General features: G+C 58.9%; 98 protein-coding genes, 1 other RNA gene, 2 pseudogenes and 1 riboswitch (2 of these 102 running past the window's edge). Of the genes and pseudogenes, 39 read left to right on the top strand and 62 right to left on the bottom strand.

Annotation, left to right across the window (positions count from 1 at the left end):
* Window positions 1-3,329, bottom strand: the 5' portion of a protein-coding gene (gene metH / locus CVV65_RS03145) for a methionine synthase (RefSeq protein WP_100666902.1). 151 nt of this gene lie to the left of the window's left edge; only the first 3,329 of its 3,480 coding nucleotides appear in the window; its start codon is at window positions 3,327-3,329; its stop codon lies off the left edge, out of view.
* A 259-nt stretch (window positions 3,330-3,588) separates the two neighbouring features.
* Between metH and CVV65_RS03140 the strand changes: the two genes are divergently transcribed.
* The 3 genes from CVV65_RS03140 to CVV65_RS03130 are packed head-to-tail and all read left to right on the top strand — an operon-like array spanning window position 3,589 to window position 6,962.
* The gene (locus CVV65_RS03140; RefSeq protein WP_100669136.1) at window positions 3,589-4,872 is read left to right on the top strand and encodes an ArsB/NhaD family transporter; all 1,284 of its coding nucleotides are present in this window, start codon (window positions 3,589-3,591) and stop codon (window positions 4,870-4,872) included.
* A gap of 31 nt (window positions 4,873-4,903) precedes the next feature.
* Window positions 4,904-6,181, top strand: a complete 1,278-nt coding sequence (locus CVV65_RS03135) for an ArsB/NhaD family transporter (RefSeq protein WP_100666901.1) — start codon at window positions 4,904-4,906, stop codon at window positions 6,179-6,181.
* 34 nt (window positions 6,182-6,215) lie between these two features.
* Complete coding sequence (locus CVV65_RS03130; protein ID WP_157935354.1) at window positions 6,216-6,962, top strand: alpha/beta fold hydrolase; 747 nt, start codon at window positions 6,216-6,218, stop codon at window positions 6,960-6,962.
* Between the two features lie 13 nt (window positions 6,963-6,975).
* On the opposite strand, the gene CVV65_RS03125 is transcribed toward CVV65_RS03130, so the two are convergent.
* From CVV65_RS03125 to CVV65_RS03095, 7 genes are all read right to left on the bottom strand, one after another.
* On the bottom strand, window positions 6,976-7,683 hold the full coding sequence (locus CVV65_RS03125) for a cytochrome c biogenesis CcdA family protein (RefSeq protein WP_170084958.1): 708 nt from the start codon (window positions 7,681-7,683) through the stop codon (window positions 6,976-6,978).
* A gap of 110 nt (window positions 7,684-7,793) precedes the next feature.
* Window positions 7,794-8,357, bottom strand: coding sequence for a TlpA family protein disulfide reductase (locus tag CVV65_RS03120; RefSeq protein WP_100666899.1), 564 nt, complete (start codon window positions 8,355-8,357; stop codon window positions 7,794-7,796).
* Window positions 8,358-8,501: 144 nt separating this feature from the next.
* On the bottom strand, window positions 8,502-9,086 hold the full coding sequence (locus CVV65_RS03115) for a class I SAM-dependent methyltransferase (protein ID WP_100666898.1): 585 nt from the start codon (window positions 9,084-9,086) through the stop codon (window positions 8,502-8,504).
* A gap of 25 nt (window positions 9,087-9,111) precedes the next feature.
* A complete protein-coding gene (locus CVV65_RS03110) occupies window positions 9,112-9,501 on the bottom strand; it encodes a DUF302 domain-containing protein (protein WP_100666897.1) in 390 nt (129 codons plus the stop codon).
* Window positions 9,502-9,554: 53 nt separating this feature from the next.
* Entirely contained in the window at window positions 9,555-9,815 is a 261-nt protein-coding gene (locus CVV65_RS03105) for a metal-sensitive transcriptional regulator (protein ID WP_013074385.1), read from the bottom strand.
* Between the two features lie 132 nt (window positions 9,816-9,947).
* Complete coding sequence (locus tag CVV65_RS03100; protein ID WP_100666896.1) at window positions 9,948-10,274, bottom strand: rhodanese-like domain-containing protein; 327 nt, start codon at window positions 10,272-10,274, stop codon at window positions 9,948-9,950.
* 59 nt (window positions 10,275-10,333) lie between these two features.
* Window positions 10,334-10,723, bottom strand: a complete 390-nt coding sequence (locus CVV65_RS03095; protein ID WP_100666895.1) for a rhodanese-like domain-containing protein — start codon at window positions 10,721-10,723, stop codon at window positions 10,334-10,336.
* 253 nt (window positions 10,724-10,976) lie between these two features.
* Here CVV65_RS03095 and CVV65_RS03090 point away from each other — a divergent pair, with 253 nt between their 5' ends.
* Window positions 10,977-12,398 carry a diaminopimelate decarboxylase family protein gene (locus tag CVV65_RS03090; protein WP_100666894.1) on the top strand — a complete coding sequence of 474 codons (1,422 nt, stop codon included), beginning with the start codon at window positions 10,977-10,979 and terminating at the stop codon, window positions 12,396-12,398.
* Between the two features lie 216 nt (window positions 12,399-12,614).
* Here CVV65_RS03090 and CVV65_RS03085 read toward each other — a convergent pair whose 3' ends face one another.
* Window positions 12,615-13,901, bottom strand: coding sequence for an MFS transporter (locus CVV65_RS03085; RefSeq protein WP_100666893.1), 1,287 nt, complete (start codon window positions 13,899-13,901; stop codon window positions 12,615-12,617).
* A gap of 288 nt (window positions 13,902-14,189) precedes the next feature.
* Between CVV65_RS03085 and CVV65_RS03080 the strand changes: the two genes are divergently transcribed.
* Both CVV65_RS03080 and CVV65_RS03075 read left to right on the top strand, forming a co-directional pair.
* Window positions 14,190-15,608 (top strand): sigma-54 interaction domain-containing protein, encoded by a 1,419-nt coding sequence (locus CVV65_RS03080; RefSeq protein ID WP_100666892.1) that lies wholly within the window; start codon window positions 14,190-14,192, stop codon window positions 15,606-15,608.
* A gap of 52 nt (window positions 15,609-15,660) precedes the next feature.
* Window positions 15,661-17,232, top strand: coding sequence for a class I adenylate-forming enzyme family protein (locus tag CVV65_RS03075; RefSeq protein ID WP_100666891.1), 1,572 nt, complete (start codon window positions 15,661-15,663; stop codon window positions 17,230-17,232).
* A 148-nt stretch (window positions 17,233-17,380) separates the two neighbouring features.
* On the opposite strand, the gene lpdA is transcribed toward CVV65_RS03075, so the two are convergent.
* The 6 genes from lpdA to CVV65_RS03040 all read right to left on the bottom strand — a co-directional run bounded on the left by lpdA (window position 17,381) and on the right by CVV65_RS03040 (window position 24,152).
* The gene (lpdA, locus tag CVV65_RS03070) at window positions 17,381-18,790 is read right to left on the bottom strand and encodes a dihydrolipoyl dehydrogenase (RefSeq protein ID WP_100666890.1); all 1,410 of its coding nucleotides are present in this window, start codon (window positions 18,788-18,790) and stop codon (window positions 17,381-17,383) included.
* A 1-nt stretch (window position 18,791) separates the two neighbouring features.
* The gene (locus CVV65_RS03065) at window positions 18,792-20,108 is read right to left on the bottom strand and encodes a dihydrolipoamide acetyltransferase family protein (protein WP_100666889.1); all 1,317 of its coding nucleotides are present in this window, start codon (window positions 20,106-20,108) and stop codon (window positions 18,792-18,794) included.
* 21 nt (window positions 20,109-20,129) lie between these two features.
* Window positions 20,130-21,110 carry an alpha-ketoacid dehydrogenase subunit beta gene (locus CVV65_RS03060; protein WP_100666888.1) on the bottom strand — a complete coding sequence of 327 codons (981 nt, stop codon included), beginning with the start codon at window positions 21,108-21,110 and terminating at the stop codon, window positions 20,130-20,132.
* 1 nt (window position 21,111) lies between these two features.
* On the bottom strand, window positions 21,112-22,194 hold the full coding sequence (gene pdhA, locus CVV65_RS03055) for a pyruvate dehydrogenase (acetyl-transferring) E1 component subunit alpha (RefSeq protein WP_100669134.1): 1,083 nt from the start codon (window positions 22,192-22,194) through the stop codon (window positions 21,112-21,114).
* 353 nt (window positions 22,195-22,547) lie between these two features.
* Window positions 22,548-22,748 (bottom strand): CDGSH iron-sulfur domain-containing protein, encoded by a 201-nt coding sequence (locus CVV65_RS03050; RefSeq protein ID WP_198592108.1) that lies wholly within the window; start codon window positions 22,746-22,748, stop codon window positions 22,548-22,550.
* A gap of 603 nt (window positions 22,749-23,351) precedes the next feature.
* Window positions 23,352-24,152, bottom strand: a complete 801-nt coding sequence (locus CVV65_RS03040) for a Cof-type HAD-IIB family hydrolase (protein WP_100666885.1) — start codon at window positions 24,150-24,152, stop codon at window positions 23,352-23,354.
* Window positions 24,153-24,289: 137 nt separating this feature from the next.
* On the opposite strand from CVV65_RS03040, the gene CVV65_RS03035 reads away from it, so the two are divergent.
* Window positions 24,290-24,841 carry a DJ-1/PfpI family protein gene (locus CVV65_RS03035; protein ID WP_100666884.1) on the top strand — a complete coding sequence of 184 codons (552 nt, stop codon included), beginning with the start codon at window positions 24,290-24,292 and terminating at the stop codon, window positions 24,839-24,841.
* A 94-nt stretch (window positions 24,842-24,935) separates the two neighbouring features.
* Here the strand turns inward: CVV65_RS03035 and CVV65_RS03030 are convergent, their stop codons facing one another.
* The 13 genes from CVV65_RS03030 to CVV65_RS02970 all read right to left on the bottom strand — a co-directional run bounded on the left by CVV65_RS03030 (window position 24,936) and on the right by CVV65_RS02970 (window position 40,647).
* Window positions 24,936-26,225 carry a S8 family peptidase gene (locus tag CVV65_RS03030; RefSeq protein ID WP_100666883.1) on the bottom strand — a complete coding sequence of 430 codons (1,290 nt, stop codon included), beginning with the start codon at window positions 26,223-26,225 and terminating at the stop codon, window positions 24,936-24,938.
* Window positions 26,226-26,434: 209 nt separating this feature from the next.
* Window positions 26,435-28,180 carry a putative bifunctional diguanylate cyclase/phosphodiesterase gene (locus tag CVV65_RS03025; RefSeq protein ID WP_133121203.1) on the bottom strand — a complete coding sequence of 582 codons (1,746 nt, stop codon included), beginning with the start codon at window positions 28,178-28,180 and terminating at the stop codon, window positions 26,435-26,437.
* 87 nt (window positions 28,181-28,267) lie between these two features.
* Entirely contained in the window at window positions 28,268-28,558 is a 291-nt protein-coding gene (locus CVV65_RS03020) for a glutaredoxin family protein (RefSeq protein ID WP_100666881.1), read from the bottom strand.
* A 3-nt stretch (window positions 28,559-28,561) separates the two neighbouring features.
* The gene (locus CVV65_RS03015) at window positions 28,562-28,930 is read right to left on the bottom strand and encodes a Lin0512 family protein (RefSeq protein WP_100666880.1); all 369 of its coding nucleotides are present in this window, start codon (window positions 28,928-28,930) and stop codon (window positions 28,562-28,564) included.
* Between the two features lie 241 nt (window positions 28,931-29,171).
* On the bottom strand, window positions 29,172-30,494 hold the full coding sequence (locus tag CVV65_RS03010; protein ID WP_100666879.1) for a hemolysin family protein: 1,323 nt from the start codon (window positions 30,492-30,494) through the stop codon (window positions 29,172-29,174).
* Window positions 30,495-30,731: 237 nt separating this feature from the next.
* Window positions 30,732-32,423: a methyl-accepting chemotaxis protein gene (locus tag CVV65_RS03005; RefSeq protein ID WP_100666878.1), complete on the bottom strand. Its 1,692-nt coding sequence runs from the start codon at window positions 32,421-32,423 to the stop codon at window positions 30,732-30,734.
* Window positions 32,424-32,690: 267 nt separating this feature from the next.
* Complete coding sequence (locus tag CVV65_RS03000) at window positions 32,691-33,515, bottom strand: enoyl-CoA hydratase-related protein (RefSeq protein ID WP_407928383.1); 825 nt, start codon at window positions 33,513-33,515, stop codon at window positions 32,691-32,693.
* A 37-nt stretch (window positions 33,516-33,552) separates the two neighbouring features.
* A complete protein-coding gene (locus CVV65_RS02995; protein WP_100669132.1) occupies window positions 33,553-33,768 on the bottom strand; it encodes an acetyl-CoA carboxylase biotin carboxyl carrier protein subunit in 216 nt (71 codons plus the stop codon).
* 64 nt (window positions 33,769-33,832) lie between these two features.
* Window positions 33,833-35,203: an acetyl-CoA carboxylase biotin carboxylase subunit gene (locus CVV65_RS02990; RefSeq protein WP_100669131.1), complete on the bottom strand. Its 1,371-nt coding sequence runs from the start codon at window positions 35,201-35,203 to the stop codon at window positions 33,833-33,835.
* Between the two features lie 164 nt (window positions 35,204-35,367).
* Entirely contained in the window at window positions 35,368-36,363 is a 996-nt protein-coding gene (locus tag CVV65_RS02985; protein ID WP_198592107.1) for a BtrH N-terminal domain-containing protein, read from the bottom strand.
* Window positions 36,364-36,377: 14 nt separating this feature from the next.
* Entirely contained in the window at window positions 36,378-38,513 is a 2,136-nt protein-coding gene (locus CVV65_RS02980; RefSeq protein ID WP_100666876.1) for a sigma-54-dependent Fis family transcriptional regulator, read from the bottom strand.
* A 183-nt stretch (window positions 38,514-38,696) separates the two neighbouring features.
* The gene (locus tag CVV65_RS02975; protein ID WP_100666875.1) at window positions 38,697-40,130 is read right to left on the bottom strand and encodes a hypothetical protein; all 1,434 of its coding nucleotides are present in this window, start codon (window positions 40,128-40,130) and stop codon (window positions 38,697-38,699) included.
* Complete coding sequence (locus CVV65_RS02970; RefSeq protein WP_100666874.1) at window positions 40,090-40,647, bottom strand: sigma-70 family RNA polymerase sigma factor; 558 nt, start codon at window positions 40,645-40,647, stop codon at window positions 40,090-40,092. Before CVV65_RS02970 ends, CVV65_RS02975 begins: the two co-directional genes overlap by 41 nt.
* Before the next feature lie 181 nt (window positions 40,648-40,828).
* On the opposite strand from CVV65_RS02970, the gene trpB reads away from it, so the two are divergent.
* From trpB to purU, 4 genes are all read left to right on the top strand, one after another.
* Window positions 40,829-42,037: a tryptophan synthase subunit beta gene (trpB, locus tag CVV65_RS02965; protein ID WP_407928402.1), complete on the top strand. Its 1,209-nt coding sequence runs from the start codon at window positions 40,829-40,831 to the stop codon at window positions 42,035-42,037.
* A gap of 203 nt (window positions 42,038-42,240) precedes the next feature.
* The gene (locus tag CVV65_RS02960) at window positions 42,241-42,948 is read left to right on the top strand and encodes a VIT1/CCC1 transporter family protein (protein WP_100666872.1); all 708 of its coding nucleotides are present in this window, start codon (window positions 42,241-42,243) and stop codon (window positions 42,946-42,948) included.
* Between the two features lie 129 nt (window positions 42,949-43,077).
* Entirely contained in the window at window positions 43,078-44,919 is a 1,842-nt protein-coding gene (gene asnB, locus CVV65_RS02955) for an asparagine synthase (glutamine-hydrolyzing) (protein WP_100666871.1), read from the top strand.
* Between the two features lie 181 nt (window positions 44,920-45,100).
* Window positions 45,101-45,973, top strand: a complete 873-nt coding sequence (gene purU / locus CVV65_RS02950) for a formyltetrahydrofolate deformylase (RefSeq protein ID WP_100669130.1) — start codon at window positions 45,101-45,103, stop codon at window positions 45,971-45,973.
* A gap of 118 nt (window positions 45,974-46,091) precedes the next feature.
* On the opposite strand, the gene CVV65_RS02945 is transcribed toward purU, so the two are convergent.
* On the bottom strand, window positions 46,092-47,186 hold the full coding sequence (locus CVV65_RS02945; protein WP_232796696.1) for a sensor histidine kinase: 1,095 nt from the start codon (window positions 47,184-47,186) through the stop codon (window positions 46,092-46,094).
* Window positions 47,187-47,274: 88 nt separating this feature from the next.
* Here CVV65_RS02945 and CVV65_RS02940 point away from each other — a divergent pair, with 88 nt between their 5' ends.
* Both CVV65_RS02940 and CVV65_RS02935 read left to right on the top strand, forming a co-directional pair.
* Window positions 47,275-47,979: a response regulator transcription factor gene (locus CVV65_RS02940; protein WP_232796695.1), complete on the top strand. Its 705-nt coding sequence runs from the start codon at window positions 47,275-47,277 to the stop codon at window positions 47,977-47,979.
* 72 nt (window positions 47,980-48,051) lie between these two features.
* Window positions 48,052-48,999: a cation diffusion facilitator family transporter gene (locus CVV65_RS02935; protein ID WP_100666869.1), complete on the top strand. Its 948-nt coding sequence runs from the start codon at window positions 48,052-48,054 to the stop codon at window positions 48,997-48,999.
* A gap of 56 nt (window positions 49,000-49,055) precedes the next feature.
* Here CVV65_RS02935 and CVV65_RS02930 read toward each other — a convergent pair whose 3' ends face one another.
* Window positions 49,056-50,417 carry an FAD-binding oxidoreductase gene (locus CVV65_RS02930; protein ID WP_407928382.1) on the bottom strand — a complete coding sequence of 454 codons (1,362 nt, stop codon included), beginning with the start codon at window positions 50,415-50,417 and terminating at the stop codon, window positions 49,056-49,058.
* 429 nt (window positions 50,418-50,846) lie between these two features.
* On the opposite strand from CVV65_RS02930, the gene CVV65_RS02925 reads away from it, so the two are divergent.
* A complete protein-coding gene (locus tag CVV65_RS02925; RefSeq protein WP_100666868.1) occupies window positions 50,847-53,105 on the top strand; it encodes an ATP-binding protein in 2,259 nt (752 codons plus the stop codon).
* Here the strand turns inward: CVV65_RS02925 and CVV65_RS02920 are convergent.
* Window positions 53,088-54,719, bottom strand: a complete 1,632-nt coding sequence (locus CVV65_RS02920) for a thiamine pyrophosphate-binding protein (RefSeq protein WP_100666867.1) — start codon at window positions 54,717-54,719, stop codon at window positions 53,088-53,090. The two genes, CVV65_RS02925 and CVV65_RS02920, sit on opposite strands and share 18 nt — an antisense overlap.
* Window positions 54,720-55,009: 290 nt before the next feature.
* Here CVV65_RS02920 and CVV65_RS02915 point away from each other — a divergent pair, with 290 nt between their 5' ends.
* Entirely contained in the window at window positions 55,010-56,335 is a 1,326-nt protein-coding gene (locus tag CVV65_RS02915) for a cation:proton antiporter (protein ID WP_100666866.1), read from the top strand.
* Window positions 56,336-56,719: 384 nt separating this feature from the next.
* Window positions 56,720-57,031 (top strand): hypothetical protein, encoded by a 312-nt coding sequence (locus CVV65_RS02910; RefSeq protein WP_100666865.1) that lies wholly within the window; start codon window positions 56,720-56,722, stop codon window positions 57,029-57,031.
* Between the two features lie 92 nt (window positions 57,032-57,123).
* On the opposite strand, the pseudogene CVV65_RS02905 reads toward CVV65_RS02910, so the two are convergent.
* The 7 genes and pseudogenes from CVV65_RS02905 to acsA form a co-directional block, all read right to left on the bottom strand.
* Window positions 57,124-57,918: pseudogene (locus CVV65_RS02905) on the bottom strand (ATP-binding cassette domain-containing protein); the annotation flags it as partial.
* Window positions 57,919-58,006: 88 nt separating this feature from the next.
* The gene (locus CVV65_RS02900; RefSeq protein ID WP_100666863.1) at window positions 58,007-58,864 is read right to left on the bottom strand and encodes a hypothetical protein; all 858 of its coding nucleotides are present in this window, start codon (window positions 58,862-58,864) and stop codon (window positions 58,007-58,009) included.
* Complete coding sequence (locus tag CVV65_RS02895; RefSeq protein ID WP_100666862.1) at window positions 58,836-59,429, bottom strand: RNA polymerase sigma factor; 594 nt, start codon at window positions 59,427-59,429, stop codon at window positions 58,836-58,838. The genes CVV65_RS02900 and CVV65_RS02895 overlap by 29 nt, the downstream gene beginning before the upstream one ends.
* Window positions 59,430-59,660: 231 nt before the next feature.
* Window positions 59,661-60,608: a DMT family transporter gene (locus CVV65_RS02890; protein WP_198592106.1), complete on the bottom strand. Its 948-nt coding sequence runs from the start codon at window positions 60,606-60,608 to the stop codon at window positions 59,661-59,663.
* A gap of 106 nt (window positions 60,609-60,714) precedes the next feature.
* Window positions 60,715-61,686: a helix-turn-helix transcriptional regulator gene (locus tag CVV65_RS02885; protein WP_232796694.1), complete on the bottom strand. Its 972-nt coding sequence runs from the start codon at window positions 61,684-61,686 to the stop codon at window positions 60,715-60,717.
* 98 nt (window positions 61,687-61,784) lie between these two features.
* Window positions 61,785-63,251, bottom strand: a complete 1,467-nt coding sequence (locus CVV65_RS02880) for an APC family permease (protein ID WP_100666860.1) — start codon at window positions 63,249-63,251, stop codon at window positions 61,785-61,787.
* Window positions 63,252-63,627: 376 nt separating this feature from the next.
* Window positions 63,628-65,343, bottom strand: coding sequence for an acetate--CoA ligase (acsA, locus tag CVV65_RS02875; protein WP_100666859.1), 1,716 nt, complete (start codon window positions 65,341-65,343; stop codon window positions 63,628-63,630).
* A 693-nt stretch (window positions 65,344-66,036) separates the two neighbouring features.
* Here acsA and CVV65_RS02870 point away from each other — a divergent pair.
* A complete protein-coding gene (locus CVV65_RS02870) occupies window positions 66,037-67,212 on the top strand; it encodes a lipase family alpha/beta hydrolase (RefSeq protein ID WP_100666858.1) in 1,176 nt (391 codons plus the stop codon).
* A 59-nt stretch (window positions 67,213-67,271) separates the two neighbouring features.
* Window positions 67,272-67,381: riboswitch (SAM riboswitch) on the top strand.
* 100 nt (window positions 67,382-67,481) lie between these two features.
* Window positions 67,482-68,663, top strand: coding sequence for a trans-sulfuration enzyme family protein (locus CVV65_RS02865; protein ID WP_100666857.1), 1,182 nt, complete (start codon window positions 67,482-67,484; stop codon window positions 68,661-68,663).
* A gap of 91 nt (window positions 68,664-68,754) precedes the next feature.
* Here the strand turns inward: CVV65_RS02865 and CVV65_RS02860 are convergent, their stop codons facing one another.
* From CVV65_RS02860 to CVV65_RS02820, 10 genes are all read right to left on the bottom strand, one after another.
* Window positions 68,755-69,447 (bottom strand): hypothetical protein, encoded by a 693-nt coding sequence (locus CVV65_RS02860; protein WP_100666856.1) that lies wholly within the window; start codon window positions 69,445-69,447, stop codon window positions 68,755-68,757.
* Window positions 69,444-71,576, bottom strand: coding sequence for a hypothetical protein (locus CVV65_RS02855; protein WP_100666855.1), 2,133 nt, complete (start codon window positions 71,574-71,576; stop codon window positions 69,444-69,446). Before CVV65_RS02855 ends, CVV65_RS02860 begins: the two co-directional genes overlap by 4 nt.
* Entirely contained in the window at window positions 71,573-72,448 is an 876-nt protein-coding gene (locus tag CVV65_RS02850; protein WP_100666854.1) for an ABC transporter ATP-binding protein, read from the bottom strand. The genes CVV65_RS02855 and CVV65_RS02850 overlap by 4 nt, the downstream gene beginning before the upstream one ends.
* Before the next feature lie 613 nt (window positions 72,449-73,061).
* Window positions 73,062-74,567 carry a zinc ribbon domain-containing protein gene (locus CVV65_RS02845; RefSeq protein ID WP_232796693.1) on the bottom strand — a complete coding sequence of 502 codons (1,506 nt, stop codon included), beginning with the start codon at window positions 74,565-74,567 and terminating at the stop codon, window positions 73,062-73,064.
* The gene (locus tag CVV65_RS02840; RefSeq protein WP_232796692.1) at window positions 74,464-75,054 is read right to left on the bottom strand and encodes an IS607 family transposase; all 591 of its coding nucleotides are present in this window, start codon (window positions 75,052-75,054) and stop codon (window positions 74,464-74,466) included. Before CVV65_RS02840 ends, CVV65_RS02845 begins: the two co-directional genes overlap by 104 nt.
* 19 nt (window positions 75,055-75,073) lie before the next feature.
* Window positions 75,074-75,448: a YlbF/YmcA family competence regulator gene (locus tag CVV65_RS02835; RefSeq protein WP_157935353.1), complete on the bottom strand. Its 375-nt coding sequence runs from the start codon at window positions 75,446-75,448 to the stop codon at window positions 75,074-75,076.
* Window positions 75,449-75,500: 52 nt separating this feature from the next.
* Window positions 75,501-75,659, bottom strand: a complete 159-nt coding sequence (locus CVV65_RS02830) for a hypothetical protein (RefSeq protein WP_198592104.1) — start codon at window positions 75,657-75,659, stop codon at window positions 75,501-75,503.
* A 152-nt stretch (window positions 75,660-75,811) separates the two neighbouring features.
* The gene (locus CVV65_RS02825) at window positions 75,812-77,482 is read right to left on the bottom strand and encodes a heavy metal translocating P-type ATPase (RefSeq protein ID WP_407928381.1); all 1,671 of its coding nucleotides are present in this window, start codon (window positions 77,480-77,482) and stop codon (window positions 75,812-75,814) included.
* A complete protein-coding gene (locus CVV65_RS17375; RefSeq protein ID WP_407928380.1) occupies window positions 77,398-77,748 on the bottom strand; it encodes a cation transporter in 351 nt (116 codons plus the stop codon). The genes CVV65_RS02825 and CVV65_RS17375 overlap by 85 nt, the downstream gene beginning before the upstream one ends.
* Entirely contained in the window at window positions 77,732-78,133 is a 402-nt protein-coding gene (locus CVV65_RS02820; protein WP_100669125.1) for an ArsR/SmtB family transcription factor, read from the bottom strand. Before CVV65_RS02820 ends, CVV65_RS17375 begins: the two co-directional genes overlap by 17 nt.
* A 328-nt stretch (window positions 78,134-78,461) precedes the next feature.
* On the opposite strand from CVV65_RS02820, the gene CVV65_RS02815 reads away from it, so the two are divergent.
* The 5 genes from CVV65_RS02815 to CVV65_RS02795 are packed head-to-tail and all read left to right on the top strand — an operon-like array spanning window position 78,462 to window position 82,997.
* Window positions 78,462-79,100: a glycerol-3-phosphate responsive antiterminator gene (locus CVV65_RS02815; protein ID WP_100666852.1), complete on the top strand. Its 639-nt coding sequence runs from the start codon at window positions 78,462-78,464 to the stop codon at window positions 79,098-79,100.
* Complete coding sequence (locus CVV65_RS02810) at window positions 79,097-80,374, top strand: ABC transporter substrate-binding protein (RefSeq protein ID WP_100666851.1); 1,278 nt, start codon at window positions 79,097-79,099, stop codon at window positions 80,372-80,374. Before CVV65_RS02815 ends, CVV65_RS02810 begins: the two co-directional genes overlap by 4 nt.
* Window positions 80,375-80,396: 22 nt before the next feature.
* The gene (locus tag CVV65_RS02805) at window positions 80,397-81,248 is read left to right on the top strand and encodes a sugar phosphate isomerase/epimerase family protein (protein WP_232796749.1); all 852 of its coding nucleotides are present in this window, start codon (window positions 80,397-80,399) and stop codon (window positions 81,246-81,248) included.
* Window position 81,249: 1 nt separating this feature from the next.
* A complete protein-coding gene (locus CVV65_RS02800; RefSeq protein WP_100666849.1) occupies window positions 81,250-82,191 on the top strand; it encodes a carbohydrate ABC transporter permease in 942 nt (313 codons plus the stop codon).
* A complete protein-coding gene (locus CVV65_RS02795) occupies window positions 82,188-82,997 on the top strand; it encodes a carbohydrate ABC transporter permease (protein WP_100666848.1) in 810 nt (269 codons plus the stop codon). The genes CVV65_RS02800 and CVV65_RS02795 overlap by 4 nt, the downstream gene beginning before the upstream one ends.
* Window positions 82,998-83,098: 101 nt before the next feature.
* On the opposite strand, the gene CVV65_RS02790 is transcribed toward CVV65_RS02795, so the two are convergent.
* From CVV65_RS02790 to CVV65_RS02775, 4 genes are all read right to left on the bottom strand, one after another.
* On the bottom strand, window positions 83,099-83,659 hold the full coding sequence (locus tag CVV65_RS02790; RefSeq protein ID WP_100666847.1) for a TetR/AcrR family transcriptional regulator: 561 nt from the start codon (window positions 83,657-83,659) through the stop codon (window positions 83,099-83,101).
* A gap of 1 nt (window position 83,660) precedes the next feature.
* Window positions 83,661-84,374 carry an MBL fold metallo-hydrolase gene (locus CVV65_RS02785; protein ID WP_100666846.1) on the bottom strand — a complete coding sequence of 238 codons (714 nt, stop codon included), beginning with the start codon at window positions 84,372-84,374 and terminating at the stop codon, window positions 83,661-83,663.
* A gap of 135 nt (window positions 84,375-84,509) precedes the next feature.
* A complete protein-coding gene (locus tag CVV65_RS02780) occupies window positions 84,510-84,962 on the bottom strand; it encodes a type II toxin-antitoxin system VapC family toxin (protein WP_100666845.1) in 453 nt (150 codons plus the stop codon).
* Window positions 84,963-85,280 carry an AbrB/MazE/SpoVT family DNA-binding domain-containing protein gene (locus CVV65_RS02775; protein ID WP_100666844.1) on the bottom strand — a complete coding sequence of 106 codons (318 nt, stop codon included), beginning with the start codon at window positions 85,278-85,280 and terminating at the stop codon, window positions 84,963-84,965.
* Window positions 85,281-85,609: 329 nt separating this feature from the next.
* Here CVV65_RS02775 and CVV65_RS02765 point away from each other — a divergent pair, with 329 nt between their 5' ends.
* From CVV65_RS02765 to CVV65_RS02740, 6 genes are all read left to right on the top strand, one after another.
* Window positions 85,610-86,332 carry an IS607 family transposase gene (locus CVV65_RS02765; protein ID WP_100666842.1) on the top strand — a complete coding sequence of 241 codons (723 nt, stop codon included), beginning with the start codon at window positions 85,610-85,612 and terminating at the stop codon, window positions 86,330-86,332.
* Window positions 86,229-87,725, top strand: a complete 1,497-nt coding sequence (locus CVV65_RS02760) for a zinc ribbon domain-containing protein (protein WP_232796691.1) — start codon at window positions 86,229-86,231, stop codon at window positions 87,723-87,725. The genes CVV65_RS02765 and CVV65_RS02760 overlap by 104 nt, the downstream gene beginning before the upstream one ends.
* Before the next feature lie 367 nt (window positions 87,726-88,092).
* A complete protein-coding gene (locus CVV65_RS02755; RefSeq protein WP_157935351.1) occupies window positions 88,093-89,595 on the top strand; it encodes a TIGR02677 family protein in 1,503 nt (500 codons plus the stop codon).
* Window positions 89,592-90,824: a TIGR02678 family protein gene (locus CVV65_RS02750; protein ID WP_100666840.1), complete on the top strand. Its 1,233-nt coding sequence runs from the start codon at window positions 89,592-89,594 to the stop codon at window positions 90,822-90,824. The genes CVV65_RS02755 and CVV65_RS02750 overlap by 4 nt, the downstream gene beginning before the upstream one ends.
* A 4-nt stretch (window positions 90,825-90,828) precedes the next feature.
* Complete coding sequence (locus tag CVV65_RS02745) at window positions 90,829-95,040, top strand: TIGR02680 family protein (RefSeq protein WP_198592103.1); 4,212 nt, start codon at window positions 90,829-90,831, stop codon at window positions 95,038-95,040.
* Window positions 95,040-96,419 carry a TIGR02679 family protein gene (locus CVV65_RS02740; RefSeq protein ID WP_100666838.1) on the top strand — a complete coding sequence of 460 codons (1,380 nt, stop codon included), beginning with the start codon at window positions 95,040-95,042 and terminating at the stop codon, window positions 96,417-96,419. Before CVV65_RS02745 ends, CVV65_RS02740 begins: the two co-directional genes overlap by 1 nt.
* A 365-nt stretch (window positions 96,420-96,784) precedes the next feature.
* Here the strand turns inward: CVV65_RS02740 and CVV65_RS17345 are convergent, their stop codons facing one another.
* Window positions 96,785-97,066: a hypothetical protein gene (locus CVV65_RS17345; RefSeq protein ID WP_407928379.1), complete on the bottom strand. Its 282-nt coding sequence runs from the start codon at window positions 97,064-97,066 to the stop codon at window positions 96,785-96,787.
* A gap of 33 nt (window positions 97,067-97,099) precedes the next feature.
* The gene (locus tag CVV65_RS17340) at window positions 97,100-97,300 is read right to left on the bottom strand and encodes a hypothetical protein (protein ID WP_331250450.1); all 201 of its coding nucleotides are present in this window, start codon (window positions 97,298-97,300) and stop codon (window positions 97,100-97,102) included.
* 346 nt (window positions 97,301-97,646) lie between these two features.
* On the opposite strand from CVV65_RS17340, the gene CVV65_RS02730 reads away from it, so the two are divergent.
* The gene (locus tag CVV65_RS02730) at window positions 97,647-98,516 is read left to right on the top strand and encodes an Rpn family recombination-promoting nuclease/putative transposase (protein ID WP_100666837.1); all 870 of its coding nucleotides are present in this window, start codon (window positions 97,647-97,649) and stop codon (window positions 98,514-98,516) included.
* A 183-nt stretch (window positions 98,517-98,699) separates the two neighbouring features.
* On the opposite strand, the gene CVV65_RS02725 is transcribed toward CVV65_RS02730, so the two are convergent.
* Window positions 98,700-99,110 carry a CZB domain-containing protein gene (locus CVV65_RS02725; RefSeq protein ID WP_100666836.1) on the bottom strand — a complete coding sequence of 137 codons (411 nt, stop codon included), beginning with the start codon at window positions 99,108-99,110 and terminating at the stop codon, window positions 98,700-98,702.
* A gap of 805 nt (window positions 99,111-99,915) precedes the next feature.
* Between CVV65_RS02725 and CVV65_RS02720 the strand changes: the two genes are divergently transcribed.
* Window positions 99,916-101,490: a methyl-accepting chemotaxis protein gene (locus tag CVV65_RS02720; RefSeq protein ID WP_157935350.1), complete on the top strand. Its 1,575-nt coding sequence runs from the start codon at window positions 99,916-99,918 to the stop codon at window positions 101,488-101,490.
* 80 nt (window positions 101,491-101,570) lie between these two features.
* Here CVV65_RS02720 and CVV65_RS02715 read toward each other — a convergent pair whose 3' ends face one another.
* Both CVV65_RS02715 and CVV65_RS17510 read right to left on the bottom strand, forming a co-directional pair.
* A complete protein-coding gene (locus CVV65_RS02715) occupies window positions 101,571-101,987 on the bottom strand; it encodes an integrase core domain-containing protein (RefSeq protein WP_157935349.1) in 417 nt (138 codons plus the stop codon).
* Between the two features lie 313 nt (window positions 101,988-102,300).
* The gene (locus tag CVV65_RS17510; protein WP_456237321.1) at window positions 102,301-102,615 is read right to left on the bottom strand and encodes a zinc ribbon domain-containing protein; all 315 of its coding nucleotides are present in this window, start codon (window positions 102,613-102,615) and stop codon (window positions 102,301-102,303) included.
* Window positions 102,616-102,699: 84 nt separating this feature from the next.
* Here CVV65_RS17510 and CVV65_RS02705 point away from each other — a divergent pair, with 84 nt between their 5' ends.
* On the top strand, window positions 102,700-103,701 hold the full coding sequence (locus CVV65_RS02705) for a polysaccharide deacetylase family protein (RefSeq protein WP_100666833.1): 1,002 nt from the start codon (window positions 102,700-102,702) through the stop codon (window positions 103,699-103,701).
* Window positions 103,702-103,831: 130 nt separating this feature from the next.
* Window positions 103,832-104,716, top strand: coding sequence for a polysaccharide deacetylase family protein (locus CVV65_RS02700; RefSeq protein ID WP_232796690.1), 885 nt, complete (start codon window positions 103,832-103,834; stop codon window positions 104,714-104,716).
* A gap of 147 nt (window positions 104,717-104,863) precedes the next feature.
* Here CVV65_RS02700 and CVV65_RS02695 read toward each other — a convergent pair.
* Window positions 104,864-105,262: pseudogene (locus CVV65_RS02695) on the bottom strand (transposase); the annotation flags it as partial.
* 106 nt (window positions 105,263-105,368) lie between these two features.
* Here CVV65_RS02695 and istA point away from each other — a divergent pair.
* The 3 genes from istA to CVV65_RS02680 all read left to right on the top strand — a co-directional run bounded on the left by istA (window position 105,369) and on the right by CVV65_RS02680 (window position 108,995).
* On the top strand, window positions 105,369-106,823 hold the full coding sequence (gene istA, locus CVV65_RS02690; protein ID WP_157935348.1) for an IS21 family transposase: 1,455 nt from the start codon (window positions 105,369-105,371) through the stop codon (window positions 106,821-106,823).
* Between the two features lie 15 nt (window positions 106,824-106,838).
* Entirely contained in the window at window positions 106,839-107,597 is a 759-nt protein-coding gene (gene istB / locus CVV65_RS02685; RefSeq protein WP_100666831.1) for an IS21-like element helper ATPase IstB, read from the top strand.
* A 750-nt stretch (window positions 107,598-108,347) separates the two neighbouring features.
* The gene (locus CVV65_RS02680; protein ID WP_100666830.1) at window positions 108,348-108,995 is read left to right on the top strand and encodes a TerC family protein; all 648 of its coding nucleotides are present in this window, start codon (window positions 108,348-108,350) and stop codon (window positions 108,993-108,995) included.
* 68 nt (window positions 108,996-109,063) lie between these two features.
* On the opposite strand, the gene CVV65_RS16675 is transcribed toward CVV65_RS02680, so the two are convergent.
* On the bottom strand, window positions 109,064-109,237 hold the full coding sequence (locus CVV65_RS16675) for a YlbF family regulator (protein WP_157935347.1): 174 nt from the start codon (window positions 109,235-109,237) through the stop codon (window positions 109,064-109,066).
* Window positions 109,238-109,748: 511 nt separating this feature from the next.
* Between CVV65_RS16675 and CVV65_RS02665 the strand changes: the two genes are divergently transcribed.
* From CVV65_RS02665 to CVV65_RS02655, 3 genes are all read left to right on the top strand, one after another.
* Window positions 109,749-110,207, top strand: a complete 459-nt coding sequence (locus CVV65_RS02665; RefSeq protein ID WP_013076093.1) for a MerR family transcriptional regulator — start codon at window positions 109,749-109,751, stop codon at window positions 110,205-110,207.
* The gene (locus CVV65_RS02660; RefSeq protein ID WP_013076094.1) at window positions 110,197-110,985 is read left to right on the top strand and encodes an enoyl-CoA hydratase/isomerase family protein; all 789 of its coding nucleotides are present in this window, start codon (window positions 110,197-110,199) and stop codon (window positions 110,983-110,985) included. Before CVV65_RS02665 ends, CVV65_RS02660 begins: the two co-directional genes overlap by 11 nt.
* Window positions 110,986-111,069: 84 nt before the next feature.
* Window positions 111,070-112,632: a class I adenylate-forming enzyme family protein gene (locus CVV65_RS02655; protein WP_100669122.1), complete on the top strand. Its 1,563-nt coding sequence runs from the start codon at window positions 111,070-111,072 to the stop codon at window positions 112,630-112,632.
* A gap of 80 nt (window positions 112,633-112,712) precedes the next feature.
* Here the strand turns inward: CVV65_RS02655 and ssrA are convergent.
* From ssrA to rnr, 3 genes are all read right to left on the bottom strand, one after another.
* Window positions 112,713-113,062: a transfer-messenger RNA gene (ssrA, locus tag CVV65_RS02650) on the bottom strand.
* A 212-nt stretch (window positions 113,063-113,274) separates the two neighbouring features.
* Complete coding sequence (gene smpB, locus CVV65_RS02645; protein WP_100669121.1) at window positions 113,275-113,733, bottom strand: SsrA-binding protein SmpB; 459 nt, start codon at window positions 113,731-113,733, stop codon at window positions 113,275-113,277.
* Window positions 113,734-113,888: 155 nt separating this feature from the next.
* Window positions 113,889-115,343, bottom strand: partial view of a ribonuclease R gene (rnr, locus tag CVV65_RS02640; protein ID WP_100666828.1) — the 3' portion only. The gene runs 936 nt beyond the window's last position; the window shows 1,455 of its 2,391 coding nt (coding positions 937-2,391); the start codon falls outside the window, past its right edge — the gene reads right to left on this strand; it ends in the stop codon at window positions 113,889-113,891.

Raw genomic sequence — 115,343 nt, 5'->3', positions numbered from 1 at the left:
AAATTCGGACAGGCCGGGTACCCGAAAGACACCCGAATCCCGCGATATTTGGCCTGAAATCGCTCCCTCATCGTCATATCCGGCGGATCCGGAAATCCCCACAGGTCGCGGATCATCCCGTGCAGCCGCTCGGCAAAGGCCTCGGCCGTTTCCAGAGCAAGGGCTTGTAGAAAATGGGACTTCACGTATTCCCCCCGAGCCTTCCACTCCTCCGCTTTGTCCCGGATCCCGGCACCGGCCGTCACGGCAAAAAAGGCCACATAGTCCATTTCTCCACTCTCCACCGGTCGCACGTAATCGGACAAGCAAAGATAAGGCTCCCTCCCCTGGCGAGGGAAGGTGAACCGCTCGATGACTCGACCCGGCTGTTCAGGGTCATAGATCAAGATGTCGTCTCCTTCGCTCTGACTGGGGAAGAATTGGTACACGGCGTGAAGCCGCAGCAACCCCTCCCCCTTGGCCTCGGCAATCAAGGCATTCAGCCGCTCCACCCACTCCACGGCCTTCGGATCCCTCTCGGCGAGGAGCTTGTCCACGTTCCCCCGCAGCCCCATATGGCGGCCCAGCAACATTTGGAGATTGATGTAAGGCCGAACGTGGTCAAAAGGATAATCCCGCCACAGGTGGTGGCGACAATCCGGGGGGACCGCCACGGGGACGGTGCGACTCACCGATGACCTCCTCGGCCTGGAACCGGTTGAAACGGCCGGAGCGGCTGGGCGATCGGTCAGGGAGGCCCGCAATTCTGCCGTCTTCCTCTCCAACTCCGGACGCCCCTCGGGATCGGCCAGCCGATTGGCGATCTCCAGCCCCTCCATGGCGTCTTTGGCATAAAGAACCAAACCCTCGTACTCCGGGGCGATACGGGTATAAGCGAATTTCGCCGTCAATGCCGCACCGCCGACGAGAAGGGGCAGCGATACGCCCGCCGCCCGGAGGTCCTGGGCCGTGACCACCATCTGCTGGGCACTTTTCACGAGGAGGCCCGAGAGACCGATGGCATCGGGTTCCTCACGCCGGACCGCCTCGATTAACACCTCCGGCGCCACTTTGATGCCCAGATTCACCACTTCGAACCCGTTGTTGCTGAGGATGATCTCCACGAGATTCTTGCCGATGTCATGGACATCCCCCTTGACCGTGGCCAGGAGGATCTTGCCTTTTTTCGCCGTCTCCGCCTTTTCCATGTGCGGTTCGAGATAGGCCACCGCCGCCTTCATGACCTCGGCGCTCTGGAGCACCTCGGCCACGATCAGTTGGTTGTCATTAAAAAGCCGCCCCACCTCATCCATGCCCGCCATCAACGGCCCGTTGATGATCTCTATGGGAGAGGCGCTCTGAAGGGCCTCGGCGAGATCATCGAAAAGCCCCTCCTTCGACCCTTCCACCACACAGCGGGCCAGCCTCTCGTTCAGGGAGAGGGTGTCCCGGCGCACCGGCGGGCCGGCGGGTCGGTCTTTGAAGCGATCGTGGAACCGGGCCAGGGTCTCCTGTCCCGTTTCAAAGAGAAGCGCCTCGGCCAAGCGGCGCTCCTCTTCGGGAATGGAGGCGTAGCGCTGAAGCTTTTCAGGGTTGACGATGGCGTAATCCAATCCGGCCTTGGTGCAATGGTACAGGAATACCGCATTGAGCACCTCCCGGCCGGCGGGAGGCAGGCCGAAGGACACATTGCTGATCCCGAGGATGGTGGCACTGCGGGGAAACCGCTCCTTCAGCATCCGGAGGGCAGCCACCGTCTCCGCCGCCGCCCCGACGTAGGTCTCATCCCCGGTCCCCACCGGGAATACCAGGGGATCAAAGATCAGGTCCTCCGGGGGAATCCCGTATTCTTCAGTCAAAAGTTGGTAGGAGCGTTTGGCCACCGCCAATTTGCGCTCCCGGGTTACCGCCATACCCTCCTCGTCGATGGTCCCCACCACCACCGCCGCGCCGTAGCGCCGGGCGAGAGGCGCGACTTGGGCAAAGCGCTTTTCCCCGTCCTCTAAATTGATCGAATTGATAATAGCTTTCCCCTGGGAGCGCTGAAGAGCCAGCTCCACGACCCGGGGGTCTGTGGAGTCGATCATGAGCGGCACTTTGACCATTCTGGTCACATATTTGAGAAACTGGTCCATGTCCGCGTACTCGTCCCGATCGGGGTCCGCGAGGCATACATCGATGATCTGGGCCCCGCCCCTCACCTGGGCCCGGGCAATCTCCGCCGCTTCTTCGAACCGCCCGGATTGGATGAGTTCGCGAAATTTCCTGGACCCGATGACATTGGTCCTCTCCCCGACCAACAGCGGCCGATTGTCGCCCTCGAGGAACACCGCCTCTACTCCGGACACCGCCGGCGGATGGTCCGCCGCCGGGGTGCGGGGGGGAAGCCCGCGGACGGCCTGGGCCAGGGCCCGGATATGCTCCGGAGTCGTTCCGCAGCACCCGCCCACCACATTGACCCACCCCTGCCGCGCAAACCCCGCCATTTTTTCGGCGAGGCTCTGGGGAGATTCGTGGTAGTGGCCTTCCTCGTCCGGCAGCCCCGCGTTCGGATAGCAGCTGACCGCAGTCTTCGCGAGGCCGCTGAGCGTCCGCAGATGATCGGTCATAAACTCCGGCCCCGTGGCACAGTTGAGCCCCACGGCGACGGGGTGAAGGTGCTCCACCGAAACATAAAAGGCGTCTATCCCCTGGCCGGCCAAGGTGGTCCCCATGGGTTCGATGGTCCCGGAAATCATCACCGGCACTTCAAAACCCAGCTCAGCAAAAGCCCGGTGGATCCCCACGCCCGCCGCCTTGACGTTAAGGGTGTCCTGGGCGGTCTCCACCAAAAGGAGGTCCACTCCGCCGTCCAGCAGCCCCTTCGCCTGTTCGGCGTAGGCTGCCGCCAGGGTGTCAAAATCGATCCCCCCGGTCACCGACAGGGTTTTGGTGGTGGGACCCATGGCCCCGGCCACAAAACGCGGCCGATCCGGCGTGCTGTACCCATCCGCCGCCCGCCGGGCCAACTCCGCCGCCGTCCGGTTGATGGCGTAGGCTTTCCCCTCGAGCCCGTACTCGGCCAGCACCACCCGGGTGGCCCCAAACGTATTGGTTTCAATGATGTCCGCCCCGGCTTCGAGATAGGCCTCGTGGATGGAGGTGATGACGTCCGGACGGGTTAAGTTGAGGACCTCATTGCACCCCTCCTGGGCCTCGCCGCCAAAATCCGCGGCTGTTAAGCCCTGTTGCTGGATCATCGTCCCCATTGCCCCGTCCAGCACCAGAATCGCCTCTTTGAGGCGGCGCTCCAGAAGCTCCGGGCGCCTCTTTGCCAGCTGAACCGATTGGATATTCTGTCCCAACGTCATGCCCCACCTCCCTTGGCACAGCGGACAGTTCAAAAATCGAGCCCACATGACGATGCCATCAAAACACTCTTCCTACCCACCGCGGTCATTTCACGCCTATATTACCGAACCTGCTTTGTCTTTTCAAATTTAGTGGATCTGGTATCCTTTTCGGAGTTAGAGCCCATGCGGACAAGCTACAAAGGCAGACACTAAAACGCTTTGGTATAACCTAGGCTCCATGTGGTATAGTAGCAGGGGAGGCGCGCCGGAGGACATGATGGATCATACAGCTCTATTGGCCGTAGGAATTTTTGTGATCACCTATGCGTTTATCGTATCCGAATGGGTTCACCGTGCGATCATCAGTATGGTCGGCGCGGCACTGGTGGTTTTATTAGGCATCGTCGACCAGGACACGGCCATCCATCACATTGATTTTAATACGCTAGGTTTATTAATCGGAATGATGGTTCTCGTAAACATTACTGCGCAAACCGGGGTGTTCTCATACCTGGCGATTTGGACGGCCAAAAAAGCCAGGGGTGAGCCGATTCTGATTTTAGTCGCACTGGCAGTCGTCACCGCTGTGGTATCCGCATTTTTGGATAATGTAACAACGGTTTTGCTGATGGTGCCCGTCACTTTTAACGTGACGCAACGACTGGGGATCTCCCCTTACCCTTATTTAATGGCACAGATTCTGGCTTCCAATATTGGCGGTACCGCCACCCTCATTGGTGACCCGCCGAACATCATGATCGGAAGTGCAAACCCAAACCTCACGTTTCTTGATTTTATCAATAACTTAGGCATCGTTTCCGCGATCATTTTAGTGGTGACCATCGGATTAATGGCCCTTATTTTTCACCGATCTCTTCGCGCGTCGGCCGAACGCAAGGAGACCCTGATGACAATGGAGGAAAAAACTGAAATCACAAATCCCGTGCTATTGAAAAAGAGCGTCAGTGTCTTGGCCCTGACGATTTTCGGTTTTTTTCTTCATCAAAAGCTTCACTTGGATAGTGCGACCATCGCTTTATCCGGGGCCTTTGTACTTCTCCTGTTAACCGACGAAAAGCAAGTGGAGAGGGCCCTGGCCAAGGTCGAATGGACCACGATTTTCTTTTTTACCGGTCTGTTTGTGGTCATTGCCGGTCTCGTAAAAACGGGTGTGATCGAAACTTTGGCCCGGGCTGCCCTGGAGTTAACGGGGGGGAGATTGAATGCGACCGTTATGTTGATTCTGTGGATGAGTGCCCTTGTTTCCGCGTTTTTGGACAACATCCCCTTCGTCGCCACCATGATCCCGATGGTCCAAGAAATGGGACACATGGGCCTCACAAACTTGGATCCGCTGTGGTGGAGCTTATCTCTCGGCGCTTGCCTTGGAGGGAATGGAACCCTAATCGGGGCCAGTGCCAATCTGATCGTGGCGGGGTTGGCAGATAAAGAAGGACACCGGATTTCCTTTGTGCAGTACCTCATCCTCGGATTTCCCTTGATGATCCTATCGATCGCGATCAGCGCCGCATATGTGTACCTCCGGTATCTGATTCACTGACGGCGATAGAAAGGGGTGGGCCGAAAGAGACATGGAACATCAAGCCCTGTTGGCGATAGGAATTTTTTTGCTGACCTACGCCGTGATTATCAGCGAGAAAATCCACCGGACGGTTATCGCGATGGTTGGCGGGATCCTCATGATCCTGCTCGGAGTTGTGGACCAACAAACGGCAATACAGCACGTTGATTTTGGAACCATCGGATTACTGGTCGGAATGATGATTATCGTCAACATCACCGGGCGCACCGGTGTATTCCAATATCTTGGAATCCGAGCAGCGAAAACCGTAAAGGGGGACCCGATGCGAATTTTTTGGGCCCTGAATCTGATCACAGCCATCGCTTCCGCGTTTCTGGACAATGTGACGACGGTACTTCTCATGGTCCCAGTCACTTTCAGCATTGTCCGCCGGTTGGCGTTGCCGCCGATACCTTTTTTGATTTCGTTGATCCTGTCCTCCAACATCGGGGGTACGGCCACCATGATCGGTGATCCGCCCAATATCATGATTGGAACGGCGGTCAAAGAACTGACGTTTGTGGATTTTATCACCAACCTTGCGGGTATTTCTCTCATCATTCTTGTCGTCACCCTCGGGGTCCTTTCGCTGATTTACCGAAAATATCTCCGGGCCGACGAGGATGTAAGACAGCAAATACTTGAGTTGGATGAAAAAGCTGAGATCACCGATATCACCCTTCTAAAGAAATCGGTTGTTGTGTTGCTTCTTACGATTCTCGGGTTTTTCTTGCACCCTATCCTTCACATTGAATCGGCAACGATCGCTTTATCAGGGGCGACCTTGCTCCTCCTGCTTACGGGTGAGCGCTATCTCGAGGAGGCTCTGGCCCACGTCGAGTGGGGGACAATCTTCTTTTTCGTGGGTCTATTTGTACTGGTGTCCGGCCTCGAGATCACCGGAGTCATTACCGCATTGGCTAAACAGGTGATTAGTTGGACGGGCAACAATATCGCTGGGGCATCATTACTCATTCTATGGGTGAGTGCCATCGCTTCCACCTTCGTGGACAACATTCCCTTTGTCGCCACCATGATTCCCTTGATTAAGGAAATGGGATCCTTGGGCTTGACAAATTTGGATCCGCTATGGTGGAGTCTGTCTCTCGGAGCCTGCCTGGGAGGAAACGGGTCATTGATCGGTGCAAGTGCCAACGTCATCGTAGCGGGAATGGCGGCCAAAGAGGGACAGGGAATTACCTTTCTGCGCTTCTTCTTGGTCGGTTTTCCCTTGATGGTCCTCTCGATTGCCATCGCCCACCTGTATGTCTTCCTCAGATATTTATGAGGAGCCTAAAAGCCAAACGCGAGGAGTGGACAGCATGGAAAACCAAGCCCACTTAGGCGGCATCGATATCGCTTACACCCTGGAAGGATCCGGCCCGCCAATGGTGTTTATCCACGGAATGGCGGGAAGCCGCATCGTCTGGAACCACGTCGCCCCGCCTCTGGCGGCAGATTTTGAGACTCTGGTCTATGACTGCCGGGGACACGGCGAGAGCACCCACCCGGCTTCCTACACTTTGGACGACCACGTGGCCGATCTGGCAGGCCTTTTGGACGCCCTGGAGATCGAGAGGGCGCACATTGTGGGCCACTCCATGGGAAGCTTCATCGCCCAGGCTTTTGCCATCGCCCACCCTGAGCACTGCCGCTCTCTCGTCCTCATTTCCACCCGTTCCGCTGCGGGCCCGGAGCGGCCGGGGCGGCTCGTGAGCCCTCGGGGCGGCATCCCCATCAAGGAGTTCGTGGGAACAAAAACGCCCCTCATGACCGTCGTCGGCCGCATGAAGGGCTATCCGCGCCCGGAACCCGAGATTCTGCGCGTCGCATCCCGGGCTCTGGCCGGCTTTGATTTGAGAGATCAGCTACACCGGATCCAGGCGCCCACTCTGATCCTCCAAGGAGACCAGGACCGCATAACCCCTCTGTCCTCCGCCCGGGAGACAGCCGCAGGCATTCCCGGGGCCAAATTGGAGGTCCTACAAGGATATGGCCATTTTCTCCACGTGGAATGTCCCGACATACTGGTGGACCGGATCCGCTCGTTCTGTCTCGCGGCGCCATGAAGGCGAAACGCAGTTAAAAGCCGGTAAATCCGCCGAACAACTTCGTGAGCCAGACCGTAATCGTGCTCAGGGAATCCGTCAGCAACAAGAATCCCATGACCACCATGATGACCCCGCCGGCCTTGCTGACCACGCCGGACTTTTGTTGCAGCCATTTCCAGGAGGTGAGGGAAAAGGCCAAGATCAAAAAGGGCAGGGCGAATCCCAAGGCATAAAGAGCCATGAACAGGAGGGCCCGGCCGGGCTCGTTGGCCGCCATGACCAACACCGAGGCCAGGATCGGGCCGATGCACGGCGTCCAGCCGGCGGCAAAACTGACTCCGATCAACCAGGCTCCAAAATACCCCACCGGTTTCCGGTTGACCGTCCATTTTTTCTCCTGCATCAACCAGTCCGATCGAATCCAGCCGGCAATCACCATGCCCATGAAGATTACCACAATCCCGCCGATGATCCGTAACCACATTTTATACTCCACAAACAATTGGCCGATGAGACTGGCAGACCACCCTAGAGCCAGGAAAACAGTGGAAAACCCGAGCACAAAAAAAATCGCGTACTTCAAGGCCCGCCTTCGCGCCTCGGCCCGGTCGGCACCTTCCCCCCAGGACACGCCTGAGATATAGGAAATGTAGGAAGGATACAACGGTAGTACGCACGGAGAGACAAAGGAGAGCAATCCCGCGCCAAACGCCAGCCACAGGGTTACCGGTTCCGACATGGTTATCACCTTCCTCACCCCGGGGGCGACCGGGGACCCCGACACCGGCCTCAGCGCCTCGCGCCGGCCGCCGCACTCCTTATCGCCAGTCCACCCCCCCGGACAATCTGCTACTTCGTGGACGCCAATTCCCCGAATAACCGGTCCATGTCCTGTTTCGTCATCAGGCCCTGGACCAATTCGACGATCTTGCCGTCCGGAGCGATAAACACGCTGGTGGGGATGGCCTGTACCCGGTACAGATCGGAGACTTTGCCTTCCGCATCCGAGAGGACGGGATAATCGATCTTGTAGTTTTTGATGAAATCCAAGGCTTTCTGCTGGTCATCTTGTTGCGTCAGGTTGATGCCATAAAAGGCGATCTTATCGCCGTATTTCTTATGCATTTCCACGAGGTCTGGCGTTTCCGCCTGGCACGGGGGACACCAGGAAGCCCAGAAATTCAAGAATACCGGCTTGCCTTTCATCTGGGACAATGTCACAGCCTGTCCGTCAAACGTTTTCAAAGTAAAATCCGGAGCCTGGTATCCTTTAATCGGAAGGGCCGCACCACCCCCCGCTCCGGCTTCGGATCCGTTCGATTTCGTGACATTGATGACGACGGCCACGGCAATGAGGAGCACGACCACGACAAAGATCGTGAACCCCATGCCGCTCTTGCGCTTGCCGGTCACCCCGCTCCCTCCTTTGTCTCGGTTAATGCAGCGATCGGGCGACGACGGTCATCACCAGCACCGCTGCCGCCACTGCGAGAAACACGAGTTGCCCGGGGCACCACCCGCAACGCACCAGCCGGGCCAACCATGAGGCGAACCCGATCAGCGGGCATGCGTTTGAGGTGCGGCTACAAGAGCGTAATGAAACGCACTGACGTCCAGAAGACTCTCCACCTTCAGTCCGCACCGCATCATCCGCTGAGCTAAGAGATCGGGATTTAATCGTTCCTGTTTGGGGGGCCCTTCCTGTTCCGTCGCCTCCGGGTGCCATTCGATCACCACCATTCTCCCAGTGAGCCTGAGCACGCGTCGCGCTTCTTGAAGGGCTTCATCCAGAGCATCGACTTCGTGAAGCACCAATGAGTAGAGGAGCCGGTCCACCGATCCGTCGGGCAGGGGCAAATCGTCAGCCGCGCCGATGAGCGGCCGCACCCTCGCCGGCATCCCTCCTGGCCAACGGCTCTGCAACGCTTCCAACATCCGCGGCTCCACGTCTATGGCATACACCGTCCCTTGGGTCCGCTTGGCGAGGGGAAGGGTAAAATACCCCGGCCCTGCCCCGATATCCGCCACTGTATCTGCGGGACTCGGGGCTAAGAGGTCGATAATTCGATCCTGAGGCAAGACGCCCTTCCGTTCTTCCCCAAGCAATCGGTCCATGTGGTCGGGATGGAATCGATGTCCCACGCCCTCACCCCTTACATTTCAGCTTTCAGCGGGCCGCCGCATCAACGGCCGCTGTGAGTTGCTCCTCCACCCGCTGGGCGATCTCCCGCAGCTCGGCGTCCTCCGAGGCGTGGCCGAGCAGCATGGTCGGCCGGGGCAAACCGATCTTGGTCTTTCCCCCGTCCCGGTAGACGACAATCTTACAAGGCAAGAAGTACCCCACCAGGAGTTCCTTCCCCAGTACCCGAGCCGCTTCCTGGGGATTGCATACCTCCAGGACTCGGTACGGGGTATCAAAAGACACCCCTTTTTCCCGGAGTTTCTCCGGGATGTCCATCTGCCACAGCACACCAAAGCGGCGCTCTTTGAGGGATTCCTCCAGGGCGCGAACAGACTCTTCCAGGGGTTTGTCGGTGGTCACCGTATAATGAAACATATTCCTCCTCCTTCCGCCCTTATCCTTCCTCGTTGCCGCCGAAGCGGTGTCGATCAGCGACTTTTCATCAAAAGTTCAATGGCTTCTTGAATCACTTGGTCCGCGGGGCGGCCATTCTCAACTTCGTCCCGGATACACATTTCCATGTTCGATCCGATCACGTATACAATGAGCCGGTCGATCGCCGCCCGGACAGCGGACAGTTGCGTCACAACGTCTCGACAGGACTGCTCTTTTTCCATCATGCCCATAATGCCCCGAACCTGACCCTCGATGCGCTTCAGGCGATTCTTCATCGCATCTGTGTATTCCATGGTTCAACACCTCACTGTTGACTATACCATACCCCGAAGTGGTTTACGATACGCCTGGGACGCTTTCCGGGGTCCAGGCTCTAACATCCTGCCGAGCGGCTGACGGCACTGTCCGCTCCGGAAGGCACCTGCTCACGCACCTTCGGATTCAGGTCCGTAATTCACAGCTCCAGGCCAGTAGATCATGCCACCGGCCAAGTTGATGACACGCTCGTACCCCAACCGCTGAAGGAATTGGCACACATGGCCACTCCGGCTGCCCGACCGGCAGACAAAAACAATCTCCTCGTGCTTTGAAATTCGGCCGAGAGCTGCAGGAATCTCGCCCATCGGGATTAATTCCGCTCCAGGGATATGCCCGTGTTCATAATACTCTACCGGTTCCCGCACGTCGATAATCCGGGGGGCAGTCCCCTCCTGCATACGGCGCCATAGGTCCTCGCCACTCCACTCGCGCATCCGAAATCCTCCTTCACGAGCCGCGGCGCGGCCCTGTCTTTTCTTGTTTTTCACTGCACCTACCGGCTCCGTTTTGAATGGGGCCGGCGATTCCAGGCGATCATACCGCCCCGAACGTTCCAGAGCCGGGTATACCCGGCCTTTTTCAGAATTCGTGCCGCCTGAACACTTCGGTGGCCGCTGCGACAGATCAAAGCCACCTCCCGATCCTTTGGGATGCGGTGCAATTCGCGAGATAATCGGCTCAGCGGCACATTCACCGCTCCCGGCACGTGACCTGATCGAAATTCGTGCGCCTCCCGCACGTCCACGATCAAGCGGCCTTTCTCTTGTTTTTTCCAAGTCTCCAGGGTCTCAGCGGCCAGCTGCTCTACGCCGCGAGCCGGCCGGTTCATCCACCACCAACCCACAACCAGGACCACGACCAGAGCAATTAAACCCGTGGTCAATCCCGCACCTCCGATACCGGGGAGAGTATATTTATGGATGCAGTATATACCCCCTAGGGCATCATGTCAATCCAAGGTAGTAGTTCAAATCAACTATCACCAACCGTGCAAACGCACCAGATGAGATCGACCACCTGAACCAGTCATTTTTCCTCCATTTGTCTCTTGGGTGGAAATGAGCAGAGGGCTATGGTGAATTATAGGGTATAAATCGCTTCAATTCAAAGGGGAGCCCACCAGAGGTGCCGGGGGGATGGGGATCGCCATGGTCCTGTTCGATAAACTGGCAAGACGGAACATGCTCATTCGAAATGGCCGGCTAACTATGGATGATGTCGATCTAGAGGCACTGGCGGATCGCTTCGGCACGCCACTGTATGTGTATTCCGAATCCCATCTATGGCGGAACGTCCGTCAACTCCACGACGCCTTTCACTACGAACACGTACCCGCCGACCTGTTCTTTCCGCTGCGGGCCTCTTCGAATCTGGCCCTTCTTCAAGCCATCGGCCGGACCGGAATAGGGGTCGAGGTCGGCTCTATGGGAGAGCTCAAAAAGGCTCTTACCGCAGGTTTCAGTGGAGAACGCATCTTGCTCGCCGGGGCAGATAGACCACCGGAACTCCTCTCCTATGCCTTGGAACGGGGGGTGCGGGCGATCAGTACGGACTCCCTGTCGGAAATCGAGACGTTGTCCACCCTGGGTACCCACATGGCGCGCCCGGCGGACATTCTATTGGAAGTCGACCCCGTGCTGTCTTTCCCCAATCACCGGCCACCCACTCCCTATTATCTAAAGTCCGGGATCGATCGCCATGACTTGCTCTCTTTCGCCGAGCAAACCCTTACTTATCCGGGCATACGAATTCGGGGCCTTCATGTGCAGGTCGGCACCTACCGGTGGAAACCCGAAACGTTACGTCAAGCCGGCGAGATTGCCTTAGAACTCTTAGAACAGCTTCGAACTCGCCTCGGCGTGGACGGGGATATTCTCTTCCTGGGGGGAGAACTGCCACTTCCGGTGCAAGAGTTGGATCTTCCGTCCTCGGATGAAGCCGCCGCCGCGGAACTCGATCAAGATCTGCTGGCTGCACGGACCCTGGCGGGACTCCTCACCCAGTACGACCGGCCGCTGCGTTTCGTTCTGTCTCCCGGCGAGCGGCTCATTGCGAACGCGGGCCTATTGCTGACCACTGTTCGCCAGGTAAAAAGCAAATCGATCCGGGACGAAGAAGGAAATGTCACCGATATCGTGCGCTGGTTAATCGTCGATGCGGGACTCAACATCCTCCCTCAGTGGCCTGGGGAACCGAGCGACAGGGTTGCTTTGTCCGTCACCCGGGCAGAACGCACCCACGATGTCCCCTTCAAAATCGGCGGCCCCTTGTACGACCACCGGGATTATTTTCGCGACGGCACCCAGGGCAGTGAGTACTATCTCCTCCCGGGGAACACGCGTCCCGGAGACCGTTTGGCCTTTTTGGACACCGGCGCCTACGTGTTGGAATATATGTCCGAAGCGAACAGCTTTCCCCGGGCCGGCGCCGCGATGATTCGCACTTCCGGCCAGGTCCAGCTGATTCGCCATCACGACACCTTTCGGCAACTCGTGGATTGCGACGTATTTCCGGGGAAATACAGAAAAGAGCCGCGCCCCCACCAGGTGGATTTGTAGAAACATCATCCGGCACCCACCCAGGGCCAGATCCGGCTGTCCGATTTCCAAGGTAAGTAGGTGGTTTTATTTTCCACTCCGCCGATTTCACCCGTCTTCACCACAGAATTGATCTCCTTTGCAAGGTGGCCCACCTCGGCGGGATGATTCACCCCGCCGCCAGCGAACTTCCACGGTGCGGGCGGCGGGTGGCTCATATGCTAAACAGCAACCGGCTTAATTCTCGGCGCCGAGCTCTGTTCGAGAATAGGCGATCTCCTTGGTCTCCGGCGAGAACAAACTGAGAACCAGGGAGATGATCAGCCCTCCGATAAAAAACGCCCCGAATACCCATGGTGACGGGCCAAAATTTTTTGCCATGGCCGTCCATGCCAGAGGCCCAAAACCGACAATGGCCGCAGCCACCTGGTATCCCACCGACAATCCCGTGTACCGGACCTTTGCGGGAAACAGCTCCGAGAAAAATGTCCCCTGGGTGGCGAAGATGGCCCCCCACACGATCCCCAACACGATGACCTCCATGAGATATAGCCAGACGACATGTTGGGCCATTAAGGCAAAATAAGGGATGGACAACACCAGTAGCAGAACTAATCCGGAGATGTAAATGCGCTTTCTTCCAATATAATCCGAAAAGTATCCGATGATGGGCATGACTATCAGCATCGTGGCACAACCGAGGGTCAATGCGTTCAACGCGTCACCTCGGGAATACCCCAGATACATCGTGGCAAAAGTGAGTACGTAGGACATGGTGAACACGTTGAGAAACCCGTCTCCCAGCTTCAATCCGATCGCCCGGAGAACGTTTTTCCAATCGTGCACCAGAGCGTCAATGAGAGGAACCCGGGCAACATCCCCGCTTTGTTTCTGGGCCTTAAAAACTGGAGTCTCGTCCACGCCGCCGCGAATCCAAAGGCCGACCACCACGAGAAGAATGCTGAATAAAAATGGAATTCGCCATCCCCAGGCCATGAACTGTGCGTTGGTTGTAAAGTGGTTGATCAGCGCCAAGCCAAACGTCCCCAACACCAGACCCACGGGCACCCCCATTTGCGGAATCGACCCGTATAGCCCGCGCACTCCTTTGGGGGCATTTTCGGTAGCGAGAAGGATCGCACCTCCCCATTCGCCCCCCAGAGCGACCCCTTGGATCAGGCGAAGGAGAACCAAAAGGGCGGGGGCCCACAGGCCGATATGCTGATAGGTGGGCAGCAGGCCAATGAGTGTGGAACTTCCTCCCATCCCCATCAAAGTGAACATCAAGGCGGCTTTACGGCCAAGGCGATCACCGAAGTGACCAAAAAGTACACTTCCCAGAGGGCGGGCGGCATAACCCGCCCCAAAGGTGGCAAAGGCCAGGATGATGGAAACCGCGGGATCGTGAGTGGGAAAATATAATGTCGAAAAAACCAGAGCTGTGGCTGAACCATACAGATAAAAGTCATACCATTCGATGACCGATCCGATGAGGCTCGCGAAAAGAATCCGGGCTGTGCTCATGAGGCGTTCATCCCCCCCGATAATGTGATTTGGAAGTCAACTGAGTGCAGCAGAAATTTTCCCCCGATCCGCAATTGTCGTCCTTCCAATGAAACTTATGAACGCAAGGATCATGCCAAACCTTTGGGCATCCAACACAGCACAATCCGCTCGCTGGAACAGGCAATTTTGCATATGCATTCTTGTCAATCATGCGCAGGAATGCTACAATCATGGATAGAATTCGTGATAATTCAGATCATTACACCCACGCCCCCGCGGCGATTTCATTGATGAGGAGGCACCCTTTTGGCCCCGTCCGTTCATCGTACTTTAGATGCCCATTCCGGGCTTCTGTTGCACCAATTGATCGACAACGCCTACGACGGAATCTATATTACAGACAACATCGGCAACCCGCTTTATTTTAACGAAGCGTTCCTTCGCATTTCTGGGATTCCTGTCGACGCCGCCCAGCGTCTATCCGTGTGGGAACTGTTAGATCAACATTTTCTTCCGAATTCCTGTGTGGCCGAGGTCATCCGTCGAAATCAACCCCACAACACGATCATCCACTATTACAGTGGAATCGAGGCGATTGTCACCGGTATTCCGGTTTATGACGCAGAAGGGGCCCTGCTGTACGTGGTGGCCAGTGTCCGGGACATCACTGAACTCAACCGCCTGCGCCGGGAGGTGGAGGCGATGCGCACCCAAGCCGAACTGCGGGCACCCCTCCGGGTGCAACTGATCGGTGATAAAGCCGAGGAAGCCCTGGTGTATCGCAGCGCGGTGATGGAGAAAATCCTCACTTTCGCCGCCCGGGCGGCCACCGTCGATTCGCCGGTGATGATTCTGGGCGAATCCGGGGTCGGCAAAGACGTGCTGGCGAAATACATCCACGCCCAAGGGGAAAACGGACAGGAGCGCCCTTTCGTCAAGATCAACTGTGGGGCGATCCCGGCGGAATTACTCGAATCCGAACTTTTTGGGTATGAAGGAGGGGCTTTTACCGGGGCGAATCGCCGGGGGAAAGCGGGCATGTTTGAGCTTGCCAATCGGGGGACGATCTTTCTCGATGAAATCGGCGAGATGCCCTTGGCCCTGCAGGTTAAGCTCCTGGCGGTTTTGCAGGATCGCCAGGTGCAACGGATCGGTTCAACCCGGCCCGTGCCCTTGGATGTGCGGGTGATCACCGCGACGAACGCCGACATCAAAGACCTGTTGGCAAAAAAAGCATTTCGGCAGGATTTGTTCTACCGTTTAAACGTACTCACCGTCACGGTCCCTCCCCTGCGGGATCGGCGGGAAGATATCCCGGCGCTCATCGCCCATTTTCTCGGCGAGTACAATCGCAAGTTCGGTCTGAACCGGTATCTCGCCCCCGAGGCTTTGCAGGCTCTTCTCGATTACTCCTGGCCGGGAAACATCCGTCAGCTCCGCAACGTCATGGAACGATTGGTGGTACTTTCCGAAGACGACCGGATTGGGGTCGAGGCACTGCCCGGCGAGATCACCCGTGGCGACCCCTCGGTTCCCGGCCAGGTGCAAGAGCGGCTCCACCCACCCATAGACGACCGATTGACGCTGCGAGAGGCGGTTGCACAGTTCGAAAGGCGGTATCTTCAAGAACAACTTAAAAAGCACAGGACCTTGCGGGAATGTGCGACGGCTGTGGGGATTGACGTAGCCACCCTTGTGCGAAAGAAAAAACGGTACGGGCTGTGATCCGTCCGGATTGGCACGAAGATTGCTTAATGATTTCCCGGAGGGATCAACCATGGACATCGCTGGTTACCGTACGTTGAACACCGTATGGGCACATTGGGTGGATCGCCAACCCGATAAGCCATTTCTGTTGTATGAAGACCCGAGTCAAGAATTGGAGACCTTCACTTACGGAGAAATGGAATCCCGGATCGCGCGAATGGCCGGTCTCTTTCATGAACTGGGCGTGAGCCGGGGGAACATCGTCAACCTCCACATGAACAATTCCCCAATTTTTTATATGGCTTTGCTTGGAGCGGCTCGACTCGGCGCTGCCTTGCTGTGCACAAACCCATTGTCCAGCGTCGACGAATTGAAGTACCTGCTCAGCCACAGCGGCGCAGTGCTTTCTATCACCGACCGGCACTCCGCCGAGGCCATCGGGGAAGCTGCTGAAGCATGCCCGGACTTGCACCATATTCTCGTCGCTGCCGAGCCCGAGGAGCCATTGCCGTCAGAACGTATGCTGCCCCTGTCCGCCTCGCTCGCCGGGGCCCCGGATGCCCGGATCCACGAGATTGGAGATTCGGAGATGATGGCGGGCATTTTATACACCTCGGGCACCACATCGAAACCAAAAGGCGTGATCATCACCCACGCCAACTACATCTACGCCGGGGAGACGATGGCCCGAGGGGTGCGATTGGGCCCCGACGATCGACAACTGGCCGTGTTGCCGCTGTTTCACGGCAATGCCCAGTATTATTCCACCATGTCCGCCCTGGTGGTCGGGGCGAGCATTGGGCTGACGGCCAGATTTAGCGCCTCTCGGTATTTTAAACAAGCCATTCGACTGAGGGCGACGGTTGGCAGTTTGTTCGCAGCCCCGATCCGCATGATCCTCCGGCAACCCTATGATCCTGAAGACCGGAACCATTCCCTGAGAGCCGTGTGGTTCGCCCAGTCCGTCACGCAGGAGGAACTCCGCCTCTTCTCGGAACGATATGGCGACATCCTGCTGCAACTGTACGGAATGACCGAAACGATGGGCACCCCCCTCATGAATCCTCTGGATGGAGATCGGCGCAACGAAACGATCGGATTGCCCACTCTCGGATACGAAGTGCGGGTGGTGGACGATGCCGGGCGGGATTGCCCCATCGGCGTCCCTGGGCAGATCATCGTCAGAGGTACTCCGGGTCGGAGCATCATGAAAGGGTACTACAAGAATGAGGAGGCTACCCGGGAGACGATCCGGGAAGGATGGCTGTACACCGGGGACGTGGCAAAAATCGATGCGGAGGGGTATTTTCACTTCGTCGACCGGATCAAAGACATGGTGAAACGGGCCGGGGAGAATGTGGCCGCCGGAGAGGTGGAGGCGGTGCTGCTGCAGCATCCGGATGTCGCCGATGCAGCGGTGATCGGAGTGCCGGACCCCATTCGTGATGAAAAAATCGTCGCCTACCTGATCCCGCGATCGCCTGAGCATGCGCCGGCAGAAGATCTCATCGAGTACTGTCGGCAGCGGCTGGCCCGGTTCAAGGTGCCCGAAGAGATCCTGTTCGTGGAGGAGCTTCCCCGCACCTCCGTGGGCAAGATTCAGAAGCACATCCTTCGGCAATGGTACAAGGAGGACCCTTGAGCAAACAGGCGCCGCAGGCCGCCCGAAACGCCGGGTTCGGCCGTGCCAGCGCCTTGTTCGCTAGCGCGCAGCAATAAAGAAGACATGCCGAGGTCTGGCGGTCATGGCCATTATCCCTTCACCGCTGCTGCCTCGCGGGCCCACAATCTTAGCGCGGGGCGATGTGCACTGGCCGGCCCAGGCCGACCTCCGCCGCTTCCATCATCACCTCGCCCAAAGTCGGGTGGGCGTGGATTGTAAGCGCGACGTCTTCCAGGGTGGCACCCATCTCGATCGCCAAGGCCGCTTCGGCGATAAGGTCTGAAGCTTCCGGGCCGACGATCTGTGCGCCAAGCAACTCTCCACTGGATTTGTCCGCCACCAGTTTGACGAAGCCCTCGGCATCCGCCAAGGACAGGGCGCGCCCATTGGCCGCGAAGGGGAATCTCCCCGTCACCACGTCGAGCCCCTTCTCCTTTGCCTCGGACTCACTCAACCCCACCACCGCGATCTCCGGATCGGAGAAGACCACGGCGGGAATGACTCTGTAATCCACTTCACTGGCCTCTCCGGCTGCCGCCTCGGCGGCCACTTTGCCTTCATAAGACGCTTTATGAGCCAAGGCCGGCCCCGGCACCACGTCACCGATGGCAAAGATGTGCCCCACGCTGGTGCGCCCTTGTTTGTCGACTTGAATCAGCCCTTTTTCTGTGCGTACTCCAGCCATGTCCAGCCCGAGATCTTCCGTATTGGGCCGGCGGCCTACAGTGACCAGTACATAGTCCGCCTCGTACCGTTGCTCTTCACCCTTCACGGAAGCCGTGACCGTCACACCGTTAGCGGTTTCCTCCACACCCTTGGCCATGGCGGAGGTCACCACGGTGACATTCAGTTTCTTGAGCCGGCGTTCCACCAGCCGCAGAACCTCTTTCTCAAAGGTCGGGAGGATCGATTCGGTCCCCTCCAGCACCGTCACCTGCGTCCCAAATTTAGCAAAGACAGTGCCGAGTTCGATCCCTATGTACCCTCCACCAATGACTAAAAGCCGCTTGGGAATCTCCTGCAAGGCCAGTGCCTCCGTGGAAGAAATCACGCGGCCTCCGAAGGGCAGGTCTTTGAGCTCGATGGGCCGGGATCCGGTGGCGATGATGCATTGGTTAAAGCGATAACGATTGGCTTCATAGCCGTTGATCACCCGTGCCTCCCGGTCGTTGGCAAAAAGAGCTTCTCCTTTGATGACTTCCACCTTGTTGGCTTTCATCAAACTCGCCACGCCACCGGTGAGCTTGTCGACCACGCCCTGCTTCCAGGTCTGCACTTTCGCAAAATCCACCCGAACGTCCCCGGCCTCAATGCCGATCTCGCCCAGCTTCTTTGCATCCTCATACCGGTGGGCGGCGGCGATCAGCGCCTTGGACGGAATACAACCGACGTTCAGGCACACCCCGCCCAGCTTGTCCCGTTCAACGAGCGTCACCTTTTTCCCGAGCTGGGCGGCCCGAATGGCGGCGACGTATCCCCCCGGGCCGCCGCCAATGATCAACAGGTCCACCTCGGTGGTAAATTCCCCGACGACCATGTTACACCTCCAAGGTTAAGAAATCGGGATCTTCCAGCAGCCGTTTGACATCGTTGACATAACGTTGGGCTTCGGCGCCGTCCACCAAGCGATGGTCAAAACTGAGGGACAGCGCCATGACCGGAGCGACAGCCACCTGGCCGTTTCGCACCACCGGCCTGTCGGTGATCCGCCCCACCCCCAGGATGGCGACCTCCGGATAGTTAATGATCGGCGTAAAGAACAGGCCGCCCTCGACCCCGATGTTGGTGATGGAGAAGGTGCCCCCCTTCATCTCCGGAGATGTCAACTTCCCGGCCCTGGCCTTCTCGGCCAACTCCCGGATCTCCGCCGCCAACATCCACACGTTCTTGCGATCGGCCTCTTTCACCACCGGCACCAGCAGTCCCCGCTCAGTATCGGTGGCGATGCCGATATTATAATATTTCTTGTAGACAATTTCACCTTTCTCCTCGTCGATGGACGCATTGAGGGTCGGATGCAGTCGCAACCCTGCGATGGCCGCCTTGACGATAAAAGGCAAGTAGGTGAGTTTCACTCCGCGCTCGGCTGCCAAAGGTTTGGCTTTGTCGCGAAGCGCCACCAGCCGCGTCACATCCACCTCGTCCATCACCGTGACGTGAGGGGCAGTATAGGCCGATTTCACCATGGCTTGGGCAATGACCTTGCGGATGCCGGCCAAAGGAACCCGCTCTTCCAAACCAGTAGCCTCGGCCCTGGGAACGGCACGTTCCTGGGCGGTTGGCTCGGCGATTCCTTCTGCTTTCTCCGCCTCGGGCCCCTCCGACGCCCGCAGCACATCCTCCCGGGTGATGCGGCCATTCTTCCCCGTACCCCGCACCTGGGCCAGATCCACGCCCTTCTCCCGGGCAAACTTCCGCACGGCGGGCGTGGCGAGGATCATCGCCGCTCCCGATGGCCCCGCACCATCCGGGGTCGCGCCGGCTAACTCCGCGGGCCGGACCTCACCGCGCTCCTCTGAACCCTTCCCGGGCGCCGATGCCGCCGCACCCGCCGCCGAAGGCCCTTCATTCTCCTGAGACCCGCCGGCTTCTGTTGCCCCCTCAGGCACGGCCCCTTCAGTTTCCAGGACCACCAGGGGATCTCCCACCACCGCCGTGGTTCCCGCCTGGACCTTCACCTCTTTGACCTTGCCTTTGACCGGACTGGGGATTTCCACCACGGCTTTGTCGTTTTGGACCTCACACAGCGGCTGGTCTTCATCGACCTCATCGCCGGGATTGACCAGCCAGCGGACGACCTCCCCCTCGTGAATGCCTTCCCCGATGTCCGGCAGACGAAATACAAAATCCGCCACGGTTTTCCCCTCCTCCTCGCCTTAAAAATCGAGCACGTCTTCGATGGCTTTCACGACCCGCCCCACAGTGGGCAACCACTGATCTTCGATCGCGGCAAAGGGGTACACCGTATCCGGGGAGGTCACCCGAATCACCGGCGCCTCGAGATGCAAGATCGCCCGTTCATTAATTTGTGCCGCCACTTCTGCGGCCACCCCGGCCTTGCGCTGGGCCTCCTGCACCACCACGGCGCGATTTGTCTTCTTCACCGACTCCACCACAGTCTCGATGTCGATGGGGCTCACGGTCCGCAGATCGATCACTTCCACCTGGGCACCCCGGGATTCTGCCACTTTGTCCGCCGCTTTTAGAGAGGTCTGAACCATGGCACCGTAAGTGATCACGGTGACGTCCTTCCCCGGACGCACCACCGCCGCTTTCCCCAAGGGCACCGTATAATCCCCTTCCGGGACCTCCTGGCGAAAAGACCGATACAACTTCATGTGCTCGAGAAAAATCACCGGGTCATCGTCTCGAATGGCCGAGATCAGAAGTCCCTTCGCGTCGTAAGGATTCGATGGAATGACGACCTTGAGACCGGGAGTCTGAGCGAAGAGCCCTTCGAGACTGTCGGCGTGAAGCTCGGGCGTCTTAACGCCCCCGCCAAAGGGGGAGCGAAACACAATAGGCGCATGATACCGTCCGCCAGACCGATACCGAAGCCTGGCCGCCTGGGAAGCCACCGCATCAAAAGCTTCAAACACGAAGCCGAAAAACTGGATTTCCGCGACAGGCCGAAACCCTTGAACGGCCAAGCCCACCGCGAGCCCTCCGATCCCCGATTCCGCCAAGGGGGTATCAAAGACCCGCTGCTCCCCGAACTGCTCCTGCAGTCCTGCCGTCGCCCGGAATACACCGCCGTTAACCCCGACATCCTCGCCAAACACCAGAACCTTTGGATCCCGGGCCAACTCCAACCGCATCGCATCGGTGATCGCCTGGATCATTGTCATCTGTGCCATATTACCGTCCCTCCCCCGCCGCAAACAACGCCTTTTGCTCCTTCAGCTCCGGCGGAAGCTCCGCGTACATCGCGTCGATCAGATCCCCCACCGTCTGCTTGGACATGTATTCATCCGCCTTCTTTAATGCGTCGGCGATGGTCTGCTTGGCTTCCTCGATGGCCGCCTCTTCCTCTTTCTCGCTCCACAACCCCTTGCCCTGAAGGAAAGCCCGGAAACGAATGAGCGGATCCTGGCGCTCCCATTCCCCGAGTTCTTCGTTCGTCCGATAGCGGGTGGGATCGTCCCCGGCCATCGTGTGCGGACCGTACCGATAGGTCAGGGACTCGATCATCACCGGCCCGTCCCCGGCCCTGGCCCGGTCGGCCGCCTCTTTCGTCACCCGGTACACCGCCAAAGGATCCATTCCGTCCACCTGGACTCCGGAGATCCCGGCAGCCACAGATTTTTGCACCAACGTCTTGGCCGCCGTCTGCTTCGACACCGGCACCGAGATCGCATAACGATTGTTTTGGGAAAAGAAGATCGCCGGAACTTTAAACACCCCGGCAAAATTCATCCCCTCATAAAAATCCCCCTGGGACGTGGCCCCATCCCCAAAATAAGCGATGGCGACCCGGTGCTCTCCCCGCAGCTTGATCCCCAGAGCCACCCCGGCGAGCTGGGTGCAATGGGCGGCGATAATGATCTGCGGCATCAACGCAGAAACGTCTTCCGGGATCTGGCCGCCGTGGATGTGGCCCCGGGAGTACAAAAACGCCTGATAAAGCGGCAGTCCGTGGAAGACCAACTGAGGAATATCCCGGTAGCTCGGAAGGAGAAAATCATCTTTACTCAGCGCATAGTGACTGGCGAGCATCGAGGCTTCCTGGCCGGCCACCGGAGCATAAAAACCGAGGCGCCCCTGGCGGTTCAACGCGATGGCCCGCTGATCCCAGACCCGGGTGAAAACCATCCGCCGCATCAACTCCCGCATCTGCTCATCGGACAAATCCGGCATCAATTCCGGGTTCACCACCGTACCGTCCTCGGCCAAGATCCGCACCGGTTCATAAGGCGTGCGCTCGTCCAAAAGTACGCCCATTTTCCCCACCCTTTCTTCCCTTCACGGCTGTGTTATATATAACCGCAAATCTGTTATAGCATAGGCTCCCTTGTCGGACAGATGCCAACCAAACGGACGATTGGGCAATAAATCCCCTTACTCACAGCATTTTTTGTAGTATCTACTGTAGTATACCTCCAGGGAAAAGTCAATGATGCCACAACCTGTTTCGCGATACCTTATACTCTGTATTACTAACTGTGACAGTTTTGTGGACCTGTTATGATGCAGCAACCCATACAAAAAGCCGCGGAGAAAGCAGATCTTCACCTTTCCCCGCGGCCCTCTATCCTTTCACTGCCTGACCCTTCCAGCAACTCGGCCCCCTCTGTTCACTTCGCCCGGCTTTGATCCTGGAACTCCACCGTGCGATGGGTGCCGTCACAAAAGGGTTTCTTCCCGGATTGTCCACAACGGCACAGAGCAAAGGAATCCTCCACCACGAAAGCTTGCCCTTGTGCGTCCACCAACTCCACGGGACCTGTCACCACCAAAGGCCCGTTATCCCGCAGACGGATCCTCACCTCCGCCATCGTCATCCTCCTTTCCGAGCCGACTTCGTGACAACTTCCGCATTTCCCAAATCAATTTCGCCTCGTACCGCCGGACCCACCCCGGCGCATCGACAACAACCCGGCAAAGTGCGCACTCCCCCGGTCGATGCCAATCGCCGACCCAAAGGGATGAATACGATCGGACACGTCGATCTCGGTCTGGAAGCGGGGTGTGGACTGGGGCGTGAGCTAAAAACCCGCGTTCCACACGATGTCTCCACAACTTCAAGAGTCGCGCCAGGTCACATAAAACAACAGAGGATACCCGGCCTCCCGCCGCCCTTTTGCAAGGCCAGCGCCCTGTTCCAGACAAACCGTCCGACACCCGGTTTGTTCAGTTGTGGGCTCCAGCCGAAATCGAAAGGACTTGAGAATTTTCATGTTTCTATGATACTCTCGGCCTATGGCCAAGTCAAACGAGAGATTCGAAGAGGATGACCGCGTGCACGTTTTGGTGACCTCTCCGCCTAAGGTGGCCATTTCCACGTATCCGTTATCCGACAATATGTTCAGAGCCAGAGATCTGAATGACGCGCCTTATCCTCTTCCTGAGGGAAGAAGATGAGGCACGCTTTTTTCTGATCATTCCGCCCGGGACCAGGCTTTGGCAGGCTCCTGCGCCAGATTCGACCGGACGAAGTTCCAGATGGCGTCCTCCTCCGGTCGTCCGATCACCACGTCCGCCACTTCCTGGGCCGCGGGCAGGCCGCCGCCCATCGCGACGCCTAACCCCGCCGCCCGCAACATTTGGATATCATTATCCGCATCCCCGAAAGTGACCACCTCGTCCCAGGACATGCCCAACTCTCCGATCAGAGCCGCGATCCCTTCCGCTTTATGCACGCCAGCCGCATTCACATCGTAAGACCCCGGAAACCAGCGGCGAAAAGTCAGATCCGGGTACGCCTCGGTATACCGGCAAACCTCGTCTTCGGGACAGAACAGATTGATTTGATACACGGGTTCCCCCTGGTAGTTCCGAAACAAGCTGGGAAAGGGGACGCGCAGGTGGTGATACGCGCGGAGAAAATACGCATCTTCCGGTTTATTGACCACAGTGAACTCTTTCCCGTGCAGCACCAAAGCATGATCTGCATCCTCGACATCGCCGAGGATGCGCAGGATCCTTTCGGGGTGGATCGGGCGGTGCGCTAGGATCCGGCCCTGCCGCAGCGCCAAGCCCCCGTTGTTCAAGACCGCCATGTCGATGCCCAGTTGTTTCATCACCGCCTCGGTGTGGGCATAGGACCGCCCCGTCGCAATCCCAACCGCGACCCCTTGCTCCCGGAGGCGATTGACCGCCCACTTGACCGATTCCGGCAGCCGCATATCCCTGGTCAGCAGAGTTCCGTCTACATCGAAGAACACGGCCCGAAAGCGCACTGCTCATCTCCTCCTCTGACACCATTGTACCGGCCGCCGGCGCATCCAATCCAAAAAGTGTGTAAAGAACTCCTCAGATTTCTGTTCACACCCAAACTCATGATACAATGAAACCAAATGGGAGAGGGGGGTCATCCGTGGCAAAAAAGGTATTGATCACTGCCGGCGATGCGGTAGAGGCTCTGGAGATTTATTACCCGTATTATCGGCTGCTCGAGGAGAACATCGAGGCCGTGATCGCCGCACCGTCGGCCAAAACCCTGCATACTGTGGTGCACGATTTTGAGACCTGGGAAACCTACACGGAAAAGCCTGGGTACCAAATCCAAGCCCAACTGTCCTTTGACGAAGTAAAGCCCGAAGAGTACGATGGCCTGATCATCCCCGGGGGGAGGGCTCCCGAGTACATCCGCCTCAATCCCGCACTGCCGGGCATCGTTCGCCATTTCTTCGAAACGGGCAAACCAATCGGCGCGATCTGCCACGCTGCTCAAGTCCTGGAAACCGTTGCGGACCTCCTTAAAAACCGTTCGATGACGGCGTACATCGCCTGCCGGCCTTCGGTGGAGGCCATGGGGGCTCGCTACGTTACGGAAACCCTCCATGTGGATGGAAACTTGGTTTCCGGGCATGCCTGGCCGGACCTGCCGGGCTTTATGCGAGAGTTTCTGAAACTGCTCGGTCGATAACGCAGACGGGCTTTTCGGGGAGTGCTGACGCTGGCCACCCTGCTTTTGCTCACGAAAAATCGGGCGCGGACGCCCGATTTTTCGTTTCATCGCCTTATAGCAACCCGCCCACCCGGACTTCACCCCTGCCCTGGGCATTGGGATCTTCGCCGAGGTCAAAGGAGTTATCCATCAGGGCCGCTTTAACCTCGTCCGGCGTCATGGCCGGGTTTATCTGCAAGAGCTGGGCGATGGTACCCGCCACGATCGGCGTGGCCATACTCGTCCCCGACAGGCGAAAGTACCAATCCCCCACCCGGGCGCTTTTCATCATTTTATCGAGGAAAGACCCGGGAGCCCGCAGGGAGATGATCCCAACCCCCGGAGCGGTGATGTCAGGCTTCGTCACGCCCTCGCTCGTTGGCCCGCGACTGGAAAAGGAAGCCACCACATCATCGTTTTGTGGTACGGTTCGCCGATCATCCACCGCGCCCACGGTAATCACCCGGGGACTGTCCCCAGGCGAACTGATGGTTCCGGACTCCGGCCCTTCGTTTCCCGCCGCCACCGCCACGGCGATCCCGCTATTCCAGGCTGCCTCCACCGCCTGGACCACCGGGTCCTGGGAGGGCGGTCCGGCCGGGGGGCTGCCGAGAGACATCGAGAGTACGCGAATGTCGAAGGCGTCCCGGTTTTGCACCACCCAGTCGATCCCCTGGATCACGGTGGAGAGACTGCCGGCACCCTGGGCGTTGAGCACCTTCACCCCCACCAAAGAGGCTTCCGGTGCCGGGCCCCGATAGCGGCCCCCGGACTGCCCGCCGTTAGCCGCCACATCCCCCGCACAGTGAGTTCCATGGCCATTGTCGTCGTACGGTTCGGTCCGACCGTTTACAAAATCTCGGAACCCGACAATGCGATTCACAGGTTGGGTGAGGTCCGGGTGCGGGTAAATCCCAGTGTCGAGCACCGCCACGGTGACCCCCCGACCGGTGAATCCGACCTGCTGTCCTGTGGCCGCCCCCACGGCGGGCGTGGCCACGTCGAGCAGCGCCCGGACTGGGCGGTCGTAGGTGATGCGCGCCACCGATTCCTGCTCTAAAAGCCGCCGGATGTCTGCAATCGAAAGGCGGGCGGCCACCCCGTTGCAGATGGGCAATTCGCGATGAATCCGCCGCCGGGCGATGCCGCCCACCCGACTGACGGAATTGGTCAGGCCTTCCTCGGGGATCTCCTTGAGTTGGACGATGACCGGTACCTTGATCAAACGGTGCAGTAACCCTTGGGCCAGGTTTTGTAGAAAACAGGGCACCCTCCGCAAGGGCCGATGGGCCTGGATCAGCTGCCGGCGGGCGAGGACGTCCAGTTTCCCGGCGTGCTGATGGACCCAGTTCAGCAATTGCATCCTGTTGTCCCCCCTTTACCCGACAACCTATGGGGAAAAAGGAGAACAGTGTGGACGAGGGTCCTACCTGTTTCAAATTTGGCGCACATCCCTGGGCAACGCGGTACAGGCGGGGAAATCGATTCGCGGGTCCTGGCGCGCGGGATTCTCGTGTTGATCATCACATCATGAAAAAAGGCCCCGTCGCAGAATGACGGGACCAGGTCTGATCATGCCGGCTGATCGAGAATCTCCGGGATCGGCATCGGCCTGCCGATGTGAAAACCTTGGGCATAAGTCACACCGTACTTTTGGAGGATCTCCACCGTCTCTTCATCTTCTACGAACTCCGCCACCGTTTGAATCCCCAATTCCCGCATGGAGATGGTCAACCCCTTCACCAGGGATTGATCGACCCGGCTATGAACGAGATCCTGGATGAACACGCCGTCGATCTTCAGCACATCGAGTGGAAGATATTTCAGCGAGTACAGTGACGAAAATCCGATTCCAAAATCATCCAAGGCGAAACGAAATCCCATTGCCCGGACTTTGTGAATAAACTCCCGCGCCCGGACGTAATCCTCAATCGCCGCTGTTTCCGTGATTTCAAAAAGCAGCCGGGATGCCTCCACCCGACTGCGGCTGAGTTGTCCGGATAACCAAGTCGGAAATGAGGGATCCGTGAAAATTTTTGCAGATAGATTGACGTGAAAACAAATGTCAGAATGGTACGGGCACATCTGTTCCAACAGCCGGATCGCTTCTTTCACGACCCATAGATCGATGCGGTGAATAAGATCCGTTTTTTCCGCCACGCCCAGAAACGCTTTGGGGCTGATGAGTTCCCCGTTGTCGCCCCGCATCCGGAGCAACAACTCGTATCGGGAAACGGATCCGGACCGGAGTTCCCGGATCGGCTGGGCGTAAAGCAACAGCCCGTCCCCTTCCAGCGCCTCCCGAATCCGCGTCGTCCACAGGAGCTCTTGGGTGGTGGCCACTTCTTCTAGCTGGAAGGGGTCATACACATGCACATGGGCGCCGGTCCGTTTTGCGGTGTACATGGCTGTGTCCGCCCGGGCCAACAACTGTTCCACCGTCGATCCGGAGGTGGGAAACTCGGCGATCCCGATGCTGGCCGTCATGATCACCCGCCGTCCATCCAACAGCACCCGATGGCGGCGAAAGACCCGTTCAATGGCCGCTCCCAGCACCTTGGCCTCTTCAATTGTGGCTTCCGGCAGGAACAAAGCGAACTCATCGCCGCCGATTCGGCCTAAAAACCCGCGCCCCTCCACAACCCCGCGCAGGGATCCGATCAATTCGCCCAACAGTTTGTCTCCGGCTCGATGTCCCAAGTTGTCATTGATCGCCTTAAAATTATCAAAATCGATAAAGAGTAAGGTCCCCCGGTCCGTCCGATTCAGGATATCCGCCAGCTTTTCCTGAAATCGCCGGCGGTTGTATACACCGGTCAATGAGTCATAATCCGCGGAGCGACGCAACCGCTCCTCGAGGCGCTTTCGTTCCAGGACACTCTCAATGAGCCGGCGAACCATGGTCAAAAGCTCACTGTCCGGACCGAAGGAAGGTTCTCCGTCGGCGAGAAGGAGATTCATCGTCCCGGCGTAATGCCCATCCACCCAGAGAGGAATGCAAGCGTGGACCCAAGGCCTCCCTTTTTCATCTTGATGCTGCGTGCAGGTTATAAAGGTGGCGGTTGCGGGGGGCAGAGCTTCGCTTTCGGAACAACACGGACATCCGCCGTGCTCCATCTCGGCACCCCCGTCTTCCGGCCTCTGGCTTTCAGGCATGTCCACCGCAGCCACTCGTTTACAGATACCGCCCGGCGTCCGAAGGGTAATCCACCCTCTCTTGGCCTGGGTTAATCGACAAATCACCGCCAATAATGTGGGCAACTCCTCGCCGAATTCCAGGCGCGAATCGAATTCGAAGGTCTCTTTCTCTCTGTTCACCCGCACCCCTCCCCCTCCGGCCCACCCCTGCCCCTACAGCGACCGGCCTACATTCGGGTAACGCCCCCATCAGCCGCCAGGATGCTGTCAGTCGTCCTCCTTGTCCTCAATCCAACCATTCTTGATGAGCGCCAAGGTAAAACGTCCCGGATCATAGCCCGTTACGTAATCCTGTCCTACGCGCAACGTCGGGGCGGCCATCATGCCGGTTCGGCTCAACAGCTCCTCCACAACCCCCGGCGTGTACACGGGAACCTCTTCGAAAGGGATCCCGAGGCGATTCAGGAATTCCCGGGCAAATCGACATTTGCCGCAAAAACTGCTGGTATACAAGGTGACCCGAGGCCGTTCATCCTTCACGGCAACACTGTAAGACATTCTTTAAACTCCCTCCTCGAAGCCGACCTCGACTGCAGCCACTACAATATAGGCCAAATCATTGCGGTCACCCTGCTCGGTCAACATCACACCACTCGTCGTCGCCAGCCCGCCGGGCACCGCCTGGATTTCAACGCGTCCATATGGGAATTCCGCTCGAACCCGCTCCGTATCTACTTGAGCTGGATCAATCGGAACACCCAATTTCACCCGAACGATCATGTCTTTGAGGTCGCCGGAGGGAATCACCCCCCGGAGTCCAGGCATGGAATTCCGATGGATCGCATCCCGCACCGCCCGAATGGAGGCCGTGGTGACATCCTGTCCGTGAAGATCCACACCCATCCCGTACTGAATGAAAATCACCTTCACAGTCTACACCTCCCCGGGATCGGTCCGCGCCCCCAGGGACGCATCTGTTATATTTTATCACAGAAACAATGCGAAGGATGTTCTCTGGACCAGCCCTTCGCTCCCCGGCTTTCGACAGAATTGTGTCCAGACACAAGATCACGGCAAAACCCCCGATGCTGCCTCAAGTTCGGCGGAATCGGGGGTGCACGCGTCGAAGACAGAAGAGACCGCCAACCGCTCTTGCTGAACTGCTCTCTGCCTACCCTTCGACTTGGGATTGAACCGGAATTTGCTGAATCCGCAAGCGGTTCACCCGGAGGTTGTCGACTTCCGTTATCTCAAACACATACTCGTCTACGGTCACCGATTTCCCTACCTGGGGATTCCCTTCCAACTGAGCGGCCACCCAGCCTCCAATTGAATCCACTTCGGAATCGTCGATTTCCAGGCCGAACATGTCGTTAATATCTTCCACCAACACACGGCCGTCCACGTAGGTCACATCGCCCACCGTTTCCACTGGAGGCCGCTCCTCATCAAACTCGTCCTGGATCTCTCCGACGATCTCCTCCAAAATATCTTCCAAAGAAATCAACCCCGCCGTACCTCCGTACTCATCCACCACCACGGCGATCTGGCCGCGATGTTTTTGCATCAGCCGCAGAACTCGGCTGATCTCCATCGACTCCGGCACCCGGAGCACCTCGCGGATGAAACCATGCAGGTCCTTTTGTCCCGCTTGCAGCCCCTGGACGTACAGGTCTGAGACGTGGATAAAGCCCACAATGTGGTCTTTGTCTTCCACCGCCACAGGATAACGAGTGTGCCGGTTTTCCCGGGCGATTTCAAAATTCTCTTCCACTGAACGGTCGAGGTACAAGCAGACCATATCCGTCCTCGGCACCATGATCTCCCGGGCCACGCGATCGGAGAAATGGAAAATATTGTCCATGAGAGCTTTCTCCGTGCTGTCGATCAGTCCGCTTCGATGGCTTTCCGACACCAAGAGCAACAACTCTTCCTCCGAGTACGCCGCCTGGTGCCCGGAGACGACGGGTTCGATCCCGATCCAGCGCAGGAGTAGGTTAGCAAAAGAATTGAGCACCCAGATGGCGGGATACATGATCTTGTAAAAATAAGCAAGGGGAAGAGCCGTCCACAACGCCGTTGACTCTGCAAGTCGTATGGCGAGGGACTTGGGGGCCAACTCTCCTAACACGATGTGCAATAAGGTGATGAGGGAAAACGCGACGGCGAAAGCGACCGTGTGCACGATCGACTCCGGCAATCCGGTCAGAGCAAACAAAGGACGCAACAAACTCGCGACCGCCGGTTCACCCAACCAGCCGAGCCCCAGGGACGCCAGCGTAATCCCCAGCTGGGTCGCCGACAAATACGCATCCAGTTTGGAGACCACCCGTTGGGCGAAACGAGCCCGCAAGTGTCCCTCCGCCGCCAACTGCTGCAACCGCGTTGAGCGGACTTTTACCAGTGCAAATTCCGCCGCCACAAAGAAGGCGTTCACCAATACCAGGCCGAAAACTGCCAGAATCTTGATGAACAAACTACCAGGTGTGTCCAATGATCATCCCCATCCTGGGGAGGCCACCTCGCTCTATCAAAAAGTTTGGCGCCCTGAGCTCTCACAACCCATGAGCTCGCACACCCGTTTTCTTACTAATTAATTATAAATGTCCGTAAAGAATTCCGTCAAACGCCGTGCAGCCTCAACCGGGGAAGCATGGCGGGATCAGGGCCGCTGCGGACCCTCTCACGGCCCCGCCATCCTCCCAGCGTCCCCGTGATCACCCGTAACCGGTCAAAACTTGAATCGATGAATCATCTCCTGCAATTCCTGGGCCGTCCGACTGAGAGACTGGGCAGCGCTCGAAACCTGTTCCATCGCGGCCAATTGCTCCTCCGAGGCTTCCGCCGCCCGGGAAGTTGTCTCCATCGCCCCCTCGGCAATCTTGGCCATGTGGCTGACCGTTGCGGAAATCTCTTGGGCACCGGCGGAGAGTTCCTCGGTGGCGGCCGAGATCTCTTGAATTTGGTCGGCCACCCGCCGCACCGCTGTTAAGATGTGTTCGAATTCCCGCCCCGCCTCTTGAACGGCTTCAATGCCCGAGCGAACTTCCCGGGTCACCGTGTCCATAGCTTCCACCGAATGACCGGTGTCCGCCTGAATCGACTCAATGAGCCTGGCGATCTCGTCCGCCGAGCCCTTTGACTGCTCCGCCAATTTTCGGACCTCGTCCGCCACCACCACAAACCCCCGCCCGTGTTCCCCGGCCCGGGCCGCTTCAATGGCGGCGTTGAGCGCCAACAGATTGGTTTGGGCCGCGATCCCTGAGATCACTTCGACAATTTGGCCAATCTGTTTCGACCGTTCATTCAACAATGCAATGGCCTTGGCCGACTCCTGAACCGACCGTCCGATGGCATCCATCTGCCGAACGGCGCCCTGTACCCGCTCGTTCCCCGCCTCGGACCGGGATGCCGTCTCCAAAGAGGACTCCGACACGAGGGTTGCCGACTCCGCGATGCGCTGGGTGCCCGCCGCCATTTCGCTCACCGCCGTGGCGCTCTCCTCCGATTGTCTCAACTGGGTCTGGGAGCCGCCCGCCACCTGCTGAATTTTTTCCGCAATGTGATGGGTGAGATCCACCATCTGCTCGGAACTGGCGAAAAGCTGCTGGGAGGCGGCCGCCACCTGTTCCGCGGTGTGGCTCACTTTTTTGATCAGGGCCCGAAGACTGCTCACCATGCCATTCAGGCTTGCCACCAACACCCCGAGCTCATCCTTCGACCTGTGGCTGATCTCCTCGACCTCCAAATCGCCTTCCGCCACCCGCCGGGCCACCGCCGTCGCTTGAACCAGGGGCTTGGCCATGCGGTCCGCCACCCACCATGAAACCGCAATCGCCACCGCCAGTCCCGCAATTCCAAAAAGCAACACCTTCAGCTGAAAATCCCGCTCCAACTGGCGGTAAAGATCCATGGGAAGGCTCACGCCAAGCATCCCAATCGTTTGCCCCCGGGCGTCTTTGAGCGGCTCATAAGCAGTGGCCTGACGCTGTCCCAATACGTCCGCATAACCCGTGAAGGATTGGTTGCCCTGAAGAACAGCCTGCACCACCTCTGGAGCCGCCTTCGTTCCGGTTGCTGGAGCTCCCCCGGCGGATTTGGCACTGGTGACAACCCGGGTATCGCCCTGAAACAGTGTGACGACGTCACCCGTCGCCCCGGCCACCTGATCCACCACGGTGCTGGCACCCGCCACCGGACGTTCACCCTTATACAATTGCCCATCTCGTATTGACCATTCGCCGGGGAGCCGAGCATCGATCAAAACACGGACCATCTTCAAATCGGACGTCAGTTTCTGGGTTGACGATTGCTCCACCTCGGCGGACATCATCCACGACGCAAATGTACCCATCGCCGCCGTACCCAGAATAATCACCAACGAGAACAGCCCTAACACCTTGCCTTTAATCCCGATCGCCATCACCCATCCCCCATTCCCGGTCGTCCCGGGCAACCTCACGCCCCGCAGGGCCGTATGCCCGCAGCATGGACCACCGGGCCGCGTCGCTTTTTCTCTCCACCTTCTAGGATTCGTCAAGGGTTTTCTCTTGCCCTGTTTGGATTCCCCACTCTGCAACGCAAACCCGGGCCCGGCCAGGACTGTAACCGGCGCGAAAAAACCCCGGCTAGGCCGAGGTCTCCATGATTCCCTCTCGTGGACATGCCCGCTGAAACCAACGCCATCTCCTCACTCCCCCCGGAAGCGGGGTGGGCGTTTCTCCTTAAAGGCCTCCAGCGCTTCCACCCGGTCCCGGGTCGGGATCAGCACCTCGTAGGCCGACGACTCGATCTCCAGCCCAGTCGCGAGACTGGCATCCAGACCGCGGTCGATGGCGAATTTTGCCTGGGCAACGGCTAAGGGCCCGTTCTCGGCGATCTCTTTGGCCAGTCGCCGGGCCTCGGCCACCGGATCGGACCCGAACCCGGTGAGAATCCCCAGATCGTAGGCCTCTGGGGCCCGAATCCTCCTGGCCGTAAAGATCAATTCCTTGGCCCGCATGGGACCGATCAACCGCGGCAGCCGCTGAGTGCCCCCGGCCCCGGGAATGATCGCCAGACTCGTCTCCGTGAGTCCCATGACCGTCTCCTCTGACGCAAAGCGGAAATCGCACGCAAGTGCCAATTCAAATCCTCCGCCAAAGGCATAGCCGTGAATCGCCGCGATGGTCGGCTGGGGCAAACGCTCCACTGCCGTGAACACGTCGCGGATTTTACGAACGTTTCGCCGAACCTGCCACTCATCCAGGGTACGCCTCTCTTTAAGATCGGCCCCGACGCAAAAGGCACGCCCTCTTCCGGTAAAGATCACCGCCCGGATATCTCTCCGCCCCCGCAGATCTTCAACGATATCGCCAAGATAAACCAGGGTTTCAAAATTCAGGGCGTTCATGGCCTCTGGTCGATTCAAGATCACCATCGCCACCGGGCCGTCGGTCTCCACCAAAACCGGATCCCGGATTTCATTGTCGCGATTCTCTTCTGCCACCGCCGTCTCCCCCCGACTCCCGATCATCTTCCCGCCGGACCCCTGGCCCGTGGCGGGCTAAGTGTTACGGCTCCAGGCGAACCAGGGTTTCCTCTTCTTGCACGAATTCGCCCTCGCCCTTGCACACTTCCACCACTTTGCCCCCGGATTCAGCCGTGACCGGAATTTCCATTTTCATCGATTCCAGAATTACAACGTCCTGACCCGCTTCCACCACATCCCCGGGTTTGACCAAAACCTTCCACACCGTGCCGCCCATACTCGCCTTCACTTCAGCCATACTGGATTCGCCCCCCTTTTTTCGACTGCGCGCAATGATCAGAAACAACCGAGATGAAAGCCCCTCACGCCTTGCCGTTTTGCATGTTTTGGACGAGTCCCGTATCATAGCTTCCCCGCCGAAACTCAGGGTTCCGCATCACCTCCAACAGGAATGGAAGATTCGTTTTAATACCTTCAATCCTGGTTTCGGACAAGGCTCGTTCCATGCGTGCCAGGGCCTCCTCCCGGGTGGACCCGTGGGCGATGATCTTGGCGATCATCGGATCGTAAAACGGCGTCACAGCAGACCCTTGCTCCACCCCGGTATCCACCCTGACCCCCTCGGGCCACGCCAAGGCGGTAATGGTCCCTGGTGAAGGCAGAAAACGGACGGGGTCTTCCGCGTACACCCGGCACTCCACCGCCGCCCCAAGCCGGGCGGGCGTCTCCAGAACAGGCAACCTTTCTCCGGCGGCGATCCGGATCTGCCACTCCACCAAATCCAGCCCTGTGATCAGCTCCGTCACCGGATGTTCGACTTGAAGCCGGGTATTCATCTCCAAAAAATAGAAGTTGCCTTTCGCATCAAAGAGGAATTCCATGGTACCCAAGTTGCGATAGCCGATGGCCGTGGCCCCCCGCAGGGCCGCCGCCGTCAGGCGCTCCCGCATCGCGTCGTTCAAGAAGGGGGACGGACTTTCTTCCACCACTTTTTGGTGTCGGCGCTGAACCGAACATTCCCGTTCGAATAGGTGAACCGCGTTCCCGTGGGCGTCGGCCGCCACCTGAACCTCAATATGCCTGGGCCCCTCCACCCACTTTTCCAGAAATAACGCTCCATCCCCAAAAAAATTTACCGCACGGGCTCGGGTGGACTCAAAGGTTTTTTTCAGTTCTTCCGGTGTCTCCACCCGGCTCATCCCGATCCCGCCCCCGCCGGCGCTGGCTTTGACCATCAGCGGATATCCGATCCCTTCTGCAGCCTCCATCGCTTCTTCCAAAGTGTCTACCGGACGTTCGGTACCTGGCACCACGGGAACACCCGCCGCCTGCATCCGCCGCCTGGCCTCGATTTTGCTGCCCATGGCCCGGATGACTTCGGGTGACGGGCCAATAAACACCAGTCCCTCCCTCTGGCACCGTTCTGCAAAATCCCCGTTTTCCGATAAAAATCCAAAACCGGGGTGAACAGCTTCCGCGCCGGTTTCTTTGGCCGCCCGGATGACGGCGTCCATATTGAGATAGCTCTGGGCGGCGGGAGGGGGGCCAATATACACGGCCTCATCGGCCTCTCGAACGTGAACCGCACCCTTGTCCGCCTCGGAGTACACGGCCACCGTCTGGATCCCCATGGTCCTGCAGGTTCTAAAGATCCGCCGAGCAATCTCCCCGCGGTTCGCGACGAGAATTTTACGAAAGGTCACAGTGCCAAACCTCCTCCTTCGATCGTGCATCACCTGTTCGAAATCCTGTACACTTGTTTATTTATCATACGAGCCGTCCTTTGAACAACCGCAGCCGGGCGCCGGTGGCCCGGCCTTCACCCCCGGGGTTCGCTGGAGACTTCTGGACATGCCCGAGAGAATTCCTAAGCAAGAATCGTGCCGATTCAGCCCGATCACGGCCCCGGGACAAAACGGCAATACAGATCCTGGAAAAACTGGCGCTCCTGCTCCAACAGCTCCCGGGCCAAGACCGCCGCAGCGGCGAACTTCGGCTGTTGACCTTCGCTGATCCGGCGAAATTCCTTGCCCAACTCCCGCCATCCGCCGGCGATGCGCTCCATTCGCCATGACGCCTGGAGCTCCCGAAGTTCCTCCACGCCGAACCGCGACTGGGCCTCGGAGAGGAACCGCGCGTACATCGCCCGGAAGGCACCGCCCCCGGTGCCCCGGCGCTCGATCACCTGGTATCCGAACCGCGCCGCCCATTTCCAATCGGCAAGTTCCCCCCAGTCAGGGAGGCCCTCCACAAACCGCTCCATGGCGGGAATCCCCGTACTTGCATCCGGCGGACTGACCATCCGGGAAGCAGTCCGGGCGATGGCCCGGCGGGCCGCCCGGGAGAGGTCGACCTCCGGAAACGCCTCCACCGCGAACCACGGGTAAGAAAGGGGGACTGCCCCTTCGGTGGAAGACATGGCCAGACGGAGCGACTCGATGGAAGTTTCTTGAATCCCTTCACGGTCCGTATCCGCCGTGAGGCAGACCCCCCGTTCGTCGTCAAATCCGACCACCAACACGCCGTGGAGGGAAAAGTGGGTCTTGGTCTTGTAGTAATCCAGATAATACAAATCGGTGAGCACAAATACCGGAATATCCCGGGCCACGTACTGCCGGATGGCTGACCAGGGAAAGGTTTCCGAACGATTCCAATCCACATCAAGTCCCAGATGTTGAAACAACGTAGGCTCCAAAGATGGCGTCCGTCCATTAAAAAAGCGGGTCGGGGATAGTTGGTCCGATTCCACATAGATAAAATCCAATCCCGACCCGAGGCCAAAACATGCGGCTTCGTCCAACGGGAGGCCATAAAACCTCAGCACATCGGCCAAAGCCGTCGACCCACAATGAACGCCCGGCACGTGTTCAAAGCCTTTCACCACATGTTTCACCGCGCATCCCTCCATCATGTTGCGCCGAGGCGAAAACGAACTTCCTCTTCAATCCTGTATTTTCGCAGTTTATGATACAAGGTCGACCGGCTGATTCCGAGGATTTGAGCGGCCCGGGTGCGATTTCCACCTGCTTCTTCCAGGGCGCCAAGCACCCATTCCTTCTCCCACGCTTCGCGACTGCGGCCCCGGGGCCTGGGCGGCCCTTCCGCCCCGGCCGGTTCCGGAGTACGGGAAATTCGCGAATTTACCCCCCGCATCTCCTTGGGGAGATCTGCCACGTCGATCATATCCGACACCCCGAGGTTCATCGCCCGCTCCAGGACATTTTCCAACTGCCGGACATTCCCCGGCCAGGAGTAGGCCCGGAGCCGCTCAAAAGCCTCCGGGGACACGCCCTTCACTTGCCGGTTGAGTTTGCCATTCAATTTTTGAATCAGGGCTTGACATAAAAGCGGCAGATCCCCCAGCCGGTCTCGGAGCGGCGGAATCTTCAAATGAACGACATGAATGCGGTAGTACAAATCCTCCCGAAACAGCCCGTTTCGTACCATCTCTTCCAGATCCTGATGTGTTGCGGCGATGATCCGGACGTCCACCTGTCGAGGGCGGACATCCCCCACCCGCTCAAACACCTGCTCCTGCAAGAAACGCAGCAACTTGCTCTGCAGGGCCAAGGGCATGTCCCCGATCTCGTCCAAGAACAGGGTCCCTCGGTCGGCCAATTCAAACTTTCCCGGTTTTCCACCCCGGCGCGCCCCGGTGAATGCGCCTTCCACATAACCGAAGAATTCCGACTCCAACAACTCCGCCGGCACCGCGGCGCAATTGACAGCCACAAAAGCCCCGGGACGTCCCGACTCCTGGTGGATCGCCCGGGCAAAAAGTTCTTTCCCGGTTCCGCTCTCCCCGGTGATCAGCACGGTGGAAGTGGTGCTGGCCGCGAGACGGGCCTCGCGTTTGAGCGCTTCCATAGCCGTGTCCCGGCCGACAATGGCATCAAAAGCCGAGGAGGATCGATGGGACCGCTGCCACTCGCCCCGGTAGTAATTGACCTCCCGCTCTAACTGTTCGAGCCTGCGGAAAAGATCCCGCCATTCGTCCAGGCGGCGCCAGATCACCTTGATGATCGCCCCGACGCATTTACCCGAGCGTTCGATGGGTTCTTGGGTGATCAGACATGGCCTGCCCCGGAGCGTATACACCTGCCCTTCCACTTCCCGCCCCTCCAGGACTCGTCGAAGGGAGACATCGGGAACCGCCTCCCCCCACGGCCGCCCCACCAAACTCTCCCGGTCGGCGTCGAGAATCTCGGCCAGGGCGTCGTTGGCCACGGTAATCCGGCCCTCCGGGTCCACCACGGCAATTCCATCATAGGACAAGGCCACGGCGTGCTGAAGGGTGTGCTGAAGATTTTTTGTCGTTTCCAATTCCTCAGCAATGGCCTCCAACGTGGTGATATCCCGAATTACCGCCATTGCCCCCGCAGCATTCCGGCTCCCCCCGATGGGCGACACGGACGTGAGAGTGACCGTATCGCCAATTTCCAACCGTCCGGCCGGAAGGGCGATCGAGCGCTCCACGGCGTCCGCCACCACCCCCGCCAACTCGGGCAACCATTTGGCCACCGGGGTGCCCAAGACCACATCTTTGTCCACGTGAAAAAGGGCTTCCGCCGCCTGGTTCATCGCCTGAACCCGCTGTTCCCGGTCGATGAACACCACCGCTTCCTGCAAGTGATCCAGCAGAACCGTCACTTGCTGGGCGCGCATCTCCGTGTCAAGCAAAAAGCCGCGGATAATGTCCGATTTGCCCATCACCCCACAGACCTGCCCCTCCCGGTCCACCACCACGCCGTGACCCACCCCGCTGTGAAGAAGGGTGTCCTTGGCCGACTCCAGGGAATCTTCCATGCGCAGGACCACCACGTCCCGACGCACCAAGGACCCGACCGGTGAATCCAGGCCCGCGCCGGCTAGCAAAGCGCGATAAAGGGCGTACTTGCTGACAATGCCGTCCAGATGGCCGCGATCGTTCAGGACACAGGCGATATCCAGGCGGTGACGCAAAAACGCTCTCATCACGTCCGCCAAGGTGTCACCCGGGGCCAGAATTGCCGCACCCGGTGTATAACAATCGCCGACCTTCACAGGCTCACCTCCCGGCGGAACGTCCGAATCTTGTACATGTGTTCATATTGTACAACTGTTTCTAGCATACAAGAACCCGTCCCTCGCGTAAAGGGGGCCACCAGGCCCCCTTTTTTCCTGCCGAGAGGTTGTACCGTCTATCCACAACCGGAACGTCCGGCGCGTAAACGCCCCGTCCCGGATTCATGGGGATACAGGAATCTCCACCAACACTCGTCCCGCGTCATCCACCACCCGGATCGATTGTGTAACCGGCACCCAGTAGTTGCTCCAGATGACACTTTCAGCTCCTTCACCGTGAGGGGTTTTCGTCACAGCCACCACCAACGTTCCCCGTTCAAAGGTGACATCCGCCACCATCGCACCCGTCACGTAAAGTCGACTGCCTGTATGGTCCTCCCGCGCCCAAGCTCCGAGGTGAACTCCGTGGGAAGCCAACCACTGCCGGTCGGCGGCCACCCCTTGGGACAGGCGAACGGCGGGAGCCGGGGGAGAGAAGAGCGCCGGCGGCCCGGGCTGCCGGGACAGATCCTTCCACTCCTCGACAAACGGCACCTTCATCCGGGGTGCCGACGCAGGGGGCACCGGGCGCATCGACCGGGCCACGCTCAGGACCTCCGCCACCGAAGTGCCGGATACGGAGTACCACACCTTGCCGCCGTAGGTCCAATTCACTTCTACGGTGGGCCGGTTGCCCAAATCGAGCACCTGAATCGTGCCCTGGGCCGCGCCAGGCGCCACCGGCGCCCCCGAGGCCAGATCTTTAGCCAAACGGCTGGCCTCCGTAACCGCCACATCCCCGGGGCGGCCCCGAAATAAACCAGCCGTTACGTAGGTCCATCCTCCGGCGCTCCATGTGACGACATCTCCTCCGGTATCTTTCAACACCAAGCGCCGGGCCGGAAAACCGCCATCCAAAACCACTGGATCCACGGCGGCCAGCCGATCTCTCACCGTGTCGAGAAAGGTCGTCGGGGCCGCATCCCGCCGCGTGCCTCCAAAGGACACCAGCCGGTTCGCTTCAGAAATGGGGGTTGAATCCGGCTCCCCCCCGTTTAACCACCCCGCCTCCACCAAGTAGCCGCTCCCAAGAATTTGGTCCGTCACCTTCACCCGCCCCTCGCTCCCGGTCAATCCCGGGACGGCGGGTCTCGGCACTACTCCCGGAAGAACCACCGGGACGAGGCTTCGGCTCACCACATCCCGGGCCACCGGAAGAACCGCCGGGTCGATCGCCGCGTGGGGCTGAGGAGGGGCGATATCCACGGCTGCCGTGGTCGCCGCCGGCTCACTGTTCACCCGCTCCTCAGTTTGGTTGGCTCCCCCCGCCCCGGCCGGAGGAGTTGTTACGGACTCAATGGCCGGCTGGCCCACATCTCGGCCGAACGGCTGTCTGAGCATAGAGAGCGTCGCCGCCCCCACCCCGGCGAGTGCGAGCAAAACGCTCGCCACCCCCAACAGCCACCGTGCCGCCCATCGCGAACGCCGTCTGTTGCGCGCTTCTACCCGGGCTAACGTCCGCTCGATGAGATCCTCAGACACTCCCCACCCGCGAAACACCGTTTTACGGGCATCCTCAGCCATCTGTTCCAGCTTCCGCGTGAGATCGTCGTTCATCCGCCGATCCCTCCTCGCGCAACATGTCTTTCAACCGCCGCCGGGCCCGGTGCAACCTCACCCGCACTGCACCGGGATCAATGCGGAGAACCTGGGCAATCTCGTTCGTTTTGAGTTCGCAATAGTAATGGTAGATCAACACCTCGCGATCCATGAGGGGAAGACGGAACATAAGGTCCAACAGCCTGCGCCGCTCCAAAGACGCCACGGCCTCCTGCTCGGCAGAGGCGGCCATCCCCTGGGGCAGATTTTCGTCGCCGGGTAAAAGCACCCTTTTATACACCCAGGACCGAAAACGGTCTCGGCACAGATTTGCGGTGATCCGCAGGATCCAGGTTTTGGCCGCCCCTTCATCCCGCAGTTTATCCATCTCTGAATACACGCGCAGAAACGTGTCTTGAAACACATCCTCCGCCATATGGCGGTCTCGGACGTAAAAATACGCCAGGTGCAACACCGCTTCACCGTGTTCCCGCATCCATCGGACCAATTGTTCCCGGCGCTCTTCCTCGTCCACAGGTTCCGCCCTCCCCGCTGAGGCCGCCCTTGGAGCGTTGTTACCAGAAGGACGCGCCCGACCAATAAAAGGTTACCGCAAAACCACAGACAAACCCAGGGCCAATCTGATACCATAGAACCATGAGGCGCTTTTTGCCCCGGCGAAAAGGCGAGCAGAGTGGAGGAGAGAGACGTTGAGCATTCTTAAAGTGGACGAGAAAACTGGCATTTTTGGTGAAGGGGATCAGACTTTCGGGGGGAGCTTTGTGCCGCCGGAGCTTCAAAAGGCGCTGGACGAGGTGGCCGAGGCCTTTGCCCGTTACAAAGACGACCCGGACTTCAACGCCGAGCTCCAGGCCTATTACAAGGACTACGCGGGCCGGCCCAACCCCCTGTATTTCGCCAAGCGGCTGTCGGACCAGGTGGGCGGAGCCAAGATCTACCTCAAGCGGGAAGACCTGAACCACACCGGAGCCCACAAGATCAACAACACATTGGGCCAAATCCTGCTGGCGAAACGCCTCGGGAAAAAGCGGATCATCGCCGAAACCGGGGCCGGGCAGCACGGGGTGGCCACCGCCACCGCCGCGGCCCTCATGGGATTGGAATGTTTGATTTTTATGGGCGAACTGGACATGAAGCGCCAGGCGCTCAACGTCTTCCGCATGGAGTTGCTCGGGGCCAAGGTCATCCCCGCCACATCCGGGAACCGCACCCTGAAAGAAGCGGTGGACGAAGCACTCATGTATTTCGCCGGGCACCCCGACAGCTTTTACCTGCTCGGGTCGGCGGTGGGGCCCCACCCCTACCCCTTGATGGTCCGCCATTTTCAGTCTGTCATCGGACAGGAAGCCAGGGCCCAGATCCTGGAGAAAGAAGGCCGGCTCCCGGATTATGTGGTGGCGGCGGTTGGGGGCGGGTCTAACGCCATCGGTCTCTTTTATCCCTTTGTGGAGGACCTTTCCGTCAAAATCATCGGAGTCGAACCGGCCGGTAAGGGCCTGGATACGGGGTATCACGCCGCCCCCCTCAATGTCGGGGAAGTCGACGTGCTGCATGGATTCCGCTCCTATGTCATGCCCGACCCGGAAAAATGCTGGTCGATCAGCGCCGGATTGGATTATCCCGGGGTTGGACCGGAGCACAGCTACTACAAGGCCATTGGCCGGGCTCAGTACGTCGCTGTGAACGATCAGGAGGCCCTGGATGCTTTCCTGAATTTATCCAAAACCGAAGGGATTATTCCTGCCCTGGAGTCGAGCCACGCCGTGGCCTATGCCACCAAACTGGCAGCCCAGCGTCCAAAGGACGAGATCATTATTGTCAACCTCAGCGGCCGGGGGGACAAAGACGTCGCCCAGGTCGCCGAAATGTTGGGCCGCACCCCCGAACAAGCGGCAAAAGCCTAAAAGAACAGAAACAACCTGTTCCGGCCCTCGACAAAACCTTCCCGGGCATCACCGGCCCCCGGAAGGTTTTTTGTCACATCTTCTTCACAAGATGTTTGGCAGCCGTTACCCCTTGGGCGACCGTGTCTTGAAAGCGGGCGCGTGGTACAATGACACCATGTGAATCATGTGGATACATGCATCGCGACGGAGGAGAACGCCCCATGGAGCAATCGGCCCAACAAACTGCGCACGTAGAAGAACATTTTACCGCTCCGGACGTCATTCGGGATATCGTCATCGGCATGGCGGACGGGCTCACGGTGCCCTTTGCCTTGGCGGCCGGCTTGTCGGGAGCGGTCTCTGTCACCACGTTGATCGTGACTGCAGGGGTGGCAGAAATCGCCGCCGGAGCCATCGCCATGGGATTGGGGGGCTACCTGGCGGCCCGAACGGACCGGGAACATTATTTTGCCGAATTGGAACGAGAACGAACGGAAGTCGTGGAGCTGCCCGACCGGGAAAAACAAGAAGTCCGGGACATCCTCACTCAGTGGGGGCTGAATGAGCAAGAAGCGGAGCCGGTGATCCGCGCCCTGAGCCGGGACCCCCGCCGGTGGGTCGACTTCATGATGAAGTTCGAATTGGGTCTCGAAGAACCCGAGCCCAAACGGGCCCGAAACAGTTCCCTCACCATCGGCCTCTCGTACATCGCCGGCGGCATCATCCCCCTGGCACCCTACATGCTGATGGCCAATCCTGTGACTGCCCTGATAATCTCGGTGGTCGTCACGCTAATCGCTCTCTTTATCTTCGGCTTTGTCAAGGGTAAATTCACCGGCGTGAAGCCCTGGAAAAGCGCCTGGCAAACCACGGTGGTAGGCGGTCTCGCCGCCGGCGTAGCCTTTCTCGTTGCAAAGTTCATCGCCTGACCCCGCCCGCTGGGCAACAGGTTTCCCGCGTCACCCCCGGAGTCACCCATCGATATGACCCCGCATACCCTACCACAGACTGGGCGATCGCCCTGGTGATGCCAGGCGCCCGAAGGGGGTAGGGACGACATGTGCGGGATTGCCGGTTGGATCGATTGGAATGTGGAAATCACCGGACAGCGGCCGGTGCTGAAAGCCATGGCCGACGTTCAATATTGGCGGGGCCCCGACGCCGAAGGCATCTGGATGTCCCACCGGGCCGGATTGGCGCACCGGAGGCTGTCGATCATCGACCCGGAGGGCGGGGCGCAGCCCATGATCCGGCGTCAGGGAGAACGCACCTTGGTCATCGTGTACAACGGGGAGTTGTACAACATGGCCGAACTACAGCGCCAACTCGAAAGACTGGGCTACACCTTCGCCACGCGGTGCGATACCGAGGTGGTTCTCGTCGCCTACGCTCACTGGGGCCCGGCCTGTGTCGAGCGGTTCAACGGGATCTATGCCATCGGAATTTGGGATGAACAGGCACAAGAATTGTTCCTGGCCCGGGACAGGCTCGGCGTCAAACCGCTCTTTTACGCCCCTCTTGAGAACGGCCTCGTGTTTGCATCAGAACTGAAAGGCCTTCTCGCCCACCCGGCCGTGCGCCCCGAGGTGGATAATGAGGGGCTGGCGGAAATTTTTGCCCTGGGACCCGGACGCACTCCGGGCCACGGCGTATTCCGCAACGTCTATGAGGTCAAGCCCGGATGGGCTTTGCTCTTTGATCGAAGGGGCCTCCACCACCGCCAGTATTGGAAACTGGAAAGCCGTCCTCACGAAGACGACCTGGAAACTACGATTGCTACTGTGCGGGATCTCCTCGAAGACACAGTCGGGCGGCAGCTCATGTCCGACGTGCCGGTGTGCGCACTTCTTTCCGGGGGGCTGGACTCCAGCGCCATCACCGCTTTTGCCGCCCAGGCCTTTCGCCGGCAAGGCCGCCCGCCGCTGAGAACCTTTTCTATTGATTATGTGGATAACAACGTGTATTTCCAACCCAACGCCTTCCAACCCACCGCCGACGGACCTTGGGCAGAACGAGTGGCAGATTTTCTGCAGGTTGATCGCAGGATCGTCACCCTGACCCCCAGCGCCGTGGCCGACGCCCTGCGGGAGGCTGTGCGGGCGAGGGATCTGCCAGGCATGACAGACGTCGACTCATCGCTGCTCCTCTTTTGCCGGGAGATCAAAAAAGAGGCCACTGTGGCTTTGTCCGGCGAATGCGCCGATGAAGTATTCGGCGGATATCCGTGGTTTCATCGAAAAGAGGCCCTTGAAGCAGATATGTTTCCCTGGTCATTGAAAATGCAGGAAAGAATCTCGGTGCTCCACCCGGACCTCGTGGACCATTTGCAACCTGAGCAATACGTGCGCCGGCGATACCGCGAAGCCCTGGATGCGGTGCCCAGGCTGCCGGGAGAGAATCCCCAGGATGCCCGGATTCGGGAAATGTTTTACTTGAATCTCTTTCACTGGATGCCCGTCCTCCTCGATCGCAAAGACCGGATGAGTATGGCGGTCGGCCTAGAAGTCCGGGTGCCTTTTTGCGATCACCGCTTGGTCGAGTATATGTGGAATGTGCCTTGGTCGATAAAAATGGCCGGCGGACGGGAAAAGGGCTTGTTGCGCGTGGCCATGAAGGGGCTCCTGCCCGAAGATGCGCTCTGGCGAAAAAAAAGCCCGTTCCCGAAAACCCATCACCCCGATTTCGCCCGGGCCTGCCGAAGCGCCCTTCAAGAGGTGCTCGCCGATCCCACATCCCCCCTGTTGCCACTCATCCACCGGGAGTCGGTGAACAAATGGCTCCAGGCCGAAGGGGAATTCGACATCCCCTGGTTCGGGCAACTGATGCGCCTCCCCCAGCTCTACGCCTACCTAGTTCAAGTGGACCAGTGGCTTCGGGAATACCGGGTTCAGATCCTGTGACGCAAAAGCCGGTCCGCCCTTCCAGGGCGGGCCAATCCTTTTATTTTTCCCCATCCCTGCAACAGGCGGTACCCAAAACGCAGCGAATGATCTACTATTAAAGAATCGGCAACATCACAGGGGAAGGAGAATCACATTGAGCCACGGCCGCACACCCGTCGACCCCGGCCACGCCCCGGCCATTTCCGACACCGCGGTGGCAGATCGGGCGAGAATCCTCGTGTCCTGTCCCGATCGCCCGGGCGTGGTGGCGGCGATTTCCCAGTTTCTGTATGGCATGAATGCCAACATCGTTCGTATGGACCAGTATTCTACCGACCCGGACGGCGGCCGCCTGTTCATGCGCGTGGAATTCGACCTGCCCCACCTGTCCGACCGCCGCCGGGAACTGGAGGAAGGATTCGCCCGGACCGCCCGGCCCCTGGACATGCAGGGGGAGATCCGTTACGCCCGGGAAAGAAAACGAATCGCGATTTTTGTCTCCAAGATGGACCATTGCCTCCGGGAGCTCCTCTGGCAATGGCAGGCCGGGGATCTATCCGGAGATCCGGTGGTGGTCATCAGCAACCATCCGGACCTCAGGGAGGTCGCCGCCACCTTCGGCCTGCCCTTTTATCACGTGCCGGTCACCCGAGAGACTAAAGCCGAGGCCGAACGCCGCCAACTCGAAATCCTTAAGAACTACCGGGTGGATCTCGTCGTCCTCGCCAGGTACATGCAAATTCTTTCCACAGAGTTCGTGTCGGCATATCCCAATCGGATTATCAACATCCATCACTCGTTCTTACCGGCCTTTGTCGGGGCCAATCCCTACGAGCGAGCCTATGAGCGGGGGGTCAAACTGATCGGTGCCACGGCCCACTATGTGACGGCCAATCTGGACGAAGGCCCGATCATCGAACAGGATGTGCAACGGGTGAATCACCGGGACAGCGTCGAAGATCTCAAACGGATCGGGCGGCACATCGAGCGGGTCGTCTTGGCCCGGGCCGTGGCCTGGCACCTGGAAGACCGGATTCTGACGTATAAAAACAAGACGGTCGTGTTTGTGTAAACAGCTGCAAAAGGGCCCGGGGATATCCCGGACCCTTTGCAGTCTAATTTCCCTTGATTGTTCACCTGCCCTGGCTTTACCCACCGGATACGGGCTGTGGTAACCCTGGTACTCCACATCACTCATCATCCCGGCCGCAGCCAGGCAAATCCACCCGAACGACCGTTCCCTTTCCCAACTCGCTGTGAATCTGCACCCTTCCGCCGTGCGCATCGACGATCCGCTTCACGATGGTCAGTCCGATCCCCGACCCCCCGTCCCGGGAACGCCCTTGACCCACCTGATAAAATCGCTCAAACACTCTCGTGACCTCCTGGGGCGGCATGCCACGCCCGGTATCTCGAACCCGGATCACCCTCCAAACCCCGGCATTCCCCGCACTCACCGTAACCTTTCCCCCTTGCGGCGTCGCTTTGAGCGCATTGGACAGAAGATTCGTGAAAACCTGAGTCAATCGCTCGGGATCGGCTTCCGCCCACACCGGCTCGGTGCACTCCAACTCAAGATCGACACCTTTTTGAAAATAACTCGGGCGATAAAGGGCGAGCGCCCGGCCCAAGACCTCACACAAATTCACTCTGGTCGGCTGCAGACGAAAGCTGGGGGCCTCCAACTCCGCCAGCGCCTCCACATCCCGGACCAGGCGAATCAGGCGTTCAATCTCCTCATAGCAGCCGCGCAAACGAACTGCATCGGGCTCCCACACCCCATCCAAAAAGGCTTCAAGGTGGCTTTTCAATGTCGCCAGTGGAGTCCGCAATTCGTGAGCAATGTCCGCTGTCATGGTTTTCCGCGAATCCTCCTGGCAAGCGAGAGACTCGGCCAGATGGTTCAGGGCTCTCCCCAATTCCGCCACCTCATCCCGCCCCGCCACCGCGACTCGAACGTCCAGTTCTCCGGCCGCCATTCGCCCGGCAGTTCGGGTCATCTCCACCAGGGGCCCGGCAATTCGCCTGGCCACGTACACGCTGACCGCACTGGCGAGAATGACCATGCCGATGGACGTCCACCCCACCGACTGCTGCAGGGCTTGTTCAAGATGCACATTCAGGACATGCACCGCGTAACCGCCCTCTTTGATCTGCCGCTCATACATCTGAAAATGAAAATGTGCCTCGACGAGAACGATGAGGCCGGTCATCAGGGCACTCCCCGCCGCCACAGCGAGAAAAAGGGCGGTCAATCGGGTCCGGAGGCTTTCGAAACGAACCACAGGTCTTCACCTTCCCCACTGCAAGCTGAATATCCGTATGGTACCATATACTTAAGCTGGGGCGGTGCCGACGAAGGGGGCGTGGATGGTGAACCGAAAACCGAGAAACATTCTCATCGTCGAAGATGAGCAGAAACTGCGGGATGTGATCGCTTCTTACCTGGAGAAGGCCGGTTACCGCCCACTTCAAGCGGCGAGGGCAGATGAGGCATGGGACTTATTGCAACAAGAGCCCGCAGATTTGGTCATCCTGGATCTCCTGCTGCCAGACATGCCCGGTGAAGAATTGTGCAAAAAGATCCGCGCCCACACGGCAGTGCCCATCCTCATGCTCACGGCAAAAGCCGGGGAAACGGACCGCATACGCGGTTTGTCCCTGGGGGCTGACGATTATGTGACCAAACCCTTCAGCCCCCGGGAACTGGTGGCCCGAATTCAAGCCATTCTCCGCCGGGTGTCCCCCGAAGAGCTGTTGGCGGACACCGTCACCTTTCGCGACGGGGAACTGGTGATCGACGCCGGGCGCCAGAAAGTCTACCGCAAAGGGGAGCTTGTCCCGTTGACCCCCTTCGAATACCGCCTTCTCCTGACTCTCGCCCGCCACCCGGATCGCCCGTTGACCCGGGAAGAATTGATTCTCAAACTGGGCGGATTCGACTACGAGGGGGATGTGCGTACGATCGACCAACATATCAAGAATTTGCGGCAGAAGATCGAACCCGATCCGAAAAACCCGACCTATATCCTTACGGTCTTCGGGGTCGGCTATAAATTTGCGCCGGGGTCGCCGTAAGATTGTCGCCTTTGAGGATGTCCGCGAAAGGTTCAAGGGAAGCATTGCAGCCCTGTGAAAGGAAGAACAACCATGCAACATCACCACGGCCCGGAATCGGGCCATGTCCACGACCACTCGATTCACGTCGCCCAGGACAAACTCAAACAAGCCTTGGTTCTGGCATTTGTCGTGCTGTTGGCAGAAGTTATCGGAGGCCTGTGGTCAAACAGCCTGGCGTTGCTCAGCGACGCCGTGCACATGCTCACCGACGTGTTCGCCCTCTTTATCGCTTGGTGGGCCGTGAGAAAATCCCAGAGTCCGCCCACCGGCGCCATGACCTTCGGTTACCATCGCACGGCCATCCTCGCCGCCCTCTTCAACGCCGTCACCCTCATCGTCGTGGCCGTGGTGATCGGCACCGAAGCCTATCGGCGGCTGAACCAACCAGAACCCGTCAACAGCACGATTCTTCTGGCCACAGCAGCAATGGGTGTCATCATCAACCTGTACATCGGCTGGGGCATGCGGAATGCCTCTCACAACCTAAACATCCGCAGCGCCATGTTGCACGTGCTCGGGGACGCCGCGGCCTCAGGCGGGGTCATCCTGGGCGGTCTCATCATCATGACCACGGGATGGACCCTGGTCGACCCCATTATCAGCATCCTGATCGCCCTGACCGTCGCCGCCGGGGCATGGCGGGTGACCCGGGACTCCTGCCTTGTTCTCATGGAGGCCACGCCGCCTTCGGTGGAGTTCAGTCAGGTGGCCAAAGCCATCCAGAGCATCCCAGGCATCCGTAGCCTCCACGATTTGCACATCTGGAGTCTTTCGTCCAATCGCCACGCCATGAGCGTTCACGTAGTCGTCGACGGCTGTCTCACCGTCGCCCACACGCAACGTTTGATCCAGGAAGTGGAAATCCTTGCCGGAGAACGCTTTGGCATCGGCCACGTCACGGTCCAGATCGAATGTCCAGAATCCCCCCACGATGAGGAGGATATGTTTGCCCTAGACCGGAACTGGTCCCGGCACTGAACTCCCGGTGCCGGATTGCTCGCCGCAGATGCCACTGGAAAGTTGTCGCCGCCGGATCAATCGATCAGTTTACCCGGATTCATGATTCCCAAGGGATCCAGGGCCGATCGGATGGCCTTCATCACCAGTAAAGCCCGCCCATGCTCTTTTTCTTGGTATTTGCGCTTGCCAAGACCGACGCCGTGCTCACCCGTGCAGGTCCCCCCGCAGGCCAGGGCATACTCCACCAACTGCTCATTGATCGCCTCCGCCCTCGCGACATCCTCGGGATCTTTCGTATCCACGGCAATGAGGGCGTGATAGTTCCCGTCGCCGATGTGGCCGAGGACGGCGCCGTACACCCCCTCCCGATCGAGCAGTTCCCTGGCGTCGGTGACCGCCTGGGCCATCTTCGAAATCGGCACGCACACATCGGTCGTCATCATGCCACGACCCGGATACTGGGCCATGAACGCCCGGGCTGCGGAATGCCGGGCCTCCCACAACTGCTGGCGGGACTCCTCGTCCGAATCGAAGGCAAACCCCAAGCACCCTTCCTCCTCGGCCAACTCCCGGGCGGTCTGCACGTCCCGTTCCAGACCCTCGGGATTTCCGTGAAACTCCAGAAACAGCGTGGGTACCTTCGGGTACGAAGTCCCTTTGTACGCATTGACCGCTTCGATAATGCGCTCATCCACCAACTCCATTCGGGCCACGGGGATTCCCGCCCCGAGGACCGCCGTCGCTGTCTTGACACATCCGCTCACATCGGGAAATTCCGCCCGGATGGCCATCACCCGCTCGGGCAGGCCATACACCCTGAGCCACAGTTCGGTAAACACCCCCAGGGTCCCCTCGGAACCGACAAACAACCCGGTCAAATGATACCCCGACGACGATTTCGCCGCCAAGGAGCCGGTGTGGATCACCTCACCCCCGGGCAACACCACTTCCAGGTCCCGTACCTGATCGCGCATCGTCCCGTAGCGCACCGTCGTTGTGCCGCTGGCATTGGTCGCCGCCATTCCCCCCAGGGACGCGTCAGCGCCGGGATCGACGGGAAAGAACAGCCCATAGGGTTTTAGCGCCCGGTTCAATTGCGTCCGGGTTACCCCGGGCTGAACCCGAACGAGAAAATCTTCGGGCCGAATTTCGAGAATTTGGTTCATCGCCGTGACATCCAGGCTGATCCCTCCCTGGACCGGGATCACGTGCCCTTCGACGCTGGATCCGATCGCAAAAGGGATCACCGGAACCCGGTGCTTGGCGGCGATGCGCATCACCTCCACCACATCGTCCCGACTTTTGGCAAACACCACCGCGTCCGGGTTATGAGGGGCATGATACGATTCGTCTCGGCCGTGCTGCTCCAGAATCGTTGGATTGACCGAGACCGCGTCCTTTGGCAGCCGAGTCTTCAATTCCTCCATCCACGTCAACCAACATTTCCCCCTTTGTGATGGGTGCAGACAGTTTGCCCTAAGAAAATCGCACCGTCCAGCTTGTAGAGAAGGTTTATCAAAGAATAAAATCTCTGATAAGAGATGCATGCGCTTCCTGCAGCGGCATGGCGCAGAGAAGGACGCAAACACTTCTTTATAATAATATACCTGTTTGCGGGGAAGGGGTGGGATCCAACCCGGACTGTAGACACGGTTTCCCGGAAGAATTCTGAGAAAACGGGATGTCAAGCAAAGGCAATTTTGATATGCTCATAGAGAGATGGTCAGACTGTAGCACGGTTAGATCTACGCCATAGCGTCCATGGCGGATCGAAGCATGGCCTTCATAGTTTGATCTGATCTGTGTTCACAACAGGGGGTTTTCGTTCCTAGTTTTCATACAAATGTAGACAGGAGTGGGTGGACATGTCCGATCAAACCCGATACCTGCGACTCGCCCAGATCACCCAGTTGATCAATTCGAACTTTGATTTGCGAGCCGTGTTAGAACACGTGGTCACTGCCATCTCCGAGGAGATCATCCACTGCACGGCTGCAGGAATCTACTTGGCGGAGCCCGACGGCACCTTCCGGGGTTTCGTGGGAAAACCCGACCAGATCGCGGGAATCACCCTGGATCAACTGGTGGCAGACCCGGCAAAAGATGCCCTCATCGCCCAAGTGGTATCGGAAAGAAAGATGATTTACATACCGGACACCGCCCTGGACCCTCGTCCAGACCGCGACGTCATTCTGCGGTTCCAGATGAGATCCCTTTTGGTTGTGCCGATCTCTTTCGATAACGAATTATTCGGACTCGTCTTTCTGTTCAACCACGGTTCGCCCATGTACCTGAGCCAGGAGGAAATAGAGTCCATCACCGCTTATGTGAACATGGCCGCCGTGGCCCTGCGCAATGCCAAACTATTTCAGCACGCCAACGCTCTGTTGACGGAAAAGCAGTTGCTCATCGATGCGCTGCATCACCTATCCCTGTGTAAAACCATCGAAGAAGTGCTCAATGTCTGTTTCCGTTTTGTCAGCTGCGCTGTGGACAATCCCAACATCGGCATTCACATCGCCGACGCCATCGGGGCGCGATTTCGGCCGGTCCGGCTCAACCACACCGCCGACTGGTCCGAACAAGATTGGAAAGCCGTCCACCGAAATTTGCAACTGAATTATGAAGAAGACTTGCTATTCCAAGACGTCATTCGGAGCAAACGTTCCGCCTTGGTGCCCGATGTGGAGAAGGACCCCCGGCCTAACCGCGAGGCCTGTGAGCGATTTGGTATTCGCGGTGTGTACATGATCCCCCTCGTGGTGGCCGGGGACGTACTCGGCGTCGTCGCAGTGGTCAGCCTTGGCGTCCCACGCAGCTACACCGAGACCCAAATGCGCCTGGCCGAATCCATTGTGGACGCCACCTCCACGGCATTGTCCAACGCCATGCGTTTTGAACAACTGGAGGCCATGGTGCGCCAGCGGACCACCGAACTCGAGGAGAAAAACCGCATGTTGGAAAACCTGGTGGAGGAACTGCGCAAACTCTCCACCCGGACAACCTTGATCCTGGATTCCGTCACCGAAGGGATCTACGGATTGGACGAGAATGGAAGGGTCACCTTCTGCAATCCCGCTGCCGCCCGTCTCGTGGGGCGAGAGCCTGGGGAAATCATCGGCCTGCCGCAACACGACGTCTTCTGGCACGGAAAAAGCGAAGACAAAGGGTGCACCCTCGCTGTGTGCCCCATCCTGTCTCCCATCGAAACCGGCCATCCGAGCCAGGTCACCGATGAATTGTTCCGCCGCAAAGACGGATCCACCTTTCCCGTGGATTATGTGAGCACACCGATGAGGGACGATGGAAAGATCCAGGGGGCTGTGGTGGTTTTTAAAGATGTCACCGAACGGAAGCGCTCCGAGGAGCTGATGATTAAATCGGAAAAGCTGTCGGTCGTGGGGCAGCTCGCGGCGGGGGTAGCTCATGAGATCCGCAACCCCCTCACGGCTTTGAAGGGGTTCGTCCAGTTGCTTCAATCCAATGTCCACACAAAAGATGAATATTTCAACATCATGCTCTCCGAGTTGGACCGGATCGAGTTGATCATCAACGAACTGCTGATCCTGGCGAAACCCGTGGACGTGCAGTTTCAATTTCACGACCTCAAAGTGTTGATCGAGACGGTGGTCGCTCTTTTGCGTACCCAGGCTATCTTGAGCAACGTCCAAATCACCACTGACTGTGATCCGGCCCTCCCCGCCGTTCTCTGCGACGAAAACCGTCTCAAGCAGGTGCTGGTGAATTTATTAAAAAACGCCATAGAGGCGATGCCCCGCGGCGGACAGATCGTGGTACAAGCCAGGCGAGAGGACGATCGGACCATTCTTATCCGGGTCATCGATGAAGGGACGGGGATCCCCGAGGACAGCCTCCCCCGCCTGGGGGAGCCCTTTTTCACCACCAAAGAGAAAGGGGTGGGTTTGGGGTTGACCATGAGTTACCAGATCATCGAGAGTCACGGAGGACAGATGCATTTTGAAAGTGAGGTGGGGGCGGGGACCACGGTGAAGATTCTGCTCCCCATCGATCCCCGCGCCGCGGACAACTGTACCGCCGTGGGTGCCGAAGTGTCCTACCAGTCCAAATTACAGGGGCTGCTGGGTTCAACGGCCAAAAGATGATAGAAACTTAACCCGATCCCCCATGGGAGGCACCTGGTCGTCCACCAAGGCGACGTCCAAAACCACGGGTCCGTCCGCCTGCAACAGATTCTCCACCCGGGGATCGGCAAGATCCTCAAACCTCTCCACCCGTAAAGCGGGGACACCCAGGTGGGCCGCCATGCCGGCGATGTTCACGGGATCTTGTTGAAACCGGGGGTGGGCGCGATGATATTGCAAAAGATGTCCGTGATGCACCATCCCGAGCCGGGCGTTGTTGATCACGATAAACAGGATGGGCAACCGATACTCCTTTGCGGTGAGGACCTCCATACCGTGCATAAAGAAACACCCGTCTCCTGTGATGCACACCACTGGACGGGTGGGATCGGCGAGGGCATACCCGATGGCCGACCCAATGGCGATCCCCATCGGGCCAAAGTGCACGTTAATTTCATAGGAATCGTAGTCCAGGACCCGCATGTAATGAATGACATAAGACATGTGCTCACCGATGTCGACGGTATAGCGGGTGTTCTGGGGCAAATATCGCTGAAGGGCGAGGAGCACATTCTGGGTTTTGAATTCCGACGGCACGGATTCGAGGGCGACGGGTTGCGTTCCCCGGGCGTGGCGGCATAGCCCCAACTCCCGCAACTCCCGGTTCAGCCATTGCAAGGTCACGTCCGCATCGCCACGGAGGGGTACGTCACATCGATACGTTCGGCCGAATACCGTCTTGTCAAAATCGATCTGAACAATCAGCTGCCTCTCCCCTAGGGGCTTGCTATAGTTGCTTGTCGCCGTCTCTCCGAGGCTCGAGCCGACGATCAACAACGCCCTCTCGGGGTGATCGTTCACCCACTCCGCGGCTTTCTCATGTCCCGCAAACCCATACACTCCTATGTACCCGGGGTAACTCTCTGGAATCAACCCTTTGGCCTGGGGCGTGACCACGATGGGCCACCCCAAAAGTTCTGCCGTCTCGATGACCTCCGGAATCGCCCGGCGGGCTCCCTGACCGACGAAAACCACCCCCGGAGTTTGTGCCAGCCTGACAGCGGCCTCGCGGACCGCCTCGGGGTCCGGCAACACCTTTTCGCGCCTGGGAAAGGCGGGAAGCGGCAGCTCTTCGGCCTCCGACAATTGGACGTCGATGGGCATGGCCACGTGTACCGGCCCCGGCACCCCAGACAAGGCGATCGTCACGGCCTTTGCCACTTCATCGACCAGATCTTCCGGCCTCCTCACCGTCACACTGTATTTTACAAAGGGCTTGTACACGGCCTCACTATCAAACTCCTGGGACGCATTGCGCCCAATGGCGTCCACGGGCACATGGCCCGTCAAAAAAAGGACCGGCAGGTGCTCCCGGGACGCATTGGCGGCACCCGTCAAAAGATTCGTGCTCCCGGGGCCACTGGATCCGATACAGACCCCCAAATGTCCGGTGGCCCGGGCATAGGCGGCAGCCATGTAACTCGCCGCACCCTCGTGCTTGGCCACCACAGGCTCGATCTCCGGCACATCGTACAGCTCATCGAAAAAGGCATTCACGGACCCCGCTGGAATTCCAAAGATGTACGACACTCCCCCCGACACCAGATAATCCACCACTCCGCGAACAGCCTTCACAACAATGCCTCCTTTCTGTCAATTGAAAAAATCTGCCGACAAGCCTGTGCCACTGCCAGGGTTTCCTATGCCAATGTTTGCTATATTCGACGTTCCCATCTCGATTCCCTGCCACGTCCGAGAGTCCCGCAAACTCTTTGATTCGGAAACATACTCCCGTGAAAATGTGTGGTCATCCGGGGCAGTCCGCCCTGTCCGGCGACCCTTGTCCTGGAATATGGTGTCAAGCACAGTGCACGAACCGCCACATCGGTGGCACCAAAAGGAGAATGTCTAAGGAGGGATCGTCGATGGGCTTAACGGGCATCGAGATGACGCGGTTTCTGCTCAGCCTGCTCACCCTGCTGGTCGCCGCGAACGTCCTTGGTTACCTGGCGGAGCGGTTCACAGTGCCCCGGGTGATCGGCGAGGTAGCCGGGGGACTGGTGCTCGGGCCGACGGTATTCGGACACTTTGCCCCGGACACCTTCCAGTGGCTGTACCAGGGGTTCCCGGCCCAAGGAAAGCTGCTCGGCTTGGTTTACCAACTCGGGTTGATCTTCCTCATGTTTAATTCCGGCCTTAAATTCCAACCCAAGTTTAACCGGGGCGATACGTCCATTGGATTGGCGATTCTCGCCGGGTCTACGCTGATTCCTTTCGCAGGGGGATGGGTGTTCACGGGATTCATGAATCCTGCCGATCTCCTGGGTCCGGCCCAAAGCCTACTCGCTTTTAAAATCGTGGTTGCCATCTCCATCGCCGTAACATCCATTCCGGTCATCTCCAAAATCTTGTTCGATCTCGGGGTGATGCACACTCGATTTGCCAAGCTCGTGGTGGCTGTGGCGGGAATCCATGACACTCTCTTGTGGGTGGGGCTGGCCCTGGCTGCGGGACTCGCTGGCGCCGAGTCCCATCAAGGAATCGCCACCGTCCTCCGGAGCACAGGGGCTACCTTCGGGCTGATCGCCGTCTGTTTACTCGTTTTGCCCCGAGTGCTTCGGCTGATCAATGGAAACCGGTTTAACATTCTCGTACGGGCCTCTTTTCTCGGCTATATTTTGGCGATCCTGCTCATGCTGGCCCTCCTCGCCGGCTACCTAGGTGTGGACGTGATGTTTGGGGCGCTGCTCGCCGGCATCGCCGTCAAACTCGCCTTTCCGGAGCATCTCTTCGATCGCGTGGAAAACAGCATTCGCGAGATCTCTTTCTCCTTTTTCATCCCGCTTTATTTTGCCATGGTGGGGCTGCAACTCGATTTGGCGAGACAATTCCCCCTGGGTTTTTTCCTCCTCTATCTCCTTTTCGCAACGGCGGTACAGGGTACCGTGGTGTACCTCACCTGTCGGTTGCTCCATCTCGATCGGCTCACCAGTATGAACCTCGCGGCGGCGATGAACGCCCGGGGCGGACCGGGGATCGTGCTATCCACGGTGGCCTTCTCCCTGGGGCTCATCAGCGAACCCTTTTTCGCCGTACTGGTCATGTTGGCCCTGGTCACATCCTGGATGGCCGGCAGTTGGCTCCGATTTGTCGTGAAAACGGGCCGGCCCTTGATGCCCGGGGACGAAAAAGTAGCTGCAGTCAAACCCCAGGAAGAGGTGACCTTGGACGCTGTGCCAAGCGTGAAATAACCTGCAAAGCCCCGGGGTCTGGCCCGGGCTTTCTGTCTTTCCGACCAGGAAGATTCGCTCTGCCGCCTGGCCGCCCAACTGGAGAAAACCCGTCCTCGGGCGGACCGGCGTCCTCCGGAGGTGTGAAGGGGGGCAAAAGTTTCTACGGCCTCCTCGCCGAACCCTATGGTGGTTTTGGCGGGGAGCCCCTCATCCAAAGGTGTTGCCTACCAAGACTCATTATGTCGAAGTTTTGACATACAGTTCACGATTTTTTCGATCTTCTGGGATCCCCGAGGGTGTAGAATAAAGATACGAAACTTCCGGGTAGAGCCGGAGGTTCGTGAATCCTTTCACAATCCCCCAAGGAAACACCACTGCGGGGAAACCAAGGAGGGAACAACGATGGAAGAGGTGGTCAAGGATCGTGTGAGTCAACTGTTGGAACAGTGGAATCGCTTACAAACCGCCGATCTCGAATCTCTGGAGGACGACTCTCTCCGCTTTGGTGCCGCCTTCTACGATTTTGTCGATGAAGTGCGCCAATATTTTGAGGTCATGAGCGAAAAGCCGGAATCTTTGGATGACGCTTTGGAGCGCTTGGGGATCCGGGAGGCTCTGAGCCGTCTCCCCGAACCTCTTTCCCTTCATTTTGCCAACGAATTGAGCTATATCCTTGACGGCATCACACCGATGGAGGACGCGACTTGGGCGTAAGACGCATGCGACAGAACGACTGCGACCCTGCTTCACCCTTTTTCCGCAACCTTCGACAACCGCCAGTCGGACCAGGACAGGAGGCCGCAAGCCTAGGGACCGATCCGCCGCTCCTCCCGCCGAATCACGTAGGCCTCTTGGAGAGTGGGTGTTTCTTCCCGAAACCCGTCCCCGGGCGCCATCCGGGCAAACAAACGTACCCGGACGCGGTCCCCTGTCCACCGCCAGGCGAGGATCCGACGAGACTCCAGCCCTTCGAGCTCTTCGGGATCGAGCACCTTAGACCACACTTTTTCCCCCAACCCCGTCACCCATAGCGCCGGTGGCCCGAAAAAAACAGGCTGACCCTGCTCGAGCCACACGATCTGATCCACATGATCCCATTCATCCAGTTCGTGACTGACGGCTACCACCGTGCGGCCTCTGGCGTATCGAGTCAAAAACTCGATCATTTTACGCCGCTCAACTCCGTCCAGGTGGGTAAGTGGTTCGTCGAGCAATAGAACCTCCGGGGACCCGAGAAGAGCCTGGGCAATGCCCAACCGCCGCTTCGTACCCTCAGACAGTTTAGAAATTCTGACGTCGCAAACGGGAACGAGATCGGTTCGCGCCAGCCTTTCCTCTACCTCAATGCCCGGATCCACCCCTTTGAGGACGGCCATGTACTGAAGAAATCGCCTCGGCGTCATATGAGAATAAGGTTGAAAATCGGCGGGAAGATAGCCGATCGTCCCCCGGATGCCAGCCAGGTCCTCGATAACCCGCCGATCCCGATACCAGATTTCCCCTTGGTCGGGCATCGCCGCCGTGGAGAGCACTTCGAGAAGGGTTGATTTTCCTGCTCCATTGGGCCCGACCAGCAGGGTCAGCCCCCGCCCCAAAGTCAGGCGGCCGGGGATGGCCAAACAAAACCCCTCCCGGCAAAAGTGAACATCGACCATGGTAATCATCCAGCTTCTCCTCCTGGCCGCCCTTCTACCCTCGGCGGTGTAGAGGCCACCCGACCAAGCCGGGAACTCCAGCCCAGGCCTTCCACATCGCGTACCCCCTTCGTCCGGCCCGCACCATCGCCGCCAAGCCGGCGACGAGCAAGAGCACGCTTCCCCAAGAGGCCGCGGTATCTCCCAGAAAAGACGGCTGCTGAAGCACCGCGGCCAGCGCCCAGACCTCGATGCCCGTGGCTATGGCCGGGCGAACCCCCCGGCGAAAAAGCACCCAGGCCGTGAGCCCACCCGTAGCAAACACCGCGGACAGCCAGTGGACCAAGAACAAAAAAGGCTCCATCCCACGCACGGTAAACGCCAAAAGCGCCGTCCCCAGAACCCCGAAGGCGATGTTCAACCCCGTCACCACCAGAACCCGTATGAGCCAAAGCAGCGCCGGCGGGAACGGCACGGTATTCTCCACCAGCCGCATGCCCCGATCTCCGGATACCCGACCGTAAACCGCAGCTGCCACCACATAACCTGGCAAAATCATGGCATAGAGATTCAGAGACGACTCTCCATGCCCCTGGGACATCTGGGTCGCAGAAAGGGTGAGCAGCACAAAAATCACCAGGCTCACCGCCCAGAATCCCCATCCGTAAGTCCCCATCTGAAGCCGGATGAACTGTCCCAAGGAGAGCATCCGCCGCCTTACTCCCCGGGTTTCCAGATCCGACAGAGGGTCCTGCCGCTCGGCGCGCTGCAGAAGGTGCTGCACCAATTGACGGCTTTCCTCCGGGGTGGGCTCTTTCACCGGATAGGGCGCCAAACGGGGGCGCATCATCCGCTCCAGCTCCATCAACTCCGAATCGAGCCTGTCATCGCCTGGATATTGCCCTGGCCGCAATCCCTTCGCCCCCTTTTCCCATCGGCTCCCTCTGCTCAAAGACCTCCCGAAGGTGGCGCAGCGCCTTGAACAGGTATGCTTTGACAGTCCCCTCCGGCACCTCCAACACCTCGGCGATCTCCCGGTACGTCAGGTCCTGATAAAATCGCAAGATGACCATACGCTTCTGGATCTCGGAAAGTTCATCTAAGGCATCCCGGATCATCTGCCGGGTTTCCAGGCGCTCATAGATCTCCGACACCGAGGGTTTCTCCAGCACCGCCGGGCTCCAGTCCTCGGGCAGCCCGGGCTCCGAACGCCGCTCCGCCGCTTTCCAGTAATCCCGGCACAAATTCGTCGCCACCCGGTAGAGCCACGGGCGAACCCGCTCCGGCACTCGTCCCCGTTGTACCTCCCGGACGAACCGAAAGAACGTCTCCTGCACCAGATCCTCCGCCGGCTCCGTTCTTCCCAGAAGGCGCTGGATATAAGCGTGAATCGGGCGATGGTATCGATAAACAAGGACTTCAAAGGATCCGGTATGACCCTCTGCAAAAGCCCGGGCCAACGCTTCGTCACTTTCCATCCCAGCACCTCCAAGCCGCCCCCGAACTCGCTCGCAAAGGGACAAAAAAAGAAGCTCCACCCGCACCGTCGTCGGCCAAAGGAGCCTCAGCCATCCCCGTCGATGTCCTCTTCTTTCGACAGACCGGCCGTACCTTAGGACGAAGATGAGGGGTAAATCGTTATATCGGCAGTGCGCGACAGTGGCTCCGGCCCCTTGAGCCCTCCGGTTCCGGCCCTCTCCGGCCCATTGTCAACGAGAAATAGCCCCGGTCGAAGGCGCGGCGCCCTTCGGGGGGCGCACGGCACTCTTTCGGGAACCCAGGTACACGCCCGCCACCACCAGCAAAAGCCCCGCCACCTCCGGGATCCCGATGTGTTCATGAAGAAAGATTCCGCCAAAGATCACCCCGGCGGCGGGGGTCGTGTTGAGGAAGATACTGGTTCGAGTCGCGCCAATCCGCTGGATCCCGACATTCCAAAACATCGTCCCAAGAGCCGTCGCTCCCCACCCTGACAGGATCATCACGATCCAAGGCCAAACATCCAGGGGCCACCCCGCATCTTCGCCCCACACCCCCGTTCCCGTCGCAGTCCCCAAAAGCAACACCGAGGCAAACAAGTGGGAGAACGTGGTGATTTCCATGGCCCCCGCCCGAGGGCCAATCCACCGGATCACCAGTCCCCCGGCCACGTAAACGAGCATGGCCACGAAAACCAAGGCCTCCCCCCGGAGCGCCTCGGGACCCGCTATCCACGCCTCTCCGCCCCGGAGTACCGCCAGGGATACTCCCCCGAAGCCCAACAACACCCCCATCGCTTGGCGCCATCCAAAGGACTCCCCGAACAACCAGTGAGCAGAAACACTGGTAATGAGCGGATTCATGGCCAAAATGATCGATGCCACCCCCGCCGACGCCCACCGCACCCCGGTGGCCAAACACAACTGATGAAGATAAATACTGAGGAACCCGGCGGCAAAAATCCCGATCCACGCTTTCCTGTCCTTGGGCCACCCCGCCCCGCCACTCCAGCGCCATCGCCACAATACGAGAAGGAGAACGGCGGCCATCGTGATCCGCAATGCCACCAGCGCCACGGGAGAAAACATCCCCGTCAGATACTTCACCATCACCACGTTAATCCCCCACGTGGCCGCCACGGCCCACAGGGACCATAACGTCCCCCGCTCCCCCTGCATTCCCGGTCGCCTCTTTTCTACGGATAGATCATTAAAAAAAGATACTTCCGTATTGTAGCCGCCTTGCCGGGCCACAGCAAGGGGGAGCCGGACTCTCCCGATGGATTTAGCCTTGCTGGGCCCTTTCATACTTTTCCAGCCATTGCCGTAAGATGCCGACCATATGATCGCGATACTGCTTCGGCTCAAGGATCTCAGCGTCCGGGCCGTAGGTCCACAACCAGCGCAAAAATTCGCTCGCCCCGTTCACGACGACTTGAAACCAGAGTGATCCGTCTGGAAGTTCGCGGATCTGGGGGCGGAGGAACAACTCTTCCTCCTTGACATAACGCGCCACCTTGGGGGAGAATTTCACGACAAACCGGATAAGAGAAGCCCCCCGCTCAATCGACCAGGTATATTTCATATATTCATTTAAATCAAAAGGCCTTTTTTCATACTCGCCATCCAAGACCCGAAGCTCGTGAAACCGACTGACCCGGAAAGTGCGAAATTCCTTGCGGGTGTGACAATAGCCGATCACATAAAACCGGTGTTCCCGGGGGATGAGGTAATAAGGATCGATCCGGCGCCAACCGGTTTGGTCCCGGCTCTGGGAATGATACAGGGCTTTCACCGGTCGCCGGTGTATCACCGCCTGGAGCAATTCGGGAAAAACGTTGGGCGTTTCTGGCGCCCAGGCCGGGTTCCCCAACCGCACCACATCCCCGACGCGCTCCAGGAATCCCTGGTTGACCTTCTTTTCCTTGGCGTGAGCGGCCATGACTTTCTGATACGCTGTTTTCCACCCCGGCGGCAACGGCCTGTGGGCGGTTTCCACCCAGGCGGCCACCGCCTGGAGCCCGGCGATTTCCTCTTCGGTAAGATCCAGGGGATACAGGGCGAACTGTCCCACAAAGCGGTAACCTTCACCGCGGCGCCCCTTCGAAATCGTCGTAATCTGGGCGAGCCGATCGATGTCCCGGTAGATCGTCCGCTCGGTGACCTCGCATTCTGCGGCGAGTCGCTTGGCCCGAATCCCCGGGTATGCCTGAATCAGCGTGATGAGTTTGAGTAAGCGGTACAGCTGATTATCCATGGCAACCCCCGCGTTTTCTTTTATTATAAAGGAACGTGAAGGGACAACAAAAGCCCCCAGGAACTTCTCCCGGGGGCCCGCCCGACGCCAGAATCGGATCAACCGCGCTTGACAGTTTCAGCGGCAACTGTAGCTTCCTTCGTGCCGGACCATTCTTCGGCATCCGGTTCAAACACATGGCCCTCAAAATACGGACTGTGGTATTTGAATTTGGCCACCAACAAAGGAATGATTCCGACGAGGATCAGCCCCAGCCCGATGGCCGTCTCTTGGAACGAGAGCGTAAATACATTCATGACGAAAATGGCGAGCAACACCAACCCGCCCACCAAAGGCCAGGCCAGCCGGAAGATCCCGGCGGTGAAAGATTCGGCAAAAGATTTTCGGTAATGCCAAGCACAGCTGATACCGGTGAGCCCGTAGTAAAAGGCGATCTGAAGCCCGATGGCGCTGATCGCGCTGGTCATAAGATCGCTCACGCTGGCAGACAGATTAGAAACCACGAATAGAATGATGCCGAGGACGCCGATGACGATGTTGCTGAGCACCGGTGTCTGCCAATTCGCGTGAAGCACGGCAAACCGAGGATGGACCGTCTTGTCCCGGCCCATGGCGAACAAAGTCCGGGTCGCCTGGATGAGCGTGGTCTCCAGGGTGGCCACAGTACTGATCATGACCGCAATCAGGGCGATGTACGACCAGGGCTTGGGAAGAATCGTCTCCCCGAGAAGAGGAATAATATTCGCCGCTTCATCCGCCAAAGGCTTGTCTCCGAGGTTGAGCTGGATGACCACCTGCAACAGGATAAACAGAGCGACGATGATCAATGTCCCGAGCACCCCGCCGAGGCCGGGAGCCACTCGCTTTGCCCGGGTTTCCTCCGTCAGGTTCAAGCTGACGTCCCAGCCCCAAAAATAAAAACAGGTGATCAACAGTCCCCCCAAAAACGTCGAGAGACTTCCGTAACCGCCGAGGGAAAACCAGCTCCAGGAGAAGGGGTGGGCCACCTGATGGGAAGCGTGGATCAGCCCTCCCACGGCCAGGACGATGAGGCCAATCACTTCAATACTGGTCAGAATCCGCTGAACCACGTTGGTAATGTGAATTCCTACCATGACCAAGGCGTTCATCACCAGAAACCAGAACGCCGAAACCACGGTCACCCAGACCACGCTGTCTGTTTTATCCGGGCTTAACAACTCTAGAGTCGCCGTCCCCGCCGGAATCGCTCCAGCCATCATGAACAAGACCGCGCTGACCAACAAGCTCCATCCGCTCAGGAACCCGAGCCACGGGTGGAGAATGCGTCCCACCCACACGTAACTGGCCCCGGAGTTGGGCATCGCTTGGTTGAGGTACAAAAACGCCAGGGCGATCCCAAACATAGGGATTGCGCCGTACAGAATGGCGCCCGGTGCCAGCAATCCCACCGCCGCCACCAAAGCCACTGTCGACGCCGACAAACTGTAGGCGGGCGCCGACCCCGCCACGGCAATTAATACGGAATCGAATCGATTCAGGACATTGTGTTTGAGTTGTCCAGGTTCCAAATGTTCTTCAGGCATTCATCTATCCCGCCCTTTCCCCGCACATGTTGCTTCGTTGATGTCGAAATCCCTAGTTTTCGGGTCAGTTTTTATCACAGAAGACGTCGCTCTCCCCTCCCAATATGATAGATTTTCTAACTATATCATGACGCACCGCAAAAGGAATAAGCAAAAATGATGCCAATAACACCCGGGCCAGAACCGGGCGCTTTCCGTCCTTCCGGCTACGGGTGTCATGCATTTGAACATGAGTTATGCATCAATGAATAAGCCCTCGATATTCTGGGCCGAGGGCTGAGTGCACCCGGGATGGCCGGTTGGTCTCCACCGGGCAGGAGGCAAAAAATAGCCAGGGCCCGTGAAACCCGGACCCCGGCTCGTTCATCAGAGAGCCTTAATCCTCCATCGTGGATAAATCCCCGGTCGGCAGGCCCAATTCCCACGCCTTCAAAACCCGACGCATGATTTTGCCACTGCGAGTTTTGGGCAGTTTGTCCCGGAATTCAATCTCCCGGGGCATGGCGTAAGCCGCCAGGCCGTTGCGCACGAACTGCTGGATCTCTTGTTTGAGTTCCTCCGTGGGCGCGTAGCCCTGCCTCAAGGAAATAAAGGCTTTGATGATCTCCCCTCGGACCGGATCGGGTTTGCCGATCACCCCGGCCTCGGCTACGGCCGGGTGCTCCACCAATTTGCTTTCCACTTCAAAGGGGCCAACCCGCTCCCCAGAGGTGTTGATGACATCGTCCACCCGGCCCTGGAACCAAAAGTATCCATCTTCGTCCCGATAGGCGGAATCCCCGCTGATGTACCAACCCTCAAATGGAAAATACTGCTTGTACTTCTCTTCATTATTCCAGATGGCCCGCATCATGCCCGGCCATCCGGCGCGGATGGCCAGGTTCCCCAGTTGGTTTGGACCGAGAACCCGGCCTTGATCGTCCAGAATGGCCGCCTCAATTCCCGGCAGGGGCCGGCCCATGGAACCGGGCTTGATCGGCAGAGCGGGGTAGTTCGTGATCATCGTGCAACCCGTTTCCGTCATCCACCAGTTGTCGTGGATGCGATTTCCCAGGGCGCGCAGTCCCCAGCGAAATACTTCCGGATTTAACGGCTCCCCGGCACTGAGAACGTGCCGGAGCGATGACAAGTTATAGCGTTTTGGCAACTCATCGCCGCCGGCCATCAACATGCGGAATGCCGTGGGGGCACTGAACCAGACCGTGACGCCGAATTTTTCGACAGTCTCGTACCAACCCTCCTGTTGGAATCGCCCGCCCCGAATGACCACCGGGACACCGTGAAGCCAAGGCGCGAACAGACCAGCGGACGTTCCGGTGATCCACCCCGGGTCCGCGGTACACCAATAAATATCGTCGGGGCGCAGATCCAAAACCCACCGCCCAACCCGGTACTGGTGAATCATCAGGTTGTGCACATGGACGACCCCTTTGGGTTTACCGGTGGATCCGGACGTATAATGAAGAAGCATGGGCGACTCCCGATCCACCCATTCTACAGGCGAGTCGGCGGAGGCTCCCTTCATGAGTTCGGTATAGGACCATTCTCCCGCCTCAGCATCCGACGCCTCTGCCCCCACCAGGATCACGTGGCGCAGCTCGGGAAGCCGTTCCCTCGGGATGCGGGGGCGCAAGGTCGGCGTCGTCACCACCGCAACAGCACCGCTGTCTGCCAGCCGGTCCTGTACCGCTGTCTCCATGAACGCTTCGAATAGCGGCCCGGCCACCGCTCCGATGCGGATAATTCCGAGTAGTGCAACAGCCAGTTCTGGACCCTTGGGCATGAACAAAAACACCCGGTCTCCCCGACCGATCCCAAGTCGCCGCAGTGCATCCCCGAATTGGGCCGCATCATCCCGCAACCGGCGAAAACTCCAGGTTTCATCCCGGACCCCATCGTAATATAAAATCGCCGGCGCATCGCCGCGTCCCTCTTCTACGTGCCTGTCCACCGCCTCAAACGCGGCATTGACCCGGCCAGTCTTCCACCAAGTGAACTGTTTCGCTTCTTCGTCCCATGACACCTGCCGGGCGGCCTCGTAATCTTGGAGTTGCCCGTCCGGTCGCCCGGGTACTGCATTCGTCAAATCCATCTGTCGACCCCCAATTCTGTATATTTTGTATTCATATAGAAAATAGCTCCATCAACAAACATTTTACGACGCCGCCCGAAAAAATCCTTCCGGAACCCGTGTTTGTTCGATAACAAAAGTGTTCCAAAACGGTTTACGTCCGCTTTATCTTTCCAACCCACCCCATGACAAAAGCGGCGGGGAAACTCCCGCCCGCTGGGATCTATTCATTACGCTGCCAAAACCTTCAGCATTTCTGCCACCAAAGCCGTCCGCAACGGAACCTGGTCGATCCGAGCCGTTTCGGGCGTCTCTTCATTGTACAAAGGCTTTGTAGCGACGGTGCACTCCCCGTATCCCACGTGATCCCCGGCGTGCAACTCGACGATGACAAAGTCCCGGTCGACCTGAGTCCCAAAGTTGGTTTATTCCCTGGCCCACCACCACTGACATCAATGGCCCTCCGCGGAAGCCCTTGGCCCTATATTTCCGCGCCAAAATTTTTTCTCCCCGTTTCATGAGCACCGGGGTCTGTGATAGGATGGACATGACACGAGCGATGAACAGCCGATCGACCATGCCCTCTTCGGCTTCGCGCAGATGCTCCGGAACCCATGATCCGGCGGTTCACTGAATCTCCGCGCACGGCTGTGCCGAAGCTCTCCGGAGACACAACAACGCGGAATTCTTCCGGATCGAGGGAGTGACGAAGAGTTGGACACCCGTAAACAGCTTCGCCAGATCCTGAGCGTGACCGTCGCTTTTGCCGCCATGGGGATGAGCCAAGCGTTCGCTTATTCCTATACCCATCCGGCGATCACCAATGGGGAGCCCTTGGCCGCTGAGAACCCCGGCGTCCCGATTACCGTCGGGGGCGAGGTCGGCTCTTTGACACCAAAGATCACACACCACATTCGCTTGATCGATGTAAGTCCCGATCAATTCACGGTGGACGCGGTCCGCCGGAATCCCATCGGCACCGTATTTTACCACATCCACGATGAGAATCGTCCATTTCTCCTGTTTATCAACGGGATTTATGAAGATGCGTCGGTATTTACAGACGTATACCGTGAAGCCTATGCGGCGGGTTATAACGTGGCCACGGTGAAGTTGGACCCTGATGCGGATTTTATTGCCAATGGCCATCTGTTGGCGGGCCAACTCAGCGTTCTTCGCCAGCAAGTCCCGGGCATCGATGGCCGCTTGGTCCTCATCGGCCACAGCATGGGGGGCCTTGATGCGTACGTGGCCCTGGGCGACTACCGGCCGCTGGACGCCGCGGCTCTGATCAGCCTCGGCACCCCCTGGGGCGGGAGCCCTCTGGCAAACCTTTTGAACCGCGTGGTCCAGTTGCCCCCGGATTCGCCGATTCCCGCAACGTTATTCGGCGCGGCGGCGGACCGCAGCCTTACTCCGGCCAAGGTGCGGCAGGAAGTGACCGCTTTACATAGCGAGAACCCCACCCTTCGCGCTCTCCGGGTGGTGTCTGTGGTAGGGAGCATCCCGTCAGCCGATACGATCAGCAGCCCTTTTCTCCGGGCGGGCTATGCCGCCCTGTCGGCTTTGGGATATCCCGCCAATGACGGCGCCGTGCCCGCCCCGGCCCAACAATATCCCTTCGGCGGGACCACCATTCAGGTCAGCGCCGACCACAACGGCTACGTCCGCTGGAACCGCCTCCAACCGATTCTGGTAGATATCCTGCACCTGCCCGCTCCGGCAGGACCTTCTGAAACGAATCAGCCGCCCGGCACCCTGACGACCATCGCCGCCCGGGAAGCCTCCCGGCCGAACGCGTCACCCCTGCGGCCTGCGGCCGATCCTTTGCAGGACTTGTTGAACCGCCTGGCGATTTTTGAATATGACAACTCCGCCCTGCGGCGCTGAACGCTCTCGACAAAAAGATCGTTCCATGATATGGTGTACTCAACAATCGAATCGGTGAACTCTTATCCAGAGTGGCGGAGGGACTGGCCCGATGAAGCCCGGCAACCACCGGAATGTCCGGAGAGGTGCCAATTCCTGCAGGCCGCGTGAGCGACCTGAGAGATGAGAGGAGTGCCGGAGGATCGGCTTTTGTTGACAACCCACTCCCCTCAGGAGTGGGTTTTGCCATTCTGGAACGGGTTTCCACCGGAATTGCAGGAGGGTTAGGCATGCGCATTGACACGCGATGTTCCCAGGCGGGAACCCGCCGAGATCCCATCACCGGAGCGATTTCTTTACCCATCCACCACGCCACCACGTACGCTCATCCCGGCCTCGGTTCTTCGACCGGTTTCGACTATACCCGAACCTCGAATCCGACCCGCCTGGCCTTGGAGGAAACGATCGCCGCCTTGCACGGGGGATGCCGGGGGTTTGCCTTCGCTTCCGGCATGGCGGCCATCGACGCCATCGGCCGCCTGTTTCGCCCAGGAGATCATCTCGTGCTCTCGGACGATCTATACGGCGGCACCTACCGTTTATTCGAACGGCTCTTTCGCCCACTGGGTCTGGAAACCACCTATGTAAACACCTCCGACCTGCGGGCCGTGGCCAAGCAAATCCGCCCCCATACCCGGGCGCTGTTCGTGGAAACGCCGACCAATCCCACCCTCAAAATCGCCGACCTTCGGGGATTGGCACGGCTTGCCCACGAACGCGGAGCCTGGCTCATTGTCGACAACACCTTTATGACTCCGTACCTGCAACGGCCCCTGGAACTGGGGGCGGACATCGTGGTCGAGTCGGCCACCAAGTATCTCGGCGGACACAACGATGTCTTGGCCGGCACAGTAGTCGTAAAGTCAGAGGCGTTGGCGGATTCCCTGGCTTTTATTCAAAATTCCATTGGCGCGGTGTTAGGTCCTCAGGACGCTTGGCTGCTGTTGCGGGGGGTAAAAACTCTCCACGTGCGCATGGACCGGCATGAAAGCAATGCCCGAGCCCTGGCCGAGTGGCTGAAGGCACATCCCCGGGTATCCCGGGTGTATTACCCCGGACTCCCGGACCATCCCGGCCACGCCGTGCATCGGGCACAGGCCAGCGGGTGGGGTGGGATGATTGCCTTTGAAGTGGCGAACAACAGGTGGGTGCCCCCGATCCTCGCGCACCTGCGGGTGATCACCTTTGCAGAAAGCCTCGGCGGCACCGAATCGCTGATCACCTACCCGGCGGTCCAGACCCATGCCGACGTTCCCCCAGATGTACGACAGCGCCTCGGCGTCACGGACTCTCTTCTGAGGCTGTCTGTAGGCCTTGAACACATTGATGACCTGATCCAGGATTTGGACCAGGCCCTCGCGCTTGCGGCCAGCGCCCAGGTGGAGGAAAGTGCGCGCAAGGTGACGTGCTAACGCTGGTCCTCCTTGGAAGAAGGCGCCCATAGGGGGCATGCCGACACTCTTCCCGCGCGGAAGCGGCCTAGGGGCCGCCCCTTCCAAGGACCTATTCGGGCGAGTCGACGCCGATCCACCGCTCTCTTCGTTCCGCCAGGCCGGCCGCAACAACGACGCAAACCATCCCGATCCCCGCCCAAACCAACCGATTCGCCAAAAGTGAAGTATTTTGCGGCAGATACGGCGTGAACAAACTCACGCTTCCTAGGCCGGGCCCTTGAAGGCTTTGCCACAGCCAGAAACCGAAACCAGCCAGAAGCCCAATGTGCACCCGCTTGGCGGCCACCATCACCGCGATAGTGATCCCAATGGCCGCCAGATACCCCGGCACAGCCACGGCCAGCAGATCAATCTCCGACACCGGCGCCCCCGGCCCGACTCCCGCCCAAGGAATGGATACGTATGTAATCATCCCCTGGAATTTCCAAAGGTACACAAGGGTCCACATGGGATGAAACACGAGGACCACTCCGAGGGCCCAAACCCCCTTCCTCACTACCATCCCCGCCAAAGAGGCCGGATAGGCGGCGAACAATTCCATTTGGCTGCCGGACAGTTCCCGTTGGAACAATGTCCCACTTGCCATGATCGCCAGGAGCACGGATCCCATTTCATTATAGTAGAATACGTTCCTCGGCCTGTCCGCCACGATCAAGGACAGAAGCACCAACATCACATACCCCGCGATCGCCGCCGCCATGGCCGATCGCAGGGACCGCCATTCCCGCAGCCACAGAGTCATGGCGTTCCCCTCCAGGCTTCCTGCCATTGCTGCACGGAAATCGCAGGCAGATTCGCGTTAGGAGCAGTCGCCCCCCGGAACACCCGGTCATAGAACCCCTTCAACACTTGGCGCACCTTCTCGCTCTGCCCGGCAGCCAGGGCCTGATCGATGGGCTGCCGCACGACATCGTTCAACCCCCCCACAGCGGCAAGCGACTTCCCCGAGGGCAACCCAACCCCCTCTCGTAAAACGACGTACACCAACGCCCGGCCAATGTCCCGGGTCACGGAATCCCGCCCGGGCCCTTCCCCCGCCGGATCGCTCCAGAATCCATGCTGGACGTCCGGAATTCCGTATAGCCAGGCCGACACCACCTCCGCCAACCGGTATTCGTCAAGGTTGTGATAATGGGTTTCTCCGGTAAGAAAACTGTCCCCGCTCAGCACTGCGGGCCACAGAGGAAGATCCCCCACCGCGCCCAAAGGTGGGACCGGAAGATAGACCACCCTGCGCACCCGGTCTGTCGGCGGGTTCAGCCAGGGCTGCACGTAGCTTCTCGCCCGGTCCAGCTCCGCCGCAAAGCGCCGCGCCTCCACGCTGTTCGAAGGGCTACAGATGACTGATGTCCCGCCTTGGGCCGCCTCAACCTGAATAATCGTGCCACCAAACAATGACACACCGTCCAGGTGGCCGCCCGAAAAAACCATCTCTCCTCCGGGCCCTGGGTGCCCAGCTACGTTGGCGAATACCGGCGCCTCAAAGCCCCGAAGCACCACCCGGAAGTCTGCGGGCTGCAACTCCAGATCGTTGGGGGAACCGAGTTGGATATAGCTCGGTTCCCGGATTTTCAGCGTCTCCTTCCCCGGGAGCGGATACCACCCTTGGGTGTAAGGCAGATAGACGTCGTTCCCCCGTACGAACGCCGCAAACCGCTCCCCTGGCGAGGTGAGCCAATCATAGACTTTGCCGCTGTAGCGCACCCGCACCGTCACCGGCCCCGGTCCCTGGCCGAAGGCGGCACGCGGCAGGCTGAAATGATCAACATCCCGGCTCACGGCGACCTCTTGGCCGTCAACCGTCACGCGGTCGATCTGAAATAAACGATTGAGGGTGAAGGTCACGGTTTGTCCTGGCCCCAGGTTCTGTGGCCGAAGGGTCAGGTCGGCGACAACAGTCAACCGGTCATCCACTGCCCGATCCACCGATATCAAGTAGGACTGCACGGGAAAGGAAGTGTGAACTGCTGTTGCCCCCTGCTCCTGCGGGGTCCACTGTTGGATCGTCCCTCGAGTGTCGTATCGGTCTTTCCACCACAAGCCATAAGGCACGTAGGCCACCCCCGACACCCCAAACAACACCGCAGCCGCCGCCAGCCCCATTTTCCGCCGGGTGGAGGGCCAGCGGTGGGCCAGCCGCACCATCGCGGAAACCACCAACCAGAGCGCGAACACCGCCACAAACACCCGGGACAGGGCGATTTCCCGGGAAATCAGTGGATATCCCCAGGCCTCGTAACCGACGATGTAGTCGTTGCCAAACCACTGGTTGAGATGAAAGGTCTTGAGAAAATACCAATCTTTTGTCCCGATAACGATTTTCTCCAAGAAAAATGTCCCGAAGACCCAGGCGCAAAATCCGATCAAGTAAACCAGCCGCCCCGGGATAGCCACTGCCAGGAACATGGCCAGGGCCAAGGTCACCATGTACGACCACTCGTCCTGGATTGCGAAAAAACCGAGGTGACGCGACACAATGTCCCAGGGCAACTCCCGCACCCGGCCGAAATAGGCGAACACCACGACAACCAAGGCAGTGAACAAGCTCAGATACAAGAAACCCGCCAGGTATTTGGCCCCGATCAGTCCGGCCCGGGAAACGGGCAAAGCCCCGAGCCACTCATAACTCGGCCGCATCACGTCCCGCCGCATGAGCCAGATGCCGAGCCACATCGCCAGCCCCAGACTAAGGGTTTGCCATATTTCGTGAAACCCGTACACCGCCCGGTAAATATCCTCGGAAGAGGGAGGGCCCAACCGGGACAGGATGAAGGCAAACCAGAGACCGTAGCCCAGGGCGATCGAGAGTAGAACCGGGTTTGTCCACAACAGCCGGCTCTCGATTCTCCACGTCGTCAGCCAGGACTTCACCGGCGATCCCCTCCCCTGCGGCTGAGAAGAGCCAAGTACCCGTCTTCCAAGGTGGGCTCCACCGTCCTCGCTCCAGAGAGCGGAGGCTCGTCGGCAATCACCCGGCACACCACCTCGCTGCCCTCCTGGCGGGTGGAGATCAGCTGCCACCGGGCCAACTCCGGCAGCCGCTCTTCCCCCACCCGGACCTCCCAGACCTTCCCCTCGGCAAAAGCCTGTAGGTCCCCAAGACTGCCGGCCAACACCAACCTCCCCTGATCGAGCACGCCCACCCGGCGGCAGGAACTTTCGATGTCGCCGACAATGTGGGTGGACAGGATCACCGTCTTGTGCAGCGCCAAGGTGGCCAGCAGATTCCGGAACCGCACCCGCTCTTCGGGATCCAGCCCCGCCGTGGGTTCGTCCACAATCAACACTTGGGGATCGCCGAGGAGAGCCTGGGCAATGCCCAGCCTCTGGCGCATCCCGCCGGAGTAGGTCTTCACTTTGTCCGACACCCGATCGGCGAGGTGAACCTGCTCCACAACTTCCATCACCTGTTCCCGGCGCTTGCGGGCATCTGTCCACCCTTTCAGGACCGCGACGTAATCCAGGAATTCCCAGGCGGTCATTTGCGGGTAGATCTGAAAAAACTGAGGAAGATAGCCGATTCGTTTCCGGATTTCGTCCGGATTTTGCCGTAGTGAAATCCCGTCGATCCGCACTTCTCCGGACGTGGGCCGAAGCAGGGTCGCCAGGATGCGCATCAGCGTGGTCTTGCCGGCACCGTTTGGGCCGAGCAACCCGAACATGCCGGTCTCCACGGTTAACTCCAAATCCCGGAGCGCCCAGTGGCGTCGGTAGCGTTTGCACAGCCCTCGAATCTCGATCACGGGGATCTCCTCCATCTGTCGTTTGGCGGGCCCGCCAACCCTATGACGAAGCCGGGGGACAGATGGTTATCGCGCCCTCATGAAACGGATGATCGCCCACGACGGGCACCGAAGGCGACTGGCGTTAAAAAAGCCCCCGACGACGCTCGTCGAGGGCCCGGGCAGAGTGGGCCGGCGTATCTCAGCCTCACTCGCTCACCTTTACAGTCTTTCGCCGCACCTTCCGGCCTCACATGGAGGCCCGCCTTTTCTGCCGTGCGGCCACATTCACAGGGATCTCTCCTTTGTGATCAGTTTTCGCTCCCGCGGTCGGTCAAAATCCGGTGATGTGGTATCAACAGTTGCCGGAATGTCTGATCAAATCTATCCAACAAACCGCTGTCGGCCTGACCTGTGTCTCCTTCCATCCGGAAGGGAGCCGCCCCCGGGGTGGGCGCGCTTCTCGGCATGTGCTTCCTCCCGCGTCCGGCAAGCCAGGATCGGCAAGCCGGTCCCCAAGGAAAGAAGCTCAGAGCCATCCCGTACCACACGGGCACTCGCGAAAGGCAGGGGCGTGAGCCCCTGTCCCGTCCAGGCGGTTAGCCTCCCGCGAGACCAGAGGGGTATTTTGCCCTCAGGCAACCTCTGGCTTTGGGTCATCCCCTTTGCGGGGATACACGAATGTCTTCGTCCATTTCCTGTACAGGTTCATCATCCCCACAAAATCCGCGTCCGCGTTGTACCGGTGGTTCGGGTTCTTGCATGTGAACCGTGAGCCGTTGCGTTCCCCGAGCACCTTGCAGTGCGGACAGACCTGGGAGGTATAGGCCGGGTTGCGCTCCACCGTCAGAATCCCTTCCCGAAACGCCAAGTCCCGGACCCATTCCATGATCTGTCCGCGCAACCAATACGCCCGTTTGTGGTTCTTCCGATCGCTCCGGCTCATCTTCTCTTTCGGCGGCCGGTACCGGCGCAGGTGCTCGAACACGATCACCCTTGCGCCGTGCTCCCTCGCGAATCGGACAATGGCCACGGCCGTCTGCTTGGCCGCATTTTCGTCCAGGTTCCGGATCTTGTTCCACAAGTTCGCGTTGTCTTGGACGCCCGGCTGGAGCCGTCCGCTTTGTTTCCGCTTGCGGTGAATGACGGTCAACAGCCGGTGCCGGCGATGGTTCAAGGCCCTGCCGTCCACGAACCTCGTGGCCGCCAGCCGCCCTTCCACGAACGCTCCCATTACCGCCAGCCTGCCCACGCCCAGGTCCACCGCGACCACCGGCATCTGTGGGTTTGCCCGGCGCTGTTCCTCTGCCTTCCGGGGTTTGTCGACGGATTTCTCCATCGGGATGTGCAGCGCATAGCGCATCCCGCCTGGATATCGTTTGTCCCGCTTCCCGTACACCGTCAGGGATTTCGCCACCCATGTCCCAGCCCCGGAGCCCCCTTTTTCTTCGCCGGAACCGGCCTGGCCCGTCTTTGAACGTTTCCTTTCCCGAGCGATGCGTTCTTTCTCCAGGGCGGACCCGGCGAGAAGCCCTTCAGCCTGGGCATGAACCACCACCGGCAGCGACACCTTTTCCCACTTCTGCCCCGTGTGCAGTTTCAGGCTAATGAACGTATGCCGCTTTTTCTTCTGCGGGTTTAGGTCATACGCGGGGTGCTCGACCATCCCCGCATAAAACGTCACCGGTTCGTTCGGTGCGCCGGGTCGTGGTTCCCGCCCGCGCTGGTCCGGTGCTGTTTCCTCCCAAGTTTTCAGGTGGCTCCACCAGGACCGCACCTTGCCGATAGCCTGGTTGATCGCCGCCCGCCGCAACTCCGTCGGCATCCCCTCCGCCGCCGGAACGTGTTCGTCGAGCGGCCACCCCGGGTTCGGGTGGGCTTTGGTCGCCAGGGTGTGAAACTCCGCGAAGGTCAACAGTTCCTGGTTGGTGCGCGTTCGTTCTTTGACCGTCCCGTCCTTCTTCCGAACCTGAACCGGCTCGTCCAACACGTTCAGATGGGCCGTGAAAAAGTCCATGTAAAACGCAATCACCTGGTTATAGATGTCCTTGGTCATCTCCAGCGCCTCCGTCTTGCACCGGTGGACCTCCCTGTGAATCCCGATCCGGATCGTCTTGATGACCGCGGCCAGCGCCCTCACCCCCCATCTCTTTCATGGCCTGCCCGATCTTTTTCCGGAACTCCTGCGACCGCTTGCCGTACATCCGGGCTGAAAACACGGTGATGATCGTCAACAGATCCTCCACCAGCTCCTGCTGGGATGTCTTCGGCTCGGTCTTGTGAGTGGACTCGACCGTCACCCCGTGGCTCTCGAAAAACCGTTCCAGATACCGGTATCCGAACCGCGCCAGCCTGTCCGGGTATTCAATCAGTACCCGGTCGATCTCCCCGTCTTCGGCGAGTTTGAGCAGGGCCGCCAGTTGTTTCCGGTTCTCGCCCACCCCCGACGCCTGTTCGGAAAACACCCGGACCACATCGTACCCGCGTTCTTCCGCGTACCGCTCCAGCCGTTCCCGTTGCCGCTGGAGATTGCCGTCCACAATAAAGAGAAGCAGGGCAACCGTCTGAGACGGAAGACACCGCCAGAGAAAAGGAGAAATACAAAACGTGCGGTCGGCCGAGATCACCGGTCCGCCATGCGACCCGTCACCGATGCTCCGATGTCTCTGTCTCCCTTTTACCGGGCAAGTCAACCACAGGGGCAATCGCCTCAGCGAGAATCCGCTGAATATCGTCCATGACTACAGATAATCTCGACTCCGCCTCTAAATACGCCCGAACGACGGAGTGCAACATAGCCACCTCCTGGAGCTTGCGCAACTGCTCCTGCTCTTCGGTGGTTACCGTTTGCCCGCCCATCGACTTGAGTTGAAGTTCTAACGTGCGGCGCCGGATATCATGGGCCATCCGCAAAGCTTCCGGATCGGCCTCCAATCGTTCCTTGGCCTCTTTGAGGTTCCGATACCATTCACTCTCCCGAAGCGCCCTCGCAAGCCCATGTGCGTAATCATACGGATTCACGAACAGGTACCTCCCTTGCAGTCAGCTCAGAACGGTCTATTGGAGCGTTCCGCTAAGCCAATTTCGTTTCGTACCGCCGGAACCACCCCGGCGCATCGACAAACGTGCCGTCCGACAATCCCGCAAAATGCACGATCCCCCGGTCGATGCCGATCGCCGACCCGGATGGATGAACCGGCTCCGGCACGTCGATCTCCGTGAGAATTGTCACGTTTCTATGATACACCCAATCTACCAAGAAAACAAACGTATATTTGCCAAAAGAAGCAGCGTTCCTCTGTCTTTGATCCGGCAGGAAAAAGTCCGAATGATGCGCCTTATCCTCTTCCCGAAGGAAGAGGTTTGCGGCGCGAATTTTTTGGATCAATCTTTATTGATGTTTTTGTGAGCAGTTGCGAGCCCCTGCGATACACGATTCGCACTGATATGTTTGCGCCGTCTAATCGTGATAAAACTCCTGCATCTTGAGGGTCGAACCCGCAACAGGCGCAGGGAGTTGGCGGTAACCAAAAGGGTGGCGCCCATGTCGCCGACGATGGCGAGCCACAAGGTGAGCCAGCCGGGGAATGCGAGGAGTAAAGCCGCAGTCTTCATGAAAAGGGCGATGAAAATATTTTGTTGAATGATCCGCAAGGTGACTCGACCCAAGTGGACGGCGAAGGGAACTTTCGACAGATCGTCGTTCATCAAAGCGACATCTGCGGCCTCCAGTGCGAGATCGGTCCCCGAAGTCCCCATGGCGATTCCGGTGGTGGCAGCAGCCAGGGCCGGGGCGTCATTCACCCCGTCGCCCACCATCCCCACCCGACCGTACCATTGCCTTAGTTCGGAAACGGCTCGGATCTTGTCCTCGGGAAGCAACCCTGCTCGCACCTCGTCCACACCCACGGTCCGGCCGATCGCCCGGGCAGTCGCCTGATTGTCGCCGGTTAACAGAACCGTGGGCCCGATCCCGGCCATTTTGAGGTTCGCGACCACCTCCCGGGCCGAAGGCCGCACCCGGTCGGCCAGGGCAATCAAGGCGGTCACGGTGTCCCTTCGCCCGAGAAGCACCAGCGTTTTCCCCTCCTCCTGAAATCCCCGAATTCGATGGTCCACGGCCGCCAGGTCCACCCCGCGCTCCTTGAACCAAGGGGGACTACCGATCCAATACTCCGCGCCACCCACCGTCCCTCGCGCCCCCCGTCCGGGAAAGCTCTCAAAATCCTCCACTTCCCCGGGAGTGAGGCCGCGGTCTGCGGCTGCGCGCAGGATCGCCCCGGCCAACGGATGCTCCGAATAGCGCTCAATCCCCGCCGCCACCCGGAGGATGTCTTCTTCAGTAATATTTTGGAGTCCGACCACGTCCGTGACCACCGGCTCGCCCAGGGTCAATGTACCCGTCTTGTCAAAGGCCATCGCCCGGAGACGGCCGATATTTTCCAAATGAATGCCACCCTTGATCAGCACCCCGTTTCGGGCCGCCACGCCCATCGCCGTCACCACCGCCAGCGGGGTCGAAACCACCAGGGCACAGGGACAGGCCACCATGAGCAGGGCCAACGCTTCATAGATAGACGGCTGCCAAGCCGCACCCCAGACGAGAGGCGGAATGAGGGCCATGCCCACCGCCAGAACCGTAACCGCCGGTGTGTAAACTCTGGCGAAACGGTTGACAAACTCCTGGGTCGGGGCCCGCTCGGCCTCGGCTTTTTCCACCAGGGCAATGACCCTCGCCAGGGTGCTGTCCTCAGCCCGGGTGGTCACTTCGACCTCGATGGCGCCCGAATGGTTCAGTGACCCGGCAAACACCTGATCGCCAGCTTCTTTGGCCAAGGGGAGCGACTCGCCGGTAATGGCCGCCTCGTTCACCTCGCTGCGCCCCCGGATCACCCTTCCGTCCAGGGCAATTTTTTCCCCTGGCCGCACGATCATCACGTCACCGATCCGGATGGCCTCGACGGGCAAAATCATTTCCCGTCCCTCCCGGCGAACCATCGCCCGGGTGGGAGCCATCTCCGCCAGGGAGCGGATCGAGCGGCGGGCCCGGTCCATGGCGTGGTTCTCCAAGGCTTCACTCCACTCAGTGGTTGCCCGACCACGATCAATTGGGAGGATCCGAAGAGCACCCGGGCATCCAGCACCCCGGGTGCTCGTTTGACTTTGTCTTCAAATTTCGCGGCACAATCGGCGCAGCTCACATTCGCCAACCGATACACATGTTCCTGGGGCCGGACCGGATCCGGGCTATTCCCGGATTGGCCCGGTTTCTCCGCGACCCCGGGGGCTCGATCCTGCAGGCGGTCATTCGGCACAGCCACCCGACTCCCCCCTTCCATATAGCCGCAGTACTTCTTGAAGGAGGTGGCGGACATGGGGACTTTGCAGGCGGTAAAAGACCATTTTGCCCTCCCGACGACTGGCGGCAAGGCCCATATGTGAGAGCAACCGCAGGTGATGGGACGCATTGGCGTTGGTGATCCCCAGGATGGTGGCCACGTCGCACACGCACAACTCATCTTCCCGACAGAGGGCATAGACGAGTTTTAAGCGGGTATCATCCGCCAACACTTTGAACAGATCGGCCATGCCTTCGGTCACGTGCAGCTCTCGCCGGCGCCGCTGCACCTTCTCCGGGTCATAGCCGAACACCTCGCAACTCCCCTGGCCTCCCGCCGGGCGCCACGACGCAAGATCGTCCTGCAACGCGACACCCTTTGACCCATTCCTTCGGTCTACCACCGCGCTCCCCTCCGTCCCGATATCATATTCAAGCATACGTTTAATTGTTAGTGTATACCCAGCCAGCACGATGTCAAGGCTGGTAGGTCTTGAGAAGATTTTACGCAAAATCGACCGAAACGTTACCTGCGAGTCACGGGGGATTCATATTCCCGTGCCATGATAGCAAATGAAAAGACCATGGGACAAGAGGACGGCTTGCAGGCGGAGTCGAGGAGAAAGCCTGGCACAAGACAACCACCCGCGGAAGGGATTGTCGTGTGCCCATTTTTGTTTCGAGGGGGGCGGGAGGATGCCGGGAGAGGGGGCGATCATGCACAAGCAGTCGGAGGAACGGCTTCGGTTCCGGGGTTCGATCATTCTCTCGGTACACGAAGAGTCCTTGATTGAGACGGCTTTGGCCACGCCGGTGGAAGACGTGTTCCTGCTGATCGGGGATGTGTGCACCCTGCCGGGGTATTTGGAACAGCTGCGCCGGCACGGGAAACGGGTTTTTCTGCACATGGACATGGCCAAGGGCCTGTCGCCGGACAAAGCGGCACTGCGATACGTGGCGGAAACGCTTCGCCCGGCAGGGATCGTCTCGACAAAAAGTCAGGTGGTTCGGGCGGCGAAGAGCCTGGGTCTCGCGGCGGTGCAGCGGCTGTTTCTCATCGATCGGCCGGCCCTGGAGTTGGGGCTGCGCACCCTGGCGGAAAATCGCCCGGACGCCGTGGAGATCATGCCCGGCCTGATGCCCCGGGTCATCCGAGAAGTGGTGGATCGGGTGTCCATTCCGGTGATCGCCGGAGGGCTGATCCAGGCACCGGATGAGGTGGGACAGGCTCTGGCGGCGGGAGCCCGTGCGGTTTCCCTGGGGCGGCCGGAGTTGTGGCGGTGGACGGAAGACCAGGTACGGACAATCCAACAAAAAGGAGCGGATCCGGAATGAAGCGGATGGGGATCGCGGCGGCGGTTTTGGCGGTGGCCACGGTCTTGGCGGGCTGTGGAGGTACCACATCAACTCCGGCGGGCGGCAGTCAACCCGTGACCATCGAATATTACCACGTGAATTCCGATAGCTTTGGCGGGCCGGCGGTGCGGGAATTGGTCCAGAAGTTCAACCAGACCCACAAGGACGTCCAGGTGGTGGACCGTTTTCAACCCGACATGTACGCCGGGCTCATGCAAAACCTCCAATCGGCCATTGCGGCGGGCAAACCCCCGGCGGTGTCCCAGATCAGCTACAGCCATTTGGACTATGCGGCGGGGAATTTTCCCCACGTCGCCATCGCGGACCTGTTCAAAGACGATCCGACGTTTTTGAGCGATTTTCCGAGCAATATTCTCGATTTGGGCAAGGTCAAAGGCAAAGTCGAGGGCATTCCCTACTCGATCAGCAATCCGGTGATTTATTATAACGCCGACCTGTTCAAGAAGGCCGGACTCGACCCCGCCAATCCCCCGAAGACCTGGGATGAAGTCCGGACCATGGGGAAGACGATCAAAGACAAGACCGGAGCCTGGGGGGCATTTATCCGCAATGAGGATAACTGGTCGACCCAAGCGCTGATCGAATCCAACGGCGGTCACATCGTGAATCCGGACGGCACCCTGGGACTCACCGATCCCCCGGCGGTTCAGGCGATTCAGATGTGGGGCGACATGGTCAATAAAGACAAGATCATGCCCAATGTGACCTATCAAGAAGCCCAGCAGGCGTTTCTGTCGGGAAAATTGGCCATGTACATCGCCACGGTGGCGGAGTTGGCCAGCCTGAAGAAGCAGGCGACCTTCGATCTGCGCACGGCCCTTTACCCGACCTTCGGGGACAAACCCCGGAAAGTGCCGGCCGGCGGTAACGTGCTCATGGTGTTCGCCAAAGATCCCGCCCAGCAAAAGGCGGCCATGGAGTTTATCCAATTCCTCGAGTCTCCCGACAACCTGAAAACGTGGTCCCTGGGCACGGGCTACCTGCCCTCCCGGTTGGCGGCCGGGGGCCAGGACGTCACCCAGGCCCTGCTTCAAGCCCAGCCACTGATGAAACCGGCGGTGGAACAGCTCAAAGAGGCGGTGCCGTGGAAAAATATCCCTGGTCCGAACAGCCTGCAGGGAGAAAAAATCCTTTTGGACGCCCGGATGAGTGTGTTGGCCGGCAAAAATGATGCCCAGTCAGCGTTGCAGTCGGCGAAAGATCGAATCACTCCGCTTCTGCCAAAGCCGTGAGGGGGGTTCAGAGGTGAATAAGATGCAGGAACGACGAGAAGAAAACGGGAAAACCGACGAGCGGGGACAGTGGTTCGTGTCCGCCCTGCCCTTGCTGGGCCAGGGGCTAACCGAGATTCTCCAGACCGCCCGGGAGTGGGAGTGGCCTGGGGTGGAGCTCGTCATGGACGGCGAGGTGTGGCAGCACCCCGGCGGGGCGATTCAACACATTCGTAAGAGCCTGCTCGGAGAAGATCTGCCCATCACCCTCCACGCGCCGGTGTTCGAGATCAATTTGGCGAACCCCCTTTATCCGGAACAACGGCTCCTGGCCGAGCGCCAGTACGTGGGCGCCCTGGTCACGGCGGCGGAACTGGGCGCTGGCCACGTGGTGATTCATCCCGGGTACGGCTCCCGCACCTACGACCGGGATCTGGCCCAGTCTTTTGCCCGGGAGCACTTGGCCCGGCTGTGCAAAATGGCCGAGCGCCTAGGCGTGCTCATGGTGGTGGAGAACGCCGGGGTGGGGCCCGCCGCTTTGTTCGACCAGAACGAGTTCGCGGCGTTGATCGAAGAATTTTATTCCCCTTATTGCGGGGCCATCGTCGACATCGGCCACGCCTTCGCCAACGGGTGGGACCTGCCCGGTTTGTTCGCCGCCCTGGGGGACCGGGTCCGGGCGGTGCACATCCACGACAACGGCGGATCGGCGGACGAGCACCTGCCCCTCGGTCACGGGCACCTGCCCTGGGCGGAGGTGGAGCGGGCGATCCGGGCCCTGCCCAGTCCCGTTCATCAGGTGATCGAATATCGAGAGGACACGGACCTCGAGGTGATCCGCTCCCACGTCGCTCGGCTCACGGGTAGGGAGCGGGCGAAGGCCGGGGGGATCTGACATGGAGCGGGTGTTGGCGGATACCCCCGTCGCATCCGAGTCCGGGAAGGAGGCGAGGGCGAGTCGGCGCGCCCTCGCCGGACTCGGGCCTTACGCCTATTTACTGCCGGTGCTGGCGATTCTGGGCGTATTCGTATACTGGCCCCTGGTTCAGACGGCGATTCTGTCCTTGTACGAATGGAATCGGGTCAGTCCGGCCAAGACCTACATCGGCGGCCGCAATTACGCGGAACTCTTCGGAAGCCGGGATTTTCGGCTGGCCGTATGGAACACCCTGCAATACATGTTTTGGATTCTCCTCGGCAAAGGGGCACTGCCCCTGATTGCCGCCTGGGCCGTGGCGGAAATCACCGGGCCCTGGCACCGGGTTTACCGGGGTGTGCTGTTTGTGCCGGCGGTGGTGTCGGCGGCGGTGGCCTCGCTGTTGTGGTTGTGGATCCTCAACCCCATCGGCGGAGTTTTGAACGGGCTACTGCAGGTCTTCGGCATCCAGGGACCCATGTGGTTGTCGGATCCCCACTGGGTGGTGGTCGCCCTGTCGGCGGTTGGAGCCTGGAAAGGCTTTGGCCTGAGCTTCATCCTCTATTTGGCAGGACTTGTAAATATCCCCCAGGAGTACGTGGAGGCGGCCCGGGTGGATGGTGCCGGCCGCTGGCAGATTTTCTGGCGGGTCACCTGGCCCCTGCTCATGCCCACCACCGTCTTCGTCACTTTGACCTCGGCCCTGGAAGCGGTGCAGGATGTTTTTGTCCCCATTCAAATGCTGACCCAGGGCGGGCCCAACCAGGCCAGCACCAACCTCGTGTACCTCATCTGGGAGCAAGGCTTTCAATTTTTCCGGACCGGAATGGCTTCGGCCACCAGCGTAGTGGTGTTCGTCGCGTTCTTGGTGCTGGCGGTCTGGCAAATCCGGGTCATCGACAGGAGGCTGAGGGAGGAATGAGCCGGTCGACCTGGTGGATGCACGGGATGGCGGCGGTGTCCGCGTTGCTGCTGTTGTTCCCACTGCTGTGGATGATTTCGACGTCCCTGAAAACCCCGGAACAAGTATTCGGGGGCGGGTGGCTCCCCCATCCGGCGACATGGATGAATTACGTGGAGGCCTTCGCCGGGGCGCCGCTCGGGGTTTATTTTAAAAATACCCTGATCGTGGCGGTGCTGGTGACGGTTGGGCAGGTGGTCACGGCCATCCTGGCGGCGTATGTGTTCGGCCTGTTTCGGTTCCCGGGGAGGGATTTGCTGTTTTATTTGGTGATCGGGACGATGATGATCCCGATCCAGGTGACCCTGCTTCCGAATTATTTGTTGATCTCCTCCTTGGGCTGGCTCAACACGTACCTCGGGGCAGCGGCGCCTCAGTTGGCCAACGCTTTCGGGGTGTTTTTCCTTCGCCAGCACCTGCTCGGTTTTCCCCGGGAACTGCTCGAAGCCGCCCGGGTGGACGGGGCGGGGACCTGGCGGACGCTGTGGCAAGTGGTGGTGCCGGTCATCCGATCGCCCATTGTGGCACTGGTGATCTTGGTATTTGTGAACACCTGGAACGAGTACCTCTGGCCGCTGGTGGTTTTGACCGACCCGCCGATGAAAACCCTGACCGTCGGCCTTCAAGGGTTCGTGAGCATGGAAGGTGGCAACAATTGGGGGCCGCTCATGGCGGCCGCGACACTGACCACCCTGCCAGCGCTTCTTCTCTATCTTGTCGCCCAGCGCCAGATCATCTCCAGTTTTATGCAGTCGGGGTTAAAATAGTCTCGCCCGAGGGCATCCCCGTGGTCACCCCTTCGCCATCCCGGACGGGACTCACATCGTTCGGGGATGGCGGCCCCGGCCGAACCCAAAATTGAACGGTGTTATGGGCAAACACTTCGTAAAAACATGGCAATCAGTCGTTGGTAACTTTCGTCTGTCGACAAATCCATCCCGAACCCGCCTTCCAGCTCAAGAGAGGCAAATCCGTGACCGATGGCACGGAAGCCCCGAATGACATGGATCGCCTCTTGGTCGCTCAATGCACACGGCCTCAGCACCGTCAGCACCGTTTCAATGATGGCTTGAGAAGCAGATTGTACCTCGGAATCGCCTTGTTTTGGAGCACGCAGCGTGGCGGTATACACACCCGGTCTCTCTTTCGCAAACGCACGATACGCCAGCAGCATAGAAGCCAACGCGTCGGCCCGGGATTTTCCCAGGGCGGCCCGTTCCAGGCGTCTGTTCAATTCCTTCATGCCAAGCAAGGACAACTCCCGAAGAAGCCCATCCAGTCCTTCAATGTGATTATAAAGAGACGGTGCTCGGACCTTCAGATGATCTGCCACGGCAGACAAGGTGAGTTTCTCCAGGCCGATTTGGTCCGCCAGTTCTCCTGCGGCCTGTGTGATCATCACCTTGTCCAGCCGAGGTTTTTTTGCCATTTTAGACCTCCCCCTTGAATACTTCCTCCGCTTTGTTGATGGCACGATTCATGGCCTCCAGGGGATTGGTCAATACCTTCCCGTGTCCCACCGCCAGCTGTGACGGACGTAAATCGCGCAGCCGTCTTGCACTTCCTAGTGCTGTCAGCTTGTGCCACGTCGCAAGTGCCGGAAACGGAAACAATGGACGGACGACGCCGGAGACCGCTATTCCACCGTGCGTCTGAAACGCATCTCCCGCAATAAGCGTTCGATCGCGCACATCGAAAAACGCCACATGACCCGGCGTGTGCCCGGGACACGAAATGACCTCCAGGCTGCCGATCCGGTCCCCCTCCTCCAGATACCGAGTGGGCCGGGTCGTGCGAGGCGTAATACCGCCTCTGATCCTAGTCTGGAATTCCTGGGGGTCCACACTGGTGTCACCGACAAGCAGTCGACTGTCCCGCCGCGAAATCATGACCTCGGCATCCGGCAATAACATGTGCAGAGAGTCCAAAGCCCCGATGTGGTCCGCATGACCGTGAGTCAGAAGGATTCGCCTGATGGGGAGTCCAAACGTCGCAGCGGCACGTTGAATCGCCTTCGCGCTGGATGGAAGGGCAGCATCAATCAACGTTGCACCGTCATCCTCTTGAACGAGGTAGCAATTCACAGGAAACACACCTGGGAAAAATGTAATTTGCACGTAGTGGCCGAATCGAGTCAACTTCAACAGTGTCACCCTCTCCTAAAACTAACCATAGTATATATTGAATTAATTATATTAGTTTTTCAAGATAGCACGTTCTAAGACATATGAGCACGTGCCGGGCATCACTATATACCCGTAGGGAAGTGAGCAGGCTCGTCATTCCCGTTGACCTTGTGCTTCTTTAACTCTTTTCACAATTTCCGGCGGTTTAAACCATTCGATGTCGAGGCGCCGGAAATCCCGATCCCACGTGATGATTCGAGGGGTTGTGCTGAATTTTGCCTTACGCGCCACGTATGCATCGATAAAATCTACATTATGCTGTTCATAATCATCTAACGCGCCCTCTACCACTTCTTTTTCGTCAAACTCAATCACATTACTCGTCAAGTATCGGCGCAATGCTTTGGCGATTTCCCCAGGTTTATGTTCGTAGACCGATTCCAAGACCCAAACACATTCTGCAACAACCATAGACGAAGCCCTTAGTTTGATCGCGCCTCGATCAACGAACGAAACCAGCTCCAATGTTTCTTTGGTCATTCCTTCTGGATCTTCCGTTATAAGGCGTAATAACAAATTTGTATCAATCCAAAAACACTCGGCCAATTATTCATCCTCCCTTAACGCATGCTTGCGGACAGCCATGATCCTTCGGGCCTTTTTGCGAATAACCTCAAAATCCCCATCAACGCGTTTCTTGGCAGGAAGTATTCCAATCAAATCTGATAGTTTTTCCCGCTTTTTTGCTCTCATTACAATCTCCCCAAAATCATTCAAAGAGAAAATCACCTGATCCCCAGGCTCAATGTTTAACAGTCGTCGAACTTCTGCCGGAATAACAACTTGCCCTTTGCTGGAAATTGTCCTAGTAGCCAACACTTTTTTCTCCCTCTCCTTCTGTATAGATTTATCTTTCTCTTTCATTTTACGTCTTACCTCCCTCATTGTAAATCATGACTCTTATGTCTTACCGTATAAGATATTCTTACCCTCACACAATTATTCCATACGCTCATTCATCGGCACCGGATCAAGTGGTGGTTTGTGGTGGTTTAATGACAGTACCCTTGATTTAACGCGGTGAACGTCGCGTGCAACGCCTGCCACCGTCTCAATTCACGCACAATGGCCTCTCCGGTGTACCAGCGTTCCGCCTGTTCCCGATCGCGTTCTTTCTCGTCTTCGATGGTCTTAACCGACTCGGAGGTTAAAAATATATCCGCATAGACCATATTTTATAATAATATATATTCATGAAAGACACACAGTATCTCCCCATCGGCAAAGTGGCAAAAATGCTGGGACTGACCGTGCAGACGATCCGACGCTGGGACAGGGATGGAAAGATTCATTCCATTCGTTCGCCGGGGAACCACAGGTTGTTCGACGTCGAGGAGGTGAGGCGACTTTTGGGGAAACGGGCCGGGGACCGGACGGCGATCTACGCCCGGGTGTCTTCGGCCAAGCAAAAGGCGGACGGCAATCTCCAGCGGCAGCGGGAACGGCTGGAGCGGTATGCGGAAGAGCACGGGTACGATGTGGTCCGGGTGTTTTCCGAACAGGCGTCGGGAGTGGGCGAGAACCGGAAACAACTGGCGGCCCTGCTCAAACTTGCGGAAGACGGGGAGATCGACCGGGTACTGATTGAATACCCGGACAGGCTGGCGCGGTTCGGATACCGGTATCTGGAACGGTTTTTCGAGAGCCACGGGGTGACGGTCGAGTCCACTCACAAGACCGAGCCCAAGACATCCCAGCAGGAGCTGGTGGAGGATCTGTTGACGATCATCACCGTGTTTTCAGCCCGGATGTACGGCAAGCGGTCGCAGGAGTTCCGGAAAAAGGTCCAAAAAGCCATGAACGAGATGGGAGGTGAGGACGCTGGCGACTGTCATCAGGGCGATCCGCATCGGGATTCACAAGGAGGTCCATCGGTGCAAGACGGAGGCGCTGGAGCGGACGAAGGATATCTATAACCAAGTGGTCGCTTTTTACATGGACTTTTTCGCGGCGCACCTGAAGGTGTTGGACGAGCCGGTCCAGGTTCGAAAAAAGGACGGGACGGTCAAAGAACGAACGCGCACCAACCAGGAACTGCTGACCTTTGCGGAGTTTCACACCCTGGCGACCAAAGCCCACCCGAACCCGGGGTGGCCGCTCGACGAACACGTTCCGGCGGCCAGAGGAATGCCGACGGAGTTGCGGCGGGCGGCGATCAACCAGGCGATTGGCAAGGTGCGGTCCTGGTGGAGCCACCTGAAAACTTGGGAGGAAACAGCACCGGACCAGCGCGGGCGGGAACCACGACCCGGCGCACCGAACGAACCGGTGACGTTTTATGCGGGGATGGTCGAGCACCCCGCGTATGACCTAAACCCGCAGAAGAAAAAGCGGCATACGTTCATTAGCCTGAAACTGCACACGGGGCAGAAGTGGGAAAAGGTGTCGCTGCCGGTGGTGGTTCATGCCCAGGCCGAATCGCTTCTCGCCGGGTCCGCCCTGGAGAAAGAACGCATCGCTCGGGAAAGGAAACGTTCAAAGACGGGCCAGGCCGGTTCCGGCGAAGAAAAAGGGGGCCGGACATGGGTGGCGAAATCCCTGACGGTGCACGGGAAGCGGGATAAACGGTATCCGGGCGGGGTGCGGTATGCGCTGCACATCCCGATGGAGAAATCCGTAGACAAACCCCGGAAGGCAGAGGAACAGCGCCGGGCAGACCCACAGATGCCGGTGGTTGCGGTGGACCTGGGCGTGGGCAGGCTGGCGGTGATGGGAGCGTTTGTGGAGGGAAAACTGGCGGCCACGAGGTTCGTGGACGGCAGAGCCCTGAACCATCGCCGGCACCGGCTGTTGACGGCAATCCACCGCAAGCGGGAGCAAAGCGGACGGCTCCAGCCGGGCGTCCAGGACAACGCGAACTTGTGGAACAAGATCCGGAACCTGGACGAGAACGCGGCCAAGCAGACGGCCGTAACCATTGTCCAATTCGCGATGGAGCACGGCGCAAGGGTGATCGTGTTCGAGCACCTGCGCCGGTACCGGCCGCCCAAGGAGAGGATGAGCAAAAGCGGTCGGAAGAACCACAAACGGGCGTATTGGTTGCGCGGACAGATCATGAAATGGGTCCGGGACTTGGCGTTTCGTGAGGGAATTCTGACGGTCGAGCGCAACCCGGCCTACACTTCCCAGACCTGTCCGCACTGCAAGGTGCTCGGGGAACGCAACGGCTCACGGTTCACATGCAAGAACCCGAACCACCGGTACAGCGCGGACGCGGATTTTGTGGGGATGATGAACCTGTACAGGAAATGGACGAAGACATTCGTGTATCCCCGCAAAGGGGATGACCCAAAGCCAGAGGTTGCCTGAGGGCAAAATACCCCTCTGGTCTCGCGGGAGGCTAACCGCCTGGACGGGACAGGGATTCACGCCCCTGCCTTTCGCGAGTGCCCGTGTGGTACGGGATGGCCCTGAGCTTCTCTCTTCGGGGACCGGCTTGCCGATCTTAGGCGGTCGGATGCGGGAGGAAGCACACGCCGAGAAGCGCGCCCACCCCGGGGGCGGCTCCCTTCCGGATGGAAGGAGACAAAGGTCAGGCCGACGGCGGTTTGTTGGATAGTTTTGATAAGATATCCCGGCAGCTGCTGATACCACCTGCTTTCCTACAAATTGGGGTATAATAAGTTTTTGAAAATCCCGTGTGTGTTTGTATGAAACCCCTGAAAGGATGTTGCCGGTGAATCCGAACGCCCCGGTCGATGCGCGCATACGTGCGGTCCCGGAAACCAAGTACCTCAACGCCGACAACGTGGCCCGGTACCGCCTGATCATGCGCTTCTTTTACGACAATTACCGAAAACTGAAATACTGGCTGAAACCCGAAGAGGTATTTGAGGCCGTCTCAGCCACCGGGCGGGTGTCGGAGTACACCCTGGAGTTGTGCCGGCAGGACCTGGAGGTTTTGACCGAGTGGAAAAATCTCGCCAAGCGCCACGACGGAGGGCGGGCGGCGACCATCGAAGAATACTTGCGCAAGCGGTTTCGCTACCAAATGACCCGGTATGCGGTGGAAATCGAACGCATGCTGGAAGCGCTGGAGAATCTGCAGGGATACGGCGGTTCTCTGGAGCCGACGCTGCTGGAGCGCCTGGCCGGTTACTTGCGCACCGTCGTGGAACGCGACACGGCGTTCACCCCGGATGAGGCGGGGCGCCTGTGGCGCGATATCCAGGAGGCCTTCCGGAACCTTCAGGAGAACGCCTCGGACTACCTCGCCAGCCTGCACAGCGGCCGGGCCGAAGAGCTGATGGTCACCGAACAGTTTCTGCCGTTCAAAGACCGACTCACTCACTATCTCCAAAATTTCATGGTCGGATTGCAAAAATACGCCCCCCAGATCGAGGGGATCCTCCGGCGCACCGATCCCGATCGGTGGGAGCAATTCCTGCACGCCGTGGTTCAAGCGGACCTGCTCATGCCTTCCCTGGAAGAATCTTTCACCGAAGAAGAACAGCTCTGTCGTCGCCGCGAAGAATGGGCGGTGTTCGTCCAGTGGTTTACCGGGACGGACCGCGAGGAGAGCGATGTGGCCGATCTTGAGCGGGAAACGAAAAATGCCATCGCCCGGGTGGTACGGATGGCCGTGGCCATCCAGGAACGCCGGCGGGTGGGACTCAGTCGGCGACAGGAGCTGGACGATCTGGGGCAATGGTTTTTCCGGATCGACTCCCGGGCCGAAGCGGACAAGCTCGCCGCCTACGCCTTCGGTTTGTTCCGGGCCCATCATTTTCAAGGAGAACCCCAGCGAATCTCCGACGCCGGGGATCTGTCCATGTGGGATCAGCCGCCCCAGGTCCGCGCACTGGGATCGCGCAGCCGCGCCCGGCGCCGGGCGGGGAGCGCCGAGCCGGTCCGCGATACCCGGCGGGAACAGGCCGAGACCCGGGCCCTGGTGTTGGCCCGGAAGGCCGCCGAATCCGAAGTGGTGGCGCGGTTCCTCGAACTCGGGGAGTTCGATCTGAGCGAGTTGGACAGGCTGACCCCGTTTCACCGGCAGGTGCTGCTGCAATGGCTCAGCCGGTGCCTGTCCAACGTCTCGAGGACGGCCCATACTCCCGAAGGCCTTGAGGTCCACATCTCCGACCCGCCGGATCGCCGGCGGACGGTCCTCCAGTTTGAGGACGGAGAGATGTCCCTGCCGGATTTTCACGTCCGGGTGCGAGAGGTGACGGCGCGATGAAACGCATTCACCAAGCTTCCACGTCGACGGAGCCGTCGGGCGGCGAAACGATCGGCACTGACGAGTTCCGCACCGCCGCCCAGGCGCTCCTCAACCGCCCGTGGGTGACCAAGGCCGACGATCCGGAAGTCTTCCGCCTGATCAAAATGCACTACGGGCCGCTGCGGGACTGGTTTTACAACCACGTCGGGTACGGGTTGATTTTGACGCGGCACCTGGCCAAGTTAGAGAAAATTCCCGGGTCTTTTCAGCCGTGGATGGGCATCGAAGGCTTTCAGAGCTCCAGGGACTACGGCTTTTTTACCTATGGCCTGTGGTACCTCGAAGGGAAGGGCAACGGGGAACAATTCCTGCTTTCGGAAATGGTGGATTCCATCCGGGAGCATCTGCTCGGCATCGAAATCCATGTGGACTGGACGTTGTACGACCATCGCCAGTCCATGGCTCCGGCGCTGAAGAAACTGCGCCAGCTCCAGGTGCTGGTGGCCATCGAAGGGGAAGAGTGGGAGTGGGCCCGGGAAGGCGGGGACAGCAACGTGCTGTACGAATCCTCTCCGCTCGCGCATTATGTGCTGCGCCGATTCCCCAGGGAACTCGCGGCCTCCGGGAGCGTGGACGCGCTCATCGAGACGCTCGCAGAGTCTCGCCTGGAACAGGTGGGGGACGAAGAAGGGGCCGACGTGGTTCGGCGGCGCCACCGGGTGTTGCGCCGACTCCTGCTGGAGCCGATCGTGTACGATTGGCAATGGGAGGAAGAGGAGCGCCGGTACGTCCAAACCCAGCGCTCGTTCATCCTGCGGCAATTGTCCCACGTGGGACTGGAAGGAAGCCGTTTTCGGGAAGGGCTATATCTCTCCTGGCCCGAGCTCACAGGCGAGATGGCCCTCTTCCCCACCTCGGCAGCCATCTCCGATCTGGCCCTGGCCCTGGCCGGGGAACTGCGGCGGAGAATCGGGGCTGATCCCCGTGCCTTCGACCGGGACGATCGGGGTAATCTGGTGGTTTCTCTGTCGGAGCTGGAAGGGATGTTGATGCGGCTCAAAGACCGCCATGGCGCCTACTGGACAAAAGATCACCGGGAAAAGACCAGCGCCGTGCTGGCCGAGGAATTGATCGAGCACCTGGAGATGTGGAACCTCGGCGCTCGGGACGACACGGCATCGGTGCGGATCTATCCGGGCCTGTTGTTGTGGCAGGGCGAATACGACGATTGGAAGGATGAGGCGTAGCCGAATGAATACCCATCGCTGGCATCTGAACCGAGCCGGGCTGTTCAATTTCTGGTACTACGACGACGTGACGTTTCAGATCATCGACGGGCGGCTCATTTTTCGCGGGCCGAACGGCGCGGGAAAATCGGTGACCATGCAGACGTTTATCCCTCTGGTGTTGGACGGGGACAAACGACCTTCGCGGCTGGACCCTTTCGGATCAAAGGACAGACGCATCGAATATTATCTGCTCGGGGACGGGGACAGCGACATCCACGACCGCATCGGCTACGCCTATCTGGAGTTCTTTCACCCGGAAAAGCAGCAGTGCCTGACCGTCGGCATCGGACTCCGGGCCCGCAGGGGCCAGCCCCAAGTGGGATTCTGGGGATTTGCCGTCACCGACGGCCGGCGGATCGGCGAGGATCTTTTTCTGTACGACCGGGCCGTCTATGAGCGAGACGGGGAAAAGCTGCCGCTTGACCGGGCGGGCCTCGAGGCGGCCATCGGGCCGGGCGGCCAGGTGGTGCGGGAGCAGGGCGAGTATCGCCAACTGGTCAACCGCCTGCTGTTCGGTTATGCGGACCCCGAGGGATTCCGCGATTTGCTCAACCTTCTCATCCAGCTGCGCTCGCCGAAACTCTCGAAAGAGTTTCGGCCGTCGGCGGTGTACGAGATCTTAAACTCGGCATTGCCCCCGCTTTCCGAGGAGGAGTTGAACCCGCTCTCGTCGGTCTTGGAGGACCTGGACGAGATCGCGGACCGCGCGGAAGAACTGGAGCGCCAACTGGTGGCCGCCCGGCGGCTGCAGAGCGTGTACAACGACTACAATGAGCTGCGCCTGTACGAAGCGGGATCCCGGGTCCAGGAAGCATATCGCACCTTTGAAGAATCCCGAGCCGCGGCCGACCGTGCCGAGCGGGATTTTGCCGCAGAAGACACCCATTACCAAGAAGTGTCCGCCAAGGTGGAAGAGGCGGAGGCGCGGGTTCGGCAGGCGGAGAACCGTTTGGACATCCTGGAACACTCCGAGGCCATGGAGAAACATCGCGAGTTGGCGTCCCTGGAGGACCAGTTGAAAGACGCTGTGCGGGATGCGGAACGCCTCGACCGGCGGCGGCGGGAAACTGAGCAAGACTTGGAGAAACGAAGCCGCCTCGCCGAGGAGAATCGGGAGGAATTGGCCCGCTCCCGGCGAGAGTTGAACCGCCTCCTGGAGCGGATGAACGACTTGGCCAGCCGGTGCGAATTCGGCGATCACCAAGTCCACCTGCTCCGGCTCACCGCAGACCCCCCACCGGTGGAGGAGTCTTATTGGCACAATTGGACCCGGGACGTGGATGCCCACCGCAAACGGTTGCAAACGATGATGCAACTGGCGGTTGCTCGCCGGGAGGCCGAAGCCCGGGCCCGGCAGGAGGAGGCCCGCCTGTCCGAAGCCCGGGCGGAACGGGACGCCCGGGAACGCGATCTGCGCGACGCCGAAGCGGCATTGGAGGAAGCGCTTCGGATTCAGGGGGATCGTTTGCACGAGTGGTTTCAACACGTTGCGCACCTCCCGCTCTCTGTCGACATGTTCCGGACGATGTTGCACGATCTGGACCGCTACCCGGAGTTGCCATACGAACAGATCACGGCGCCGGTTCGGTCCGCTCTGGCCGATGCCGAACGCAACATCGGCGGGCAGCTTCTGCAACTTCGCCACGAACGCCGACTGGTGGAAAATGAGCGCGATCAGCTCAAAAGCGAACTGGCCGGGTGGATGGAGCGCCGGGAGCCCGAACCGCCGCGATCTCCAGCAAGGCAGGAGACTCGGGAACGGAGGCAACAAAGGGCAGTCGAGAGGGGAACAGCGGCCGGAGCCCCTCTCTATCGGGTGTGCGAATTTCGCGACGAAGTGGACGAGCCGACCAGGGCGGCTCTGGAGGCGGCGCTGGATCAGGCCGGCCTTTTGGATGCGTGGATCAGCTCGGAGGGCGTCGCGTTTGAGGCCGGAGACGAGGATGTCTTCTTGACGCCTCGCCCGGTGCTGTTCGGATACACCCTGGCCGATTACCTGCGACCGACCCCTCCCGATGAAAGCGGATTGACACCGGAGCAGGTCGACGACGTTCTGCGCACGATCCTCATTGGGGACAATCAGGACGGGGACGTCTGGGTGGGCGAGGCGGGGACCTATCGGATCGGACCTCTGACAGGTCAGGCGGCCGGTAAAGAGCGCGCCGAATGGATCGGTTACGACACCCGCCGCAGAACCCGCCTGGAACAGATCGAACGTTTGCGCCTGGAGATCGCGAACCGGGAAGAGACCATCGCCCGGATCTTGGAGCAGGAGGAGCAGCTCGAAACCGCCCTGGCATCCGCCCGGTCCGAAGCGGCGGCGGTCCCCGGTGAAGCCGATTTGTCGGCGGCGGCACAGGCCCGGCAGACCGCGCGCTGGGCTCTCGACCGAGCTGCCCAGTGGGAGCGGGCACGGGATGAAGACTACCGAAAGGCGGACCGGGCGCGGCGAGAGGCGCATCGGGCGTTCGCGGAACAGGCGGCGACCTGGGAACGGTTGCGCCGGGAGGAAGATTTTGAAGAGGCGTTGCGACAACTCAACGATTATCAACATGCCGGCATCGACGCCCGGCGCGTCATTCAATTGACGGAACGCATTCACCGAGAACTGGCTCGGCTGGAAGAGGAGATCACCGCCGGGAGGCGCCGATTGGAAGAAGAACAGGCGGCGCTGTCCGATCTGCACCGGCGCCGACAGGATCTCGAACAGCGGCGGGACACCCTGCGGGGGCTGCTGGAGGAAATGGGCCTTTTGGATCTGCACGATCAAATCGCCCGGCTGCGGGAAGAGCGAATGCACTGGCGGGAAACGGAACGGGCTCTCCAAGAGGAGCTGCGCGGAAGCGGCGAGCGCCGGGGCGCGCTCAAAACCGAATGGGAACATCGGAAAGAGGCGTTGACGCAGACTCGAAGCGCCGCGCGGGAAGCGGCGATGCGACTCGCCCGGGAATGGGCTCTGCGCCTGGTGGATCTGGAAAGAGAAATCGACGCTTCCGCGCTGGAAACCGTCGGTTCGCCGATCACGGCCAAGACTCCCGAAGGCCCGCATGACCATGCGGGCACTCCCGAGGATTCCGGAGAGCCGGAGGACCTCACGCCGTGGATCTCCCTCGGACAGGCCCTGGTCAAACGGTACAAGCCTCGATTCGCCGGCTGGCGCATGGACAATTTGACCATGAAGCTTCTGGACGTATTTTCCAAAGAGAAAAATGACCTCTTGGAATATGTGCTGGATTGTCACCTGGACGAGGAGCTGGGCCGATACTTTATTGAGTCTGTTCAGGACCGCGCCCAGCGGCGAACCCCGCGGGCCCTGTGCGAGAAACTGGCGTCGGATCTGGAGCAGCAGCGGCTTTTGATTCAGGAAAAAGAGCGGGAGCTGTATGAACAGGTTTTGATCCACAGTGTCGGCCGCGCCATTCGGGATAAAATCAACCGCGCCCAAGCGTGGGTGGCGGAGATGAACCGGTTCATGGCCGCCCGCAGGACGTCCAGCGGCCTGGTGTTGTCCTTGGAATGGAGGCCGCGGCGGGCGGAGACCGAGCAGGAACTGGATGCTGCAGAACTGGTGCAACTGTTGCGCAAGGCGCCGGAAACGTTGCGGGACGACGAGCTGGAACGGATGGTGGCCCATTTTCGCTCCCGCATTCACTGGGCGAAAGAAGAAGCCGAGCAAGGGGCGAACCTGCGGCGGATGATGGGGCAGTTGCTCGACTACCGGACGTGGTTCACGTTCACGCTCTATTTTCGCAAAGGAGACACGCCCCGCCGGGAACTCACCGACTCCCAGTTCAACGTGATGAGCGGGGGCGAGAAAGCCATGTCCATGTACATCCCGCTGCTTGCCGCCGCCGACTCCCGGTACAAGGACTCGAGGCCCGACGCCCCGCGGATCATCTCTCTGGACGAAGCGTTCGCCGGAGTGGACGATGAGAATCTGCGCGATATGTTCCAACTGCTCACCGAGATGGATTTTGATTATATGATGACGAGCCAAGTCCTGTGGGGCTGTTACGACACGGTGCCGTCCCTGGCGATTTACGAGATCGTGCGGCCGGGCAGCGCCCGCCATGTGACCACCATCGCCTATCGGTGGAACGGGCGCCGCCGGGAGGCCGTTGAGGACCAGGGGGCGCTGGAAGCGGCCGCCACCGCGGAAGGCAGGGGTTCGTGATGGGCGATGCGCGCCCGGATCCGCCACAAGTGGCCGAGATGCGTGAGCAGTTGCGGAACTATCTCGTTCAGCCCGGGCTTGCCCGCCTGTGGTCCGCCGCCCGGGATAAATTCGAACGATTGGGCCGGGTGGCGGGACGGATTCGCCTGACCGGTCTCGCTTCCGATGAACGGGAGGCGATTGGGGCGCTGCTGGCGGCTAACCTGTACGGCCGGGAAGAGGTTTCCCTCCGGCTTGCCGATCTGGATCGCGCTTTGCGAGAAACCCGGTTCGGCGTCGATCTGGTCACCTGTCTGCGGCTCTTGTACGGCGACCTGCACCTTCGCCCGGCGGAGCGGGCGGCGGATCAGGAGGCGTGGATCCGGTTTTGTGATTGGGTGCGCGGGACCGCCGTCCGACCATGGCTTGAGGGATGGGTGGACCGGTTGTGTCGGGGCCGGGGACCGGGCTACCGGACCTTTCTGGAATGTTACAAGACGTTTCGCGCCGCGGGGCGGTGCCCGGAATGGGAGTGGGCCGCTCGAGCGTTGTCGCGGGTGCCCCTCGGCAGCCCGGTGAGACTGCCGGTTCTCGCCGCGGAAACCGCCGGCGATCCCCATGGCTTGGATCGGGATCGCCTGGCCGGGAGAGTGTTTTACTGGGGACTCGTCGCCTGGGCCGAAGACCCGCAGGAAGAAGAACTGGAGTCCGAAGGAGAGCCGGATATCCTCGCTCCCACGGAACGGACGCGCCGCTTGTACGATCGGGCGGGCGTCCGGCTGGACGACATCAGTTCTGTGGTGTGGGTGGCCGGCTGGCCGGGCCTCTCCGACCTTCCGGCCGCTCTGCCCCTCTTCACCCTGGAACAGGTGAGAAACATCCCGCCGGTTTCGGAGGTCCATGTGGTCGAAAACCCCGCCGTCTTCGCCTCGTTGTATGAGCGCATTCGGGTGGACGACGGCGTCCCTGCACGGCCCCTGGTTTGTCCCAGCGGCCAACCCTCCGCCGCGGCGTTGAAACTGCTCGACGCAGTGGCGGAGAAAGGGCAAATTTGGTACAGCGGCGACTTCGATCCCCAAGGGCTTCAGATGGCCCTGGCTCTAAAGGAGCGGTACGGATCCCGATTTCGGCCCTGGCGGTTGGACCGGGAAACCTACTTGTCGGTGGACCATCCGGGGCTGCCGGACATCACCCCGGATGAAGATGCGACTCTGGGTCGGCTCACCATCCCGTGGGACCTGGAATTGATCCCGACCATGAGGACACGTCGGCGAAAAGTCTTTCAGGAGCAGCTCCTCGAACGTTTGGCCGCGGACCTCGAGAGCCACTCGCCCGGGCCGGCGGCGAACCGCCCCACGCCGCCGCAAGCTCCGGGCTTTCACCCGATCTCCGGAGAATAGATCGGCCCTCGGCGCCCCGGGTCCGCTGGGGTACCCGAGGCGGCGCGGGTGTATGAATATCGAAGGCAGATATCCGTTGGAACGGGCGAAAATCCTTTCCCGAACACCCGATTCCCGTTTTGAAGACCCGTCGGCGTTGCCTCTCTTCCCGCCATGCAGACAGACAAACAACGGTTCACCGTGACGGTATCCCTTCGGCTGGCCCTTCTCGCTGCACCGGACGACTTCCGACCCGCGGGCCGAACACCCCCTCCTGGTATGCTTCGCATTGACCCGGCTGGTGATGATTCCGCACCGCACTTCCAGGCTTTCTACGGGTATACCGGAATATCCTGTCCCGGAGCCAATAGTTCAACCTTTTCTCCTCACGTCTCGGTCGATGCTTTGCGCCTGAATTGTCGGCGCAACCACGGGATCACCCAGTAATCCAGGCCGACGGCGCCGGCGTTCCATCCGGCCACCAACAAAAGAAACTCCCCAATCAACAGATTGGGATTCGTACTGCTCGTCCCAGCCAACAAAAAAGCCATATTCATGACCGCACCCATGAGTGCCGCAAAGGTCGTCAAACACCCGAGCACCAGTGCGATACCAATCAAAAGTTCCCCCCAGGCGACGAGATAACTAAGAGCGACCGCGTTCGGCAAAGCGACCTCGCGAATGAACGCCGCATACCAACTCTAAACCTCCGGGTGATCCCCCTTGGTCAACGTCAATGCATTCTTCAGGAATCCAGCCACCGCGACACCCGCTTTCCCTCCCGTCCATACTGGTGAGCCGATCTTCTCCAGAGAGGACAACAGCCATTCCACCCCGAGCCACAGTCGCAATACTGTCAATGCCCCGCGAGCAACGATACTCTTGCGCAGCCAATAAACCACCTTTTTTCCCCTTTCCAGAGTCTTCAAACCCACTTCGTTCCTGGATCGTGGCGGTGCCGACAACCAGGCAATTCCCCTTCGCCCCCGCGGTCCACCCAGAACCGCTCTCTTTTTTCCCAATCGGCCGTTCCTGTCGTAAGTTTACACGCCACCACCCAGCGACTGCGCGGATTGCCTGTCGAACGCTTTGTGTGGGGGGTAGGATCGTGCCTGTTGCGAATCGGTGTATTCGAGCTTCGGCTGATCCTGTTTGCCGGGTACATCACACCGGTGGGGGCAGTGATGACCCGGCGCAACTGGCAAGGAGTGTTGATCGCTGGTATAATAAATCCGGGGAGTGAACCGAATGGAACTTCTCAGTCCCAAGGTCGATTTTGTCTTTAAGCGAATTTTTGGCACCGAAGAGAACAAGGACATCTTGGTCAGTTTTCTCAACGCAGTGTTCGAAGATTCCGGCCAGCCGCTGGTCGCCGATGTAGAAATTCTGGACCCGTTCTTGCACAAGGATACCTTGCTGGACAAAGAATCGGTGTTAGATGTCAAGGCTCGGACTGAATCGGGCATGCTTATCGATGTGGAGGTACAGTTATGGAATCGTCAGGATATTGAGAAACGTACCTTGTACTACTGGGCCAAACTGTTCGAGAGTCAGTTGAGCGAAGGTCACGGGTACTGGGAACTGCACAAAGCTGTGACGATCAATGTTGTGGATTTCAACTGCATTCCCACAGAAGAGTACCACTCGACGTTTCACCTGCGCGAAGACCGGACGGGAATTCTTTTTTCGGATCTGGCAGAGATTCATTTTGTGGAACTGCGGAAGCTGAAAGAACAGTCGGTGGGCCTGGAACGGCGGTTGGTGCGCTGGATGCTGTTCTTTATGGCGAAATCCAGAGAGCAACTGGAGGCGTTGGCGGAGATGGACCCGGCGATCAAAAAGGCGAAAACGACGCTGGAGTTTCTCAGTCAGGACGAGGAAGCGCGGCGGCTGTACGAGCAGCGGCTGAAGTGGAAAATGACCTACGAGGCGGAGATTCATGGGGCGAAGGCAGAAGGAAGGGAAGAAGGGAGGAAAGAAGGGAGAGAAGAAGGAGAACGGCAAGCAAAACAAGAGGTGGCCACAAGACTTTTGCGGATGGGGCTGACCGTTGACCAAGTGGCAGAAGGTACGGGGTTGAGCCGACAAGAAGTTGCCGATATTCTGAAAGAGATTTAACGGGGCCGAAGGGATTGATGGAGATGGCCCCGGTAATCTAGAAGGCGGAAACGACGTTGGAAGCTCGGCGAAGGAACTTCTGCAATAGAAAAAAACCAGCAAACCCGGTCCACACGCGGCCGAAGAACCAAAAGAACCGGATCCTATCCCTCATCCGCAGATCGGCTCCTTTTGTTCCGAAACTTATCGACCGCTGGTGTTGCCCCGTTCCAAGTCCGACAACAGACGATCTAGATTTTCCACAAGCTGATAAGAAGCTTGCTCGAGCTCAAACAAGCGCTTTTCTGCTTCCGCCCGTTTGTCCGCCCGGATCAGCCGGTAGATTTCCGCCGCCAGTCGGTGGAACCGCTGGTGCGGTTCATCGATAGCCCGGAAAGAATCAAGAGAAGAGAGGGACGCCCGATTCCGGGCCTGATCATACCACTTACCCAACCGGCATTGGTGATGATCGACGAGTTGTTTCTCATCGACCACGTGATAGCCGAGCATCATGTTGTACAACCACCATTTCCACAAGAGATGCTCTGTTTTGACAATGCGCACCACCTGTTTGTCCTGCAGTCCGCTCATATTCTGAATGAGCGACCCGGGCATGGAGCTCCTTCACGACCCGGTTGGTGATCTCTCGGACCATCCGAGCCTCGCGTTGCACCTCTTCGATGGTGGCTGTGATTTCATGGACCGATTGTTTGGCAACGATATGTGGTTGTAGAAAATTAGTCCATACGTCCCCTTGTTCCATTTGATATTTTATCCTATAGTGAAAACGTCGCTCAGTCAAGGAGTCAATACGCCACGATGGACCCGTCGAAAATCGGGGGAGGTGTTGTGTCCACCTTTTGATAAACTACCGAGCAAAAATGTCTACCGTAGGGAGATATTGGACAGAGTAATCGAAAATTATCTTCAGCCGAGGAATCTCAGAATATGACTAGTGATTGCCTGTGAAGGTGTCCTTTCGGTGGCAGAGTCTGCAAGGATTGCTATGCCATTCGCTGTGTCGGGTTTTGGCGACTTTTTCGGGGTGAGCACCTCTGCTCTGTTTATGAGCTAAGCGTTTTGGCAAGATGGCCAAATGAATGTGTGGCAGGGGACGATTCCTATTTCAAGAGAGAGGAAAAAGGGCATACCGCGATCAAAAACTTCTGCTCTAAGGAAATCGTATGTTCGATTTTTCAGCAGTTGGCCATGGCTGAAGAAAGGGTGGTATTATCTCGTGAAAATGTCCCTCAAGAGTAGAGCAATTTTTCTGACTGTTTTGAACGGATTGCTGCCACCGCTTCTGTGGCTGGTGTTTGCTACAGCCATCGCCGGGACCGTGCCCGCTGGTCAACTGCTTCCGGTTTTCAAGGCGCCTCGGGTTCTGATGTGGATCGTCTTCATGGTAGGGGGCTCCTGCTTGTGGGTTGACTACATGTGGCGACGACTCGAAGCTGCCGACAGTACGGAAGCGCATCGACTTCTGTACCGTTTCCCGCTGTATTACCTCTTGTGGATGGCTTTTTATGCTCCCGTGGGGGGGGTGTTGGCTGTTGCTGGACAAGCATGGGCTACTCCTCTCAATTTCTGGGTGCTTGAAACCATAGGCATCGGTGTCACCATTTCCATCACGATGGTCCTGTACGTGCTGGTGGTTTTCATCTTTGAACACGAGTTTTCTGCGAAAGCCGTGCCAGCGTCTCCAGAGAAACTGTTTCCCCTGTGGCTGCGGTTAGGCACGGGGATTTCGGCGCAACTGCTGGCGATGGTCGCAATTGTCGGCTCTGTAGCCGTGTCGCGGGCGGTTGCGGCGGGCATGTACCTGGCGGAAGTTCCGAGATATATTCTGTTCCTCGCCAGCGGGGGTGCTGTAGGCGTGGTCCTATCGGCGTTGTTCGTCTTCGTCGGTATACGAGGATTCGCCAAATCCCTAGGCGGTCTCGACCGAAGCCTTGGGGCCGCTGCCGCTGGAGAAGCTGATCTGACGGTCCGACTGCCGATCGGTTCCATGGATGAGAGCGGAAGGTTAGCCTACTGGTTCAATGTCTTTATCGCAAAACTTGGCTCCCTCGCAACAGAAGTAAAGAAAGTGCAAGAGAATACCTCTGTGCTAGGCCGACAAGTGGAAACCATAGCCGACCAGCTTGGTAGCGTCTCCAAAGAAGTGGCAGAGGCCGTTTCCCAAGTTGCGAAAGGGAACAACAACCAGGCAAAGAATATACAGGAAGCGGCGGGCGCCGCCGAGCGCGTGAGAGGTCGGATGGAATCCCTGAAAGCTACGGTCGCCTTAATAGCCACGGCTGCGGAAGATAGTGCCATGGCGGCGGCGAGCGGGTCCGAAACAGTGGAGACAATTGCCCGGGCTAACAGGCAGGTGGCCGAAGCGAACCGGCAGATGCGGGCGGTGGCAGCCGATGTCGACAGTGTGGCGCAGGAAATTAGCCGTGTGCTCGGAGCTATCTCTGCGATAGCCGACCAGACCAAACTGCTGGCGCTAAATGCCACCATTGAGGCCTCCAGGGCTGGCGAGCACGGACGCGGGTTCGCCGTGGTGGCGGACGAAGTGCGTCGGCTGGCCGAAGACACGACTTTGTTTGTGAGCCAGGTAAGAGGTATGGTCGAAAATGTGCAGGAGCGCGCGGGGAAGCTGAGGGATGAGGTAGAGAAGGAAACCGCCATCTTACAGGACTACATCAGTGGAATCGAACATGCGGCCGATATTTTCCCGCAGATCGCAGAGAAAGCAGCCGAGACGAACCGGTCGGTGACGGGAATGAGAGAAGCGGCGACGGGAATAGAGACCGACCTGAGGCAGGTTGGGGAGGCCCTGGAAGATCTTGCGGCTGTAGCGGAAGAATCAGTTGCTTCCACAGAAGAAGTGGCGGCGTCGAGTCAGGAAGCCAGCGCGATATCGGAGCAGTTGCGGCAGATCACTGCTTCCATGGGTGAGGCGATCCAGCGGCTGGACCAGTCGGTAAAAGTGTTCAGGGTGTAGTGTAAAATCAAGGGGCAGCTCCGACCGCGTTGCCCACTTCGAGGCCAGCGGCCAAAGCGCCGCTACGGTGGTCCCAGTTGTCAAGACAAAATTTCCGGCGTTGCTAAGCTATATCCTCGCCTCTCCACCGACCCGGTCCCTCGTTGTTGGAGGAGCAGGAGGGGTGAATGGCCAAAGGCCAGAGGGGAGGAGCGAAGCGGCTTCCCCTTGTCTTTAAGCACTCTCCTTTCCACAATATATATGTTCAGTAGAGGCTTGAGGACGTATAGGTCGGTCCTCACCCCCTTCAGATAAATCTCGGCAGGTGTGTGGTACCCCAGCGATTGATGTGGCCGCTCATGATTGTAATAGTGAATGAATGTTCTGATGGGTTCCCTCGCCTCTCTGGGGTTGGCGTACTCTTTCGTGTACACCTCTTCGTACTTGAGCGTCCGCCAGAACCGCTCGGTGAAGATGTTATCCACAGCCCTGTTCCGGCCGTCCATGCTGATTTGCACACCCGCCTCTTTCAGCAAATTCGTGTACTGTGGACTGGTGAAATGACTTCCCTGGTCGCTGTTCCAGATCTCCGGTTTCCCCTGTTCGAGAGCCGATCAAGCGGCGGCTAGGACAAACTGAATGTCCATGGTCTGCTCCAGTCGCCAGCTCACAATGTACCGAGAATGCCAATCGCTTACAGCCACATTAAACAGCCCCTTGTCGCTTGTTCAGTTTCCTGGGACCACTATAATGAATGGGGTGGAAGAGAATCCATGGGCGGCCTCGCTATACCCTGTCACGGCCCGCACGCTGCGAAAAAAGCCGGTGTGATCAGGTTGCCCCGTTTGATCGCCGTTGATTATCCCGCCCTCCCAAACGGCCCGAGCAGGGCACCTCTAGCTTTTCAAGCACTTGCGCCAACCCGTTCAGGGCTGCGTTCTCGTCCCTGAGATGGCGCGTCCCACACTGCGGACAGCTCCATTTCCGCACCTCCGGCGGAATCCCCTCCGCCACCTGGATGCCCACAACCAATTGACGTAGTCCCCGTACAACCGGTTCGCCGCCGTCGGTGAACGCTTTTTTCACAGCATCCGGATTGGCCTCATGATTTCTTTTCCGCGATGATTCGTGGTATGGTAGACGCATAAAAGATAGAATTATGGAGTTGGAACAACATTCGGAGAAAACAAATCAAAACCTTATTCCCGATTGAGAGGCGTGAGAATTGACATGAACAAACATATACTCCCATATGGTGTCGCAGGGCTCGTGTTCGCCGTTCTTCTCGCCTTGATCGTGCTGGTAGCCGTTATATTTCTCCATCAGAGTGAGCCGCATCACGTGTTGATCACCCCTACCACGCCTTCGTTATCGGCGGCAAGCACCGACAACGAACCAATACGTCGGTCTGACTATCTCGGCAAGTCCCGATACCATTATCGCAACCGCGTCCTGGTGCTCATGTATCATCACATCGACCCGCATGAGGGTGCATTCACCATTTCCCCGGAGCGCTTCGCCGCCCAGATGAACGCGCTTCAGCAGGCAGGTTATCACATCATCGGACTGAACAAGCTTCTCGCCTTTGCCGATAGTGGCGCTCCGGTTCCAGATAATGCCGTGGTCATCACTTTCGACGATGGCTATGAAAGCTTTTACAAGTACGCTTATCCGATCTTACGAGCTCACCACTATCCAGCTACAAATTTCATTATTGTAAAAGATACAGATGCTCCAAACCTGAACCGCAAGGCCATCCCCCACCTCACTTGGTTGGAGATGAGGAAGATGCAGCATGACGGAATGACCTTTTGCAATCATACGTACAATCTTCATTATTTAGCGATGGTCGATGCAACAGGACACCAAAAGCCGGCTGCCGCCAATGCAATTTTTTTACCAGGAAAGGGTAGGAAAGAGACTCAACAAGAGTATGAAGCGCGTATCCGCAGTGACCTTGCCCTGGCTGAGGAACGCCTCGAACGCGAACTCGGCCCGCATCCCAAAGCTTTGGCGTTCCCATATGGGGCTTACAATGACACTGTGCTCAATGTAGCACGATCCTTGGGAATTCGACTCTTTTTCACCGTCAAACCGGGGATCAACCCACCCGATCACACCCTCCTTTACCGTATCAACGCCGGAACCCCGGCCCTCAGCGCTCAAGGCCTATTGAATGTGCTGCGTCACTATGATCAGCCGACTTTGACACCTACGGGTTCAAACATGTGAAATTCAGACGGGCCTGACTCGACTTGAGTCCCCGACCGGGGAACCTCTATTCTGACCGCCTCACATATCCGTCACCGGGAGCGGAAAACTTAACAACGTACAAAATTGCTCGCGGGAGGGGTTTCTTGAAATGGTTATGTGGCGCGCCGCTGCAGCCCTATCTTTGTCGCTGCTTGTGACCGGATGTTGGCCGGCACCTCGGGAGTCTTCACCCCCGCAACCGTTACCCGCGCGACCACAAGCGCAAGTGCCGTCTAACCCACCCCGGGCCGCTGCCCCTCACGCTGTTCGGACCACCACGCACGATCTACAAGGGGGGTGGGAAAAAACCGGCCGCATCGACACCCCGGAACTCCGCCATCGAGTGGCTGACCAATTTCCGCAAATCGTCTTTTATCGCGGTCCGAGGAATGTAAAACAAGCCGCTTTGACCTTCGACGACGGTCCTGACGTCACCTATACCACCCGCATCCTGGACATCTTGCGGCGGGAAGGGATTCACGCCACCTTCTTTATCGTTGGCCAGCGGGCCCAAGCCCATCCCGAGATGGTTCGGCGAATTATCGCCGAGGGGCATGCGGTGGGCAACCACTCTTGGGACCATCCCAACTTTACAAAACTGTCGATCGCTGAGATTCGGTCAGAACTGATACGCACGAACGATTTGCTCCGTTCGCTGGTTGGCTATACTCCGGACCTCTTCCGCCCACCCTATGGAGAACTGACGCCAGCTCTGGTCCAGACGATCGGCGGCATGGGCTTTAAAATCATCGACTGGAGCGTGGACACACGCGACTGGGCGGGCACCCCGGTCCCCACGATCATGAACTATGTCCGAAAGGAAATCACCCCTGGCGGAATCATTCTGGAACACTGCGCCGGTGGCCGCGGAGAACGCTTGGATAACACGGTGGAAGCGTTACCCGGGATCATCTCCTACTTGCGGAACCAAGGATATTCGTTCGTAACGATCCCTCAATTACTCCACGTTTCCGCGAAGATGGAAGGAAGTTAAGGAGTGTAGACAACGACGCCTCTTACCGAAAAAGAAGGAGCCACGCACGCGTTGGAATTTCCCAGGGCCCGAGCCACCGCCCATCCACAAGGCAGATGGAACTGAGCCGGGTTCGTGGCGGAATTCAGAAACTTCGCCTTCAAGGCTGTCGTAATACGTCGGGCCGAGTTCCTTGTAAGGCTGACGTCGTCGTAGCATGTGGTACACGATGGTCAAGATGCTGTGCGCGACCGCAACGGCTGCACGATTGCTCCCTCGTCGAGCGGCAATGCGGTGGTAGTGAGCAGCCAAATACGTTTCCTTTGTCCTTGCCGCCGTACGGGCTGCCTCCACCAGGGCAGCTCTAAGTTTTTGGTTCCCCTTACGAGTCTTGCCCGACTTTCGTTTCCCCGCACTTTCGTTGTTCCCTGGAGCCAGTCCTGCCCATGAGCATAAATGAGCGGCCGACGGGAATTGGTCCATATCCGTCCCAATCTCCGCCAAAACTTGTTCTGCCGTCCGTCGACCGACACCGGGGATGGTTTCCAGCAGCTCCAGGTCCTCTTCTGTTGATATACACTGAAAATGGACCCCAGATCGTCAGTGAAAATTGACCCCCACCAGATAGACTGGTACGCTCCTACTAATCTGAGTGGGAGCGGGGGAGAAAGGGTTGATCTCTATCGAGGATTGGACTGCGATTCGAGCACTCCATGCCCGCGGTGTCAGTATTAAGGCGATTGCGCGGCAACTGGGAATTTCGCGCAACACTGTGCGTCGTGCCTTGCGGGGAGACGATCCACCCAAGTATGTGCGAAAGAAGCCGTCGGCTCGGGCAACAGACCCATTCCTGGAGCACATTCGACAGATGTACGTGGAAAAACAATTGATCGGAACACGAATCTATGCGGAGTTGCAGAAGATGGGGTACCAAGGTTCACTTTCTGCGGTTCACCGGTGTCTGCAGCGGCTGAAGAAAGAACAGCCGCACACCGAAGTGCGGGTTCAGCGGATGGAGACGGCTCCAGGTGAACAAGCCCAGTTCGACTGGTCGGAGTACTCAGTAAAGATAGGAGGCAAGGAGGTCAAGGTATACGCGTACCGTTACATTCTCAGTTATAGTCGAATGCGATACACGCACTTTGCGCTGAATCAAACGCTGGAGACGGTCCTGGAAGCTCTGGAGTGCGGGATTCGCCACTTTGGCGGTGTGCCTGAGAGGGTGCTGATCGACAATGCCGGTCAAATGGTCGTGGATCATCGGCCGGATGGAGCTGTACGGTACCACCCGGAATTTCTCAAGGTCATGGGACTGTACCGGATGGACCCGTATGCATGCGCCCCGTACCGCGCCCAAACGAAGGGGAAAGTGGAACGGGCCTTCTATATGCTGGAACAGCATTTCCTCAAAGGGACGGAGTTCAAAGACTTTGAGGACCTCATTACCCAAGGGAAGTCCTTTGACGAATCGGAGAATCAGCGGGTGCACCGCCGGTTGGGACAAACCCCGTTGGAGCGGTTTGAGGCGGACCGGGCGGCTTTACGGCCCCTCCCCGAGCGCAGGTATGTCGACAGTGTGCGCGTCTTGCGCCGCGTCAGCAGAGACGGATACATCTCCGTCGATCACGTGGAATACTCGGTCCCGCCCTCCTACCTCGGCCGGGAGGTGTGGGTGACGCAACCCAGGGGGGCATATGTCGAGATGTACGGCCCAGACGGCACCTTCTTGTGTCGGCACGTCAAATCGAGAGACACCGGCTCGATCCACACGCTGCCCGAACACCAGGCGCCTCACCGGGAGCGTGTCTCGGTTCGTCAGCGATTCTGCGAGGTGTTTCCCAGCGGTGCGGCATTCTACCAAGGGCTCACCCGTCGGTATGCCCACAACGCTCGGTACCATGCCGCCCGCATCCTGGACATGCGCAGCACCTATAGCGACGAGTCTATTGAAATGGCCCTGAAGGAGGCCTTGGCTTACGGAGCCACGGACGAGAAGGTCGTGTTGAAACTGCTGGCCAACTACCCGACAAAACCGGCCGCCTCTTCGAGAAACGTCGAGGTCCAGGCGTTATCTCGGCGCGCCGACACCATTCGCCCGTTGTCCTACTACAGTCAACTGTTGCATTAACAAGGGGGAGTTCCCGTGACCGAAGATGCGATGGAGACCCTGAAACAACATCTCAAAACGCTCCAACTGCCGTATATGCGGGAGGTGGTGGAACGGGAAATTGAGAACGCGGTGAAAATGAAGCTGACTTACCAAGCTTTTCTCACGCGGCTCGTGGAAGCGGAAGTGTTGCAGAAGACCAACCGGTCCATTGCCACGAAGATTCATCTGGCGCGATTCCCGCGGATCTGTACATTGGAGGAGTTCGATTTCTCGTTTCAACCTTCGCTCCATGCCGCGGAGATTCGGGAATTGGGAGAACTCGGCTTTATCCACCGAAAAGAAAACGTTATTTTCCTAGGTCCTCCAGGGGTTGGAAAAACGCACTTAGCGATTGCCCTTGGGGTCAAAGCGTGCACGGCCAGACTCCGGGTCGCGTTTTTCACCGCCTCTGAACTGGCGGATCTCTTGTATGCCAGTTTAGCGGATCGTTCCACGCCCCAAAAGCTGGCGTCGCTGAGCCGCTACCACCTGCTGATCATCGACGAGTTGGGCTACATGCCCATGGACAAGCAACGGGCGAACCTCTTTTTCCAGCTCGTCAGCAAGCGCTATGAGACGGGATCAATCATCCTGACGACCAACATGCCTTTTGACGAGTGGGACAAGGTGTTTGGCGATACAATTGCTTCTGCCGCCATCATTGATCGTCTGGTGCATCACAGTCACATTTTTCACATTCAGGGTCACAGTTACCGGATGAAGGACAAGCTCAAGGCCGATGCCTCCGCCTAATCACCAGCCCGGCGGACTTGGTACCCCATGTTGTCCGTGCGTGTGCGACACGCACACGTGGCCGTTGTCCCCTAAGGGCCCCCCATCGGCCCGCAGCCGCGAGGTCAAGGGCGCCCTTGGGCGAGCGAAGCGTCCCTTGACGGAGCGGCCAGGGCCGATACACTCGGCCCGTTGGGACAACGGCCGACGACGATGAACCCTGAGTGACGACACGACATGGCAAGCAATGACTTCCGTTTTCTGAGGGGGGTCAAAATTCAGTGCCAAACCGGGGTCAATTCTACTTGACGATCAACACTCTTCAAAAGGGCGCATCCGCTTCTTGATCTCTTCGTCCAGCCGGATGTGTCGGTCCCTGCGGAAAACCCGAAGTCTTCCGACACCAATCGTTCCGTTTTGACGGTGGCGGCCGAGACCGCGTCCGACAGAGAGCAATTGCCGGCGCAACCCATCATCGACCCTTTGCGGGACCTGCTGAACCGGCTTTCCATTTTTTGAACCGCTTCCATGTTCCCGGGAAACCCGACTAAGGCGACATCACCGCTTGTCCGCCCGGCCCATCGGTTCGGCCCTACCGACACCGCCCACGTTTAAGAACGAACCGCCATCTTATCACGACCCACGGAACGAAAGGTCTTTATCGGACTGACATACGCATACCCTTTATCGAAGTTCATATGGGAACGGGAGCCCGACGATTGATTCCGTTCCGCGTGCAGAAAAATCTCGACTAGACGTGGGTGGGCCGGTATGCGTACCATTGTGCAGGTGTTTATGGTCAATCTTGTCATGAGCGTGGACAACATCATCGTCGTCGCCGGGATTGTCCGGCGCTCCCCGCACCTCGTCGCCATTGCCGTCATATCGACGTTCACACTGACGGCCGTCCGGACCGGGCTGATCGCCGGACTGCACCGGTTACCCCAAGTTCCGGGCTTGCAACTGGCGTTGGGCGGCATGGTTCTCGGCATCGCGTGCAAAATGACCCATATCCCCGGCACCCGGGGAGGAAGCGATCCGCCCTTGTGGCAACTTCTTTCTTCCGTCGTTCTGGCAGACCTGGCCCTGAGCGTCGACAACATGATGGTATTGGCACTCATATCCAAAGACTTAGCGACCATCGCGATTGGAACGGGTTTAAGTTTATTGCTGCTCCTGTCGTTTCTACCCATCATCACCAGAACCATGCAACAGATACCCCTGTTGCAAATCGTTGCGGCCGGTTTTGTTGCGTTACTGGGAGTGCGTGCGATGTTGCAGGACCCATTGGTCGACACGCGGCTCCAAGCCGGCCTTCCTGTGCCGGGAGGGCAACAGGATCTTCCGCCGGCCGTTGCCGCTGCACTTGTCCTTTATGGGATCGGGAACATGGTTTATCAAAGGGGACGCCGCCGATGACTCCATCTTCATCCGAGTTCATCATCGTCCGCCGTCATTCTCCGGGCTCGGCAAGTCAAACACCGGCTTCACGGCCTCTGCAAGAATCCGCTGAATATCATCCATGACGACGGCAAACCTCGATTCCGCCGGGCTTCGGGATCGGCCTGCAGTCGATCCCGCGCTCCTTCCAGTTTCCGGTACCACTCGCTTTCCCGAAGTGCTCTCGCCAGACCATGGGCGTAGTCATACAGATTATTCATCACCACATGCGCTCCCTTCGTCCAGTCGGCCGCTTACATCCGCCGGGATCGCGCGAGTCATTTCCCCACAAACCGTGAAACTGCTCGCCTTTCCCCGCGTCTTCGGCACCTTTCATCCACTCCCGAAACCGTTTGCGAACCGTTCGGCCGCCTCCTGCTCCATGTAACCGCGCGGAAAACGATTTCACTATGGAAAAAGATCCGGGACCAGATCGCTGTGGGCGCCTCCCGGTTCTTTCTCGGCGATGACTTCGATTTGCGCTCCGCACATCTTCGCAATCCCGTGTGCGAACCCGGTCGACCGATGCACCCAACATCTTTTTAACTTGACCGATCAAAAGTATTTTATGCGTTTATTTTATCATAATCGCGCATTCATCGGCCTGATAATCGGAATGATTATACGAAACAGACGAGTATTGAATATTATCTTGACGTTATATACTTTACGGAAACGTTAATTTGCGCTATAATCGGCAAACGATCAAAAAGCAAGGGGGGAGGGACACGCGTGCCGTCGGAACCACGAGAATACCAAATTTCCGACCTCGTTCAGGAGTTTCAGATCAGTCCGAGAACGATTCGGTATTATGAGGAACTCGGACTTGTTCAGCCCCGCCGCACCGCCGGCAACCACCGCATCTATTCTCGTCGCGACCGGGCCAGGCTTAAAATGATCCTTCGCGGGAAGATGCTCGGCTTTTCCTTGCGGGAAATCGCCGTTTTGATCCAACTCTACGACATTGATCCGACGGAAAAGCGCCAGTACGAAGAAGGGTTGCGTTATGCCTACAAACATCTGGAAGAGGTGCGCCATCGCATCGCCGAGCTAAAATTGTTGGAGGCCGATCTGGTCGAAGCCATTCATGCCGCTGAAACAAAATACGGGGAGTTGTCGGCCGAAACGAACCGGGAAGAAACGACCCGAAGCGAAAACATCAAAGGAGTGGAGCCGACCCATGACGGATAAAGTGACGTATGAACACCGGGGGTCCGTGGCGGTCATCACCATCAATCGCCCGGAAAAGTTGAATTGTATCGACGGCGAAACGGCGGAGGGACTTTATGCGGCCTGGACGCGGTTCCGCGATGATCCGGCAGCGTTGGTGGCGATTCTCACCGGGGCGGGCACCGCTTTCAGCACGGGCGCGGATTTGGCCGCGGTGGACACGCTCGGACCCGAAGATCAATATGACCCCGACTTCGTGTACAGCGGTCGAGGATATCTCGGCTTTACCCGACTCACCGACGTGTTCAAACCGACCATCGCCGCGATCAACGGCTACTGCTTTGCGGGCGGTATGGAGATGGCGGCCTGGTGTGACATCCGCATCGCATCGTCCAACGCCGAGTTTGGGTTACTCGAGCGCCGATGGAATGTGCCGCTGGTCGACGGGGGAACGCAGCGATTGCCGCGCATCCTGGGCTGGGGGCGTGCGATGGACCTCATGCTGACCGGGCGAAGAATCGACGCCCGGACCGCATATGATTGGGGTTTTGTCACCGAAATCACCGAACCGGATCAACTGCAGGACCGGGCGATTGCTCTGGCCGAACAGATTGCCGCCTATCCGCAAGGTTCGCTCCGGACAGACAAGCAGGCGGCACTGCGAGGCTGGGGTTTGTCCCTTGAGGAAAGTCTGCGCATCGAAACCCAACTCGGCATGCCGCACGTCCGCAGCGAGGAAACGCGAGAAGGACTCGACCGATTTCGGCAGCGCAAGCGGAAGGATTCCCGCAGGACCTGAACGCCCGTGTCGACCTTGGTAACCGGCAAAGTTCACCGTCAAAACGTTGAATCGGAAAACGCGATGGAGAGAGGGATCGAGGGAATGATGATCGCGAGCGAATTGATCCGCAGGGGAGCCGTCTATTTTGCCAATGAACATGCCGTCAGGTTCGGCGATACGTCACTAACATTTTCGGAAGTGTACCGCTACGCCAACCGGTTGGCAAATTTCTTGCTTCATCTGGGACTTCAAAAAGGCGATCGCGTGGCATTCTTGTTGGCCAACTCGGCGCACAGCGTGGCGATTGATTTCGCGATGATTCTGTCCGGATTGGTCCGGGTTCCGCTCAATACCCGGCTGTCGCTCCGCGAGCTGGAACACATGGTGCGGGAAACCGAAGCGAAGGCGCTGATCTTTTCCGAAGATTTTACTCAACAGGCGGATCACTTGCGGCAACATGTTCCGACGCTCCGATGGCCGGTCCTCATCGAGGGTATGGCGAATGCGGACTGGATGCTGGCGGCACAAGCAGAAATGGTGCGTTATACCGATGATGAACCGAGCGTGAAGCTGTCTGAATCCGACCCTGTAACGATTCAATACACGTCGGGCACAACCGGACAGTTGAAGGCGGCGGTGCACACCCAGGGCACGTGGAGCGCAATCACCGCCAATATTTTAACAGCTATCCGAATCGATCGCGGCGATATCATGCTGCACGCCGCACCGCTCACCCACGCATCCGGCACCCTCGTTTTACCGCACTGGATTCGCGGTGCGACCAACGCGATTTTGCCCGGATTTAAGCCGGCGCAGTTTCTTGAGGCGGTCAAACGCATTAGGCCGACAACGCTCAACCTCGTCCCGACAATGATCACCATGCTCTTGGCGCACCCTAACGTGGCCGATGTATCCTTTGCTTCGGTTCGTCAAATCATTTACGGTGCCTCGCCGATGCCGTCCGAGACGTTAAAAAAGGCAATCAGCTTATGGGGACATATATTTATTCAATATTATGGACAAACGGAATGCCCGCTGATTTTAACGGTCTTGGACATCGACGATCACAAGCGCGCGTTGTCCGACCCGCAGGCCGAACACATCCTACTCTCTTGTGGAAGGCCGACCGCCGTCACCGAGCTGCAAATTCTTGATGAACAAGGAAAACCGGTGCCCCCGGGCGAAATCGGCGAGATCGCGGTCCGCTCGACACAGCAAATGATCGGCTATTTCCAGGCACCGGAACTGACCGCGGATACGATCAAAGACGGGTGGGTTCATACCCGCGATATGGGGTACGTCGATACCGATGGATATGTCTATTTGGTCGATCGAAAGTCCGACATGATTATCAGCGGCGGGTTCAATATCTATCCCCGGGAAGTCGAGGAAGTTTTGTACAAGCATCCCGCAGTGTTGGAGGCCGCAGTGGTGGGCATTCCCCACGATCAATGGGGCGAAGTGGGAAAGGCATTTGTGGTGCTGAAAGAAGGGCAAAGCGCAACCGAAGAGGCGCTGATCGAGCATTGCCGAAAATATTTGGCCGGGTATAAACGCCCCCATTCGATCGAGTTTGTCGACCATCTCCCCAAGAGCGCGGTCGGTAAGGTGGTGCGCCGCCTGTTGCGGGAACCCTACTGGGCGGGACGGCCGCGGCGCATTTAAGCCGAGTCGCGGAAAATCAGGAGGAACTGCAAACAAAACTCCCCGCGTCTCCAACAAAGCGCGAACAACTTCGCACTTTCTTGGAGGCGAGGGGAGTCGAACCCCTGTCCGAGAACCTCGCTACACCGGCTTCTACGGGTGTAGTCGTTTTACTGAGGTTCGCCGTCAGAGCGCGAAACGACACGCTCTCTTTCGGGCTAGCCTGCTATTATCTCATCGAAGGCCCACAGGCAAAGGCCCTTCGACCAGCCCGCGAGGTTGGCGCCCATCCAAGCGGTGCGGGCGCCCGCTCGGTGAACGTCCGGCATTAAGCAGCCAGAGCGAGTTCTTCTTTGTTCGCGTTTCTTGTACGCCCGCGTTGGTACGTGGTCGCAGCCCCACGACCCGCCACCGATGTTCGAACAGTCCCCGTCGAAACCAATACGCCCCCATGTTGGGTTGGGATTACTCCACTCACTGCTCCCGCGCCCTTCACCCGCCGGGCGGTGTGCCCGAGATCCTTGAGATTCTCGGTTTGCCCGATGCCACCGGCCCGTCATAGGCCAACCACAGGGCGGCACAGGGCTGGAGCAGTATTTTATTTTATCACAGCTGGAGCATAAAGAAAAGGGGCGTGGACATCAAACACTTTTCCAATCCCCTTCACTTCTGCCGTTCCCGAAAGGCCCGCTCGATCTCCCGGGCCGCGTCCCGTTTGGCCATGTCCTGACGCTTGTCGTACAATTTTTTCCCTTTGGCCAGGCCGATCTCCACCTTGCACAGGCCGTGTTTCAGGTACAGCCGGAGCGGGATAAGCGAATAGCCCCGTTCCCGGCTCTGGCCGTGGAGCCGCAAAATCTCGCTTTTGTGGAGAAGCAGTTTCCGGGTTCGCCGGGGGTCGTGGTTAAACCGGTTCCCTTGCTCATACGGGCTGATGTGCATGTTGTGCAAAAATATTTCCCCGTTCTCCACCCGGGCGTAGCTGTCTTTCAGGTTGGCCCGGCCCTGGCGGATCGCCTTGATCTCCGTGCCGGTGAGCACAATCCCGGCCTCGAAGGTGTCTTCTATAAAAAAATCATGGTACGCTTTGCGGTTCTGTGCCACCACTTTTTCCCCGGCCATTTTCCCCACCTCATCCCCTCCGGGTATCGCCATTATGATAACCGCATCCAAGGGCCCTGCCAAGGGGGACCGGCCGATATGGCACTGTCGGGACCGGAACCGCCCGGGGCAACCCCCCCGTTACGCCCCGGCCCATTCCCGGGCTCGGTCCCGCCTCAGCCGCGACGCCGCCCCTTTTTTCCCTTCGCCTTCGCCTTTTTTGCCCCGCCGTCTTTCTTCTTCTTTTTGCCCGGGGTGACCGCCTCGCCTACGAGAACCAGATCCCGGGCTCGGCTCCGACCGGAGCCTGCCGATTTTCGTGCCCCCGCTCTACCGACCGCCGCGGAAGCCGCTCCCGCCACATTCTTCTTCCGGCGGCTGCGTCCGCCGCTCCCCGCTGCCGGCCGGAACACCGCAGCCCCGGCCTCCGCATCTTCTGCCTGCCCTTCTCCCCATTCTTCCACCAACCGGAAATCGATGGTCCGCTCCTCTTTGTCCGCCCCGGCCACGAGGACCTTCACCCGATCCCCGATCCGAAAGTTCCGCCCGGTGCGCTCGCCGATCAGGGCGAACTGCCGGTCATCAAACCGATAATAATCATCGGTCAGATAGCTGATGTGAACCAGTCCCTCCACCGAGTTTTCGAGTTCGACGAACAGCCCGAAGGAGGTGACCCCGCTGACGATCCCTTCAAAGGTCTCTCCGACCTTGTCGAGCATGAACTCCACTTTTTTCAGATCCTGGCTCTCCCGCTCCGCATCGACGGCCACCCGCTCCCGCTCCGACGACTGATCGGCGATCCGCGGCATCTCCGCCCGCCAATGGGCCTCTTTCGTCGGGGGCAGGCCGCCCTCCCGCAGCCACTCCCGGATCACCCGGTGGATCACCAAGTCCGGATAGCGGCGGATCGGCGATGTAAAATGGGTGTAAAACTCTGCCGCCAGTCCAAAGTGGCCCAGACCCTCGTGGGAATAGCGGGCTTGGCGCATGGAGCGCAGCAGAATCGTGTTCACCACCCGCTCCTCGGGCTTGCCCCGCACCTGCTCCAGGATCTCCTGCAGAGCCCGGGGTTCCGCCCGCCCCCCCTTCGTCCGCAGGACATACCCCAGGTTCCAAATAAACTCCTTAAAACCCTCGATTTTCTCCGGGTCCGGATCTTCGTGCACCCGGTACAAAAAGGGAACCTCCAGCCGCTGAAAATGTTCGGCCACCGTTTCGTTCGCCGCCAGCATAAATTCTTCAATGATCTGCTCGGCGACAGTCTGGGGCTTCCGGACGATGTCCACGGGCTTCCCGGACTCGTCCAGAATCACCTTCGTCTCGTCAAAATGAAAATCCACAGCCCCCCGGGCCAATCGCCGCTTTCTCAGCGCCATCGCCAAATCCCGCATGTGCCGAAACATCGGAACCAGCGGCTCATATCTCGCCGCCAGCTCCGGATCCTCCTCGAGGATGCGGCGCACCGCCGTGTAGGTCATCCGCTCCCGGGTCCGGATGACGCTCGGGTAGATCTCGTGGTGCACCCGCCGCAGGTCCGGTGTCCACTCCATATCGCAGGTCATGGCCAACCGGTCCACCCGAGGATTCAAGGAGCAAATCCCGTTTGACAACCGAGGCGGCAACATAGGGAT

This window comes from Kyrpidia spormannii (assembly GCF_002804065.1).
GTDB lineage: Bacteria > Bacillota > Bacilli > Kyrpidiales > Kyrpidiaceae > Kyrpidia > Kyrpidia spormannii.
The sequence above is the reverse complement of the archived record's forward strand: the minus strand, read 5'-3'. Positions and strand labels throughout refer to the sequence as shown.

What these genes read in the sequence shown, in the direction of transcription:
- CVV65_RS02825 (WP_407928381.1), bottom strand. Translation starts at nt 77,482, where the DNA reads ATGGACCGGGCCCGCCGCTCGATCCGCTCCCTGGCGGAGATGGCTCCC.
- CVV65_RS02865 (WP_100666857.1), top strand. Translation starts at nt 67,482, where the DNA reads ATGCGCATTGACACGCGATGTTCCCAGGCGGGAACCCGCCGAGATCCC.
- CVV65_RS02700 (WP_232796690.1), top strand. Translation starts at nt 103,832, where the DNA reads ATGGTTATGTGGCGCGCCGCTGCAGCCCTATCTTTGTCGCTGCTTGTG.
- CVV65_RS02805 (WP_232796749.1), top strand. Translation starts at nt 80,397, where the DNA reads ATGCAGGAACGACGAGAAGAAAACGGGAAAACCGACGAGCGGGGACAG.
- lpdA (WP_100666890.1), bottom strand. Translation starts at nt 18,790, where the DNA reads ATGGTCGTCGGGGAATTTACCACCGAGGTGGACCTGTTGATCATTGGC.
- CVV65_RS03125 (WP_170084958.1), bottom strand. Translation starts at nt 7,683, where the DNA reads ATGTCGGAACCGGTAACCCTGTGGCTGGCGTTTGGCGCGGGATTGCTC.
- CVV65_RS02990 (WP_100669131.1), bottom strand. Translation starts at nt 35,203, where the DNA reads ATGCACGATCGAAGGAGGAGGTTTGGCACTGTGACCTTTCGTAAAATT.
- CVV65_RS02915 (WP_100666866.1), top strand. Translation starts at nt 55,010, where the DNA reads ATGGGCTTAACGGGCATCGAGATGACGCGGTTTCTGCTCAGCCTGCTC.
- CVV65_RS03105 (WP_013074385.1), bottom strand. Translation starts at nt 9,815, where the DNA reads ATGGAATACACAGATGCGATGAAGAATCGCCTGAAGCGCATCGAGGGT.
- smpB (WP_100669121.1), bottom strand. Translation starts at nt 113,733, where the DNA reads ATGGCCGGGGAAAAAGTGGTGGCACAGAACCGCAAAGCGTACCATGAT.
- CVV65_RS02725 (WP_100666836.1), bottom strand. Translation starts at nt 99,110, where the DNA reads ATGCCCGGGTCGCTCATTCAGAATATGAGCGGACTGCAGGACAAACAG.
- CVV65_RS03135 (WP_100666901.1), top strand. Translation starts at nt 4,904, where the DNA reads ATGGAACATCAAGCCCTGTTGGCGATAGGAATTTTTTTGCTGACCTAC.
- CVV65_RS03110 (WP_100666897.1), bottom strand. Translation starts at nt 9,501, where the DNA reads ATGTTTCATTATACGGTGACCACCGACAAACCCCTGGAAGAGTCTGTT.
- CVV65_RS02880 (WP_100666860.1), bottom strand. Translation starts at nt 63,251, where the DNA reads ATGCCTGAAGAACATTTGGAACCTGGACAACTCAAACACAATGTCCTG.
- CVV65_RS02810 (WP_100666851.1), top strand. Translation starts at nt 79,097, where the DNA reads ATGAAGCGGATGGGGATCGCGGCGGCGGTTTTGGCGGTGGCCACGGTC.
- CVV65_RS02680 (WP_100666830.1), top strand. Translation starts at nt 108,348, where the DNA reads ATGCGTACCATTGTGCAGGTGTTTATGGTCAATCTTGTCATGAGCGTG.
- CVV65_RS03100 (WP_100666896.1), bottom strand. Translation starts at nt 10,274, where the DNA reads ATGCGCGAGTGGAGTGGCGAGGACCTATGGCGCCGTATGCAGGAGGGG.
- CVV65_RS02995 (WP_100669132.1), bottom strand. Translation starts at nt 33,768, where the DNA reads ATGGCTGAAGTGAAGGCGAGTATGGGCGGCACGGTGTGGAAGGTTTTG.
- CVV65_RS02935 (WP_100666869.1), top strand. Translation starts at nt 48,052, where the DNA reads ATGCAACATCACCACGGCCCGGAATCGGGCCATGTCCACGACCACTCG.
- CVV65_RS17510 (WP_456237321.1), bottom strand. Translation starts at nt 102,615, where the DNA reads ATGCGTCTACCATACCACGAATCATCGCGGAAAAGAAATCATGAGGCC.
- CVV65_RS02925 (WP_100666868.1), top strand. Translation starts at nt 50,847, where the DNA reads ATGTCCGATCAAACCCGATACCTGCGACTCGCCCAGATCACCCAGTTG.
- CVV65_RS02890 (WP_198592106.1), bottom strand. Translation starts at nt 60,608, where the DNA reads ATGCAGGGGGAGCGGGGGACGTTATGGTCCCTGTGGGCCGTGGCGGCC.
- CVV65_RS03085 (WP_100666893.1), bottom strand. Translation starts at nt 13,901, where the DNA reads ATGAGCACAGCCCGGATTCTTTTCGCGAGCCTCATCGGATCGGTCATC.
- CVV65_RS02960 (WP_100666872.1), top strand. Translation starts at nt 42,241, where the DNA reads ATGGAGCAATCGGCCCAACAAACTGCGCACGTAGAAGAACATTTTACC.
- CVV65_RS02745 (WP_198592103.1), top strand. Translation starts at nt 90,829, where the DNA reads ATGAATACCCATCGCTGGCATCTGAACCGAGCCGGGCTGTTCAATTTC.
- CVV65_RS02660 (WP_013076094.1), top strand. Translation starts at nt 110,197, where the DNA reads ATGACGGATAAAGTGACGTATGAACACCGGGGGTCCGTGGCGGTCATC.
- CVV65_RS02815 (WP_100666852.1), top strand. Translation starts at nt 78,462, where the DNA reads ATGCCGGGAGAGGGGGCGATCATGCACAAGCAGTCGGAGGAACGGCTT.
- CVV65_RS02790 (WP_100666847.1), bottom strand. Translation starts at nt 83,659, where the DNA reads ATGGCAAAAAAACCTCGGCTGGACAAGGTGATGATCACACAGGCCGCA.
- CVV65_RS03030 (WP_100666883.1), bottom strand. Translation starts at nt 26,225, where the DNA reads ATGCAATTGCTGAACTGGGTCCATCAGCACGCCGGGAAACTGGACGTC.
- asnB (WP_100666871.1), top strand. Translation starts at nt 43,078, where the DNA reads ATGTGCGGGATTGCCGGTTGGATCGATTGGAATGTGGAAATCACCGGA.
- CVV65_RS02730 (WP_100666837.1), top strand. Translation starts at nt 97,647, where the DNA reads ATGGAACTTCTCAGTCCCAAGGTCGATTTTGTCTTTAAGCGAATTTTT.
- CVV65_RS02885 (WP_232796694.1), bottom strand. Translation starts at nt 61,686, where the DNA reads ATGGATAATCAGCTGTACCGCTTACTCAAACTCATCACGCTGATTCAG.
- CVV65_RS02740 (WP_100666838.1), top strand. Translation starts at nt 95,040, where the DNA reads ATGGGCGATGCGCGCCCGGATCCGCCACAAGTGGCCGAGATGCGTGAG.
- CVV65_RS03130 (WP_157935354.1), top strand. Translation starts at nt 6,216, where the DNA reads ATGGAAAACCAAGCCCACTTAGGCGGCATCGATATCGCTTACACCCTG.
- CVV65_RS03060 (WP_100666888.1), bottom strand. Translation starts at nt 21,110, where the DNA reads ATGGCACAGATGACAATGATCCAGGCGATCACCGATGCGATGCGGTTG.
- CVV65_RS02765 (WP_100666842.1), top strand. Translation starts at nt 85,610, where the DNA reads ATGAAAGACACACAGTATCTCCCCATCGGCAAAGTGGCAAAAATGCTG.
- CVV65_RS02975 (WP_100666875.1), bottom strand. Translation starts at nt 40,130, where the DNA reads ATGAACGACGATCTCACGCGGAAGCTGGAACAGATGGCTGAGGATGCC.
- CVV65_RS02750 (WP_100666840.1), top strand. Translation starts at nt 89,592, where the DNA reads ATGAAACGCATTCACCAAGCTTCCACGTCGACGGAGCCGTCGGGCGGC.
- CVV65_RS03000 (WP_407928383.1), bottom strand. Translation starts at nt 33,515, where the DNA reads ATGATCGGGAGTCGGGGGGAGACGGCGGTGGCAGAAGAGAATCGCGAC.
- CVV65_RS02910 (WP_100666865.1), top strand. Translation starts at nt 56,720, where the DNA reads ATGGAAGAGGTGGTCAAGGATCGTGTGAGTCAACTGTTGGAACAGTGG.
- CVV65_RS02775 (WP_100666844.1), bottom strand. Translation starts at nt 85,280, where the DNA reads ATGAAAGAGAAAGATAAATCTATACAGAAGGAGAGGGAGAAAAAAGTG.
- CVV65_RS02895 (WP_100666862.1), bottom strand. Translation starts at nt 59,429, where the DNA reads ATGGAAAGTGACGAAGCGTTGGCCCGGGCTTTTGCAGAGGGTCATACC.
- CVV65_RS03140 (WP_100669136.1), top strand. Translation starts at nt 3,589, where the DNA reads ATGGATCATACAGCTCTATTGGCCGTAGGAATTTTTGTGATCACCTAT.
- CVV65_RS02800 (WP_100666849.1), top strand. Translation starts at nt 81,250, where the DNA reads ATGGAGCGGGTGTTGGCGGATACCCCCGTCGCATCCGAGTCCGGGAAG.
- CVV65_RS02655 (WP_100669122.1), top strand. Translation starts at nt 111,070, where the DNA reads ATGATGATCGCGAGCGAATTGATCCGCAGGGGAGCCGTCTATTTTGCC.
- CVV65_RS02705 (WP_100666833.1), top strand. Translation starts at nt 102,700, where the DNA reads ATGAACAAACATATACTCCCATATGGTGTCGCAGGGCTCGTGTTCGCC.
- CVV65_RS03020 (WP_100666881.1), bottom strand. Translation starts at nt 28,558, where the DNA reads ATGTCTTACAGTGTTGCCGTGAAGGATGAACGGCCTCGGGTCACCTTG.
- CVV65_RS02860 (WP_100666856.1), bottom strand. Translation starts at nt 69,447, where the DNA reads ATGACTCTGTGGCTGCGGGAATGGCGGTCCCTGCGATCGGCCATGGCG.
- CVV65_RS03075 (WP_100666891.1), top strand. Translation starts at nt 15,661, where the DNA reads ATGGACATCGCTGGTTACCGTACGTTGAACACCGTATGGGCACATTGG.
- CVV65_RS03005 (WP_100666878.1), bottom strand. Translation starts at nt 32,423, where the DNA reads ATGGCGATCGGGATTAAAGGCAAGGTGTTAGGGCTGTTCTCGTTGGTG.
- CVV65_RS02795 (WP_100666848.1), top strand. Translation starts at nt 82,188, where the DNA reads ATGAGCCGGTCGACCTGGTGGATGCACGGGATGGCGGCGGTGTCCGCG.
- CVV65_RS16675 (WP_157935347.1), bottom strand. Translation starts at nt 109,237, where the DNA reads ATGAATAATCTGTATGACTACGCCCATGGTCTGGCGAGAGCACTTCGG.
- CVV65_RS03090 (WP_100666894.1), top strand. Translation starts at nt 10,977, where the DNA reads ATGGGGATCGCCATGGTCCTGTTCGATAAACTGGCAAGACGGAACATG.
- CVV65_RS03050 (WP_198592108.1), bottom strand. Translation starts at nt 22,748, where the DNA reads ATGGCGGAGGTGAGGATCCGTCTGCGGGATAACGGGCCTTTGGTGGTG.
- pdhA (WP_100669134.1), bottom strand. Translation starts at nt 22,194, where the DNA reads ATGGGCGTACTTTTGGACGAGCGCACGCCTTATGAACCGGTGCGGATC.
- acsA (WP_100666859.1), bottom strand. Translation starts at nt 65,343, where the DNA reads ATGGATTTGACGAATGCAGTACCCGGGCGACCGGACGGGCAACTCCAA.